The organism is Herbaspirillum sp. NPDC087042, from assembly GCF_044745245.1.
Taxonomy (GTDB): Bacteria; Pseudomonadota; Gammaproteobacteria; order Burkholderiales; family Burkholderiaceae_D; genus Herbaspirillum.
On sequence record NZ_JBIUZW010000001.1, the window covers coordinates 789,186 to 904,528 of the forward strand.

91 protein-coding genes and 3 tRNA genes (1 of these 94 only partly in view) are annotated in these 115,343 nt (G+C 64.1%); 59 read left to right on the forward strand and 35 right to left on the reverse strand.

The annotated features are described in order from the left end of the window. From ACIPHN_RS03525 to ACIPHN_RS03535, 3 genes are all read left to right on the forward strand, one after another. Nucleotides 1-817 carry the 3' portion of a 3-hydroxyacyl-CoA dehydrogenase gene (locus tag ACIPHN_RS03525; protein WP_400432786.1) on the forward strand. 119 nt of this gene lie to the left of the window's left edge, so the window shows 817 of its 936 coding nt (coding positions 120-936); its start codon lies off the left edge, out of view; it ends in the stop codon at nt 815-817. 110 nt (nt 818-927) lie between these two features. After that, nucleotides 928-2,064: an ABC transporter substrate-binding protein gene (locus tag ACIPHN_RS03530; RefSeq protein ID WP_400432789.1), complete on the forward strand. Its 1,137-nt coding sequence runs from the start codon at nt 928-930 to the stop codon at nt 2,062-2,064. 201 nt (nt 2,065-2,265) lie between these two features. After that, nucleotides 2,266-2,685, forward strand: coding sequence for a CHRD domain-containing protein (locus tag ACIPHN_RS03535; protein ID WP_400432791.1), 420 nt, complete (start codon nt 2,266-2,268; stop codon nt 2,683-2,685). A gap of 470 nt (nt 2,686-3,155) precedes the next feature. Here ACIPHN_RS03535 and ACIPHN_RS03540 read toward each other — a convergent pair whose 3' ends face one another. From ACIPHN_RS03540 to ACIPHN_RS03590, 11 genes are all read right to left on the reverse strand, one after another. Next, nucleotides 3,156-4,358, reverse strand: coding sequence for an acetyl-CoA C-acyltransferase family protein (locus ACIPHN_RS03540; RefSeq protein WP_400432794.1), 1,203 nt, complete (start codon nt 4,356-4,358; stop codon nt 3,156-3,158). A gap of 50 nt (nt 4,359-4,408) precedes the next feature. Next, complete coding sequence (locus ACIPHN_RS03545) at nt 4,409-5,134, reverse strand: NAD(P)H-dependent oxidoreductase (RefSeq protein ID WP_400432797.1); 726 nt, start codon at nt 5,132-5,134, stop codon at nt 4,409-4,411. 5 nt (nt 5,135-5,139) lie between these two features. Then, nucleotides 5,140-5,511 carry a c-type cytochrome gene (locus tag ACIPHN_RS03550; protein ID WP_400432800.1) on the reverse strand — a complete coding sequence of 124 codons (372 nt, stop codon included), beginning with the start codon at nt 5,509-5,511 and terminating at the stop codon, nt 5,140-5,142. A 4-nt stretch (nt 5,512-5,515) separates the two neighbouring features. Beyond that, complete coding sequence (locus ACIPHN_RS03555) at nt 5,516-6,964, reverse strand: flavin monoamine oxidase family protein (protein WP_400432803.1); 1,449 nt, start codon at nt 6,962-6,964, stop codon at nt 5,516-5,518. Nucleotides 6,965-6,985: 21 nt separating this feature from the next. Beyond that, complete coding sequence (locus ACIPHN_RS03560) at nt 6,986-8,431, reverse strand: coniferyl aldehyde dehydrogenase (protein ID WP_400432806.1); 1,446 nt, start codon at nt 8,429-8,431, stop codon at nt 6,986-6,988. Nucleotides 8,432-8,464: 33 nt separating this feature from the next. Further along, nucleotides 8,465-10,105 (reverse strand): 3-(methylthio)propionyl-CoA ligase, encoded by a 1,641-nt coding sequence (locus tag ACIPHN_RS03565; protein WP_400432808.1) that lies wholly within the window; start codon nt 10,103-10,105, stop codon nt 8,465-8,467. 115 nt (nt 10,106-10,220) lie between these two features. Further along, a complete protein-coding gene (locus tag ACIPHN_RS03570; RefSeq protein WP_400432811.1) occupies nt 10,221-11,168 on the reverse strand; it encodes a helix-turn-helix domain-containing protein in 948 nt (315 codons plus the stop codon). A gap of 119 nt (nt 11,169-11,287) precedes the next feature. Then, nucleotides 11,288-12,262 (reverse strand): WD40/YVTN/BNR-like repeat-containing protein, encoded by a 975-nt coding sequence (locus ACIPHN_RS03575; RefSeq protein ID WP_400432814.1) that lies wholly within the window; start codon nt 12,260-12,262, stop codon nt 11,288-11,290. 8 nt (nt 12,263-12,270) lie between these two features. Continuing rightward, nucleotides 12,271-14,631 carry an RND family transporter gene (locus ACIPHN_RS03580; protein WP_400432817.1) on the reverse strand — a complete coding sequence of 787 codons (2,361 nt, stop codon included), beginning with the start codon at nt 14,629-14,631 and terminating at the stop codon, nt 12,271-12,273. A gap of 15 nt (nt 14,632-14,646) precedes the next feature. Beyond that, the gene (locus ACIPHN_RS03585; protein ID WP_400432820.1) at nt 14,647-16,479 is read right to left on the reverse strand and encodes a DUF1302 domain-containing protein; all 1,833 of its coding nucleotides are present in this window, start codon (nt 16,477-16,479) and stop codon (nt 14,647-14,649) included. 10 nt (nt 16,480-16,489) lie between these two features. Then, nucleotides 16,490-17,878 (reverse strand): DUF1329 domain-containing protein, encoded by a 1,389-nt coding sequence (locus ACIPHN_RS03590; protein WP_400432823.1) that lies wholly within the window; start codon nt 17,876-17,878, stop codon nt 16,490-16,492. A 193-nt stretch (nt 17,879-18,071) separates the two neighbouring features. Here ACIPHN_RS03590 and ACIPHN_RS03595 point away from each other — a divergent pair, with 193 nt between their 5' ends. From ACIPHN_RS03595 to ACIPHN_RS03630, 8 genes are all read left to right on the forward strand, one after another. Next, nucleotides 18,072-18,668 (forward strand): hypothetical protein, encoded by a 597-nt coding sequence (locus ACIPHN_RS03595; protein ID WP_400432826.1) that lies wholly within the window; start codon nt 18,072-18,074, stop codon nt 18,666-18,668. Beyond that, the gene (locus ACIPHN_RS03600; protein ID WP_400432829.1) at nt 18,665-20,272 is read left to right on the forward strand and encodes an FAD-dependent oxidoreductase; all 1,608 of its coding nucleotides are present in this window, start codon (nt 18,665-18,667) and stop codon (nt 20,270-20,272) included. The genes ACIPHN_RS03595 and ACIPHN_RS03600 overlap by 4 nt, the downstream gene beginning before the upstream one ends. A gap of 242 nt (nt 20,273-20,514) precedes the next feature. Then, a complete protein-coding gene (locus tag ACIPHN_RS03605) occupies nt 20,515-21,258 on the forward strand; it encodes a DNA/RNA non-specific endonuclease (RefSeq protein WP_400432831.1) in 744 nt (247 codons plus the stop codon). Nucleotides 21,259-21,520: 262 nt separating this feature from the next. Then, nucleotides 21,521-22,903 (forward strand): NAD(P)/FAD-dependent oxidoreductase, encoded by a 1,383-nt coding sequence (locus ACIPHN_RS03610; protein ID WP_400432834.1) that lies wholly within the window; start codon nt 21,521-21,523, stop codon nt 22,901-22,903. Further along, the gene (locus ACIPHN_RS03615) at nt 22,900-24,126 is read left to right on the forward strand and encodes an FAD-dependent oxidoreductase (protein ID WP_400432837.1); all 1,227 of its coding nucleotides are present in this window, start codon (nt 22,900-22,902) and stop codon (nt 24,124-24,126) included. The genes ACIPHN_RS03610 and ACIPHN_RS03615 overlap by 4 nt, the downstream gene beginning before the upstream one ends. Continuing rightward, nucleotides 24,126-25,529 (forward strand): FGGY family carbohydrate kinase, encoded by a 1,404-nt coding sequence (locus ACIPHN_RS03620; protein ID WP_400432840.1) that lies wholly within the window; start codon nt 24,126-24,128, stop codon nt 25,527-25,529. The genes ACIPHN_RS03615 and ACIPHN_RS03620 overlap by 1 nt, the downstream gene beginning before the upstream one ends. A 91-nt stretch (nt 25,530-25,620) precedes the next feature. Further along, nucleotides 25,621-27,108, forward strand: a complete 1,488-nt coding sequence (locus ACIPHN_RS03625; protein WP_400432843.1) for an APC family permease — start codon at nt 25,621-25,623, stop codon at nt 27,106-27,108. A gap of 55 nt (nt 27,109-27,163) precedes the next feature. Beyond that, a complete protein-coding gene (locus ACIPHN_RS03630) occupies nt 27,164-27,979 on the forward strand; it encodes a TorF family putative porin (protein WP_400432845.1) in 816 nt (271 codons plus the stop codon). A gap of 92 nt (nt 27,980-28,071) precedes the next feature. Here the strand turns inward: ACIPHN_RS03630 and ACIPHN_RS03635 are convergent, their stop codons facing one another. Together ACIPHN_RS03635 and ACIPHN_RS03640 are read right to left on the reverse strand one after the other, a co-directional pair. Beyond that, complete coding sequence (locus ACIPHN_RS03635; protein WP_400432848.1) at nt 28,072-28,902, reverse strand: DeoR/GlpR family DNA-binding transcription regulator; 831 nt, start codon at nt 28,900-28,902, stop codon at nt 28,072-28,074. A gap of 235 nt (nt 28,903-29,137) precedes the next feature. Continuing rightward, nucleotides 29,138-29,593, reverse strand: a complete 456-nt coding sequence (locus ACIPHN_RS03640; protein WP_400432850.1) for an HIT family protein — start codon at nt 29,591-29,593, stop codon at nt 29,138-29,140. Between the two features lie 181 nt (nt 29,594-29,774). On the opposite strand from ACIPHN_RS03640, the gene ACIPHN_RS03645 reads away from it, so the two are divergent. Continuing rightward, nucleotides 29,775-31,280, forward strand: a complete 1,506-nt coding sequence (locus ACIPHN_RS03645) for a PLP-dependent aminotransferase family protein (protein WP_400432852.1) — start codon at nt 29,775-29,777, stop codon at nt 31,278-31,280. Between the two features lie 6 nt (nt 31,281-31,286). Here ACIPHN_RS03645 and ACIPHN_RS03650 read toward each other — a convergent pair whose 3' ends face one another. Further along, nucleotides 31,287-31,928: an FMN-binding negative transcriptional regulator gene (locus tag ACIPHN_RS03650; protein WP_400432855.1), complete on the reverse strand. Its 642-nt coding sequence runs from the start codon at nt 31,926-31,928 to the stop codon at nt 31,287-31,289. Nucleotides 31,929-32,083: 155 nt separating this feature from the next. Next, nucleotides 32,084-33,007, reverse strand: coding sequence for a GntR family transcriptional regulator (locus tag ACIPHN_RS03655; protein WP_400432857.1), 924 nt, complete (start codon nt 33,005-33,007; stop codon nt 32,084-32,086). Nucleotides 33,008-33,309: 302 nt separating this feature from the next. Between ACIPHN_RS03655 and ACIPHN_RS03660 the strand changes: the two genes are divergently transcribed. From ACIPHN_RS03660 to ACIPHN_RS03675, 4 genes are all read left to right on the forward strand, one after another. Then, on the forward strand, nt 33,310-33,729 hold the full coding sequence (locus ACIPHN_RS03660; protein WP_400432860.1) for a cupin domain-containing protein: 420 nt from the start codon (nt 33,310-33,312) through the stop codon (nt 33,727-33,729). Nucleotides 33,730-33,882: 153 nt separating this feature from the next. Then, nucleotides 33,883-34,941 (forward strand): Ldh family oxidoreductase, encoded by a 1,059-nt coding sequence (locus tag ACIPHN_RS03665; RefSeq protein ID WP_400432862.1) that lies wholly within the window; start codon nt 33,883-33,885, stop codon nt 34,939-34,941. A gap of 14 nt (nt 34,942-34,955) precedes the next feature. Further along, nucleotides 34,956-35,258, forward strand: a complete 303-nt coding sequence (locus ACIPHN_RS03670) for a putative quinol monooxygenase (RefSeq protein WP_400432864.1) — start codon at nt 34,956-34,958, stop codon at nt 35,256-35,258. Between the two features lie 38 nt (nt 35,259-35,296). Then, nucleotides 35,297-36,688 carry an aldehyde dehydrogenase family protein gene (locus ACIPHN_RS03675; protein WP_400432867.1) on the forward strand — a complete coding sequence of 464 codons (1,392 nt, stop codon included), beginning with the start codon at nt 35,297-35,299 and terminating at the stop codon, nt 36,686-36,688. A gap of 50 nt (nt 36,689-36,738) precedes the next feature. On the opposite strand, the gene ACIPHN_RS03680 is transcribed toward ACIPHN_RS03675, so the two are convergent. Then, a complete protein-coding gene (locus ACIPHN_RS03680; protein ID WP_400432870.1) occupies nt 36,739-37,656 on the reverse strand; it encodes a GntR family transcriptional regulator in 918 nt (305 codons plus the stop codon). A 342-nt stretch (nt 37,657-37,998) separates the two neighbouring features. Between ACIPHN_RS03680 and ACIPHN_RS03685 the strand changes: the two genes are divergently transcribed. From ACIPHN_RS03685 to ACIPHN_RS03705, 5 genes are read left to right on the forward strand one after another with little or no spacing between them, the layout of a single operon-like run. Beyond that, complete coding sequence (locus tag ACIPHN_RS03685) at nt 37,999-39,312, forward strand: MFS transporter (RefSeq protein WP_400432872.1); 1,314 nt, start codon at nt 37,999-38,001, stop codon at nt 39,310-39,312. Between the two features lie 37 nt (nt 39,313-39,349). Then, complete coding sequence (locus tag ACIPHN_RS03690) at nt 39,350-40,378, forward strand: amidohydrolase family protein (RefSeq protein WP_400432874.1); 1,029 nt, start codon at nt 39,350-39,352, stop codon at nt 40,376-40,378. Nucleotides 40,379-40,408: 30 nt separating this feature from the next. Next, nucleotides 40,409-41,779: an NAD-dependent succinate-semialdehyde dehydrogenase gene (locus tag ACIPHN_RS03695; protein ID WP_400432876.1), complete on the forward strand. Its 1,371-nt coding sequence runs from the start codon at nt 40,409-40,411 to the stop codon at nt 41,777-41,779. 31 nt (nt 41,780-41,810) lie between these two features. Next, complete coding sequence (locus tag ACIPHN_RS03700) at nt 41,811-42,233, forward strand: cupin domain-containing protein (RefSeq protein ID WP_400432878.1); 423 nt, start codon at nt 41,811-41,813, stop codon at nt 42,231-42,233. A 36-nt stretch (nt 42,234-42,269) separates the two neighbouring features. Further along, nucleotides 42,270-43,340, forward strand: coding sequence for an isocitrate/isopropylmalate dehydrogenase family protein (locus ACIPHN_RS03705; protein WP_400432881.1), 1,071 nt, complete (start codon nt 42,270-42,272; stop codon nt 43,338-43,340). 53 nt (nt 43,341-43,393) lie between these two features. On the opposite strand, the gene ACIPHN_RS03710 is transcribed toward ACIPHN_RS03705, so the two are convergent. Continuing rightward, the gene (locus ACIPHN_RS03710; protein WP_400432884.1) at nt 43,394-44,458 is read right to left on the reverse strand and encodes a lactonase family protein; all 1,065 of its coding nucleotides are present in this window, start codon (nt 44,456-44,458) and stop codon (nt 43,394-43,396) included. A 408-nt stretch (nt 44,459-44,866) separates the two neighbouring features. On the opposite strand from ACIPHN_RS03710, the gene ACIPHN_RS03715 reads away from it, so the two are divergent. Then, the gene (locus ACIPHN_RS03715) at nt 44,867-46,120 is read left to right on the forward strand and encodes an MFS transporter (RefSeq protein WP_400432887.1); all 1,254 of its coding nucleotides are present in this window, start codon (nt 44,867-44,869) and stop codon (nt 46,118-46,120) included. A gap of 13 nt (nt 46,121-46,133) precedes the next feature. Here ACIPHN_RS03715 and ACIPHN_RS03720 read toward each other — a convergent pair whose 3' ends face one another. Next, the gene (locus ACIPHN_RS03720) at nt 46,134-48,713 is read right to left on the reverse strand and encodes an EAL domain-containing protein (protein WP_400432890.1); all 2,580 of its coding nucleotides are present in this window, start codon (nt 48,711-48,713) and stop codon (nt 46,134-46,136) included. Between the two features lie 327 nt (nt 48,714-49,040). Here ACIPHN_RS03720 and ACIPHN_RS03725 point away from each other — a divergent pair, with 327 nt between their 5' ends. Beyond that, entirely contained in the window at nt 49,041-50,228 is a 1,188-nt protein-coding gene (locus ACIPHN_RS03725; protein WP_400432892.1) for an MFS transporter, read from the forward strand. Between the two features lie 21 nt (nt 50,229-50,249). On the opposite strand, the gene ACIPHN_RS03730 is transcribed toward ACIPHN_RS03725, so the two are convergent. Then, on the reverse strand, nt 50,250-53,630 hold the full coding sequence (locus ACIPHN_RS03730; RefSeq protein ID WP_400432895.1) for a calcium-binding protein: 3,381 nt from the start codon (nt 53,628-53,630) through the stop codon (nt 50,250-50,252). A gap of 701 nt (nt 53,631-54,331) precedes the next feature. Between ACIPHN_RS03730 and ACIPHN_RS03735 the strand changes: the two genes are divergently transcribed. The 5 genes from ACIPHN_RS03735 to ACIPHN_RS03755 all read left to right on the forward strand — a co-directional run bounded on the left by ACIPHN_RS03735 (nt 54,332) and on the right by ACIPHN_RS03755 (nt 62,561). Next, nucleotides 54,332-55,324, forward strand: a complete 993-nt coding sequence (locus ACIPHN_RS03735) for a helix-turn-helix domain-containing protein (RefSeq protein ID WP_400432898.1) — start codon at nt 54,332-54,334, stop codon at nt 55,322-55,324. Nucleotides 55,325-55,997: 673 nt separating this feature from the next. Next, the gene (locus ACIPHN_RS03740; protein ID WP_400432901.1) at nt 55,998-57,359 is read left to right on the forward strand and encodes a DUF1329 domain-containing protein; all 1,362 of its coding nucleotides are present in this window, start codon (nt 55,998-56,000) and stop codon (nt 57,357-57,359) included. A 42-nt stretch (nt 57,360-57,401) separates the two neighbouring features. After that, nucleotides 57,402-59,081 carry a DUF1302 domain-containing protein gene (locus ACIPHN_RS03745; protein ID WP_400432903.1) on the forward strand — a complete coding sequence of 560 codons (1,680 nt, stop codon included), beginning with the start codon at nt 57,402-57,404 and terminating at the stop codon, nt 59,079-59,081. A gap of 83 nt (nt 59,082-59,164) precedes the next feature. Further along, nucleotides 59,165-61,534 carry an RND family transporter gene (locus ACIPHN_RS03750; RefSeq protein ID WP_400432906.1) on the forward strand — a complete coding sequence of 790 codons (2,370 nt, stop codon included), beginning with the start codon at nt 59,165-59,167 and terminating at the stop codon, nt 61,532-61,534. A gap of 19 nt (nt 61,535-61,553) precedes the next feature. Beyond that, entirely contained in the window at nt 61,554-62,561 is a 1,008-nt protein-coding gene (locus ACIPHN_RS03755; protein WP_400432908.1) for a WD40/YVTN/BNR-like repeat-containing protein, read from the forward strand. A gap of 73 nt (nt 62,562-62,634) precedes the next feature. On the opposite strand, the gene ACIPHN_RS03760 is transcribed toward ACIPHN_RS03755, so the two are convergent. From ACIPHN_RS03760 to ACIPHN_RS03770, 3 genes are all read right to left on the reverse strand, one after another. Then, nucleotides 62,635-64,065: an aldehyde dehydrogenase family protein gene (locus ACIPHN_RS03760; protein WP_400432911.1), complete on the reverse strand. Its 1,431-nt coding sequence runs from the start codon at nt 64,063-64,065 to the stop codon at nt 62,635-62,637. Between the two features lie 79 nt (nt 64,066-64,144). Next, nucleotides 64,145-66,439: a primary-amine oxidase gene (tynA, locus tag ACIPHN_RS03765; protein ID WP_400432913.1), complete on the reverse strand. Its 2,295-nt coding sequence runs from the start codon at nt 66,437-66,439 to the stop codon at nt 64,145-64,147. Between the two features lie 240 nt (nt 66,440-66,679). Then, entirely contained in the window at nt 66,680-67,801 is a 1,122-nt protein-coding gene (locus tag ACIPHN_RS03770) for a porin (RefSeq protein WP_400432915.1), read from the reverse strand. Nucleotides 67,802-68,023: 222 nt separating this feature from the next. Between ACIPHN_RS03770 and ACIPHN_RS03775 the strand changes: the two genes are divergently transcribed. The 5 genes from ACIPHN_RS03775 (at nt 68,024) to ACIPHN_RS03795 (ending at nt 72,534) form a co-directional block, all read left to right on the forward strand. After that, nucleotides 68,024-69,157 (forward strand): MlaE family ABC transporter permease, encoded by a 1,134-nt coding sequence (locus ACIPHN_RS03775; protein ID WP_400432917.1) that lies wholly within the window; start codon nt 68,024-68,026, stop codon nt 69,155-69,157. Then, complete coding sequence (locus ACIPHN_RS03780; protein ID WP_400432920.1) at nt 69,151-69,990, forward strand: ABC transporter ATP-binding protein; 840 nt, start codon at nt 69,151-69,153, stop codon at nt 69,988-69,990. Before ACIPHN_RS03775 ends, ACIPHN_RS03780 begins: the two co-directional genes overlap by 7 nt. After that, nucleotides 69,990-70,907: an MlaD family protein gene (locus ACIPHN_RS03785; RefSeq protein WP_400432923.1), complete on the forward strand. Its 918-nt coding sequence runs from the start codon at nt 69,990-69,992 to the stop codon at nt 70,905-70,907. The genes ACIPHN_RS03780 and ACIPHN_RS03785 overlap by 1 nt, the downstream gene beginning before the upstream one ends. Beyond that, the gene (locus tag ACIPHN_RS03790) at nt 70,904-71,518 is read left to right on the forward strand and encodes an ABC-type transport auxiliary lipoprotein family protein (RefSeq protein ID WP_400432926.1); all 615 of its coding nucleotides are present in this window, start codon (nt 70,904-70,906) and stop codon (nt 71,516-71,518) included. Before ACIPHN_RS03785 ends, ACIPHN_RS03790 begins: the two co-directional genes overlap by 4 nt. A 98-nt stretch (nt 71,519-71,616) precedes the next feature. Then, nucleotides 71,617-72,534 (forward strand): LysR family transcriptional regulator, encoded by a 918-nt coding sequence (locus ACIPHN_RS03795; protein ID WP_400432928.1) that lies wholly within the window; start codon nt 71,617-71,619, stop codon nt 72,532-72,534. A 22-nt stretch (nt 72,535-72,556) separates the two neighbouring features. On the opposite strand, the gene ACIPHN_RS03800 is transcribed toward ACIPHN_RS03795, so the two are convergent. From ACIPHN_RS03800 to ACIPHN_RS03815, 4 genes are read right to left on the reverse strand one after another with little or no spacing between them, the layout of a single operon-like run. Then, nucleotides 72,557-73,297, reverse strand: coding sequence for an LrgB family protein (locus ACIPHN_RS03800; RefSeq protein ID WP_400433178.1), 741 nt, complete (start codon nt 73,295-73,297; stop codon nt 72,557-72,559). Then, entirely contained in the window at nt 73,297-73,671 is a 375-nt protein-coding gene (locus ACIPHN_RS03805) for a CidA/LrgA family protein (protein ID WP_400432931.1), read from the reverse strand. The genes ACIPHN_RS03800 and ACIPHN_RS03805 overlap by 1 nt, the downstream gene beginning before the upstream one ends. Nucleotides 73,672-73,722: 51 nt before the next feature. Further along, entirely contained in the window at nt 73,723-74,517 is a 795-nt protein-coding gene (locus ACIPHN_RS03810; protein WP_400432933.1) for an ABC transporter permease, read from the reverse strand. Then, complete coding sequence (locus ACIPHN_RS03815) at nt 74,514-75,176, reverse strand: ATP-binding cassette domain-containing protein (protein ID WP_400432936.1); 663 nt, start codon at nt 75,174-75,176, stop codon at nt 74,514-74,516. The genes ACIPHN_RS03810 and ACIPHN_RS03815 overlap by 4 nt, the downstream gene beginning before the upstream one ends. 246 nt (nt 75,177-75,422) lie before the next feature. On the opposite strand from ACIPHN_RS03815, the gene ACIPHN_RS03820 reads away from it, so the two are divergent. The 15 genes from ACIPHN_RS03820 to ACIPHN_RS03890 all read left to right on the forward strand — a co-directional run bounded on the left by ACIPHN_RS03820 (nt 75,423) and on the right by ACIPHN_RS03890 (nt 90,056). After that, nucleotides 75,423-75,977, forward strand: a complete 555-nt coding sequence (locus ACIPHN_RS03820; protein ID WP_400432938.1) for a kinase inhibitor — start codon at nt 75,423-75,425, stop codon at nt 75,975-75,977. Nucleotides 75,978-75,984: 7 nt separating this feature from the next. Then, entirely contained in the window at nt 75,985-76,806 is an 822-nt protein-coding gene (locus tag ACIPHN_RS03825) for a helix-turn-helix transcriptional regulator (RefSeq protein WP_400432940.1), read from the forward strand. Nucleotides 76,807-77,079: 273 nt separating this feature from the next. Then, the gene (locus ACIPHN_RS03830) at nt 77,080-78,048 is read left to right on the forward strand and encodes a hypothetical protein (protein WP_400432941.1); all 969 of its coding nucleotides are present in this window, start codon (nt 77,080-77,082) and stop codon (nt 78,046-78,048) included. 124 nt (nt 78,049-78,172) lie between these two features. Continuing rightward, nucleotides 78,173-78,664: an MgtC/SapB family protein gene (locus ACIPHN_RS03835; protein WP_400432944.1), complete on the forward strand. Its 492-nt coding sequence runs from the start codon at nt 78,173-78,175 to the stop codon at nt 78,662-78,664. A gap of 19 nt (nt 78,665-78,683) precedes the next feature. Then, nucleotides 78,684-79,001: a YnfA family protein gene (locus ACIPHN_RS03840; RefSeq protein ID WP_400432946.1), complete on the forward strand. Its 318-nt coding sequence runs from the start codon at nt 78,684-78,686 to the stop codon at nt 78,999-79,001. Between the two features lie 359 nt (nt 79,002-79,360). Continuing rightward, nucleotides 79,361-80,668 (forward strand): MFS transporter, encoded by a 1,308-nt coding sequence (locus ACIPHN_RS03845; RefSeq protein WP_400432949.1) that lies wholly within the window; start codon nt 79,361-79,363, stop codon nt 80,666-80,668. Nucleotides 80,669-80,678: 10 nt separating this feature from the next. Next, the gene (gene nirB, locus ACIPHN_RS03850) at nt 80,679-83,252 is read left to right on the forward strand and encodes a nitrite reductase large subunit NirB (RefSeq protein ID WP_400432952.1); all 2,574 of its coding nucleotides are present in this window, start codon (nt 80,679-80,681) and stop codon (nt 83,250-83,252) included. A 29-nt stretch (nt 83,253-83,281) separates the two neighbouring features. Continuing rightward, nucleotides 83,282-83,644 (forward strand): nitrite reductase small subunit NirD, encoded by a 363-nt coding sequence (gene nirD / locus ACIPHN_RS03855; protein ID WP_400432955.1) that lies wholly within the window; start codon nt 83,282-83,284, stop codon nt 83,642-83,644. Between the two features lies 1 nt (nt 83,645). Beyond that, nucleotides 83,646-84,896 carry an NAD(P)/FAD-dependent oxidoreductase gene (locus tag ACIPHN_RS03860; RefSeq protein ID WP_400432958.1) on the forward strand — a complete coding sequence of 417 codons (1,251 nt, stop codon included), beginning with the start codon at nt 83,646-83,648 and terminating at the stop codon, nt 84,894-84,896. Nucleotides 84,897-84,911: 15 nt separating this feature from the next. Then, nucleotides 84,912-87,680 (forward strand): molybdopterin-dependent oxidoreductase, encoded by a 2,769-nt coding sequence (locus ACIPHN_RS03865; protein ID WP_400432961.1) that lies wholly within the window; start codon nt 84,912-84,914, stop codon nt 87,678-87,680. A gap of 56 nt (nt 87,681-87,736) precedes the next feature. Next, nucleotides 87,737-87,813: transfer RNA gene (locus ACIPHN_RS03870), tRNA-Pro, on the forward strand. Between the two features lie 106 nt (nt 87,814-87,919). Next, a tRNA-Arg gene (locus ACIPHN_RS03875) sits at nt 87,920-87,996 on the forward strand. A gap of 199 nt (nt 87,997-88,195) precedes the next feature. Next, a complete protein-coding gene (locus tag ACIPHN_RS03880; RefSeq protein ID WP_400432964.1) occupies nt 88,196-88,495 on the forward strand; it encodes a hypothetical protein in 300 nt (99 codons plus the stop codon). A gap of 782 nt (nt 88,496-89,277) precedes the next feature. Continuing rightward, nucleotides 89,278-89,631, forward strand: a complete 354-nt coding sequence (locus tag ACIPHN_RS03885; RefSeq protein ID WP_400432967.1) for a hypothetical protein — start codon at nt 89,278-89,280, stop codon at nt 89,629-89,631. Further along, on the forward strand, nt 89,625-90,056 hold the full coding sequence (locus tag ACIPHN_RS03890) for a hypothetical protein (RefSeq protein ID WP_400432969.1): 432 nt from the start codon (nt 89,625-89,627) through the stop codon (nt 90,054-90,056). The genes ACIPHN_RS03885 and ACIPHN_RS03890 overlap by 7 nt, the downstream gene beginning before the upstream one ends. On the opposite strand, the gene ACIPHN_RS03895 is transcribed toward ACIPHN_RS03890, so the two are convergent. From ACIPHN_RS03895 to ACIPHN_RS03905, 3 genes are all read right to left on the reverse strand, one after another. Then, nucleotides 90,049-90,879 (reverse strand): MCP four helix bundle domain-containing protein, encoded by an 831-nt coding sequence (locus ACIPHN_RS03895; protein WP_400432972.1) that lies wholly within the window; start codon nt 90,877-90,879, stop codon nt 90,049-90,051. The two genes, ACIPHN_RS03890 and ACIPHN_RS03895, sit on opposite strands and share 8 nt — an antisense overlap. A gap of 336 nt (nt 90,880-91,215) precedes the next feature. Then, nucleotides 91,216-92,958 carry a methyl-accepting chemotaxis protein gene (locus ACIPHN_RS03900; protein ID WP_400432975.1) on the reverse strand — a complete coding sequence of 581 codons (1,743 nt, stop codon included), beginning with the start codon at nt 92,956-92,958 and terminating at the stop codon, nt 91,216-91,218. 254 nt (nt 92,959-93,212) lie between these two features. After that, a complete protein-coding gene (locus tag ACIPHN_RS03905; protein ID WP_400432978.1) occupies nt 93,213-93,671 on the reverse strand; it encodes a GNAT family N-acetyltransferase in 459 nt (152 codons plus the stop codon). A gap of 344 nt (nt 93,672-94,015) precedes the next feature. Between ACIPHN_RS03905 and ACIPHN_RS03910 the strand changes: the two genes are divergently transcribed. Together ACIPHN_RS03910 and ACIPHN_RS03915 are read left to right on the forward strand one after the other, a co-directional pair. Beyond that, nucleotides 94,016-95,422 (forward strand): DUF3300 domain-containing protein, encoded by a 1,407-nt coding sequence (locus ACIPHN_RS03910; RefSeq protein ID WP_400432981.1) that lies wholly within the window; start codon nt 94,016-94,018, stop codon nt 95,420-95,422. 237 nt (nt 95,423-95,659) lie between these two features. Further along, entirely contained in the window at nt 95,660-97,357 is a 1,698-nt protein-coding gene (locus ACIPHN_RS03915; protein WP_400432984.1) for a peptide chain release factor 3, read from the forward strand. Between the two features lie 229 nt (nt 97,358-97,586). Here the strand turns inward: ACIPHN_RS03915 and ppa are convergent, their stop codons facing one another. The 5 genes from ppa to hemC form a co-directional block, all read right to left on the reverse strand. Continuing rightward, nucleotides 97,587-98,120 (reverse strand): inorganic diphosphatase, encoded by a 534-nt coding sequence (gene ppa / locus ACIPHN_RS03920; RefSeq protein ID WP_400432987.1) that lies wholly within the window; start codon nt 98,118-98,120, stop codon nt 97,587-97,589. Between the two features lie 215 nt (nt 98,121-98,335). Then, a complete protein-coding gene (locus ACIPHN_RS03925; RefSeq protein ID WP_400432990.1) occupies nt 98,336-99,535 on the reverse strand; it encodes a heme biosynthesis protein HemY in 1,200 nt (399 codons plus the stop codon). Nucleotides 99,536-99,555: 20 nt separating this feature from the next. After that, on the reverse strand, nt 99,556-100,770 hold the full coding sequence (locus ACIPHN_RS03930; RefSeq protein ID WP_400432993.1) for a uroporphyrinogen-III C-methyltransferase: 1,215 nt from the start codon (nt 100,768-100,770) through the stop codon (nt 99,556-99,558). Nucleotides 100,771-100,793: 23 nt separating this feature from the next. Beyond that, nucleotides 100,794-101,585 carry a uroporphyrinogen-III synthase gene (locus tag ACIPHN_RS03935; RefSeq protein WP_400432995.1) on the reverse strand — a complete coding sequence of 264 codons (792 nt, stop codon included), beginning with the start codon at nt 101,583-101,585 and terminating at the stop codon, nt 100,794-100,796. Then, nucleotides 101,569-102,525: a hydroxymethylbilane synthase gene (gene hemC, locus ACIPHN_RS03940; protein WP_400432998.1), complete on the reverse strand. Its 957-nt coding sequence runs from the start codon at nt 102,523-102,525 to the stop codon at nt 101,569-101,571. Before hemC ends, ACIPHN_RS03935 begins: the two co-directional genes overlap by 17 nt. Nucleotides 102,526-102,734: 209 nt before the next feature. On the opposite strand from hemC, the gene ppc reads away from it, so the two are divergent. Further along, nucleotides 102,735-105,644 (forward strand): phosphoenolpyruvate carboxylase, encoded by a 2,910-nt coding sequence (gene ppc / locus ACIPHN_RS03945; protein ID WP_400433001.1) that lies wholly within the window; start codon nt 102,735-102,737, stop codon nt 105,642-105,644. Nucleotides 105,645-106,088: 444 nt separating this feature from the next. Beyond that, entirely contained in the window at nt 106,089-106,988 is a 900-nt protein-coding gene (locus ACIPHN_RS03950) for a dienelactone hydrolase family protein (RefSeq protein WP_400433004.1), read from the forward strand. A 132-nt stretch (nt 106,989-107,120) separates the two neighbouring features. Here ACIPHN_RS03950 and ACIPHN_RS03955 read toward each other — a convergent pair whose 3' ends face one another. Beyond that, the gene (locus ACIPHN_RS03955; protein ID WP_400433007.1) at nt 107,121-107,945 is read right to left on the reverse strand and encodes an HDOD domain-containing protein; all 825 of its coding nucleotides are present in this window, start codon (nt 107,943-107,945) and stop codon (nt 107,121-107,123) included. A 484-nt stretch (nt 107,946-108,429) separates the two neighbouring features. Here ACIPHN_RS03955 and argH point away from each other — a divergent pair, with 484 nt between their 5' ends. From argH to ACIPHN_RS03990, 7 genes are all read left to right on the forward strand, one after another. Further along, nucleotides 108,430-109,824: an argininosuccinate lyase gene (gene argH, locus ACIPHN_RS03960; protein ID WP_400433010.1), complete on the forward strand. Its 1,395-nt coding sequence runs from the start codon at nt 108,430-108,432 to the stop codon at nt 109,822-109,824. 294 nt (nt 109,825-110,118) lie between these two features. Then, nucleotides 110,119-111,276 (forward strand): ABC transporter substrate-binding protein, encoded by a 1,158-nt coding sequence (locus ACIPHN_RS03965; protein ID WP_400433013.1) that lies wholly within the window; start codon nt 110,119-110,121, stop codon nt 111,274-111,276. A gap of 271 nt (nt 111,277-111,547) precedes the next feature. Continuing rightward, nucleotides 111,548-112,429 (forward strand): branched-chain amino acid ABC transporter permease, encoded by an 882-nt coding sequence (locus ACIPHN_RS03970; RefSeq protein ID WP_400433016.1) that lies wholly within the window; start codon nt 111,548-111,550, stop codon nt 112,427-112,429. Nucleotides 112,430-112,431: 2 nt separating this feature from the next. Continuing rightward, a complete protein-coding gene (locus ACIPHN_RS03975) occupies nt 112,432-113,307 on the forward strand; it encodes a branched-chain amino acid ABC transporter permease (protein WP_400433019.1) in 876 nt (291 codons plus the stop codon). Further along, nucleotides 113,307-114,068 carry an ABC transporter ATP-binding protein gene (locus tag ACIPHN_RS03980; RefSeq protein WP_400433022.1) on the forward strand — a complete coding sequence of 254 codons (762 nt, stop codon included), beginning with the start codon at nt 113,307-113,309 and terminating at the stop codon, nt 114,066-114,068. The genes ACIPHN_RS03975 and ACIPHN_RS03980 overlap by 1 nt, the downstream gene beginning before the upstream one ends. Next, the gene (locus ACIPHN_RS03985; protein ID WP_400433025.1) at nt 114,065-114,796 is read left to right on the forward strand and encodes an ABC transporter ATP-binding protein; all 732 of its coding nucleotides are present in this window, start codon (nt 114,065-114,067) and stop codon (nt 114,794-114,796) included. Before ACIPHN_RS03980 ends, ACIPHN_RS03985 begins: the two co-directional genes overlap by 4 nt. Nucleotides 114,797-114,968: 172 nt before the next feature. Beyond that, nucleotides 114,969-115,053 (forward strand) — tRNA-Leu (locus ACIPHN_RS03990). Nucleotides 115,054-115,343: the final 290 nt, after the last annotated feature.

The following is a 115,343-nucleotide window of genomic DNA, read 5'->3' on the forward strand; positions in this document are numbered from 1 at the left end:
TCCCGCGCAGATCGAATCCACGCTGCAATCGCTGCGCACGGCCGGCCTGATCAGCGAGGATCCGGCCGTCGTCATGCCGCGCATCCGCTTCGTCCCCGATCTGGCGCAGGCACTGCAAGGCGCCGGACTGGTGCAGGAGAACGTACGCGAGACGGTGGAGGCCAAGCTGGAGATCTTTGCCCGGCTCGATGCATTGGCCCCGGCCGACGCCATCCTGGCCAGCTCCACCTCCGGCATCCCCGCCTCCAGCTTCACCGAGCATCTCGCTGGCCGGACCCGCTGCCTGGTCGGCCATCCGATCAACCCACCCTCGCTGGTGCCCCTGGTGGAACTGATCCCGGCCCCCTGGACCGATCCCGGCGTAATGGAACGCGCGCGCGCCCTCTATGCCGGCGCCGGCCAGGTCCCCATCATGGTCAGGCGCGAGATCCAGGGCTTCATCGTCAACCGCCTGCAGGGCGCATTGCTGGCCGAGGCATTCCGGCTGGTAGAGGACGGCTACGTCGACAGCATCGACTGCGACAAGGCCATCAAGGATGGACTCGGCCTGCGCTGGGCCTTCATGGGCCCGTTCGAGACCATCGACCTCAACGCGCCCGGTGGTATCCGCGACTATTGCCAGCGCTATGGCCCGCTCTACCACGACATCGCCCGGCAGGCGCAACCACGCGCCTGGGAAAGCGCGTTGCTGGACCAGCTCGAACGGGAGCGCCTGCAGGCACTGGATGGCGTCGACCGTCCAGCCCGGCAACGCTGGCGCGACGGTCGACTGATGCAACTGGTGGCGCACAAGCGCCAGCAAACTGACAAGCACTGAGGTAGCGCAACAAGGCAGGATCCCCGATCGCAGCAAGCATCGCCGGTGCCAGCCAGGGCCGGCCTTGCCGGCCCTTCGATTCATTCCATGACAAGAGGAGACAGACCATCATGAAACGCAGCATCGCATCCCTGTGCGCCGTCGTCACGCTCGGCGCCGTCACGCAGTTCAGCCAGGCCGCCGACACCATCAAGATCGGCATGATCGCCGAGAGTACCGGCGCCAATGCCGAAGCCGGCATCTACCAGATCAACGGCGCCAAACTGGCCGTGGAAGAAATCAACAAGGCCGGCGGCGTACTGGGCAAGCAGGTCGAGCTCAAGGTGGAAGACAACCAGAGCACCAATCCGGGCTCGGTACTGGCCCTGTCCAAGCTCACCAGTGGCGGCGACATGACGGCGCTGATCGGGACCGTGCGCAGCACCCAGATCCAGGCGATGTCACCGACCCTGCAAAAGACCGGCCTGCCGATGATGATAGGCGGCACCGACTACGGCCTGACCCATGCCAACAATCCCTGGCTGTTCCGCGCCCGCCCCAATGACGGCTACTCGGCCAAGGTGATCGCCGAATATGGCGTCAGCACGCTGAAGCTGAAGAAGTGGGCCATCGTCCACTCCACCGATTCCTTCGGCAACGGCGGCAAGACCCACCTGACCAATGCACTCAAGGCCCTGGGCGTGACGCCGGTCACGGTGCAGGGCTTTACCAGCAACTCCCAGGACATGACACCGGTGGTACTGGCCATCAAGCAATCGGGCGCCGACATCGTCTCGACCTATATCGCCAACTCCACCGACGTGGCGATCTTTGCCAAGCAGCTGCGCCAGCTGGGCGTGAATGCGGCCTGGGTGGGCTCGCCCTCGGTCTCCACGGATACCGCCATGAAACTGGCCGTCGAAGCCCTCTACGACACCTATTCGATCGCCGACTTTGCGGTTGCCTCCAGCGCCGAAGCCGGTGCCTATGACAAGAAATACAAGGAGAAATACAAGCTCGACGCCGACCTCTACTCGGCCTGGGCCTATGACGCCGTCAACCTGCTGGCGCTGGCGATCAACAATGCCAAGAGCGCCAAGCCCGACGACATCAAGAAAGCCCTGCACGCCATCAAGGACTACAAGGGGGTGGAAGGCAGCTACCAGTTCGACAAGAATGGTGACGGCCTGCACGGCTACAACATCGTCAAGAACGAGAAGGGCAAGATCGTGTTCATCAAGCACATTGATTTCAAGCCTGAGAACTGAGGTCTCTACGCTGTCGGCCTCCCTCCGTTTGGATTGCATTCCATAGTCCGGAGGGGGCCAATTCATGATGTAGCGGACCTTGTTCCGGCCAAGGCCGTCAGCGGCCAACCTGTACGCCGTAGTGGTGCACGCCTATACTGCAACGGCAAGTCCGTTCGCCACCTTCATCCGCACCACCACCACCACCAGAAGAGGAAAAACATGACCGCATCCGCCATCATCCATCGTGCATTGCTGGCTGCCTTGTTGCTGGGCCCGACCCTTGCCATGGCGCAAACCGCCGAGGTCGATCTCAAGGGCAGCAGTGAAGTCCCGGCCAATACATCCGCTGCCACCGGCACCGGCAGCATCAACGTCGCGGCCGACAAGACCGTGACCGGCAACATCACCACCACCGGCATCGAAGGCCGCGTAGCACATATCCACACTGGCGCCATCGGAAGCAACGGTCCGGTGATCGTCGCCCTGACCAAGAACGGCGACAACGGCTGGACCGTCCCGGCGGGCGCCAAACTGACCGAGGAGCAATACGCCGCCTACGTGGCTGGTACGCTGTATGTCAACGTCCACAGCGCCGCCCACCCTGGCGGCGAGATTCGCGGGCAGCTGCAACCGAAGTAGGCAGGCGAATCAACGACGTCTTTATCGACACCGGATTCGCTGACTTTCTCAATGCTCACGAGAAAGGTTTTCCGCCGTCAGTATCCAAGGCCGTCAGGGTGACAAATACCATCGAGTTGGGCACGCCCTTCTTCCTTGCTCGGTGTAACTCACCATATAAAAATGGACGCTGCCAACAGAGATTTTAAAGCAGCGCTAGCTTGATCTATTGTTGAGTTGCCGATGGGGGCATCCTGGCCATCTCCGGAGTACACAAGACTTCTGACTTGCCCGGGCAAGTCAGAAGTCGTTACGACATTGCGTTTCAGATCTATCTTGAAAGTGCGCGCGCAGATGGGCTCTGTCACTCTATTGGATGTGCCCGACGATTCCCCCAGATCTCGCCATCTTTATTCCGTTGGAGTCGCTCAGGCAGGCGGAAAGCCCGGGCCAAGGGGGCAAGCGTCGCGAAAAACCAGCCAGCGTACTGACTACACGCGCTCGAAGATGGCCGCAATCCCCTGCCCGCCGCCGATGCACATGGTCACCAGGGCATAGCGGCCCTCAATGCGCGCGAGTTCATGCAGGGCCTTGACCGTGATGAGCGCACCGGTGGCACCAATGGGATGGCCCAGCGAAATACCGGAACCATTGGGATTGACCCTGGCCGGATCCAGCCCCAGGTCACGAATGACGGCGCAAGCCTGGGCCGCAAAGGCCTCGTTGGCTTCGATCACGTCCAGGTCATCGACACGCAGCTTGGCCTTCTTCAGCGCCTGCTGCGTCGCCGGCACCGGGCCGATGCCCATATAGCGCGGGTCGACCCCGGAATGGGCGTAGGCTACCAGCCGGGCCATCGGCGCCAGGCCCCGGGCGCGCGCCGCCGAGGCTTCCATCAGCAACACCGCGGCCGCCGCATCATTGATGCCGGAGGCATTGCCTGCGGTCACCGTGCCGCCCTCCTTAAGAAATACCGGCCTGAGACGGCTCATGTCTTCCAGCGACACATCGGGGCGGAAATGTTCATCGGTCTCAAAGGATTGGGGGCCGCTCTTTCCATTGCCATTGCCCTTCCCCTTCACCGGCACCGGGACGATCTGCTCCCGGAAATAACCCGCCGCCACCGCATGCTGGGCACGCCGGTGACTCTCGACGGCCAGCGCATCCTGCGCTTCCCGGCTGATATCCCAGCGGGCGGCGACGTTCTCTGCGGTGACCCCCATATGGATCGCATGGAAGGGGTCTTGCAGTGCGCCCGCCATCATGTCCACCAGCCTGGCATCCCCCATCCGGATACCCCAGCGGCTGTCGAGGCTGGCCAGTGGCGCCCGGCTCATGTTCTCGGCGCCCCCGCCAATGGCGACTTCGCAATCACCCAGCAGGATTGCCTGGCTGGCCGTCACGATGGCCTGCAGGCCGGAACCGCACAGGCGGTTGACATTGAAGGCCGGCGTGCCTTCCCCGCATCCCCCTTCGATGGCCGCCACGCGCGACAGATACATATCCCGGGGCTCGGTATTGATGACATGGCCAAAGACCACCTGGCCGACGTCCCGGCCATCGACCTGGGCACGTCCCAGGGCATCACGCACGACCAGCGCGCCCAGGGTGGTCGGGGCGACATCTTTCAAGCCGCCACCAAAGCTGCCAATGGCGGTACGTACTGCGCTGACGACAACCACTTCACGAGACATGTTCTTTCCTTTGCATTAAGAATCGACATTCGGAACCAGGCAGCCCCAGCTCAGCCGGCCTGCTCCCGCCCCAGCGGGCGCAGCAGCTTGTCGTAGTCGTCCAGGCTGGGAAACGTCAGGGCCTCAAGCGCCTGCAGATCCGCCAGCCGGTCGCGATATTGCTGCAGCATCACGCTGCGCTCCGCATTGCTGACGTAGGGGACATGCCAGCCCACAAAGGGCGGCAGGACATCCATGCCGGTATAGGCCAGCGTGCCCTGATGCACGGGCTTGAGCATCTCCAGGAAATCGCCATGGATGCCGTCGCGCTGGAACATGTGCTCCTGCGCACCGATGGTGACGGCGCACATTGCCCGCTTGCCGCGCAAGCCGCCACGATCGTAGAAGCGCATCCCGCCATAGACCGCGCCCGATAGCAGTACCCGGTCGAACCAGCCCTTGAGGATCGCCGGCGGTGCGCACCAGAAGATGGGGAAATTGAGAATCAGGAGGTCGCACCACAAGAGCTTGTCGAGTTCGCGCCGGATGTCCGGCGCGATCGTCGCGGTTTCATGGGCGTGCCGTTGCTCCAGCGCGTACACCAGATAGTGCGGATTCTTGCGCCGTGAAAAGTCGACGGCGCTGGCAACGGGCTGGAAACCGTTCTCGTAGAGATCGGATATCTGCACCTCATGCCCCTGCGCCTCCAGAACCAGTTGGGCCTCCCGGCACAAGGCTGCGCAAAAGGATTGCGGCTCAGGATGTGCGTGGACGATCAGGATCTTCATGCTGGCCATGCCTCCTATTTTCCCCGTCGCTTGAGATAGGCGATGAGCGCATCACGCTCCTCCTTCGCGCGGATACCGCCGAAGGCCATGGCGGTCCCCGGGACGGTGGCCTGGGGATTGGAGAGGAAGGCAGAGAGGTGCTCGGCATCCCAGCGATAGTTTGCGGCCTTCATGGCGCCGCTGAATTCGAAACCCTTGACCGAGCCGGCGCGTCGCCCCAGCAGATTGTCCAGGCGCGGCCCGACCTTGTGTTCGCCGATGGCGTGGCAAGCCGAACACTTGGTCTCGAACACCTCCTTGCCCTGCTGGATGCGCTGCTCATCGGCGGCATGGGCCGTGGAAAGCACGGCCAGCGCCGCGCATACAAAAGCTGATTTGCGATACATGTGATTACCCCAGTTTTTTCTTGATACGTTGCGCCGCGCGGCTGCCGGCACCGATGGCGCCGTCGATGAAGCCCCGCCATCCCTCGCCATGGTCTCCCTGCCCGAACAGGATGTTCTGGCTATCCTGCTCGAAATGCCCGGCGTACTTGCCGTACCAGCCGGGCTTGTAAGCGGCCCATGTGCCACGGCTATAGGGATCCAGCGTCCATTCGTAGGCGAAGCACTCCTGCACCACTACATCGGGAAGATAGGTGCGCATGGCTTCCTGGACGGCGCGCTTGTCCTGCACATCCAGCTTCGATGGATCGGGAACGAAGGCGACATAGATCGAATGATCCTCGCCCTTGGCATAGGTGAAGGTCAGGCTGATGGCCTGGCTGGCATCGCCTATGCCCAGGGTCTTCCCGGGGCCGTCGTAACGTCCCTGCGTCTTGATGTAGACCTTGGAGCCGACGCCGGCATGTTTTTCCCGACCGGCCTGGACCAGCGCGGGATCCAGCGGTGGATGAAATTCGACATCCGGCACGACATTCATGGGCAGCGCCACCACCACGGTACGTGCCACGATGCGCTTGCCCTTGCCAGTGGTGACGATCACGCGATCACCCTTGTCCTCGACCTTGCGCACCGGCGTGGACAGCCGCAGCTCGGGCTTGCCGTCCTCCATCATGGCGTTGATCAGCGCGGCCGTGCCCTGCCTGAGCACGTAGCGTCCCATCGCATCATTGGTGGCGCCGAAGTTCCAGCCGGCCAGCGCCCAGCACCGTGCGGTCTCGTTGTAGCCGATGCGCCCGATGTCGCCATGGCCCATGGTGGCAAAGTAGCCTTCCAGCGCCACGCGCTGCATGGTCGACAGCTTCATCCCGGCGATACGGTCGCGCGCGCTGAGGCTGTCGCGCTCCAGCAAGGCAGGCCAGGTGTAGTGCGCGTCGTAGGGCCGCTCCCACATCTGGCGTGCCTCGGCGAAATACTGTTCGAAGGCTTCGCCCACGGCCATCATGTCGTCACCGCCGAGCACGGTGCGCTTGCCATCGGCGGCCAGCACGATGGTCTCTGCGCTCAGATCCAGGCCCTCCGGGGTCTCCGTGACGGCCAGACCGTAACGTTCCTTTTCGGCCCAGACATAGGGCTGGCTCCAGTGTATCCAGGCGCCTCCCAGTTCGATGTGGTGGCCGGCGAAGGTCGCACTGAAGGTACGCCCGCCCAGACGGTTGCGCGCTTCCAGCAGCAAGGTCTTGTAGCCGTTCTTGCGACTGTCGCGGGCTGCCGTCACGCCGGCAAAACCACCACCGATGACGACCACGTCGTAGTCGCATCCGGCCGATCTGGCCGCGATGGCAGCGTTGCCGGCAGCCGCGCCGGTGGCTGCCGTCATGCCGGCCACCCCCACGGCCCCGACGCCGGTGGCACGCAGGAAGCCGCGCCGGTTCATTCCGTTTTTTTGCTCATCCATGCTGAAGATCCTTCCCTGTTGTTACGCAATCGCCCTGAGCAGGCGCATCATGAATTCGATCGTCTTCCCGTAGGGCGGATGCAGCAGGCCGATGCCATTGATCCGGGACTGCAGGAACACCGGCTTTTCCTTGCTGAAGGCGCGGAACCCCCATTGGCCGTGATAGGCCCCCATCCCGCTGGCGCCCACGCCGCCAAAGGGCTGCGACTCCTGGCCGAAATGCCAAATGCAGTCGTTGACGGTTACGCCACCGGAGACGGTCTGCGTGAGCACGCGGTCGCGATGCCGGGTGTCGCGTCCATACCAGTACAGCGCCAGCGGCCGGTCGCGTGCATTGACGAAGGCGATAGCCTCATCAACCTCGCCGCCATAGCTCACCAGCGGCAAGATCGGCCCAAAGATCTCTTCCTGCATCACCCGCATGTCCGGGCGGACGTCAAGCAGCAGCGTCGGGGAGAACTTGCGACCGGCCTGCTCGCGCTCGGCGGCATCACGTCCGAACACCGGATACAGGGCGCGCGCGCCCTGTTCCACGGCATCGTCCACCAGCACGTCCAGGCGCGCGAAATGGCGTTGGTTGATGATGGCGGTGTAATCGGCATTGCCGGCCTGCTGCCCATACATGTCCTGCATGGCCCGCGCTATCTGCTCAGCCAGGGCGTCGCGCAGGTGAGCTGGCACCAGCACGTAGTCCGGCGCGATACAGGTCTGACCGGCATTGAGCAGCTTGCCGAAGGCGAGGCTGCGTGCGGCACTGGCAAGATCGGCGCTGGCATCGATGATGGCCGGCGACTTTCCGCCCAGCTCCAGCGTCACCGGGGTGAGATTGCGCGCTGCTGCCATCGCCACATGGCGACCGGTTGCGGTGGAGCCGGTAAAGACCAGATGATCGAACGGCAGGGACGAAAATGCCTGCGCCACCTCCATGCCGCCATTCACCACTGCCAGCTCATCCTGGCTGAAGTGGCGCGCCACCAGACGCTCCAGCAGCGCAGAAAAAATCGGAGTGTATTCCGACGGCTTGATCATCACGCGATTGCCGGCGGCGATGGCGGCAATCGTCGGCCCCATCGCCAGCTGGTAGGGATAGTTCCAGGGAGCGATCACTCCCACCAACCCCAGGGGCTGGCTCATCAGGCGATTGGTGCCAGGCAGGTAATGCAGCGCCGTGTGGACACGTCGGGTCTTCATCCAGCTGCGCAGGTGGCGGGCGGCATGGACGATGGCAGACTCGATCATCAGCAGGTCGGTCAGCCGCGTCTCATGCGGCGAGCGATGACCGAAATCCTCCGCGATCGCCGCCACCAGCTGATCGGTGTAGTGGGTGGTGATCTCGCCCAGGCGGCGCAGCCGGTCCAGGCGCAACTCGCAGCTGGGGTAAGGATCGGCGCGGTAGGCCTGGCGCTGCGCTTCCAGCAATGCGCTCATGGGTTCCAGCGCGGCCAGGTGGGTAGCTTGCTTATCCATTCAATATCCTTGTGTGCTGATGTGGCGTGTGGATCAGGCGGCCCAGGTGACGTAGTCGCGGCACAGGGCCCGCAGCTTGTTCTTTTGCACCTTGCCAGTGGCACCGAGCGGGATCTGTTCGACGAACAGCACATCGTCGGGTATCTGCCATTTCGCCACCTGTGCTTCATACAGGGCCAGCAGCTCGTCACGGCTCAGTTCGGCGCCGGGCTTGCGCATGACCACCAGCACCGGCCGCTCATCCCACTTCGGATGACGCACGCCGATGCAGGCCGCCATGGCCACCGCCGGATGCGCCATGGCGATGTTTTCCATCTCCACCGAGCTGATCCATTCGCCACCGGACTTGATGACGTCCTTGCTGCGATCGGTGATCTGCATGAAGCCGTCGCCATCGATGGTGGCGATATCACCGGTGGAAAACCAGCCATCCTCCAGCAAATCGCATGCCTTCTCGCTGTCGCCACCCGGGTAATACGCACGGATGACCCAGTGCCCCCTGACCTGCAGGTCACCACAGGCTTTGCCATCCCAGTGCAGCGCCTGGCCTGTCTCATCGATGATGCGCATGTCGATGCCGAACAGGGGATGCCCCTGTTTGAGACGCAAGCTGCGTTGTTGCGCCATGTCCAGCCCCAGCTGTGATGCCCTCAGGGTGGCGACCGCCCCCACCGGCGAGGTTTCGGTCATCCCCCAGGCATGGATCACTTCCACGCCGTGCTGGTCGACGAATTCGTTGTACATCGAGGGCGGTACGGCGGAGCCGCCGATGACGGTACGCCTCAGGGTCGAGAAGCGCCGCCCATGGTCCCGCAGATAGCCGAGCAGCATCTGCCAGACCGTGGGCACACCGGCGGCCAGCGTGACGCCTTCCTCCTCGATGAGCTGGTACACCGAGGCGCCATCCAGCAAGGGTCCCGGCAAGACCAGCTTGAAACCGACTGCGGCGGCCGCATAGATGAGGCCCCAGGCATTGACGTGGAACATCGGTACCACCGGCAACACCGTATCGCGCGCAGAGAGGCACAAGGCATCCGGCATCGCCACCGCAAAGGAGTGCAATACGGTGGAGCGATGGCTGTAGAGCACACCCTTGGGATCGCCCGAGGTGCCGCTGGTGTAGCACAGGCCGCAGGCGCTTTCTTCGTCCAGGCGCGGCCAGTGATACTGCGCCTCCTGCTCGCCGATCCAGGCTTCGTAGCTGATCAGGTTGCCGATCCCGGTGTCGGTTGGCAGCTTGTCGTGGTCACACAGGATCACCCAACGCTGCACGCTCGGGCAGTCCGACCAGATCGCCTGCACGATAGGCAGGAAACTCGATTCGAAGCAGAACACGCTGTCCTGTGCATGCTCGACGATCCAGCGGATCTGCTCGGACGTCAGGCGCGGATTGATCGTATGCAGTACCCGCCCGGAACCGGAAACGCCGAAATACAGTTCGACATGGCGATAGCCATTCCACGCCAGTGTCGCCACCCGCTCGCCGCGCAGCAGCTCCTCGCCATCGAGTGCCGCGGCCACCTGGCGGGCACGCCGGGCAGCGTCCCGGAAGGTATGGCGGTGGATGTCGCCCTCAACCCGGCGGCTGACGATCTCGACGTTGCCGTGGAATCGCTCAGCAAAAACGAGCAGGTCTGAAACCAGCAGCGGCTGGCTTTGCATAAGTCCGCGCATGTGATGTGTCCCCTTTTTTGAAGCGGAGCCTATCGTGGCTCCATCATCAAAGCATAGGGGTCACCGTGCGTTTCCGTTATCGATTTTGCGCAAGGATGCCGGCGCTGCCACCGGCTCAGGATGCGCGTGCCAAGGTATGGGAGGGCAGCTCGCCAAACTGCCGCTTGTAGTCGTTGGAGAACTGGCTGAAGTGCCAGAATCCCCAGCGCACGGCGATGTCATAGATGCGCTCGCCCTGGCGGGCAGTGAGCAGGGCACGTCGCACCCCATTCAAGCGGATGGCCCGGAGATAGGCCACCGGCGTGGTGCCGAGCACTTCCTGGAAGCAGTATTCCAGCTTGCGCCGGCTGGCACCGACCTGATTGCAGACCTCCAGGATGGACATCGGTGTGTCCAGGTTCGCCAGCATCTGCTCGCGCGCACGGTCCACCAGACGCTTGCGCAACAGGGCGTTGCGTTCCTCCGGCAAGCTGGTCGCGGCCGTCAGGGCATCGACCAGTTCCAGGAGGAAGTAGTCTTCCATCAGACGGCGGGCATCCTCTCGCACCAGGGCCTCCGGTGCCACGCCCAGGTTGCCGTGCACCATCGCCAGCAACTGCCGCAACGAACGCTCGGAAGCCTCCGACAACTGGATCACCGAGGTCTTGCCACTGCTACAGGCCGTCATGGTTGATCCGGTCCGCAACAGGAAATCCCCGATCACCGCCGCGTCCGCCACCATGAATCCGAGTTCGCTATCGGGCGCCGTGCACAACTCGATCTGCGCATCACAGGAGACCCCCACGCGTCCCCCGGACACGCGCATGCCATTCATCCACACGGGATTGTCCGCAGACAGTGCCAGGCCGACACCGATCGTTCCCGCCGGCAGCAGGCCGCTTTGCTCGGTGCTGCGCGTGATGTGCTCGCGAAACACCCTTACCCTGGGCATCATCAGTTCGGCCATCCGGGCGTGGAAGCTGCCCCCGCTCAGTTGTTCATAGCGCCAGTGGAACTGCCCCAGATGCTCGGTATGCTGCTCCACGTCGTCGCTTTGTACGGCACGCCACCATTCGTGATCCATGACAGTCTGTCCTTTTCCCCGGAGCAGGTGGGCGATACGAAGCTTGCGCAATGCCCCCCTTCGATACCATCCCCTCCGGCCGTGCGATCCGCACAGTCTTACACAACGCCAGCCTGGGCTCAACGGGAAATTGCCGCCCTACCCGACCCGATCTGCTGGGTGCTGGCGCCCTGCGCCCCGAACACCACCAGATCCCCTGCACTGCTGGCCGCCACGGCCGCCAGTGCCTGGCGATCGGGCCGTACCTGGACCGTGAAGTCCAGCGAGGTCGGAGCAGACACCGTCACTACACCACCATTGCCCACCAGCACGACGCGTCCGTCGTCCAGTTGGGTGGCGCCCGTCAGGGCTTCGCGGGTGCCACCGTCGAGGCTTTGCCAGCTCTCTCCATCATCCTGGCTGAGCACGATGCGGCCACTCATCCCGTACATCAGCAAGCGGCCATCGTGCAATACCAACGCGCCCCAGAGCGACCCGGTGGCTGGCGTCTTCACGCGTGCCCAGTGCTTGCCGTCATCGACCGAACGGAACACCGCACCACCTTCGGCAGCCACCATCAGGCTGCCCTTGCGGGTGAGCAGGATCGCATTGAGATGCAGGTCGGCATCGGCCCCCTGGCCAATCTGTAGCGCTGTCCAGGTGTCGCCGCCATCACGCGTCTGTAGCGCCTTGCCATAGGCACCGACGACGATCACCCGCGTCTTGTCCACGCAGGCCACCGACAACAGCACGGCGCCCTGCCCCATGCGCTGGCGCAACTGCCAGGTCTCTCCACCATCGGCGCTGGAGAGGATGACGCCGCCGTAACCGACCGCCCAGCCATGTTGCGCGTCGGTAAAACAGGCCGCGTTGAGCAAGCCGTCATAGGGCACCTGCCGTGCCTGCTTCCAGGTGCGGCCATCGGCGCTGGAGATCACCACGCCTTCGTCGCCCAGCGCCACCAGCCGACTGCCGGCCCGTGTCACGGCAACCAGCGGCGCCCTGCTTGCCAGCGGTGCCACCACGGCGACGGCCGGCATGCTCTCTGCGGCCCCGGCGCCTCCCATCTGCAGCAAAGCCGCCAGCAACAACCCTATCCATCTGAACAGTTTCATGTGTCATCCTAGTGTGTAACCAATGGCGCCCGTACCGCGCCCCTGCGGGGAAAGACCAGTTCCAGCACCACCGCCAGCGATGGCAACAGGGTGATGGCCATCACCATGTTCACCATGAACATGGTGGCCAGCAACATCCCCATGTCGGCCTGGAACTTCAATGGCGAGAAAGACCAGGTCGCCACGCCGATCGACAACGTCAGTGCCGTGAAGATGGTGGCAATGCCGACTTCGCGCAGGGCTTTCTGCAGGGCCTCGACCATCACCAGTCCGTTGGCCAGATGGGTCTGCAAGCGGTTGTAGATGTAGAAGGCGTAATCCACGCCGATCCCGACGGCCAGCACCATCACCGGCAGCGTCGCCACCGTGAGGCCAATGTCGAGCACCTTCATGAACCAGTAACCGAGGAAGGTCGCCAGCGTCAGCGGCATACAGCACGCCACCGTGGCGCGCCAGTCGCGGTACACCAGCAGCACCAGGGCGATGATGGTCAGGTAGACGTAGAGCATCATGGGCCATTCGGCATGCTCGACCACGTCATTGGTCGCGGCCTGTACGCCCGCATTGCCACTGGCCATGCGCACCGACACCCCCAGGAGCGGATTGGCGAGACGAAACGCCTCGACTGCCGCCACCACCTGCTTGAGCGTGGCCGCCTTGTGATCGACCAGATAGAGATTGACGGGCAGTACCGTGCACTCCGGGTTGTAGAGCCGCAATGCATCCGGCACCTGGCGCACTGCCTCCGCCAGGCTCGACTCATCCTGCGGCAGCGCGGCCCAGCGCGGATTGCCCTCGTTCACGCCCGACGCGGCCAGCTTGGTCAACACCGGCAGCGACTGCACCGAGAGGACGCCGGGCACATTGGCCAGCGTCCAGCTCAGGCGATCCACATAGCGCATCAGGTCATTGCGGTAACAGCCATCCCTGGGCGTTTCCACCACGACCGTGAACACGTCCAGTCCCAGCCCGAAATGGGAAACGATGCTTTCCACATCCCGGTTATAGCGCGCATCGTCGCGCAGCTCCGGGGCACCGGGCAACACATGGCCGATGTGCCTTCCCTGGCTCTGCCAGATCGCCACCCCGAACAGGGATACTCCCACGACCAGGGTCACGACCGCGTTACGGGTGCGCGCGATCCGGCCCAGCCAGCTCATCAGGCGATCCCGCCTGGACTGCAATTGCGCCACGCGCCGTACATAGCGCGGATCGAAGCGGCAGTAGCTGGCCAGCAGAGGTAGCATCACCAGGTTGGTGATGATCTTGTAGGCCACCCCCACCGACGCGGTCACGGCCAGTTCGCGGATCATGGGAATGGGCACCATCACCAGCGTGGCAAATCCGACGAAGGCCGTCACCAGCGACAAGGTACCGGGCACCAGCAGGCCACTGAAACTGCGCCGCGCGGCCAGTGGTGCATCGGCGCCCTGGCACACTTCCTTGGAGATGGTATTGACCTGCTGCACTCCGTGCGACACGCCGATGGCAAACACCAGGAAAGGCACCAGCACCGCCAGCGGGTCCAGGCCGAAGCCCAGCAAGGTGATGGTGCCGAACTGCCAGACCACCGATACCAGCGAGCACACCAGTGGCAACACCGTCAGCACCAGCGAGCGCGTGTACCAGTACACCGCCAGGGCCGTCAGCACGAACGCCAGGGCGAAGAACTTCACAACGCTGAGTGCGCCCTGGCCGATATCGCCCATCTGCTTGGCAAAGCCGATGATCTGCACGTCGTAGTCGGCGTCGGAGAACCGGTCGCGCAACTGCGTCTCCAGCTTGCTGCTGAAGGCCAGCGTATCGAGCGGCTGGCCGGTGGCCGGATCGGGATCGGCCAGCTCCGCCACCACCATCGCACCGGATCCGTCATTGGCAACCAGGCTGCCGATGAAGCCACCGGCGATGGTACGTTCGCGGATGCCATCGACTGCCGCCTGGTCCAGCGTCTTCACCGTCACATCACCGCCGATGACGTCCTCGGCCTTCATGCCGTCTTCGGTGATCTGTACCGTCCGCGTATTGGGCGTCCAGAGCGACGTGACCGTCCGGCGGTCGACGCCGGGCATGAAGAAGAGCGCCTGCGTGAGATCGTAGAGACGCGTCAGCGATGGCACGTCCCAGATGTCACCGCGCTTCCGGTGCAGGACCACCACAATCCGGTTGGCCCCGAACAGGACGTCACGATACTGGTTGAAGGTCTTGATGAACGCATGCTGCTGCGGCAATTGCTTGTCGAAGCCGGCCGACATCGTCAGCCGTGCGGCGAAGACGCCCATGACCATCGTGAGGGCCGCCAGCAGCAGCAATACCGGCAGGCGATGCGAGAACAGCCATCGCTGCAAACGGTTGACGAGGGAAATCAACATGTCATGTCCCCCCGATCAAAAGGAATAGGAAATGCTGGCCGCCACAAAACCCCGATCACGCATGAGGTTGTTGTCGCCGCCGCCGGCATAGCGTACCCATTGCAGGTTGCCGCGCCACTTGTCCCGGTAGTTGGCCGACAAGGACAGCGACAGCGAATTGGAGCCTTCGATAAACGGCGTCGCATTCGGACTGGTCCCCTTGACGCTCTGGAACCAGTCGATTTGCGGTGTCAGGGTGATGCCGCTGTCGAGCACGTTCGGATAGTTGAATCCGGCCTCGACCACGTAACCCCAGGAAAAGCGTGACGGCAGCGAATAATTGGGCAGGAAGTAAGGAGTCGCGCCGCTGGTATCCAGGCGCGGATACCAGGTACCCGCCATCTCGCCCAGCAGGAAGCCATCCGATGCGCCCATGGCCTTGACCAGGCTGCCCAGGGGATCATTGCGCGAATACGTGTAGAAGCCGGTGAGGTGCGCCTGCCACTTGCGTTCATTCACGTAACCCGGCTGGAAGCCAACGTCATAGACGCTGTTGGGATCAAAGATGCCGCTGGCGCCCTTGGAACCATACGGCACCGTCGGGTCGATCGCCACCCCATCACGGGGCCGGTAGCTCAGCTCTGCCCCCACTGCCACCGGGCCCACCTTGGTGTTCATCGATGCACCAAACAGGCTGCGGTCTTCGCCATAGTTCCAGGAGTAGGAGGTGACCACGCCCGGAGTGCCGTTGCTGGTGTAGCCGATGAAGGGGATCTTGTCGTGATATCGCTGGTAGTAGAGGGCGAATTCGCTGTCGATGTCGGGCGCATTGAAACGCAACGCGAAACCGAATTGCCCACTGTTCCTGGGCTTGTTTTCGCCCGCGAATGGCACCGCCAGGCCGGCGGCCACCATGCTGGCATCGCTCAGGCCGGAGGTGGCCGGATCGCCGCACTTCCCGGTGGGTGTCGTGGCCTGGCAGGTACCGGCGCCATTGAAATCATTGACCACCGAGCTCGGATAATAACCGGGACGGTTACCCTTGCCGAGCACGTTGTAGGTCGAGAAGAAGGTACCGACGCTATCGAAACGGTAGGAATTCCAGCGTAACTGGTAGTAGCCCTCGACGCTAATGTTCTCATTGAGTGCCACATTGAACGAGGCCATCGGCGCCGGAATGAAGATTTCCTTAAGCTGGGTGCCGGGGGTATGGAACTTCTGCATGTCGATCGCGTTGATCTGGTTGACGCCGCCGGGAATGAAGATGTCCTCGCCCCAGCTGATGACCTGGTTGCCCACCTTCACCTTGGCGGGCTGCCCATTGAGATCGAATCTCTTGGAGACCCACAGGTCCAGCAGGTCGATACGTGAGCTGGCGTAGTCCTTTGACTCTTGCGAGAGCGCCTCGCTGCGGGTATCGGAGACACGCGAATCGCCAAACCAGGTAAAGCGGCCCAGCGCGCTCCAGCCATTGTCGGTCTTCAGGCTCAGCTCGTGCGTCCCCTTCAATACCATGGACGTGATGTCGCCTTTCTTGTAGTTCAGTCCGCCACCATCGAAATTGGAGTAGTTGAAGTCGGCATTGGCATAGCCAGTACCGCTGGCAAGGTTGTAACGGCTGGACAGCGCATTGCTGGTGCCGCGATTGCAGCCGCCGTGATCATTGCCGACTACCGAACAATCCGATGACTGGGTACGCATGGTCATGCCATACGACACGGTGGAGTCAAAGCTGCCGCTCCAGCCCGCGTCAGCATCGCCGAACTGGACGGCGTGAGCCGACAGGCTCATGGTGGACAGGGCGGCCGCGGCCGCGACCGCCAGCGTCGACGCGGGTCGTGCCAGCGCACGGGTATCGTTGTGCTTCATCGCCGCCTCCTCAACGTTCGCCACGGCGGCGCAGTTCATCGGCGGTAAACTGGCTATCCTTGACCCGGCCTTCCTTGCCGGCGGTCAGGTCCAGCATCTCGTTGCCGGCGGTAAAGCCATCCACCACATAGCGATTGGCGACCAGGTCATACATCGCGTATTCCAGGCCGGTACATGCCTGGATGTCGGGTGCGGCCCAGATACTGCCTTCCTGCACGCGCCACAGGCTGCCCTTGGCGTCATACATGTCCACGTGCAGCAGCGCCCAGCTATCTTCATCGATATAGAACTTGCGCCGCGCGAAGGAGTGGCGCTTGTCCGACTTGACCGTGGCCTCGACCACCCAGGCACGGTGGAGCTCATAGCGCATGGCATCGCGATTGACATAGCTGGGCCCGATGAGGTCCTTGAACTTCCGGCTCTTGTCGATCAGCTTGTAGCTGTTATAGGGCAGGTAGATCTCCTGCTTGCCCAGCAGCTTGAAGTCGTAGCGGTCCAGCGCCCCCGTGAACATGTTGATCTGGTCCACGAAATACAGGTTGTCCGAGCCGGCGATGGGATTGTCATAGGCAAACGAAGGGGCGCGCCGCACCCGGCGCTGGCCGGGGAAATAGATCCAGGCATCCTGCGGCTTGTCGAGGAAGGAGTGGATCAGGTACATCTCACCGGCCCGCGAGGAAGGCGACAGCACCTCGTACATCAGCTTGGCTTCGATGTTGCCGGTATCGGCCGGGCCATTCACCTTGGGATTGTTGAACGGGTACAACTCGCTGGCCCGTTGCTTGAATTCGCTGATGCCGCCGCCCTTCTCCGGCATCAGCAGCGAGATGTCGACCTGCCGCCCTTCACCCAGGTAGCGCAACTTGTAGTTCCACATCACCTCGATGCCATTGCTCGGCACGGGGAAGGGAATGCTGGCACCGGCCACCTGTTCCAGTTTCCAGCCATCGCTGCCGATGCGGGCGCTGCCGGCGTATTTCCGCGTGCGTTCGGCCACCACGTCAGGGAAGGTGCAGCTGCGGCGGGTCGGATAGACATCAAGCCGATAGCCCTTGTAGGCCTTGATCAATGCCACCTGGCCCTCGGGCAGCTTGTCGGCATACTTGTCGACGTTGCCGGCATCGATGGAAAACAGCGGCTTGTCTTCCTTGAACGGATCAAGATGTCCCGGCTTCCATCCGGCCGGCGCCTTGCTCAGGCCGCCGCTCCAGGCTGGAATGCTGCCATCCTTGCTGGCCGCCTTCTCCGCCCCGAAGGGTGTCAGGTCCGCACCCAGCCGGGCTGCATCGCTGGTCCCCGCCGCACCGGCACCACCGGCCACCCCGGCCGACAACACCGCTGCGAGTGTCCCTATGCCGATGCACAGGGTTCTTGGCGTCAATTTTTTATGGTTCAACATCCAGGTCTCCTCATTTTTGAGTTGTAGTGGCTCAAAAATAAGGATCCCGGCCCTCCCGGCGTTATCGAAAATGCGCAAACTTCAAACTTGCGCATTCTCGATAATCCCTTGCGCAACGTTCATCCTAAGCTGCATCCCATTCGAATCTGCTCCCTGGTGCGCACCGGAGGCAGCAAACCAAACGGAGGATGACATGCAGGCCAACACCCGATTCTTTGCCAAGCGGCGCTTCCTGAAGGCCACCCTGCTGGGCCTGGGCGGCACCGCCGCCGTGGCCGCCGGCGGCGTCGGCTATCTCACCCTGGGCAAGCGCTACCGGGAGCAATACGGCAAGCTGCTGGTTCTGGACGGCCACCTGGCCGACATCGTGCACGCCCTGGCCGAGGCCAGTGTTCCCAGGGGCCCGCTGTTCCCCAGCATCGTCGAGGCCGAGATCGTGACCCGCTTCGACGAGGAATTGTTCTTCGTCAGCGACGGCATCAGCAGCGATTTCAGGACGGCCTTCTACCTGCTGGAATTCCTGCCGCTGGCCAAGGGCCGGCTGTCGCGTTTTTCCCGGCTGACACTGGAGGAGCGACGAGCGTTCCTCAGCGAGGCCTGCGACACCACCGACGACACCGTGCGTGCCGTCCTCTACAACCTTCCGGCCGTCATGCGCTGGTACTACTACGGCCATCCCTCCGCCTGGAAGGCCATTGGCTATGACGGGCCCTTCATGGGCCTGCCGGAAAAACGCAGCGAGCAACGCCTGCTGTACGCACAACTGGTTGGCAGAACGCCACGCGCATGAACAAGGACAACACCATGGCGACCCGCAACACTCCCTACGTACATACCGACTACGACAACCTGGACACCATCACCGCGGAGGTCTGCGTGATCGGCTCCGGCTGTGGCGGCGCCACGCTGGCCTACAAGCTGGCCGAGGCCGGCATCGATACCGTGGTCATCGAGAAAGGCGGCTACTACCCGTCATCGAGCTTCGATAATCGTGAATTGAACCAGGCCGGCAAGGTCGACGCCGAGCGTAGCCTGACCACCTCCAACGATGGCTCCACCTTCCTGACCTATGGCGAAGTGGTAGGCGGGACCTCCGTACACTACTGGGCCGACAGCTACCGCACGCCGCAAGACCGGCTCGACCTGTGGCACGAGCAATACGGCATGACCGGACACGGCATGGACCGACTGGCCCCGGTCTTCGCCGACATCGAGCGCCGCCTGCACATCGCCGAAATGCCGCCGTCCTACTACAACCGGATGAATGAACTGTTCCGCGATGCAGTGCATGCCCTGGGCTGGGAAGCTGCGCCGGTCAAACAGGCCCGCTATGGCTGTGCCGGGTCGGGCCACTGCATGCAAGGCTGTGCCATCGGCGCCAAGCAAAGCCAGCTGGTCACCAGCCTGCCGGCCGCGATGGCGCTGGGAGCCCGTATCTATGCCGATCTCCAGGCCGACGAGTTTTCCTACGAGGGCAATCGTGTGGCGCAATTGAGTGCCAGCGTGATCGATCGTCGCCGCAACCGCCCCAGCGGCAAGAAGATCGTCATCAAGGCCAGGCAGTTTGTCGTCGCCGCAGGCGGATTCAACACGCCCGGCTTCATGCTCGCGCAAGCCCGGTTGCGCGACTCGCTGCCGGCGCTGGGCAAGCACTTCGGCATGAACCCGACCGTCTTCGCCCATGGCATGTTCAAGGAACCGATCATCCTGTGGCGCAAGCCACCGGCCTGCTTTGGCGTGGAAGGTTTCCGCCGCGCCCGCTACGACGCCAATGGCAACTATGTGGAAGGCGGCTACCTGCTGGTCCCCGACCAGATCCAGCCGGGCCTGATGAGTTATTCGGTCAGCGGTTTCGACGACGGTGCCGCCGACTGGATGGCCAATCTCCGGCATGTGGGCGGCGCCACCGGCTGGATCGACGACCACCCCGACGAGCTCGGCGAAATCCGCGTCGATCGCCACGGCAAGCGCGAGCTGATCTACCCGTACGGTCCGACCACGCAAAAGATGTTGCGCGACCTGCTCAAGAAAATCGCCATCGTCAACTTCAAGGCCGGCGCCACCAAGGTCATGCTGGCGGACCTGCGACGCACCGAACTGAGCTCGGTGGACCAGATCGACCTGATCGACAGGATCGAGATCAAGCCAGGATCCCTGTTCATCGCGGCGCCTCACCCCTTCGGCGGCTGTCGCATGGGCCAGGACGCCAGAACCTCGGTCACCGATTCCAGCCATCGGGTGCACGGCCTGGACAATCTCTTCGTGGCCGATCCATCGGTGTTCCCGACGGGTCCCTCGGTGGATCCCAGCGTGACCATCATGGCATTCAGCTATGTCGCGGCCGCGCACGTCGCCGACGCCCTCGGCAAGAAATTGGCGCCGCTGCCCGCCTGAACAGGGCCAGCGGCATTGCCTCAGGAATGTTTACTGTCTCCGGCGTGTAAACTGTCTTTGTCCTCGCGGATGCAAGCCATCTGCGAGGATTTTTTTTATCAGGAATGCAGTTGGCACTTGCGTGCCTGCCTCACCAAGCTTTCATCCCCGCCCAGACGAATCTAGTGATATAACAGCGACCCTCCTGCACAAACCTTCAGTTTTGCGCAGGAATCCCTGTTTAACAAACCATCAGATTCCGGATGATCAAACGTCTTATCGCAACACTCGCCCTCGCAAGTGGCACCCTCTCCCCCGCCATCCCCGCCTTCGCCGTTGATTTCTCGCAGTGCCAGCAGTTCTTCGCAGGCGGCGTACCACCCTCGGTACCCGCGTTGCAGGCCCGTGGTCCGCGCGCCCTGTGCTTTGACGCCTTCGCCGTCATGTACTCCGGCACCAGCAAGACCCCGGTGTACGTGGCCGAGCGCCTCAATCGCGCCCAGTTGATCGACGCCAAGGATGAAGAACGCACCAACCGCTTCTACGAAGAAGCCCGCCTGCCCTCGGCCGACCGCTCCCACCTGAATGACTACAAGGGCAGCGGTTTCGATCGCGGCCACATGGCGCCCGCCGCCGACATGCCCACGGCCCAGGCCATGGCGCAGTCCTTCTCGCTGGCCAACATGGTGCCCCAGGCACCGGTGAACAACCGCAAGTCGTGGGCCGGCATCGAAAAGGCCACCCGCAAATACGCCATGCGTGCCGATGGCGATGTCTACGTGATCTCCGGCCCGGTGTTCGACACCCGTCCATCGACCATCGGCGCGGGCAACGTCGCCGTGCCGGCGCATCTCTTCAAGCTGGTCTACGACGCCACCTCGCATCGCGCCTGGGCGCACTGGATCGACAATACCGATGAAGCGCGCGCGGGCAAGCCGATTACCTATGCGGAGCTGGTGCAGCGTACGGGGATCCAGTTCTTGCCCAATATGGAGATTCGCAACTAACTGATCCCGGATTCCCACGACCGCAAGGTCGTGGTTCTCATGCGAGCAGCCGGGGACCCATCGGCCAGCAAAACAAAATGACCATATGGAACAAAATATTTCCCAAAAAACGCAAAATAACCACAAATAAAAAATAAAAACCTACCGTATAGCCGTTTCTCTGTACTATCCGAGCAATGAAATGACCGAATAGAAAAACAAAACTACCGAACAGTCATTTCTCCGTGTGCTTTGCCCTGCAACCCACTCTCGGAGATCCCTCATGTACGACATTGCCATCATCGGTGCAGGCGTAGTCGGCTGTGCCGTGGCACGCCGCTTCGCTCTGGCAGGCGCCAGACTGATCGTGATCGAAAAAGGCGCCGACATCCTCAGCGGCGCCTCCAAGGCCAACAGCGCCATCCTCCATACCGGCTTCGACGCGCCGCCCGGCAGCCTCGAATGGCAACTTGTCCAGGCTGGCCGCGCTGAATATCTCACCCTCCACGACAGCCTGAACCTGCCCCTGATCAAGACCGGTGCCCTGGTCTGCGCCTGGGACGCGCACCAGGCCGCCAGGCTGGAGCAGATTGTGCAGGATGGCCGGACCAATGGCGTGCACGACCTGTCCCTGCTGAGCGGCACACAAGCTCGGCAACGCCATCCGGCCCTGTCGTCGCGCCTGGTGGCCGCGGTGGAAATCGCTGGCGAACATGTCATCGATCCCTGGTCGGCGCCACTGGCCTACATCACACAAGCGATCCAACTGGGCAGCACGGTCATGCGCAATACCGAGCTGCTTGCAGGTACCTTCGATGGCCATGCCTGGCATCTCCAGACCAGCCATGCCGCCGTCACCGCCCGCTCGGTCATCAATGCTGCCGGTCTCTTCGGCGACGAAGTCGATCGCCGCCTGGGCCTGCCAGTGGCGTTCCGGATCAAGCCTCGCAAAGGCCAGTTCGTGGTGCTGGACAAGGCTGCTGCGCGCCACGTTCAGACCATCCTGCTGCCTGTACCCACCGAGATCACCAAGGGCATCGTGGTTTGCCCCACTGCGTTCGGCAATGTGCTGGTCGGCCCCACCGCCGAGGAACAGGATGACCGCATCCGCGCCACCGTCGAACATGACACCCTGGAGAGTCTGCTGCACAAGGGCGCTGAGATCGTGCCGGCGCTGGCTGGCATTCCGGTCACGGCGGTGTATGCGGGTCTGCGCCCTGCGACCGAGGAGAAAGCTTATCGCGTCTTTTCGCGACCACAGCGGCGCGCCATCACCCTGGGTGGCATCCGCTCGACCGGCTTGAGTTCGGCGCTTGGCCTGGCCCAGCATGCACTGGCACTGCACACCCAATTCGAACAGGGCAGTTTCGCCCCGTCCCGTGAAGCCCCCATGCTGCGCCTGCCCAATCTGGCCGAATCGCGGGAGCGTGACTGGCAGCGGCCACACCATGGCGAGATTGTTTGCCACTGCGAACTGGTGACTCGGCGCGAAATCGAAGCGGCCCTGTGCAGCCCGCTGCCGCCAGGTGACTTCGGCGGCCTGCGCCGGCGTACCCGCGCAGGCATGGGCCGCTGCCAGGGTTTCCATTGCCAGGCCTCCCTGGCCGCCATGACACGTGGCAGGCTGGCAGAGGACCTGGCGATTGGCAATGGGGAATCCGCATGAGTGCACCGGATTTCGATGTCCTCATTATCGGCGGCGGTCCCGCTGGCGTGGCAGCGGCCATTGAACTGCGCCGCCTCGGCGTGGACAAGGTCGGCCTGCTGGAGCGCGAACCCGTACTGGGGGGCGCCACCCGGCATTGCAGCCACTCCCCGTTTGGCATGCGCCACTACCAACGCATCTTCATCGGCGCGTCCTATGGACGCAGGCTACAGGCCGATGCAAGTGCCGCCGGGGTGGACATCCGTATCCGCCATTCCATCGTCAGCCTCGAAGACCGGGCATCGGTACTGGTGAGTTCGCCGGAGGGCGTGCAAACCCTGAGCGCACGCCGTATCGTCACCGCCACCGGCGCCCGCGAAATACCGCGCTCGGCGCGCCTGATCTCGGGCGAGCGCCCCATTGGCGTGTTGACCACCGGCGCGCTACAGGCCTATGTCGCCTTCCATGGACTCATGCCATTCCGGCGCCCGGTGATTGTGGGCTCCGAACTGGTATCGATGTCGGCGCTGCTGACCTGCCTCGCCCATGGTGCCAGGCCGGTCGCCATGCTGGAGTCACGCTCCCATGCGACGGTGCGCGCCCCCTATTCGTGGTTGCCGCATCTGACGGGCGTTGAATTCCATCGCAACGCTACCGTGGTCGACATCTGGGGCGATGGCCGGGTCGAGGGCATATCGTTCAAGACAGGGGGCAGCGTGCGCAAACTGGCCTGCGACGGCCTGCTGCTGTCCGGCCAGTTCACCCCTGAATCGGCCCTGCTGCTGCAGTCTGAAATGGGCGTTGCTCCCGGCAGTGCCGGCCCGGCCATCGACCAGGATGGCCGCCTGCGCAATCCCCTGCATTTCGCCGCCGGCAACGTGCTGCGTGGGGTGGAAACGGCAGGCTGGGCCTTCCGTGAAGGCCAGGCCGTGGGGCGTGCTGTGGCCGGGGATCTGCTGGCCGGCCCGCTCGAACAGGTACCGGTCGAGGTCAGCTTCGTCGCGCCCATCAAGCTGGTCGTCCCGACACTGATCCGCAAGAGTGTTCTCTCCTGCAGCGCCTTCGGCGACTTCCAGCTCCGCGTCAGTCACCGCGTCCGAGGCGAAATCCAGCTTCTGCTCGACGGCCACGTGGTGTGGCGCAAGCACGCCGTGTGGATGCCCGAGCGCCGCATCCTGGTCCCCATCCCAAGAGAGGCTGAACAAGCCCGAAGCATCGCATTCCATTTCAAGGAGACACGATAATGCGCATCGCCGCCATTGATCAGGGCACCACCTCCACCCGCTGCCTCGTCGTCGATTCCGACGGTAGCTGGTCCATCGCCGGTTCTCGCAGACATGCACATTTCCATCCCCAGCCCGGATGGGTCGAGCACGATCCCGAGGAACTGCTGCACAACATCCAGGCCGTCTTGGAGAGCGCCGGCCAGGTCGACACCATCGCCCTGTGCAACCAGGGTGAAAGCTGCCTGGCATGGGACGCCGACACGGGCCATACACTCTCGCCCGTCATCGTCTGGCAAGATGCCCGCACGGCAGACGCGCTTGCCAGGCTGGGAGAAGAGGACGCCCGACGTTCACGGCAGATCACCGGCTTGCCGCTGGATCCTTACTTCTCCGCCAGTAAGCTGGCCTGGCTGATCCGGCACCTGCCGCCCGTTGCCACCGCGCTCGGACAGGGTCGTCTGCGACTGGGCACCACCGACGCTTTCTTCCTGGATCGCCTGTGCGGTCGCTTCTGTACCGACTGGGCCACGGCATCGCGTACCGGTCTGTTCGATCTCGAACGAGGGCAATGGAGCCAGGAGATGTGTGAGCTGCATGGCGTTCCCATCCAGTGCCTGCCGGAAATCAGTGATGTCGATGCCGGCTTTGGCGAGATCAACGGCGTTCCCCTCAAGGTCTCCATCGTGGACCAGCAAGCGGCGCTGCACGGCCACCAATGCCGCCACAGCGGTGACAGCAAGATCACCTTCGGCACCGGCGCTTTCTTCCTGGCGATAACGGGCCAGGAGCGCACCAGGCCGCGCGATCTCTTGCCCACCATCGCCTGGAAGAAGCATGACGAACCTGCCTGCCACGCCCTGGAAGGCGGCGTCTACGACGCCGGCGCGGCATTGGAGTGGGCCCGGCGCATTGGCCTGTTTTCGGCGATGGAGGAGCTGGACCATTTCGACGGTCCGACTGCGCTGAGTCGCGGGATCGTCTTCGTACCCGCCCTCTCCGGGCTGGCCGCGCCCTATTGGGACCGCGATGCAGTACCCCTCTTCATCGGCATGGATCACGCCACCGACCGCCGCGACATGGTGCGTGCGGTACTGGAAGGCATCGCCATGCTGACCGCACGCCTGGTGGATGCAGCAGCGCAGGAGATGACATTGGGCAGCAGCATCTCCATCGACGGCGGCCTCTCGCAGAGCGGCTATTTCGCGCGCTTGCTGGCCTCGGCCTGCCAGAAGAGCATCGTCGTCTCTTCCATGTACGAGCTCAGTGCGCTGGGCCTGGCCGGCCTGTGCGGCATGGACGTCACCGCCATGCGCGGCGAGAGTCGCACCTACCGACCAGACAGCATGGTCAACGCCGACGACCACCAGCTCTTCGCCGAGGCCGTTCGCCGCGCCGGTGGCTGGCGCGCGGCGCAACGCTAACTGGCGTCATTCGCAGGCAGCCACGCTTCCCGGCCAGCGCCAGAATCGACCGGTCCCACTTTGAGAAAACCAACAACATCAGGAGCACACCGTGAGACAAGCAGATACACCGCGGCAGAACGCCGCCAGCAATACCCTGGAACGGGACATCACGCCATTCCAGTCCTTCGCCGTGGCCTTCGGGTTCGTGTCGATCGCCACTGGCATCTTCTCTGCCTACGGCGCCATGCTGGGCACGTCCGGGCCCATGGGCATCTGGACCTGGCCGCTCGCCGTGGTCGGGCAATTGATGGTGGCACTGGTGCTGGGCTCGCTGGCGGCGCGCATCCCGGTGACGGGCTATGTCTACCAGTGGGCCTCGCGACTGACCCATCCGGTCTTCGGGTGGGTCATGGGCTGGATCAGTTTCACTTTCCTGGCCATCGTCCTATGCGCGGTGGACTACACCATTGCCTCGGCTGTCCTGCCGGTCTTGCTGGGCTATCCAGGTTCGGCCAACAGTGCCTGGCTGATCACGGCCGCCGTGATCCTGGCACAGGCGATCATGATCGCCGGCTCCACCCGCTTCACACAGAAGTTCAATTCCTTTGCCGTGATGGTACAGCTGGTCGGCATGATTGGCCTGATCGTGCTGCTCTTTGCCGTGGGCCACTACCAGGGGCTAATGGACTACGCGCTGCTGTTCGACACCGGCAAGCTGCCCAGCGAGGGCTACTTCTCGCCAGGCAGCCTGGGCACCGTCGGTCCCTGGGCAATGGGAACGCTGATGGGCGCCTTCACCATCGTCGGCTTCGAGTCGGCCGCCAACCTGGCCGAGGAAACCCGTGATCCGGCACGCGTGATACCGCGCGCCATGTGGCATGCCGTATTGAGCCTGGGCATCATCGGCATGCTGTTCCTGGTGGCCGTCACAGCCCTGCTGGGCGATGTACAGACAGCGGACTCCGCCACGCCGATTGCCGACGTCATCACGCGAGTGCTGGGCGGCTATGTCGGCAAATTCCTGCTGGTGATGGTGGTGATCTCGATCTACTCGTGCGGCCTGGTGATCCTCCTGAGCGGCACCCGCCTGGTCTGGGCAATGTCACGCGATGAGCGCTTCCCGGGCTGGAAGGCGCTGCGCCAGATCAACCCGCGCCTGCATACGCCGCTCAATGCGACCCTCTTCATGACCCTGGTGGCGCAAGCCATCCTGGCAGCCTTCTCCGGCGACACCGATGCGCTCTTCACGCTGTTCTCCGCAGCCACCCTGCTACCGGCCATCATCTATGCCGTGTGCGTGCTGATGTTTGCCTTCAAGCGACGAAGCCTGCCGGCCAGCCAGGGTTTTACGCTGGGCCCCTTCGAAGTACCGACCCTGGTCCTGGCGATGTTGTGGCTGGTTTTCGAACTGGCCATCTTCCGCGACGCATCCTTCCTGAAGCCCTGGCTCTACGTCGCGCTGATGCTGGGCACGGGTGCGCTGTACCTGGTTTTTCTGTTGCAGACACGCGGTGGTATCGATGCCTTGCGCATGCCCGACATGATCGCCATCGACGCCATCATGGACGCAGACCAGGGCGAGTCGGCAGCCCGATAGTCATGACAACACCCGTTCGACCAGAACGCCTTGAACCATGGATAGAGGAAGCAACATGAGAGCAACATTGATAGCGTTGTTCGTCGCAGCGGCCTGCACGGGCAGCAGCGCACATGCGGAGGCAGTGCCGACAGAAGAATCCAGCTTCAGGCTGGGCGGCAACTTCTCGCTGGTCTCGGACTATATGTTCCGGGGCATTTCGGTATCGGACCGCAAGCCCGCCGTACAAGGCGGCATCGACCTCACCCACAGAAACGGCTCCTATCTTTCCTTGTGGGCGAGCAGCGTATCGGACGCGCCCTACAACAAAAGTTCAGGCCAGGAAATCGACATCCTGCTGGGCCACCGCTTTGCCTTGCCCCAGGACTGGACGCTGGAGACCGGCCTGGCCCTGTACTACTTTCCCGGCGCCCAGGCCAGGTCGGCAACAGGCGATGGCCAGATCATCCGCTACGACACCCAGGAACTGAAGCTGGCCGTGACTCGCGCAATCTACAATCTCACCATGTGGACGGCATTGAATCACTACTGGTCGGGCATCGACTACGACAACAATTTCAACAAGGCGTCCACCCGGGGCAGCACCTATGTCGAAGTCAATGCCAATCCTCCCCTGAGCGAGTCGTTGACATTGAACCTGCACGCAGGCCGCCAGATCGTGCGTCACTTCTCCAATGGCAATTTCAACGACTACAGGATTGGCCTCACGCTTGATGGCGCCAGCTTCAACTACCCCGGCTGGAGCGCGGCCGTGGCGGCGATTCACAATACCGGCAACCAGCAGGCATGGGGGTTCTATTACAGGGATGGCAGCAAGGCTCGCAACTCGACCGGCTCCACGGTGCTGCTGTCGCTGACCAAGACGTTCTAGGCAACTACCAAGCTCGCTGCGCTCAGGATGTCAAAGAAAACCGCCAGCCGATCGGCTGGCGGCATGGTACCAGGCTACCCTGGGCTTGCCTGTCAGTGGTCGGCGATGACGATCTCCACACCGGCCACGGCCAGGGCGTTCTTCAATTCACCGTCGTGGGGCAAGCGATCCGTCACCAGGCGATCGATCTCGGCCAACGGACTCCAGGGAAACAAGGCTTCCCGTCCCAGCTTGGAAGAATCGGCCAGGACCGTCACCGAACGCGCGTGACGCACCATGGCGTGCGCCACATCGGCTTCTTCCACTGCAAAGTTCATCACGCCTGCCGAGGAGATGGCGCCCACCGTCAGCACCGCATGGTCAGCGCGAAAGCGGGCGATCTGTTCGAGCGTGAAACTGCCCACGTTCTGACTGGATTCCTCGCGGTATTCGCCTCCCAGCAGGAACACCTTGTTGCCGCCGCTGCCACGGGCAATGACATGGGCGATGGTGGTTGAATTGGTGATGACGGTCAGGCCCGAAGAGTTGGCCAGCTCTTCGGCGAATGCCAGGGTCGTGGTGCCCGTATCGATGAACAACGAATCACCCGGCGCAAAGAGCCTGGCAGCGCACGCCGCGATCGCGCGCTTTTGTGGCGTCGCCTCGGCCATGCGCATCTGGAAGGGATTTTCGGTATTGGCCTCGGGCAGTACGGCACTGCCATGCAGCTTGCGGATACGCCCTTCCTCGGCCAGCTGCTGCAGATCGCGCCGCACGGTCTCCTTGGAAGCCGCCAACCGGCTCGACAAGTCCTCCACTGACATGCGCTGGCTCTCGCGGACCAGACGGACGATTTGCTCTCTTCGTTCTGTTGGTTTCATTGTGCTACCGGGGGGAAATCGGGTGGTGTTGCGTCGGACGATTATATGCCATGCGGGCGTCATGCAATCACCGGTGGCCGCGGCGATTCAATCTGCGCTGAAGACACGATCAAACCACTGCATCCTGACGTTCTGAAGCCCTGCCAGGTCAAAAGACTGGAGGGGACACTGTCATGAAAACTGCATGACGATCTCCACTTCACTCCAGGTCAGCAAGATCCAGCAGTCTGAATATTTCCAGGTTGCTGCGCTCTTTGCGCACGCTTGTACGACAAACCTTTTGTCATGCCCATCTTGTTCAGTCCCGATCCCGCGATGCATACATCGACTGAATCCTGCGCGCATCCTCCTCCAACTGTTCAGCCAGGCGTGCATGGCGTGGCCAGATGAGTCCGGCGCCATCCTCCGCGTAGCGCGGCACCACGTGCATGTGGAAGTGGAAGACGGTCTGCTCCCCCTCGCGGCCGTTGGCCTGGAAAAGCATGAGGCCGGGGCAGTCAAAGGCCTGCTTCACCGCAATGGCCAGTTGCTGGGCCACGGCCATCACTTCCCGTGCCGTCTCCGGCGGGATATCAAAAATGTTCTCGCTGTGGGCTTTGGGCGCGACCAGCAGATGCCCCGGATTGACCGGACCGATATCCATGAAGGCCAGCACGTCCCGGCTTTCATGGACCTTGATGGCAGGGATCTTGCCACTGACGATATTGCAGAACAGGCAGTCGTGCGGGGCCGATGTATCGATGAAATTGGGCATGGCGAACCTGGCAGGTGAAACGGCGATCCTGCCGTTATACCTGCAAACACGGATCGCCGTTGTCGCTGCAGCGACGATTGCCGGAAGCCCCCGCTACCCTCGCTAATGCAGGTCTTTATTTCCTGACGATACTGGCTTATGGTGATAGGTCAAATTAATCCATTTCCACCGGACCAGAATCATGGCACGCCGCCCCAAAGCCGTTGAACTCCCCCCACTCGGACGGCTCGACCGCTCCGCCGGCAACCTGGTACGCCAATTGAGCGTGCTGCTGCGCGAGGCGGTACAACGCGGCGACCTGAAGGCGGGCGAACTGCTCCCCTCCTCGCGGCTGCTGGCGCAGGCGCTGCAGCTGTCCCGCGGCACGGTCACGGAAGCCTTCAGCCAGCTCATCGCCGAGGGGGTCCTCGATACCCAGCCCGGTGGCGGCACCTACATTGCCCGCACATTGCCGGCACCACCTCCCCGTGCGCGACAAAAACCATCGCGGACCACCGCCGCGCCGCCCGCCATGACGGCGCGTGCGGCGCGGTTTGCCGATATCGCCCGGTCCATGCATCCGCTGCCGCATGTCCCCTTCGCCGTCTCGGTCCCGGTCGGCCTGGCCGCGCCCGACGATGTCTGGCGCCGCCTGGGCAACAAGGTACGCGCGCGCGGCCCCGGGGCGCCGGCCAGTTACTCGGATCCCCAAGGCGCACCGGAATTGCGCGAGGCCATCGCCGACTACGTGCGGCGTGCCCGCTCCGTGCATTGCACGGCCGCGCAGGTCATCGTCACCTCCGGGACCCAGCAGGGTCTCTTCCTGGCCTGCCAGGTCCTGCTCGATAGCGGCGATGCGGCATGGATCGAGGAGCCCGGTTATCGTGGCCTCACCGCGATCCTGGAAAACATCGACGCTCTGGGCGAGATCGCCCAGGTACCGGTGGACGACGAGGGACTGGACGTCAGCGCCGGCATCCGCGCGGCCAGGCATGCCCGGGTGGCGTTCGTGACACCGTCCCACCAATACCCGCTCGGGATGCCGCTGAGCATGGCCCGGCGCAATGCCCTGCTGGCCTGGGCGCAGCAGCAGGCCTGGATCGTCGAGGATGACTACGACAGCGAACTGCGCTATGCCGGTCATCCCTTTCCGGCCTTGCAGGGCATGGCGCCGGAGCGCGTGATCTATCTCGGCACCTTCAGCAAGATCCTGTTTCCCTCGCTGCGCCTGGGTTATGCCATCGTCCCGCCTGGGCTGGAGCAGGCCTTCGTCGGTGCCCGCATCCTAATGGATCGCCATCCACCCACGGCCGACCAGCATGTCCTGGCGGCCTTCATGCAGGAAGGCCATCTGGACCGGCACATCCGGCGACTACGCAATCTCTATGCAGAACGACGCGAGCAGATCACCGGGCTGCTGCAACGGCATATCCGCCCGCATCTGGCCTGGCTGCAGCCCAGCGACCAGGGCGCGCACGTGGTCCTGTTGCTGGCGGAGGGCATCGATGACGGGGAGGTGGTACGCATGGCGCTGGCGCGCGGCGTGTCGGTGCGCCCGCTCTCGACCATGTATGCGGCCGGCCAGGCGCGGGCCGGGCTGGTGCTGGGACTGGCGGATTTCCCCTATGCCCAGCTTGAGGAGGCGGTGAAAGTGCTGGCCAGGGTCATCAGGCAGTGTGCCCAGACCTCACGGCCAACACCGGCATGAGCATCGCTATTGCGCTTGTTCTTTCTCGTCGGCCGCGCGCAGGGTGGCATCGGCCAGGATATGCGCGCCACGCGCCTTCAACTGCTCGCCGACGCTGCGCACATCTCGCACATCCTTGTTCTGGCTCAGCTTGGTCTTGCCGACCAGGCTGGTGATCTCGATCTCGATGCCGACGATGGCCTTGAGCAGGCTGTCGATATAGTCGGCGGGGGCGTCCGACATCTTCCAGGGCTGGGGCATGGCGGCTTCATGCTGGCGCGTCAGGCGTGCCACCACGCCGCGCACGTAACGCTCGTCGTCGCGGATGGTGATGCGACCCCGGGCGTGTACGACCATGTAGTTCCAGGTCGGCACCTGCTTGTGATGATCCTGCTTGCTGGGATACCAGGTCGGCGAGATATAGGCATCGGCGGCCTTGAAGACCACCAGCACCTCGTCGCCATCCTGCACGTCCTGCCAGACCGGATTGGCGCGTGCCACGTGGGCCGACAGCACCCCCTGCGTACCGCCGTCGAGCAACTCGAAGGGAATATGGTTGGCATCCAGCCCGCTCTTGCCGTGGGTCACCAACAGGCCGAACGGGTAGGTCTTGATGAAATCCTTCAGCACGTCCTGGTCGGTCTGGCTGAAATGCGCTGGCACATACATCGGGCTTGCTCCTTGGCTGATGGGGAAATGGTCGGTGAGTGATTGCTAGATGATCGATATCCGGCCTCCACTGTAGCGGCACAGTGGCTCACTTCACAGATCCAATTTAGACAATTTCCAGTGGACCAGAATGTCTGTCCTGCCGCACGGATTGGCTAGTTGGTGTCGCTCTGCCGGGTGAAGATATCCGGCCCATAACCCTTGCCCCGGCGCGCGCCATCGATGTGATTGCGCAGCAGCGATGCGGCCTGCAGCATGTCCTGGGCCTGGATCGCGGCCAGGATGGCCAGGTGTTCCTGTGCCTGCAGCTTGCGCGGTTCGCGTGCGCGGGCCTGGCGGTATTCGACCAGGCGCCGCAACTGGTTGGTCCGGCGCACCGACTGGTAGATGAAACGGTTGCCCGACCACCGGGCCAGCGACTCGTGGAAGTGGCTGTTGGATTCGAACAGCTCGATCTCGGTCATGGTCTGGTAGCCGCCGTCATAGATGAACTGCTGCTGGCGCCGCAGCGTCGCCAGCTCCGCCGGCGGCGCCGCGAAGGTATTGGCCAGCAGGCCGGTGGGTTCCACTGCGGCGCGGAAGACATAGCTTTCTTCATAGGCCTGGGGCGAGTCGATCAGCGACTGGAAATGCCAGCCATGCCCCACCAGTTTCTCCACCCAGCCTTCCTGCTGGATGCGCGAGAGCACCTTGCGCAGCACGCTGCGCGAGGTACTGTACTGGCGCATCAGGTCGGCTTCGCTGACCTCGTCGGGCAGGCGCTTGGCCAGGCGGTCTTCGGCGATGCGCAGGTAGAGCGGATCGTCAGGTTCCACCGAGAATTGCTGGGCCATGCCATCGAGTTCCAGGGCATCGCGACTGAGGAAATACCCCCGGTTCAGGTCGTGTTGCAACACGCCTTGCCTGGCCAGGTGCTTGAGGGCCACATTGACCGGCGAGCGCGAGGTGCCGATCTGCTCGGCCAGCATGCTCTCGGCCAGGTGTTCGCCGGCGCGCAGGTTCTCGCGCCGGGCATAGGCGACGATCTCGCGGGCGACGCGGCTTTGCAGGGGGGTCAATTCGGCTTGGACTTCTGACACAGGGGTTCCTTTCGTAGCGCGGGCATTTGCATTTCCGTTGTAGGCCGTGCAATCACCAATTGGCAGGATTTTACCCAAGGATGTGGCCGGCATGCACTCCGCTCGTCGCCGCCATCCGCCCGGCCGTCAACAAATCCCTCTGCCTGAGCGGATAAAACATCGATCTGTCGCGAAAATCACCCGCTCACCCCGGCTGCGCGCTCCGCACTCAAAATCCAATTGTTTTTTGTGATCATTTAATGCTATTGTTCGTTTGTGATCTGAAAATGCAATGACTGATTCGACGACGGAGCCCACACACCATGACCATCAAGACCCCATCCCAAGCCGCCCTGCTCAAGCCCGAAGACCTGAAGACCTACGAACGTGGCGGCGGCGCCCGCACCACGCCGCTGGTCGGTCCGGCGCTGGGCTGCAGTGCCTTCATCACTGGCTATACCTCCTTCGGGGGCGGTGCGGAGATCCCCTTCCACAGCCACAACTGCGAAGAGAGCGTGGTGCTCATGGAAGGCGAAGCCATCCTCGATATCGATGGACTGGAATACCCCTTGAAGGCTCATGACGTGACCTTCATCCCGCCCAATGTGTCGCACCGTTTCCGCAACCTGTCCAAGACCCATCCCATGAAGATCATGTGGATCTATGCCCGTACCGATGCCACCCGCACGCTGACCGAGACGGGCGCCACCGCGCCGGTGTCGGCCGAGCACGTGGTCCGCTAAGCGGCTGCACGCGGCGCCAAGGCGCCGCCCGCAAACCAAGGTTTATTGCCACGCATGATCGCTGCCGGCGGTCATGCGGCGGCCTTTTTCATCCCTCACCGGGCCGACTTGCCCGACCCGAATCCCCTGATTGAACGAATGACTGGAGCGCTGATGTCCCACCTTGTCCACGCCGACGCACTGACCACCTTCGGCACACAGGTCCTGGTCGCCAACGGCGTCCCTCTGGCCGACGCACAACTCCTGGCCGACAGCCTGGTCACGGCCGAACTGTGGGGCCATTCCTCGCACGGCATGCTGCGTCTGCCCTGGTATGTGGAACGCCTGCGCAGCGGTGCCATGCAAGCCGACACCCGCAGCGAACATGTCCAGGACAATGGCGCCATCCTGGTCGTCGACGGCCACCACGGCATCGGCCAGGTGCTCACCGCACAGGCCGTGACCCTGGGCATCGAGCGCGCGCGCCTGCATGGCATCAGCGCCATTGCCGTGCGCAACTCCAATCACTTCGGCACCGCCGCCTACTTCACCCGCCGCGCGGCCCAGGCTGGCTGCGTCGCCTTCCTGGCCACCAATGCCAGCCCGGCCATGGCGCCCTGGGGCGGCAAGCAGAAGGCCATCGGCACCAACCCGTGGTCGATTGCCGCACCGGCCGGCAGCAAGGGCGTGGCGGTCATGGATATCGCCAACACCGCGGTGGCGCGCGGCAAGATCTACCTGGCGGCCGAACGTGGAGAGGAGATTCCGCCGCTGTGGGCCGCCGACGAGAACGGCGTGCCCACCACGGATGCGCAGAAGGCCATCCATGGCCTCATCCTGCCGATGGCCGGCCACAAGGGTTATGTGATCTCCTTCATGATGGATGTGCTGGCCGGGGTACTCACGGGCAGCCACTTCGGCAGCCAGGTGGCAGGCCCTTACGATCCGGCCCGGCGTAGCGGTTGCGGCCACCTGCTCATCACCATCGATATCAAGGCGATGCTGGGCGAGGATGAATTCGGCCAGCGCATGGAAGCCCTCATCGACGAAATCAAGGCCATCCCCAAGGCCGACGGCGTGGAGGAGATCTTCTTCCCCGGCGAACTGGAAGACAGCCACACCCGTCATCTCGCCGCCGCCGGCATCAGCCTGGCCGACAACACCTGGCAAAGCCTGGGCAAGCTCGCCGCCGAGACCGGCGTGGCCCTGCCTGCCTATTTCCATCCCGCCTGATACAGGAGCACAGCATGATTGCATTGGTCGTAAGACTGGACGTCCACCCCGAACGTCTCGAACAATTCCTCGCCGCCATCCGTGAAAACGCCGAACGCACCTTCAACGATGAGCCCGGCTGCCACTACTTCGACGTGACCCAGGACAGCAAGAACCCGCTGCACTTCATCTTCTACGAACTGTACGAAAACCTGGCCGCCATCGACGCCCACCGCGCCGCGCCGCATTTCGCCGCATGGCGCGCAGCGGCCGACCAGTGCGTGGTCAAGGGCAGCCAGGTCAACACCATCACGGAACGCCTGTTCCATCACAGCTGAAGCACAACGGGGAGCCATCCCCTCCCGAGGATCCGACCATGAGCAAGCACATCACCACCATCAACCCCGCCACCGGCGAAATCCTGGCGACCTATGCCGGCTGGGACCAGGCCCGGGTCGAGCAGGCCGTTGCCGCCGGCCATGCAGCGGCGGCGGACTGGGGCCGGCGCCCCCTGCAGGAGCGCGTGGAAGCGATCCGTCGCCTGGCGCAGCAACTGCGCGCCGACAAGGACAGCATGGCCGCGCTGATCACCGCCGAGATGGGCAAGCCCCTGGCCGAAGCCGCCGGCGAGCTGGAAAAGTCAGCCGTGACCGCGCTGTACTACGCCGACCAAGCCCAGCGCATCCTGGGTGACCAGGCGGCCGCCATCGAGGGCGTCGACGCCTGGGTCAGCTACGAACCCATCGGCCTGGTGCTGGCCGTCATGCCCTGGAACTTCCCGGTCTGGCAGGTGATGCGCTTTGCCCTGCCCTCCCTGGTGGCGGGCAATGGCGTACTGCTGAAGCACTCGCCCAACGTGACCGGTTGCGCACTGGCGCTGCAACAGCTGGTGGAACAAGCCGGGCTTCCCGCCCACCTGCTGACCACGCTGGTGCTGGCCGAAGCCGATGTGCCGGCCACCATCGAGACGCTGATCGCCGACGAACGCATCGCCGCGGTCACCCTGACCGGCTCGAACCGCGCCGGTGCCGCCGTCGGTGCGGCGGCTGGTCGCGCGGCCAAGAAGTCGGTGCTGGAACTGGGCGGCTCGGATGCCTTCATCGTGCTGGACGATGCCGATATCGCCACGGCCGCCGCCACTGCCGTCAAGGCGCGCTTCAACAATGGTGGCCAGAGCTGCGTATGCGCCAAGCGCTTCATCGTGTCGAAGGCGGTGGCCGAGTCGTTTACGGAGCATTTCATCCGGGGCGTGCGCGCGCTGGTGGTGGGCGACCCGACCCAGCCGCACACCCAGGTAGGTCCGCTGGCGCGCGACGACCTGCGTGCCATCCTGCAGGGCCAGGTGGACCGGTCGCTGGCCGCCGGCGCCAGCCTGCTGGCCGGGGGGAGCGCGGGATCGGGCCAGGGCTATTTCTATGAGCCGACCGTGTTGGGCAACACCGGGCCGGGCATGGCGGTGTTCGATGAAGAGACCTTCGGGCCGGTGGCTGCGATTGCCGTCGCCGACGATGACGAGCACGCCATCGCACTGGCCAATGCCACGCCGTTCGGCTTGTCGGTCAGCCTCTGGAGCGCCTCGGTGCCACGCGCGGTGGCAATGGCCAAGCGCATCACCAGCGGTGCCGTGTTCATCAACGCCATGACGGCTTCCGATGCACGGGTTCCGTTTGGCGGAACGAAGAAGTCCGGCTATGGCCGCGAGCTGGCCGATGCCGGCATCCGCGAGTTCACCAATATCCGCACTTACTGGAACAAGCCGCTGGCCTAGGCAGCAAGCACCTGACCGCCATCCCTCCCGGATGGCGGCTGGCCTCTCGCTCAGGCGCGGCGCAGCTCGGTGACGATGTTCTGGTCGTTCTGCAGCGAAAACGCCTTTTCGCGGCTGGCATCGCGCAGGTGCAGCCGCATGTAGTCGGCGGCTTCCTCACGCTGGTCCTTGAGCAGCAGGTCGATCAGGATCAGGTGCTCCTGGCAGCGCCGGGCCGAGGCAGCACGATCGACCGACTTCTGGTATTCCATCAGGCGGCGCAAGCGGTTCACCCGGCGCAGCGATTCCACGATGAAGATGTTCCCCGAGAAGCTGGCGATGGTTTCGTGCAAGCGGCTGTTGGCATCGAACAGCTGGGCCGGCGAGGCCGTGTCGACGCCGCCCTGCAGCAACGCTTCCTGCTCCTGGCGGCGATGCAGCAACTCCTTGACGTCCAGCTTGTAACCGGGTTCCAGCAAGGCCATCGGCTCCATCAGGATGCGGAAGCGGTAGCCCTGGTTGTAGGTCTCGCTGGAGGTCAGCGTGGGCAGGAAGGCCCAGCCGTGGCCCAGCAGGCGTTCGGCCCAGCCCTCATGCATCATGCGCCGCAGGATGTTGCTGACCTGGGTGCGGGTGAGGTCGTAGCGGCGCTGCAATTCGTTTTCGCTGAAGCGGTCCGGCAAGCGGCCGGCCAGGCGGTCGGCGGCGATCTGGAGATAGACGGTTTCCTCGTGGCTTTCCTCCACGGCCAGGGGCGCTTCCTCGGCCGTCCCGACGGGCAATACCCCTACCACATACCCCCCATCCTCGCTCTTCTCGACGATGCCTTCTTCATGCAGGCGCTTGAGCGCTTCGCGCACCGGCGAGCGCGAGACACGGAACTGCTCCGCCAGGGCCCGCTCCGGCAGCCGCGTACCCGGCGGCAACTGCTCCCTGGCGATGTAGTCGCTGATGCTGACGATGAGCTGTTCTGCTACCTGGCTGGCCATGATGTCCTCGTGATGGGGTCGGATCGGGAGGCCATGACGCTGCATTGCGCTGCATTACGTCACATTATGCCGGCCTGCCGAATGGTTTTAGTCTAGCACATAAGACCATCGACACCTCTCCCACCAGTCTCCTCCAAGCTGCTCGCCACTCTGTCTTTTGCCATTCAGTCCGGTTGATCGCCTTCCCCGTGTGGTTTTTTGTAAACTTAAAATACCTTGTTAATGGTATTTTGTTGAATTAATATACCAACCAGACCGAAGCCCAGCCCTTCCGTCCACGCCCAAGCCTGCGATCACAAAGCCGGCCATTCCAGACCACCCCGTTCGAGGAAGAAGAGAGACATGTATTCCGAACCGATTTCCACCGCGGCCGCGCCGTCGCCCGCAGAGCACAAGGAGGCGCTGCGGCAGAGCGCCATCCGCAAGAACGCCTGGCGCATGCTGCCGCTGCTGACGCTGGCCTTCGTCTTCAACTACATCGACCGCACCAGCGTCGGCTTCGCCGCCTTCACGATGAACCAGGACATCGGCCTGACGGCCACCCAGTTCGGCTGGGGCGCCGGCATCCTGTTCGCCGGCTATTGCCTCTTTGAAGTGCCGAGCAACCTGGCGCTCTACAAATTCGGCGCCCGCCGCTGGCTGGCGCGCATCATGATCACCTGGGGCCTGGCGGCAGCCGCTGCCGCCTTCGTGCAGGGCCCCGTCAGCTTCTACTTCCTGCGCTTCCTGCTGGGGGTGGCCGAGGCCGGATTCTTCCCCGGCGTTACCTACCTGCTGGCCTGCTGGTTCCCGGCGCAGTACCGTACCCGCGTACTGGCGCTGTTCATGATGGGCGTGCCGCTGTCGTCGGTGATCGGCGGGCCGCTATCGGCCTACCTGCTGCAGATGCAGGGCTGGCTGGGCCTGCATGGCTGGCAGTGGATGTTCCTGCTGGAAGGCTTGCCGGCGGTGTTCATCGGCCTGGTGGTCCTGGCCTGGCTGCGCGATGACCCGAAGGACGCGCATTGGCTGAGCCCGGACGAACGCCGCGAGCTGCTGGAGATGCTGGCCGAGGAACCGCGCGAACGTCCCAAGAAGGCACTCTTCTCGGCGCTGAAGGATGGCCGCGTGCTGCTGCTGGCCACCATCCAGTTCGGTTTCATCCTGGGCTCCTACGGCATCGGCATCTGGCTCCCCCTGATCCTGAAGAACCATGGCCTGAGCACGATGTCGGTCGGTTACCTGTCCACCATTCCCTACATCGTCTCCATCATCGGCATGACGGTCTGGGCCAGGGTGGTCGACGTCACCGGCCGCAAGATCCTCAACCTGATGCTCTGCTGCATCCTCGGCGCGGTCGCCCTGTTTGCCTCGACCGCGTGGAACGATCTGGCCCTCGAACTGCTGGGCATCAGCATCGCGGTCATGGCGGTGAGCTCGGCGCGCGCCATCTTCTGGACCATCCCGACACGCTTTCTCACGGGAATGGCAGCCGCCGGCGGCCTGGCCTTCATCAATTCGATCGGGACCTTCGGCGGCTTCGTCGGCCCCACCCTGGTCGGCGCGCTCAAGGACGCGACGGGCTCCTTCTCGGCGGGCATCTGGGCCATGGCCGGCATGCTCTGCCTGTCGGCGCTGCTGAGTGCCAGCCTGTGGCTGTTCATGAAGAAGGAATGATGCGACCCGAATGCAACCATGACAGGAGACCACACCCATGAATCACAACGACGGCCATCGCCGCCATTTCCTGAAGGGCGCCGGCGCCACTGCGCTGGCCATGGCAGGAGCCAGCATGTTCAATGAACGCGCCCACGCCGCCAGCCAGGGCACAGCATTTCCGGATGCCGACGCCCAGGCCTCGGTGCCGCTGCTGAAGGTAGCGGCTGGCAGTTGCGACTGCCACGTCCATATCTTCGATCCGCAGCGCTATCCCTACACGCCCCGCCGCACCTACACGCCGGCCACGGCCAGCGTGGCGATGCTGGAGCGCTTCCAGAAGAAGCTGGGCATGGACCGCGTAGTGCTGGTGCAGCCCAGCGGCTATGGCGCCGACAACCGCTGCCTGGTGGAATCCCTGCAGCGCCTCGGCGCGCGCGCCCGTGGCGTGGCGGTCATCGATCCGTCGACCGTCACCCTGCCGGAGCTGGAACAGCTGCATCAGGTCGGCGTGCGCGGCATCCGCCTGAATCTTGAAGTCAAGGGCGAGACCAACGTCCAGGTCGCAGCAGATGCACTGGCCGCCGCCGAAAAGGCGGTGCTGCCCCTGGGCTGGGCTATCCAGATCTATGCCGACACCCGGGTCATCGTGGCACTGGCACCCCGGCTGCTGGCGATGAAGTCGCCGGTCATCCTCGACCACTTCGGCGGCATCAAGACCCGGGATGGCATCAATGACGCCGCTTTCGGCAAGCTCTTGCAGATCCTGCGTGCGGGCAACGTCTACGTGAAACTGTCGGCGCCCTATCGCGCTTCCCGCCAGGCGCCCGACTATGCCGACATCCTGCCCTTCGCCCAGGCGCTGGTGGCGGCCGCGCCACACCGCATGGTCTGGGCCTCCGACTGGCCGCATACCGGCAGCGCCAGCAAGCGCAGCGGCGATCTCACGCAGGTCGAAGCTTTCCGTGCCGAAGATGCCGGCCACACCCTCGACCTGCTGGCCCGGTGGGTGCCGGATGAGACCACACGTCACCAGATCCTGGTCGACAACGCCGCCGCGCTGTTCGACTTTCCTCGCCAACCCTAGCAGCACCGATAGCACAGATAGGAATGAGCAATGATTACTTCCGTCAACCCGGCCACCGGCCAGGTCATCCAGCAATACGAAGAACATGACGACGCCTACGTCCAGCGCGCCCTCGGCAACGCGGCTGCCGCGCAGCGCGCCTGGGCCAGGCGCCCCGTGGCCGAACGCGCCGGCATCCTGGTGAAGGTGGCGGCCGTGCTGCGCGCACACAAGGACCGGTTCGCCCGCCTGATTACCGATGAGATGGGCAAGCCCCTGGCCGAAGCCATCGGCGAAATCGAAAAGAGCGCCGCGACCTGCGAGTTCTATGCCCAGGCCGCACCCCGCTACCTGGCCGATACGCCGGTGGCCAGCAATGCCACTGACAGTGCGGTGGTGTATGACCCCATTGGCGTGGTGCTGGCCATCATGCCCTGGAACTATCCGTTCTGGCAGTTCATCCGCTTTGCCGCGCCGGCCCTGGCCGCCGGCAACGGCGGCATCCTCAAGCACGCCAACAACGTGCCGGCCTGCGCGCTGGCGCTGGAACAGGTATTCATCGAGGCTGGCGTCCCCGAGGGCCTGATGGCGACCGTGCTGGTCGACGCCCGTCGCGTCGAAGCCCTCATCAACGACGACCGGATTGCCGCCGTCACCCTGACCGGCTCCACTGCCGTGGGCAAGATCGTCGCATCCCAGGCCGGACGCGCGATGAAGAAGCAGGTGCTGGAACTGGGCGGCGCGGATCCCTTCATCGTGCTCCAGGATGCCGATCTCGAACTGGCCGCCAAGACCGCCGCCAAGGCGCGCTTCTCCAACACCGGGCAGAGCTGCATCTCGTCCAAGCGCTTCATTGTCGAAGAGGCCGTTGCCGACCGCTTCGTCGCGCTGTTCTGCGAACAGGTCCGGCAGATCCGCGTGGGCAATCCGCTGGACGCCGCCAATGGCATGGGGCCGCTGGCACGCGCCAACCTGCGCGACGACCTGCACAGCCAGGTCGAGCGCTCGGTCGCGGCCGGGGCGGTGCTCAAGCTGGGCGGCAAGCCGGTCGACGGCCCCGGTTTCTTCTATCAAGCCACCGTGCTGGACTTCGTCACCCCGACCATGGCCGCAGGCGCCGAAGAGACCTTCGGCCCGGTCGCCGCGGTGATTCGCGCGCGCGATGCCGACCACGCCATCGAGATCGCCAACGATACCGAGTTCGGCCTGGGTGCGGCACTGTGGACCACCGACCTGGAACGCGCGCGCCTGCTGGTACGTCGCATCGAGGCCGGGGCCGTGTTCGTCAACGGCCTGGTGGCATCGGACGCCCGGTTGCCCTTCGGCGGCATCAAGCAATCCGGCTATGGCCGCGAACTGGGCGAACATGGCATCCGCGAATTCACCAACGTCAAGACCGTCTGGATCGGCCCGGCACGTTGAGCCAGGTCGACAATCGAAGAAAGGAAACATCATGAGCGTCATCAAACTGCCCTCCAATGCCCTGCTGATGCGTCCGGCCGACATGAAGGCCTACGAGCGCGGCGGCGGCGCCCGCACCATCCCGCTGGTCTCGCCTGCCATCGGCGCCACCACCTTCATTAGCGGCATCACCGAGTTCGCTCCCGGCACCGCCATCCCCTTCCACAGCCACAACTGCGAGGAAAGCGTGGTGCTGCTGGAAGGCGATGCCATCATGGATATCGATGGCCAGGAGCTGCGCATCCAGCCGCTCGACACGACCTTCATCCCGCCCAATATCGTGCACCGCTTCCGCAATATCTCGGACACCAGACCGATGAAGATCCTGTGGACCTATGCCTCACCCACGGCCACCCGTACCCTGGCCGACACCGGTGAAACACGTCCGGTCTCGGCCGAACACGAAAAGAAATAAATTCACGCCATCTCAACATCTGCAAGAGGAACAATCATGCGACTTCTCGTACTCCCCGGCGACGGCATCGGCCCCGAAATCGTCAGCGCGTCCATCGACGTACTCCAGGCAGCCAACCAGGCCTATGGCCTGGGGCTGAGCTTCGACTTCGAAGACGTGGGCTTTGCCAGCCTCGACAAGCACGGCACCACTCTGCGCGAGGAGGTGCTGGACAAGGCGCGCGGCTACGACGGCATCATCCTGGGCACCCAGTCCCACGCCGACTATCCGCGCCCCGAAAAAGGTGGCCGCAACATCTCCGCCGCCTTCCGCGTCGGCCTGGACCTGTACGCCAACGTACGGCCTGCGCGCACCCGCCGCTTCCTTGAGAGCAACATGAAACCGGGCAAGGCCATGGACCTGGTCATCATGCGCGAGGCGACCGAAGGCTTCTACCCGGACCGCAACATGGCACAGGGCTGGGGCGAGATGATGCCCTCGCCCGACATGGCCCTGTCGGTGCGCAAGATCACCCGCCACTGCAGCGAACGCATCGCCCGGCGCGCCTTCGAACTGGCCATGAAGCGCAAGAAGAAGGTCACCGCCATCCACAAGGCCAACAGCTTCTACATGACCGATGGCCTGTTCCTTGAATCGGTGCGCAAGGTCGCCCTGGAATTCCCCGAGGTACAGCTCGACGACCTGCTGGTCGATGCCTCCACCGCCCACCTGGTCCGTCATCCCGAGCGCTTCGATGTGCTGGTGGCGACCAACTTCTACGGCGACATCCTCAGCGACCTGGCCAGCGAACTCTCCGGCAGCCTGGGCCTGGCCGGCTCCGTCATGGCCGGCGACCAGCTTTGCTGCGCCCAGGCCCAGCACGGCTCGGCGCCGGACATCCAGGGTCAGGACAAGGCCAATCCGACCTCGATGATTCTGTCGGTGGCGATGCTGCTGCAATGGCTGGGCGAGCATCGCCAGTCGGAGGCGCTGGCCCGGGCCGGCCACCGGATCGAACAGGCGGTGGACGCGGTGCTGGAAAACCCGGCCACCCGTACCCCGGACCTGGGCGGCCAGATCGGCACCCGGGCCTTCGGCCAGGCGGTGGCGGCGGCCCTGAGCAGGTAAGCAGGCCCAAAAAAAAACGCAGCCCTCGGGCTGCGCTTTTTGTTGCGACCAGATCATTTCGTCCTGAACACGATACTCACCGGGCTACCGGTCTCGACGATCAGCCCCGTCGGCGCCAGGGCCGCCGAGCCGGGATCGACGGCAAACTGGACGATGCTGTCGCTGCGCTCGTTGGCCACGTACAGGTGATGACCCGGCGGATCGAGCGTGATGAAACGGGGAAAATCCCCGCCGCCCGACACCCAGCTTCGCGCAGTCGGCATGCCGCTCGCCGCATCCAGGGCGATCACGCAGACCGAGTCGTGCCCCCGGTTCGAGACGTACAGCGCATGCGCGCCGGGATGCATGACGATACCGGCCGCGCTGCTGTGCTGGCGCGCCGGCTCGGGTACGGTCGCCACGGTATGCAGCGGCGTGAGCTCGCCGCTGTCATGGTCGAACCGCCAGACCGTCATCGTGCAATCGAGCTCGTTGGCCACGTACACCAGCGGCAACTGCGGATGAAAAGCCGCATGCCGTGGCCCCGAGCCGGCCCGCCAGCGACAGGACGTGATCACCGGACGCGCATGCTCCTGCCAGTTGATGGCGAAGACCGTGTCGAGTCCCTTGTCGGGCACGATGTGCCAGTGGGAGCTGCAATGTGCCGTGGCGTAGCGCCCGATGAAATGGGGATGCGCACTCCCCTGCTCTTGCGCATTCGGCCCGGGCGTGCCGGGCAGGATGTCGGACTTCACCGCCGTCCCCAATGCACCATCCCCAAGGATGGGCAGCCGCGCCAGGTCGCCGCTGGCATAGTTGGCCACCAGCAGGTAGCGCCCGTCGGCGGAAAAATCCAGGTGCACCGGATTGCGGCCCAGGCAGTCAACGGTATTGAGGTGCATCAGCTTGCCGCTGCCCTCGTCAATGCGAAAACTGCTGACCTCGCCGCCATCGCCGTGAACGGTATAGAGCACCGCCTGCGCGGCATCCAGGGCCAGGAAGGACGGGTTCTCCTGCGTCGGCTGGATATCGAGCAAGCGCCATCGCCCCTCCTCGATCGCATAGACCCCGATGCCCTTGCCACGGGCATTGCGTTGGCGGGTGGTACGGCAGCCCGTATAGGCGAGCATTCCAGTCATGATGACCCCATCTCCATCTTCATCTTCATCTTCATCTTCAGGTTGAACCCCGGCAGCACCCTGTGCCGCCAAGGGGCGAAGTGCATTTTCTTGCACATCGCATTTTATGCATTATATAATCATAAAACGCAATTAGGACAGGCATTGCAGGTCTCACCACCTGCCATCCCGGTGAAATGCGCGGTCGTTGGCGCGACGCAGCCCCAGCGCCAGCCTGGCCGGCAAGCGCTTGCACGAGCTTCCATCGGTGTGCAGCGCACCGGTGATATTCGTCCGGGGATGCCCTGTCCGCCCCTCTGCGATTGAATGCGACACGCCAAGAATGTCGCTTTTTTACATACCTAAGTGCTCTTTGTGGCCACTTAATACTTTCATGAAGATGGAAGACCATCTTTCCGAGGAGACCTCATGTCCTATCGTCGTGGCTGGATAGCCGCCTTTCTTTTTTCCCTTGCCATGATCAACTACATGGACCGGGTTGCCCTGTCGATCGCCGCCGCGCCGATTGCCAGGGAATTCGGTCTTTCCACGGTCAGCATGGGTTACCTGTTCTCCTCGTTCATCTGGAGCTATGCACTGTTCCTCCTGCCCATGGGGATGCTGCTGGACCGTTTCGGTCCCAAGCGCATCGCCGGTTGGGGCATCTTCATCTGGTCCGCCGCCACGGCGCTCACTGGCGCGGCCGGCAGCTTCGCCAGCCTGCTGACTGCGCGGCTGGTGATGGGGGGCGGCGAATCGTGCAGCAATCCGGTTGGGGCCAAGGTGATCCGCCAGTGGATCCCGGCCAGTGAACGCGGTGTCATCACGGCGCTGTTCAACAGCGGCTCCTATGCCGGCCCGGCCATCTGTTCGGTGCTGCTGGCCTTCCTGGTGGGGCAATATGGCTGGCGCCTGTCCTTCGTGATCGCCGGCGGGATCGGCTTCATCTGGCTGGCGGTGTGGCTGTGCTTCTATGGCTCGCCCGAGCAGGTGCGCTGGGTCGGCGACCAGGAACGCGAGAAGATCCTGCGCGAACGCGACACCAAAGGCGCTGCCGCCCAGGGCGGCGAGGCACAGGGCCTGTTGGCCCTGATGAAGACGCGCACCCTGTGGGGCCTGGCCCTGACCCAGGGTTGCAACGTCTACACCCAGTACCTGTTTTTGACCTGGCTGCCCAGCTACCTGCAGGCCACGCGCCACCTCTCCATCGGCAAGACCGGCATGTTCGCGGCGGTACCTTATGCGGTCTCGGTGGTCCTCTGCATCCTGGCCGGACGCCTCAGTGACATGTATGTCCAGCGTGGAGGCGTGGCCAGCGGGCGCCGCCGCAATGCGGTGGCCCTGGCCATGCTGGTCGGTTCGGTGATCCTGGCGGTCCCCTTCACCACCGATCTGTCGTTGCTGCTGGTGGTCTTTTCCATCACCCTGACCGGCATCGCCGCCACCACCTCGCTGAACTTCGCGCTGCTCAACGACCTCTTGCCCAGCGCCAGGGACGTGGGCAAGGCCATGGCCTTCGTGGTGGTGGGGGGCAATGTCTTCGGCATGGTGGCGCCCATTGCCACCGGCTATGTGATCGCCGCCACCGGCAGCTACGACTGGGCGTTCGGTATCGCGGGCCTGTTGCTGCTGGCCGGTGCGATCATCACGGTGACCATGACCCGGCGCCCCATGCAAGCTTAGGCCAGCGCGTCGTTCAGGCTGCCTCGGCGCCGCTGTTCTCCGTGATCCAGGCCGTCAGCTGCGTCAATGCCATCGGCCGGGCGTACAGATATCCCTGCACATACTCGCACCCCATGGCGCGCAGCATGTCGGCCTGGGCTGCGGTTTCCACGCCTTCGGCCACGCAACACATCTGCAAGGACCGGGCGATCCCGACGATGGCCGGCAGCACCGAGGACGCACGCCCCGGTTCGGTGGAGCGGACGATGAAGGAACGATCCAGCTTGACGCAATCGAAGTCGAAATCGTGCAGGGTCGAGAGCGACGAATAACCGGTGCCGAAGTCATCCAGGCACAGGCCAAAGCCGAGCGCGTTCAATTGCCGGAACTGCGCGCGCAGATGGTGGGCGTCGTCGATGAGCAGGCTCTCGGTCAGCTCCAGCGTGATCAACGACGGCGCCACGCCGGCGGCCAGGACGATGTCGCGGACCTGCTCGAAGAAGTGCGCGTTCATGGCCTGCCGCACCGAGACGTTCACATGCGCCGTGAAGCCGGCGTGCAGCAAACCCTGGCGCTGCAACTGCGCCACATCGGCAGCCACCTTGCGAAACGCCAGCGCCCCCAGTTGCGAGATGCGCTCGCTACCCTCGGCCAGGGGAATGAATTCGGCCGGCGATACCGCGCCGAACTGCGGCGACTGCCAGCGCATGAGCGCTTCGACGCCGTGCATGCGCCCGTTCTGCAGGTCGCAGATGGGCTGGTAGACCATCGTGAATTCATCCTCGATGTGGGCCGAATCCATCGCCGCCAGCAGGGCCTGCACCCGCTCTTCCCTCTCCAGCATGGCCTGCTGGAATACGCAGTAGCCACCACCACCAGGCTGCTGTGCCTGGCGCAGCGCCAGCACGGCATTGGCCAGGCTCTTGTCCATCGTCGCCCGGCTGCGCTCGTGGCAATGACTCACGCCAAAGCACAGGAACACCCTCACCTCTTCAGCCACGCCGGTACCCAGCACCCGCTCCGTGTCCTGCCTGAGCCTGGCCAGGATCGCCTCGTGTTCCTGCGGCGCGCCCAGCATCACCAGGGCCACGCGGCTCTCGCTGTAGCGGCAGCGTACCATCCGCACCTCCGGGAACTCCGCCCAGATGGGCGCGACCTGGGCACACAGGCTCTGCCACAGATGCCGTAGGGCGACCTTGTTGAGGGTGTCGGCCAGTTGCGCATAGTGACTGATCTCCACCATGCACACCGTGGCCTGTTGCCAGGCCGTGCTGTCCAGGCGATCGATGATGCCGATCGGACTCAACAGCCCGCTCTCCTGGTCGAAGTCGACCTGCTCGCGCAACTCCTGGTAAAGCTTGTAGAGACTGCCGGCCATGCGCGAGACCGCATCCTGCACCGAGACGATCTCCTCGATCGCCCAGCCCCTCGGATACAGCAGGTCGAAGCGGTGCGTACTCATCACATCGCGGAAGGCTACCTGCTCGGCCTGGCGGCGCAGGCGCATCAGCGGGAAGGTGACGCTGCCCCGGTAGACGCGGATGAGGACATAGCCCCCCGCAAGGATGAAGCCCAGCGCGATCCAGCTCATCCAGAAGAAGCTGTTGAAGACCGACAGCAACTGGTCGCGCGAGGAAATCACCAGCACCCGGTAGTGCATCAGTTCGCTGGGGGCGCCATCGATCTTGGACAGCGGCTGCTGGTAGATCAGGAACTTGCCCTGCGAGTCGGTCTTCAGGTTGATCAGACCGGTGTTGCCCGACAGGCGCGAGGTGACGAATTCACTGAAACGCGGCTTGCCGCCTTCGCCCTCAAGCAGGAAATGCTTGTCCGCCGCACTCAGGCGATCGGACTTCAGCAAGACGCGATCATGGTCGTCGACGATGAATACGCCCGCCACCAGTGACTGCCCGATCGCCGCATCGAGCAACTGCTGCAGACGTGACGAGGACAGGTCGACGGCGATCACGCCCTGGTCTTCGGGAGAACGATTGACCGGACAGGTGATGGAGGCGTTCCACTGGGCGTCGGCGCCCATGCTGAAATAGATGGGGGAGACCTGTGGGCATTCGTCGGTGGCGTTGGCATACCAGGGACGCTTGCGGGGATCGTAGTCCCTGGTGATACCGATGGGGATGGTGCCGTCCGCATCAGGTCGCTGGTCGAACTGTTGCAGGCCCGGATGGTGCTCGTCCTGCAGATAGTAGTCGAGGCTGCCTTCACCCTTGAGATTGAGCGCGATCAGCTCTCCCCGGCTGTTGCCGAACTGGACATAGGAAAAGCGCGGCTCCTCGGTGTTCTCGCGTCGTGCCAGCGCGTCGATGAAGCGCGCCAGCGCACGCAGGTCACCATGCAGGGGAATCGAGGACTCCAGCATCAGGCCCTGCATCTGCTTGATGAAGACGCTACCGGCCAGGTATTCGGAACGAAAGCCTTCGAGCACACGGTTGACTTCGCGCTCCAGCAGGGGCTGCACGATCTTTTCTTCGAGGTCGTGTTGCAGCCAGAAGAAGCCGGCCGCGCCAAACAGCGTCAGGAAACCGATGAAGCAGATCAAGGCCCCGAAAACAAGCTGGCCTATCTTCCACTGGTGATCTCTTCTCAGAAAACGCATGCCCACAATCGCCACTCCCCCGCTCCCTCGCCGCCGCGCCCGCCGGTCGGTCATTGATGGTGCGTCCTTCCAGTCATCCGGCGGACCTGCGATCCCGCGCCGGATTGCCCTGGCGAACCTACGCCCCATGTCGAAGCGACTTCCCTGAACGCCGTTCTTGAAGACGGTCTTTCTCGATCGAATCTATCAGGAAAAAACACGATCTCGCATCTTTTTTTACAATCATGCCTTGATGCAACACGATGCGGCGCGATTTTCGGCAAATCCACCACATCCTGTTGCCCGTGCCATCCGGCACGATCCCCGATCTCAATCTACCCATCCGCCATGAACGCATTCACCGCCCTCGTCGTCCTCACCGCCATCCAGGTCGCCACCTCCTTCGCGGCCACCGCGGTGATGACCATCTCGCCCCTGCTGGCGGCCAGCCTGGGGGTCTCCTCAAAATGGGTCGGTCTCTATACGGCGGTGCTCTATGCCGCTGCAGCCTGGTCGTCGATCCATTTCGGCAACCGCGTACACCGGCTAGGCGCCTTCCAGGTCAGCCGGCTATGCCTGGCCCTGTGCGCCGGCGCCATGCTGCTGATCGGCAGTGGCCAGCTGGCGGCAGTGCTGGCCGGCAGCGTGCTGATGGGACTGGGCTATGGCGGCATCACCCCGGCCAGCTCCTATTTCCTGAGCCAGAGCGGACCGATGCGCAACCGCAGCCTGCTGTTTTCGATCCGCCAGAGCGGGGTGCCGGCCGGCGCCGCCCTGGCGGCGGTGCTGGTGCCGCCGCTGACCGACCACCTGGGCATCCTGTGGGCCTTTGTGGTGCCGGGCCTGATCGGCCTGGTCGCCGCGGCGGCCTTCACCGAGAAGTCACCCGTCGATCATGCCGCGCATGCCAGCGCCAACGCCACGCCGGGGGCCAGCGTATGGTCGCTGCTGTCATCCCATCCGCCTATCCGCATCCTGGCCATCGTCGCCTTCGTCTTCTCGGGCCTGCAAGTCACCACGATCGCCATGCTGGTGCCATTCCTCCATGGCTTCCAGGCGATGAGCATCGAACAGGCGGCCATCCTGCTGACGGTCTTCAACCTGGTGGGCGTGGTGTTTCGTCTGGTGTGGGGACGTTGCGTGGACCGTGGCGTACCAGCGCAGCAGATGCTGGGCCTGTCGGGCCTGCTGGGTGCACTGGGCTTTGCCATCATGGCCTGGTCGGCCTTCGCGGCGGCCAACCTGCTACTGCTCCTGGTTGCCGCCGCCACGCTGGGCATGGCCGTGGTGGCGTGGAATGGCGTCCTGTTTTCCGAAATCGCCGCCATCGTGCCGCGCGAAAAGGTGGGCCAGGCCACCGGCCTGTGCGTCTTTGCCGGCTTCATCGGCGTGGTGCTGATGCCGACCGTGCTGACCCAGGCCATCGAGGACCGCGCCGCCTCAGGCATGGTCTTCACACTGGCCGCGGTGCTGTCGGTGGCGATGACGCTGCTGACGATGCGCCAGCAAAAGGGATCGGTGAAAAAAGCGGGCTAGAAGTCCGCCGCCGCGCCGGGCTCAGTGCGTGACCGTCAGCAAGGTCTTGCCGCCACTGGACTGTCCATTGACCCAGGCGGTCTGGGACGCGGGCGGTGGCGCAAAACTGGCCATAGCCTGCACCAGCCTGTCGACATCGGTATCGTAGAGCGTGTTGCCATCGGCGGTCTTGATGCGCTCGACGTGGTTGTCGGTCCCGGTGGTACCGCCGACATACCAGTCGCGGATGGTCACGCGATCGTTGCCGCCCATCACGTCGATGCGCAGGTCGTTGCCGACCTGGCTGAACCAGAGGTTGTTCTGGTTGATATCACCCAGTTTCAGCACGTCCAGATTGCCGCGCGTCTGGTCGTTGTCGACGATGGTGTCGCGGCCATCTCCCCGGTTGAAGACATAGGTATCGTTGCCGGCCTGGCCGATCAGGGTATCGTCGCCTCGTCCGCCCTGGATGAGGTTGTTGCCGCGATTGCCGGTGATGACGTTATCCAGCTCGTTGCCGATGGCCTCCATGTTCTCGTTGCGGATCTTGATCGGATCGAGGGTATAGACCATGCTGGCGCCGACCACGTCAGCGACATTGTCCATCTCGGCCACGGTGAGATAGCGACAGCCATCGGCCGCCTGGCCGCGCCCGGAATCGGCGATGTAGAAACCGGCCACCGCGCCCGTGCTGGCATCACAGGCGACACCGGTAACGGCCACCACGTGGTTGACATAGCCATCCTCGACGTATTTGGGTGCGTCCCACAGCTTGCCGGCATTGACCGCCACCATCACGCCGCGCCCATCCTTGAGCAGATCGGCCAGCCGGTTGACGTCATAGCCATCACTGGTGTCGGCAGGCAATCCGAAACTCTTCAGCATGCTGACCTGGGAATACTGGTTGCTGGAGCCGCGCGACCCCTCATCCGTGGACGTGGTGTTGCACCAGCCGTTGGCGATGGCCGTCCTGATCACCGCCGCCTCGGTCAGCGGCAGACCGGCCATGATGCCGATGTTGGCCACGCTGGTCTCGCCGCAAGTGCCCTTGTAACCCGGCACTTCATCGCCTTGCGAGTAGTCGAGATCGAAGTAGTGAGGTGAGCCGTAGGTCAGCATCTGCGTCCCATTGATGGTCTCCCGCTCCGGCTTGGTGGCGTCCAGCAGGGTCAGGTTTTCCAGGTTCGCACCCAGCGTATAGCCGATCCGGGAAATCACCGTATCGATGCCTTCACCGGCCAGCTCGACGATCTTGTCGCCGACGTCATCGACCATGTAGGTATCGTTGCCGCGTCCGCCGGTCATCTGGTCCGCGCCCTTGCCGCCATTGAGGAGATTGTCGCCGCTGTTACCGGTGAGGATGTTGTCACACGAATTGCCGATGGCATCGAAATTGCCACCTTCGGTCAGGCGCAGGTCTTCGACGTTGGCCGACAGCGTATAGCTGCAGGAGGCGATGACCGTATCATGCCCCTCGTTGACCAGTTCGACGATGCTATCGCCGGGGTTGTCGACCACGTAGATGTCGTCGCCCTTGCCGCCTTCCATGTGGTCGTTGCCGGTCCCGCCATCGAGCAGGTCATTACCGACCCCGCCGAAGAGGGTGTCGTTGCCCGCACCACCATAGAGCAGGTCATCGCCGCCGATGTCATTGTTGGGCGAGGCGTAGGTGTGCATGAAATCGCCGTAGATGACGTCGTCGCCATCCCCGCCCATGAGCACGTCGTTGCCCGCCTCGCCGAAGAGCGTGTCATTGCCCTCTCCACCATACAGCTTGTCGTCGCCGCTGCCGCCGTGCATGTTGTCGTTGCCGGTCCCGCCCCACATCAGGTCGTTGCCCAGGCCACCGTCCATGAAGTCGTTGCCGGCGCCGCCGTCCATCACGTCATCATCGCTCTGCCCCGGCAGCAGCGTCTTCTGCACATTTCCGAAGAGCTGGTTGCCGTACATGCTGTCGTCACCATCGCCCCCCGACATCCGGTCATTGCCCAGGCCACCGTACATCTGGTCTTTGCCCCGGCCGCCGTCGAGCAGATCATTGCCGGCGCCACCATCGAGAATGTCATCGCCATCCTCGCCATATAGCTTGTCGTCACCCTCCTGTCCCATCAGGGTGTCATTGCCGGTGCCGCCCCACATGGTGTCATTGGTGTCGCCTCCGATGACGGTGTCATTGCCACCGCCGCCGATGAACTGGGTAAAGCGCGGTCGGCTGCCGCGCAGCCAATCGTTCAGCGACGAGCCCGTGTAGTCCAGGCGGTCATCGCCGTCGGTGCCGATCAACAAATCCGGCCGGCTCACAATGACCTTGACGTCATCGGGCTTGAACGTGACGGAGCGCCCGTAGGAGAGCTTGATGACGTTGTCGTTCTCACGCAGGCTGCGGAAGTCAGTCTCGGGCACTGCCAGCGGCGGCGGCGCAGCGGCGATCACCGTGGCAGGCAGTGCCGCGAAGCCTGCGATGGCAGGAACCGGGACTGGCACTACCGCTACCGATCCGACCACCACCGTGGCATCACTGCTGGCCTCGGCGGGCGCAGCGACCGGCGACGGGGCTGCGGCGATGACCGGCGCCGGTGCCGGTGCAACTGCTGGCGTAACTGCCGGGGTAAGCACCGGAGCAACGACGGGAACCGCTGCCGGCACCACTGCCGGCTTGAGTACCGGCGCCGCCTTGGGCGGGCACGACGGGATCAGCGACGAAATCGGGACCGGCACGCAGTTGGAATAGATGATCACCACATCGGGCGGAAACGCATCATGCAGCGGCACCACATCCCCGATGACAATCCATGGCTTGTTGGCCGGCCCGCGGGGATCGGGACTGACATCCTGCGGCAGCGGACAGACACTGCCCGGCGTCGATGGACGAACGCCCGCCGGGGTGGAAGGACACACGCTCGCTGGTGACGCGGGATGTGTCTTGCCTGGCGTCGGCGGCCACCCGGTGATCGGTTTGGGTGAATAGAGGGGCTCAGGCTCCAGCACGCCCGGCTTGACGCCGACAGGCTGGGCTTGTGCCAGTGTCGATGGCTCGACGGAATGCGAAGCCGATAGCGTCGACCGTGTGCTGCCTGCTGGCGGGGCGCTCTTGCCACTGCCGGCATTCCAGATGCCCAGGCGCCCGGCTACGGCGCCAGCGGTGACGGCACCCCGCAGCGACAGCAGGTTGGCATCGTCACTTTCCTGGCGGGACGGGGCCTGCCTGATATCGTGCATCTGGCGGGAACCGGCAAGCGGCTGGCCGCCGGTGCTGGCCGGGCGGTGACCGGCAAGCGGGAGAACACCTGCCACCGGTACGACAGCCGCGGCATGGAAGGCCGGCTTGCCGGTCACGATCGCCGCTGCTGGCTTGCGACGGGGTGTCGCGACCACGCGCACTGGCGACACCTGCGTACTCATTCGATTGATGGTGATAGGCATACTGTTCTCCCTGAGCTGTCTTACCGAAATTTTTCGTATTTGAGTTCGTAAAATTTCGTCCCAGGCTCATTCAATCGAAGCTCGCCAGCGCAGGCAATCGCACCAAGGTGAAGCCTGCACCAGTGGCCAGACCTGGCCATTCTGGGTTGCGCCGCCGTGGATATGAATTTTTGTACATGCAGGAAATACAAGGGCGCGACCAGCGCGGCGATACAGCGCAATCCCGGGCAGCAAGAAAATGCCGATATGAACAATCAGGCAAATGACGACGCCATCCCGGCAGCGTGGATTTTTTGAACATTCCACCACAGGCGTCCCTTGCACCGGCCGCCTGCGCCGCTGCGGAAAGCAACCGCGACAAACCGTGTCCCCCACGCTTCCGGCCGCGATTGGCTAGCACAATGCCCATCCCGCCGCAATGCTCGCTAACCCCAATGTGACGAAAGCGCCATTGCGGTTTTAATGCTGATTCAGTAGATTGGCGGAAAAATTACAAGTCCGAGAGTCACCCTCGAAGGTGCTCCGAGACAACGGAGACGAAAAACATCATGCCTGCCCCCGGCCCAGGCCCAAGGACATCCACCCTTGGCCAAGCGTGTGCTTTTGCCGTTTCCGTATGTTGGTCCGTCTCATGTGCGATCCGTCTGCTGCCACTGGCGCGGATTTTGCATGAAGCCGCAAAAAACATAAGGAGCCGCGCCATGTATTCCCGTGATTTCTCCGTCAACACCGTCGAGTTTTCGGATGTGGACGAACAAGCCAGCATGCTGACCGGATGGCAGCAGGAGTATCAGCAACTGGGCAGTGGCCGCTTTGTCGGTGCGCTCTCTACGGTACAGACCGATGAATTCCACTTCATCCGCGAAAGTACCAACACCTCTCTGCATGAGCGCATCATGCCGCCGCCCGACCAGGTCGTCATCGGCATCTGCAATACCGACGCAGATGGCCACCTGCTCAACGGTCGCCCGCTGACCCAGGACCTGCTGATCGTGCTCGATGGCAGCCGCGCCCATCATTTCCGTACCAACGGCCCCATCGAGTTGCTGGGTATCTCGGTGCCGCGCGAACTGTTCCTTTCCCAGTTGCATGAGCAGGACGACGCCAGCGTGCGCAGGTGGCTGGACCTGTCGGTGATGCAGATCGATGCGGGGGCCGCCAGCATGCTGCGCCAGTACTTTGCGCTGGCGTCGGAGCTGATGCAGCACCCGGCCGACGGCCCGGCGCGCAGCTTCAGCCCGCGGGCCCTGGCCTCCACCGCCATCAGCAACGTGGCCCTGGCGCTGTCGCTGCAGCAGGGCCATCACGATCTGGAAGCCACCCTGCCCTCACGCCAGCGCCGCGAGCGCATCGTGCACAATGCCATCGACTACATGCGCCAGCATGCCGGTGACGAGATCGGCATCCTCGATGTCTGCCGCGCCACCCATGTCAGCCGCCGTACGCTGCAATACTGCTTCGAAGAGCGCCTGGATATCTCGCCCCTGCAATACCTCAAGGCCCTGCGCCTGAACGCCGCCCACCGCGAGATCAAGCGCCGCAACGTGCAGGACGGCGTCTGCGACCGGCAAGACACCATCGGCAACCTGGCCGCCCTGTGCGGCTTCAACCACGCCAGCCGCTTTGCCTCCGAATACAAGAAGATGTTCGGCGTGCTGCCCTCCGAGACGGCATTGCAGGTCAGCCGCAACTAACTGAGACCCCGGGGGCTTGGTAACAGCGGTTACCAAGCCCCCCCTCTCGTCATCACGGTTTGGGCGATTTGGGCGATTTTGGGGCGCCAGCCTATCCGTTTTCGGCAAATGCCTTGGCCTTGCACCGACCGGGGTCGTGGATCTGCCATGCAGAATACGAGCAATCACTTCACTTGCTCGCATCCTCCCCTGGATTAACGACGAATCAGTCAACAATGACGGTCACTGCCACAGCGAAATTTCTCGCCCGGCGCATAATCCGCTGTCGTTCCCATCATCTCGCCGGTACAGTCCACGGCACCTCCCCGCACCCCGCAATCCGCCCTCCAGGCTGGCGGCATCCTGCCGCGCATCATTTTGGACAGTGGTATTTCAGCGCCATGCGCTTGGTTTGCTAAAAGCGGCTAACGGTGAGAAGCCCGCCGATTCTAAATTCTCTCTCGTCCACTGTTCTCAAAAAGCTACCTATCAAGGACGCCGCCATAAGCGAGTCAGATCGCCATTTCGTCAGCCGGATGTCAGGAATGGTGTGCGCCGAACCGGCCCGCAACGATAGGGACTGCCCTGCGAGTCTCAGGAAACCGGTCATGTCTCCGGTGTCGGGTGCGGCCTCCCCCAGGTCGCACGCAACCGGTCCACGCACAACACAGCATCACGAAATGGAGAGAGCACGATGAAGCACATCAACATGGGACTCATGGCCCTGGCGCTGGCCAGCACCTTCGCCCACGCCGCCACCCCGCAGGACCTGGGCGGCAGCCTGACGCCCCTGGGTGGCGAGAAGGCCGGCGGCAACGGCGTCCCCGAATGGAAGGACGAGAACCCGGCCCTGCCCGGCTGGTCCTACGGCAAGCTGCGTCGCGAGTTCTTCAAGTACAAGGACGACAAGAAGACCGACACCATCGATGCCTCCAACGTCGACAAGTACGCCAGCAAGCTGACACCCGGCCAGATTGCCCTGATCAAGCAGATCAAGGGCTACAAGATGGATGTCTATCCCAGCCACCGCTATTGCAGCGCCCCCGATTTCGTCGCCGAGAACACCAAGAAGAACAGCATCGCCAAGATCGGCCCGGACGGCTGGAGCCTGGCCGAGGCTGTAGTGCCGGGCATCCCCTTCCCGCTGCCCAAGACCGGCGAGGAAGCCATGTACAACAGCAAGATGCGCTATCGCGGCGTGGCCTTCGAGCTGAAGTCCACCATCACCGCCGTCTCGCCGCGCAAGGGCAGCACCGAGTGGATCAAGGCCGGCTCGCAGCAGACCATGTACTTCCCCTGGGCCAACAAGGGCAGCGCCAACCTGTCCACGCTGCCGCCGGTGGAGTACTACACCTACTTCGCCTACAACTCGCCCACCGCGCTGGCCGGCCAGGCGCTGTCGATCGCCACCTTCCTCAACCAGCCCGGCAGCGAGACCTTCTACTACTTCCCGGGCCAGCGCCGCGTGCGCCGCATGCCCTCCTACGCCTACGACTCGCCGCAGATCGGCATGGAAAACCAGTACACCCTGGATGAGCCCATGGTCTTCAACGGCACGGTGGACCGCTTCGACTGGAAGCTGGTCGGCAAGAAGGAAATGCTGGTGCCCTACGGCAGCTTCGGCGGCACCGAGTTCAAGACCAAGTTCGAGGATGTCGCCGGCGACGAATTCATCGCCGAGAATGCCCGCCGCTACGAGCTGCACCGTGTCTGGGTGGTGGAAGCCACCGTCAAGGCCGGCGTACGTCACCTGGCACCCAAGCGTACCTTCTACATCGACGAAGACAGCTGGAACCTGGTCGCCGCCGACGACTACGACGCCCAGGGCAAGCTGTGGAAGCACCGCGAAGCCTATGTGATCCCCGTCTATGAAACCGGCAGCTGCGACCAGGCCGGCTTTGCCCAGTACAACCTGGCCGAAGGCCGCTACGTGTTCGACCTGCACTCGGTGGGCACCGGTCGCGACCTGGCCTGGGAAGTCGATGGGAAGGGCAATCCGCGCGCCAAGGCCAGCTTCTACAGCGCCGACAACCTGCGCGCCATCAGCGACCGCTGATCGCCAGCCAGCAACGGGAGAGAGAAAACAATGAAAAAAAACATGCACAAGAAACTGCTGGCGCTGGCGGCGGCCAGCCTCTGCAGCAGCGGCGCCCAGGCCTTTACCTTCGAGGGCGAGACGGTCTCGGGCAACTTCGACTCCACCGTCTCCCTGGGCGTGGGCGTACGCGCCAGTTCGCAATCCTGCGGGCTGGTGATCGGCAGCAGCGCCGGCACTGCCTCGCCGGCCAGCGGCAGTGGCGCACCGGCCGGCTGCGCCGACTCGCTGTCCTCGCTCAACGACCAGGGCAACCTGAACTACAACCGCGGCGACCGCTTCACCACCTATCTCAAGGGCACGCATGAACTGCTGCTGAACATGCCCGAGGACGTCAAGTTCCTGGGGCGCGTGAGCTGGTTGCGCGACTACTCGGCCACCAGCACCAGCGGCAACATCAGCGGCGCCAACACCACCGGCCGCTCGCTGTCGGACGACGCCACCAACGAGCTGCATTCCAAGGTGCGGCTGCTGGACCTGTGGGTCAGCAAGTCCTTCAACCTGGGCGAGGAACGCGCCCGCGTGCGGGTCGGCAACCAGGTGGTGAACTGGGGCGAAAGCCTGTTCCTGCCGGGCGGCATCAACCAGACCAATGCCATCGACCTGATGCGCCTGTCCAATCCCGGCACGCAACTGAAGGAAGCCATCCTGCCGGCGCCCATGGTCAACTTCGCCTCGGGCATGGGCAATGGTTTCTCCATCGAGACCTATGTGCAGCAGGGCTGGGAAAGCAACTACTTCCCGCCCGTAGGCAGCTACTGGTCCACCGCCACCGTGGGCAGTGGCGCCGATGCCCTGGGCGTGCCCACCACCAACCGGCCGCGCTCCACCGGCCAGTATGGCGTGGCCCTGCGCTATACCCCGCCCGGTGCCGAGGTCAACTTCGGCCTGTACGTGATGAACTACCACGACAAGTCGCCGGTGCTCTCCACGGCCAACACCGCCAGCGGCCTGGGCTACTCCTATCTGGAAGACCGCAAGATGATCGGCCTGTCGGCCAACTTCCCGCTGGGGAACTGGGCCATCGGTACAGAACTGTCGTACCGGCCCAAGGATGCCGTGGCCCTCAATGGCTCGGTGCAGAACGCCAACGGCGGCTATTGCATGACCAATGGCAAGTGCTATGTCGAGACCGCCAAGTACCAGCTGGCCGTCACCGGCCTGCTCAGCCTCACGCCCAGCGAGCATGGCAGCATCCTCAAGCTGCTGGGGGCTGACACCGCGACCCTGATGGCCGAGGCCGTGGCGATCCGTTATCCCAACCTGAAGAGTTCCTATGACGGCATCCCGGTGGCAGCCGGCCTGTGGGGCTGGGGCTATGACACCACCGCCAATGCCAACTCCACCCTGGCCAACGGCGGCAACACCGCCGGCGTCGGCACGGCCACCTCCTACGGCTACAACCTGGACTTCAGCTGGGTCTATGACGGCTCGCTGGTGCCGGGCTGGCAGGTGATCCCGGAGATCTACTACTTCCAGGCCCTGAAGGGACGCACGCCCAACGCCACGGCCACCTTCATGGAAGGCGCCAAGATGGCCAACTTCACCATCACCTTCATGCAAAACCCCGCCAAGTGGCAGGTGGCGCTGAACTTCGCCAAGTTCTGGGGCGGCGCCAGCGTGTTCGACCAACCCCTGAGCGACCGCAGTTTCTATGGCCTGACCGTCAGCCGCAACTTCTAGCAACACGTCGTCACGCCCGGCCCTGGTGCCGGGCGTTTGGCCGCCTGCGGGCGGCAATCGTCTTCACCTGAGAAAAACGCACCATGGGTTCCGCCAATCGCCTCTTCAGCCTGGCCCGTTTCGAGGCCACCGTCTTCCGCTTCCGCATCCCTCTCCTGCTGGGCCTGCTGGTCTTTACGGCAGCCATGTCCTTCTTCGCGCTGCAATTGCGCATGGACGCCGGCTTCGAAAAGCAGATGCCCACCCACCACGAGTACATCGACACCTTCAAGCAATACCGTGACGACGTGCTCGGCGCCAACCGCCTCAATATCGTGCTGCGCGCCCGCAAGGGCGACATCTGGACCCAGGCCGCCTTAACGCGCCTGAGCGACATGACCCAGGCCGTCATGTTCCTGCCCAATATCAGCCGGCTGGGTGTGCAATCGCTGTGGACGCCCAATACCTTCGTCAACGAGATCACCGAGGAAGGCTTTCGCGCCGATCCGGTGATTCCCGGCACGGTGATTCCCTCGGCACTCACGCCGGAGAGCATCGCCCAGATCCGCAATACCGCCATCAACGGCGGCTTCGTCGGCACCCTGATCTCGCGCAACCAGGACAGCGCCATGATCGTGGCCGAGATCAATGAATTCGATGCCAAGGGCGACAAGGTCGATTACCTGGCCTACAACAAGCTCCTGAACGACTTGCGCGCCAAGTACGAGGATGCCGACTTCGAGGTGCAGATCATCGGCTTCGCCAAGCAGATCGGTGACGTTGCCGATGGCGCCGAGGGCGTGCTCAAGTTCTGCGCGATGGCGCTGCTGCTGACCACCATCGCGGTCTACTGGTATTGCCGCTCCCTGCCCTTCACGCTGCTGCCGGTGGCCTGCTCGCTGGTCTCGCTGGTGTGGCAGTTCGGCACGCTGCGCCTGCTCGGCTACGGGCTCGATCCACTGGCGGTGCTGGTGCCCTTCCTGGTGTTTGCCATCGGCGTCTCGCATGGGGTGCAGCAGATCAATACCATCGTGCGCGGCATCGCCAGCGGCCTGTCCTGCGAAGTGTCGGCGCGCGCCAGCTTCCGCGGCCTGTTGATCCCGGGCGTGCTGGCACTGGTGACGGCCTTTGTCTCCTTCATCACGCTGGTGATGATCCCCATCCCCATGGTGCGCGAGCTGGCCATCACCGCCTCCATCGGCGTGGCCTACAAGATCGTCACCAACCTGGTGATGCTGCCGCTGGCGGCCTCGCTGCTCAAGGTCGGCCGTGGCTATGCCGACGCCGCCATGCGCGCCCAGCAGGCGCGCGGACGCTGGCTGGCCGTGCTCTCGCGCGCGGCCGAACCCAGGGTGGCACGCACCATCGTGGTGGTCACGCTGTTGCTGTTGGCGGGCGCCGCCTGGTACAGCCACGACCGCCTGGTCGGCACGCTGCAGCCGGGCGCACCGGAATTGCACGCCAATTCGCGCTACAACCAGGATGCCCGCTGGATCGCCGAGAACTACGGCAATGGCCTGGACTGGCTGACGGTGATCCTCTCCACCCCCGCCAACTCCTGCGACAACGTCAGCTTCGGCCGCTACCAGGACCAGTTCGACACCGTCATGCGCCATGTGCCGGGCGTGCTGTCGGTAAGCTCCTTCGCCGACCAGATGAAGATCTACAACGAGGGCTACAACGAAGGCAACCCGGCCATGTTCACCGTGCCGCTGGATGCCGCCAACTACGCGGCGCTGGCCGTGGAGATCGGGCGCGTGCGCGGCTTCCTCTCCAAGGACTGCAACATGCTGGCGACCCATCTGTTCCTGGCCGACCACAAGGCCGCCACCATCAATGGCGTCATCCAGGCGGTCAAGCAATATCGCGACCAGCACAAGCTGGCCGGGCTGGAGATCCGCCTGGCCGCCGGCAATGCCGGCGTCATCGCCGCCGTCAATGACGAAGTCGAGAAGTCCGAACTGCCCATGATGCTCTACGTCTATGGCGCCATCGTGCTGCTGGTGTTTGCCGTCTATCGCGACTGGCGCGCCATCATCGCCTGCTGCCTGCCACTGACGGTGGCCACCTTCATCGGCTACGCCTTCATGAAGCAGCTGCAGATCGGCCTGACGGTGGCCACGCTGCCGGTGATGGTGCTGGCCGTGGGCATCGGCGTGGACTACGCGTTCTACATCTACAACCGCCTGCAGATGCACCTGGCCGCCGGCCAGCCCATCGAGGAAGCACTGCACCACTCGCTCCAGGAAATCGGCATGGCCACCATCTTCACCGCCATCACACTGGCCATCGGCGTGGCGACCTGGTCGTTCTCGGCGCTGAAGTTCCAGGCCGACATGGGCAAGCTGCTGGCCTTCATGTTCCTGGTCAACCTGGTCATGGCGATGACCGCGCTGCCGGCCTTTGCCGTGGTGCTGGAAAAGATGTTCCCGCGCAAGACCCCGATCAAGCTCAACAGCGCCCTGGCGCACTGACCCCGCAAGGACGATTTCGATGACTTTCTTCTTCAAGCACGCCCTGTCGGCGCTCGCCGCCAGCCTGGCGCTGATCCCGGCCAGCGCCGCGCTGGCCCAGGCCGGCGCCCCCATCCCCCTGGCCGCCGCGCGCGCCGACGCCCATGCCCTGCACAACATGATGCTGGGTGCCACCCGCGCCGGTAATCAGGCAAGCAGTCGCATCGTGGCCGTAGGCGCCTACGGCTACATCATCCTCTCCGACGACGGCGGCGCCAGCTACCGCCAGGCCGAGCAGGTGCCGGTGGACTTCACCCTGACCTCGGTGGCCTTCGCCGACAGCGAACAGGGTTGGGCCGCCGGGCATGGCGGCGCCATCCTGCACACCAGCGATGGCGGTCGCCACTGGACGCTGCAACGTAGCGATACCACGGTCGACCAGCCGCTCTTCTCGATCTGGTTTGCCAATGCCAACGAAGGCTGGGCGGCCGGGCTGTGGTCGCTGCTGCTGCACACCCGCGATGGCGGCCAGCACTGGGAGCAGGTCAAGCTGCCCACCGCGCCGGGCCAGAAACGCGGCGACCTGAACCTGCTGCACCTCTTCCCCGGCGCCGACGGTGCACTCTATGTCGCGGCCGAACAGGGCGTGCTGTATCGCTCGACCGACCAAGGCCAGCACTGGGAGGGTATCGCCACCGGCTCCAGGGCCTCGCTGTGGAGTGGCGTGGCCACGGCCTCCGGCGCCTTGGTGGTAGGTGGCCTGGGCGGCAAGATCCTGCGCAGCGACGATGGTGGCCAGCACTGGCAGAACGTGGCTTCGCCCACCAGCGGCTCCATCACCTCGCTGCGCACCGAGGGCAGCAAGGTGATCGGCAGCTCCCTCTCCGGGGCGCTGATCGTCAGTGACGACGATGGCCGCAGCTGGCGCGTGGCCGCCATGGCGCGCGATGCCCTGACCACGCTGGAACTGCAGGATGGTCGCGCCGACCGGCCGCTGGCCTATGGCAAGGGTGGGCAGGCCAGACTGGAGGCGCGTGCCGGCAACTGAAAACCGGCAGCAAAATGCAAAGAGGATATCCGCGGATATCCTCTTTTTTTTGTGCGCCGTAGTTGGCCGGCGCTTATTTCTTCAGGCTGATCACCTGCGGCTGCGTCACCGACTTCAAGCCTTCATTGCCGAACTCCAGCCCCCAGCCCGAGCGCTTGACGCCACCGAACGGCACCATGGGATGCACCATGCCATGCTGGTTGATCCAGACGGTCCCGGCCTGCAGGCGCGTGGCAATCTGCGCCGCACGTGCGCTGTCGCTGCTCCATACCGACGCGCCCAGGCCGACGTCGAGCCGGTTGGCATTGGCGATGGCCTCTTCCAGCTCGCTGTAGCGGATGATGGGCAGCACCGGGCCGAATTGTTCCTCGTCGACCAGGCGCGCGCCATCACGGATATCGGTCACCAGCGTGAGGGGATAGAAGTTGCCCGGGCCATCCGGCAAGCGGCCACCGCAGACGATGGTGGCCCCATCCTCGCGGGCGCTGTCCACCAGCGCCGCCACCTTCTGCAACTGCATGCGGTTCTGCACCGGCCCCATGGCGATGCCCGGCTGCAGGCCGTCTCCCATGGGCGTGGCGGCGATGATGGCCTGGAGCTCGGCGACGATCTGGTCATGCAGAGCGTCGGGCACGTAGAGTCGTTTGGCGCAGGCGCAGGTCTGCCCCATGTTGAGGAAGGCGCCCCAGAACAGGCCCGGCGCAATGGCCTTGGGATCGGCGTCGTCGAGCACGATGGCGGCGTCATTGCCGCCCAGCTCCATGGTGGTGGGCGTGAGGTTGCGGGCGGCGGCGGCGACAATGCGCGCCCCAGTGGCGCCCGAGCCGGTGAACATGATCTTGTTGACCTGGGGATCCTCCACCAGCAGCGCCCCCACGCTGCCGTCGCCGCTGACGGTATTCATCACGCCCGGCGGCAAGGCGCCAGCGATCACCTTGGCCAGTTCCAGGCCGCACACGCTGGTGTATTCGGACGGTTTCAGGACCACGGTATTGCCGGCGAAGATGGCCGGGATGACCTGCCAGATCGAGATCATCAGCGGCCAGTTCCACGGGGCGATGGCGGCCACCACACCGAAGGGCTTGCGATGCAGTTCATCGCGCCGGGTCTCGTCCTCGAACACCACCTCGGGCGCCAGCGTCAGGCTGGCGGTGGCGCGCGTCCAGGCTTCGCAGCCCCACAGCTCGAAGCGCGAACCCGGCACCTGGTCCGGCCCCACCCCGCCCAGCGGACGCCCCTGCTCCTGCGTCACCAGCGTGGCCAGCCATTCGGCATTGGCAGCGATGGCATCGGCCACCCGGTGCAGCGCGGCGCGGCGCTGTTCCAGATCCAGCGCCGCCCAGGCTGGCTGGGCATTGCGGGCAGCCGCCACGGCGGCGGCCACCTCGATGGCGTCGGACTGGGGGAAGCGGCCCATCACCTCGCCATTGGCGGGATTGCGGGAATCGAGCAGGCGCTCGGCGGTGCGCAGCTGGCCGCCGATGATATTGCCGGTGGTGTACATACGGTCTCCTTGAAGAAAAAGACCGCCCTGGCCGGGGCCGGAGGCGGTCATGGGGAAAGGTCGTGCAGGGAGCAACAACTTATTTTTTCTTGTTCAGGCCCAGGGTGGGCGTCTCGTCGAAGAAGTTCCAGGGCTTGAGCAGCACATGCACCCATTCGGTGGGCATGATCGGCCATTCCTCGGCGCGCGCCACGTGGGTGGTGCCGGTGGTCAGCCAGACCACGTCATCCTGGTTGACGATGGACTGGTTGTCCTTGACGAAGGCGCCCAGCCCGGTGTCTTCATGCGAGCGGTTGGGATACTTGCCCTCGGGGAAGCGCTGCTCGGGGTCGTAGCGGGTGACCCACAGCTGGCGATCCATGAAGCTCAGACGCCGGTTGAGCCATTCATCCTGCGAGAAGTTGGCGCCCTTGGCGATGGGGTGGGTGCCGCCTGCATAGGGGATCAACTGGTAGGACACCGGATTGCCAACCTTGTTGAACTTGTTGGGATTGCTCAGGAGCCGGATGGTCGAGGCATCGAACTTCTGCGCGGCCTGCTGCTCGGTCTCGGGCGTACGCTGCACGGTCTGCATGGTGCTGCTGCGCGGGCCGCCACGGGTGTTGGGCAAGACCACCGGGTCGACTTCGGTGAGCGAATTGCCCTGCCCATCGATGTCCAGATCCAGCCTGAAGTTGTAGATGTGCTGGTGGGTGGTGCCGACGACGTTGTGATCGATCAGGGTGCCATAGCGGGTATCCTCGGCGGCGCTGGCGTCGCGCATGGTCGAGGCCTGCACGCCCTTGACCGCTTCGATACCGGTGGCACCGGCGTTGATGCCGATGGTGCCGTTCTCGGCAAAGACCCAGTCGAAGATGTAGTCGTAGTTGCCCACCGTGCTGATCCAGCGGATCACCAACTCACGCCGCTCCACCGACAGGTTGGGCTGGCCGTATTCCTGGTGCTTGAACTCCGGTCCGGCATAGCGCTCGAACACGCCAATGGCGCGCGGGATCACGCGCGGCTTGCCGCTGCTGTCGGCAATGGTGGCGTCCAGCAGCACCGCGTTCTCGGGGGTGTCCTTGCCGCGCTCGATGGACGAGGTCAGCGTGCCCATGCCGTATTCGCCCGAATCCAGGTAGGCCTTGAAGTACCAGCCCACGTCCGGATCGCCATAAGGCACGATCATGCCGCCCAGCGAACCCTCGTACATGATCTGGCGCTTCTTGCCGTGGTCGTTGTAGGTCACGGTGGAGAACATCAGGCCCACGCGCGAATCGAGCTTGAAGTGCATCTCCCAGTTGCGCCAGTGCAGGGTGTTGCCGCTGATGGTGTAGTTCTTGCCTTCGGGCTCGCTGATCTCCAGCGGCTTGGGCGGCGGCGTGAGGGTGCGACCACGGCCGTCGTAGCCGGTGGGCTTGAGCGGCACCGGGATGACACCGTTGTCCTCGACCTTGATCACCTTCTTGTTGACCACGTCCACCACCGCCACCAGGTTCTCGATGGGATGGGCCCAGTAGTTGCCGTCACCCACATCGAGGTAGCTGACCACCTTGAGCAGGCGGCTATCCTCTTCCAGCGCGTCCTTGCCGCCGAAGTAACCCACCGTCAACGGTGTCGCCACCACCTTCTTCATGTCGCTGATGCCACGGCGGGCGATCGCCTGTACATACTCAGGGCTGGATTCCAGCGAATTCTGCACCGTCTCGAAGTCATCCACCAGCACCATGCCCTGTACGCCGGCCTTGGGTTCCCAGCGCACCACGCTATGCCGGGCCAGGTCCACCGTACCTTCGATGACGTTGCGGCCATCGAGCAGGGTGAAATTGGCACGCCGCTCGAAGACCGGCCGGCCCTCGCCCAAGGCGAATTGCCAGACCTGCTCCTTGGGCGGTTCGGCCAGGCTGATCTCGGTGAAGCGATAGTTGGGCTGGTAGTGGCCGCTGGCCTTGAGCGCATCGACAGTGGCCGTGATCTCGGCGGCCGACAGCGGGTTCAGGGGATGCGGCACGGCCTCGATCTGGAAGGTCTTGTCCAGGCTGGGCGCGAAGACGGTATTGATGAAATCTTCCGAGACATAGGGCTGGTCGCCCTTCATCACCAGCGGCACCGGCAGGGCCACGCTCTGGCCATTGACCAGCGCGGTACGGGCGCGCGGCTTGACGCGCACGATGACGCTGTTGCGGGTGATGGTCCAGACGCCCGCATAGGCATCCCAGCGCACGCTGGCGCCGAAGGATTCCATGGCTTTCTTCAGCGGCACCATGTGCGCGGCGGCGCCATGGGCAGCCGCCGGCAGCGGCAGCATCACGGCGGTGGACAGGCCGGCAGCGGCGAGCGCGGCCAGCAGGACATGGCGGGAGGCCAGGTGGAGTGCAGAGCGGAATGGTTTCATTGTCGGGGCTGGGCTGTGGGACTATCGTGACGCTGATTATTGCGTCGGATAATCGGACAGGCGTAGCCCGAATTGGCAAACCTGCAGCCCGCGTGCAGCGGGGCATACCGCTGACACCCCAGCCCTGCGCGCCGCGCCCGGGCGCCCGGATGGGGCTGGCCAGGCGCGGGGGACATCATCGGCGCTGCCGCGCTGCCTGCCACGCCGCGATATTGCCGATTCCGGATAGGCGCCCGGGGCTTAGAACCGGTGACGCAGCCCCATGCGCAAGACGTTCTGGCTGCTGTCGTCGGCGGGCGCCGCCGAATAGGCCGCGCTGATGACGCCCGGATTGAGGGTGTCGCCCGCCTTCTGCAGACTCCACATCGCATAGAGGTCGGTGCGCGCCGACAGGAAGTAGTCCAGCCCCAGGTTCCACTGCGTGGTCCTGGCCAGCGTTGCCCCTGCGCCGCTACGGGCCAGATCGGCACGGTCATGGATCACGCTGGCCAGCACATGCAGCTTGCCATCGAGGGCATAGTCCACGCCGGCGTCGAACACATTGGCACGGGTGGCGCTGGTGATGGCGACCAGGCCGGTGTCGGTCAAGGCAGCCTGCAGCGGACGACGCGTCTGCGACCAGGCCAGGAACAGCTTGGCGGGCCCGGCCTGATAGCTGCTGCCCAGGGTGAAGGTGCGCAGCTCGGTCTGGCCGGCGCTGGCCGTTGCACTGTCGGCCGCCAGCCTGCTCTGGTAGTAGGCCGCGCCGATACCGAACGGCCCGTTGCTGTAGTTGGCGCCCGCCCCGAAGGCTTGCCCGGCGGTATTGCTGCCGGCCACTTCGCCCATGCCATAGAACAGGCTGGTGACCAGGCCGGCGTGGCTGGTCCAATCCCAGCGCAGGGCATTGTTGGTGCGCGCGCCGGTCAGGCGGTCCAGGCTATTGAAGTGGGCGGCCCGTACGCCGCCGCCACCAAAGATCTGGAAGGAGGTGTAGCGCTGGCCGATCTCTTCCAGGTAGTCGGTCTGGCGCCCCAGCGTGAAGGTGCCGGCGGGACCGCTCAAGCCAACCACCGACTTGCGATCGAACAGGACACCCGGCGTGGCCATGGCGCCATCGTCGGCCCCCAGGCCCGTCTCCAGCTGGAACAGCGCCGACCAGGCGCCACCCAGCGCCTCCTTGCCGCGCACGCCGATGCGCGAGGCCATGGCATCGCCCGAATCCAGGCTCAGGCGCTGGCCATTGGTGGGGCCGACCTTGCTGGTACGGACCAGGCTGAGGTCGATGACGCCATAGACCGTAACGCTGGAGGAATCGGCATGGGCCGACCCGGCCAGGGCAAGAAGGGGAAACAACAGCAGGGAAGGCAGACGTTTTTTCATGAGACAGGCGAGGCAGCATGGCATGGTGCAGAAAACCTCACTGCGGTTTTCTGCACCATCGTGTTGAGGGGAAAGTCGAGGCGCATGGTAGGAGCAGCCCGCCCCCGCGACAATTACCTCTTGGGATAGTGCGACACGCGGCTGGCATATCCCCTGCCCTCATGCAATACTCACCCCTGTCCATCGCCCGGACACCCTTGTCAGCCAACCCTGCACAGACGATTGAATACCACCGCCACCTTCCGCCTGGAAGCTTCCAGTCCGCCCATCCTGCACGTCGAGGGTGACTGGACCCTGCACAACTACCGGCAACTGTCGCGCCAGATCGCCGAGCAGCGTCCGGCCCTGGGCACCGACCTGGCGCTGCGGTTTTCGGCACTGAGCGCCTTCGATACGGTCGGCGCCAAGCTGCTGGTCGACTTGCTGGGCGTGCCCCTGGCCCTGCAGCAGACCACCGAGCTCAGTGACCTGCCGCGCGCCTGGCGCAGCCTGCTCGCGGCCGTGGCCGAGGCCAAGGCGATTGCCATTCCCAAGGCGCCCAAGCCGCGCCAGGCCTGGATCACCGACATGCTCGCGCAGGTGGGCGCAACCATGCTCAGCCAGCGCGCCTGCGCGCTGGGCCTGCTGGGCTTTACCGGCCTGTGCCTGCAGGCGCTGGTCACCTCGCTATGGCGCCCCTCGCGCTGGCGCATCACCGCCGTGGTGGCCCAGATCGAGCAAACCGGGCTGGATGCGGTCCCCATCGTGTCGCTGCTGACCTTCATGGTGGGTGCGGTGGTGGCCTTCCTGGGGGCCACGGTGCTGGCCAACTTCGGCGCCAGCATCTATACGGTAGACCTGGTGGCCTTTTCCTTCCTGCGCGAATTCGCGGTGCTGCTGACCGCCATCCTGATGGCCGGACGCACCGCCAGCTCCTTTACGGCCCAGATCGGCTCCATGAAGGCCAACCAGGAGATCGACGCCCTCCGCGCCCTTGGCCTGGACCCGGTGCAACTGCTGGTCCTGCCGCGCATCATCGCGCTGCTGGTAGCCATGCCGGCGCTGACCTTCGTGGCCATGCTCTCGGGCCTGTTCGGCGGCGCCATGGTGTGTGCGCTGTCGCTCGATATCAGTCCAGCCATGTTCATGTCGCTGCTGCAGCAGGACGTAGGTATCCTGCATTTCGTGCTGGGCATGGTCAAGGCGCCACTGTTTGCGCTGGTGGTGGCCATCATCGGCTGCAACGAAGGCTTCAAGGTCAGCGGCAGCGCCCAGTCGGTCGGCCAGCACACCACCTCCAGCGTGGTGCAGTCGATCTTCGTGGTGATCCTGCTCGATGCGCTGGCGGCCCTGTTCTTCATGGAGATGGGATGGTGAGCGCGGACGAGAACATCATCGACGTGCGCGGCCTGCGCAACCAGTTCGGCAGCCAGGTAGTGCACGACCAGCTGGACCTGCAGGTGCGGCGCGGCGAAATCCTCGGCGTGGTGGGCGGCTCCGGCACCGGCAAGTCGGTGCTGCTACGGAGCATCGTCGGCCTGCAACGCCCGGCCACCGGCCAGGTGCGCGTGTTCGGGCAGGATCTTTCGGCACTCTCGGCCGAACAGCGTTCGCGCTACGAGCGCCGCTTTGGTGTGCTGTTCCAGCAAGGGGCGCTGTTTTCCTCGCTGACGGTGCTGGAGAACATCGCCCTGCCGCTGATTGAATACGGCGGCCTCGATGCCGGCGAGGCACGCGGCGTCTCCGCCATGAAACTGGCGCTGGCCGGCCTGCCCATCGCCGCCGGCGACAAGTATCCGGCCGAGCTTTCGGGTGGCATGATCAAGCGCGCCGCCCTGGCCCGCGCGCTGGCGCTGGATCCCGACATCCTGTTCCTGGACGAACCCACGGCCGGGCTGGACCCGATCGGCGCGGCCGCCTTCGACCGCCTGATCCTGACACTGCGCGATGCGCTGGGCCTGACCGTGTTCCTGGTCACGCACGACCTCGACACGCTCTACGCCATCTGCGACCGCGTGGCCGTGCTCTCGGCCAAGAGGGTACTGGTGGTCGATCGCATCGACACCGTCGCGGCCTATCCCGATCCGTGGATACAGGAATACTTCCAGGGCCCGCGTGGACGGGCCGCCAGCCAGTCTGCCCTCCATGCCGATGCTGCCAACACTGCCAACGCCGGTAGTGCTGCCCCCTTCCCCCAAGGACAACATTAATGGAAACACGCGCCCATCACGTCCTCATCGGACTCTTCACCCTCCTGGTCGCCGCCGCGGCCCTGGTGTTCTGCCTCTGGCTCACCAAGGCCGGACGCGAGCGCGACGTCGACTACTACACGATCATCTTCAACGAGGAGGTCAGCGGCCTCTCGCGCGGCAGCCCGGTGCAGTACAGCGGCATCAAGGTCGGTGACGTGGTCAGCCTGACCCTGGACCCGGACGATCCGCGCAAGGTCCGCGCGCGCATCCGCGTGACCGGCCGCGCCCCCATCAAGGAAGACACCGGCGCCAAGCTGGCCCTGGCCGGCATCACCGGCACCGCCCTGATCCAGCTGACCAACGGTTCGCCGCAAAGCCCGCGCCTGGTCTCCCAGGATGACAACGATCCGGTCATCATCGCCACGCCCTCGCCGCTGTCCTCGCTGCTGGCCAATGGCGAAGACCTGCTCACCAACGTCAATGACGTGCTGCTCAATGCCAAGCAATTCCTCGCTCCCGAGAATGCGCACCGGCTCAGCGATACGCTGGCCCACGTGGAGCAGTTGACCAGTGCCCTGGCGGCCCAGCGCAACAACGCCGGCAGCGCCATGCAGGAACTGGCCGAAGCGGCACGCCAGGCCAACCTGGCCATGCAGTCGGCCAACCAGTTGCTGGGCACGCGTGGCGCCGACGCCATGGGCAACCTGCAAAAGGCCATGGCATCGCTGGCCGCCAGCAGCCAGCAGATCGAGACACTGATCCAGCAGAACCAGACGGCCTTGAGCAGCGGCGCGCAAGGCATGGCCGATATCGGTCCGGCCATCAGCGAACTACGTGGCACGCTGGCCTCGGTACGCGCCATCAGCCACAAGCTGGAAAACAATCCCGGCGGCTACCTGCTGGGCAACGACAACCTCCAGGAATTCAAACCATGACCCCCCTGCACCTGCTCCAGCGTAGCGGCCTGCTGGCCTGCAGCCTGGCCCTGGCGGCCTGCTCCATCCTGCCCAAGGCGGACCCGCAGACGGTCTATCGCCTGCCCCCCGCATCGACCAATGCCAGCGCCAACGCCGCCACCCGCGGCGATCGGCCTGCCCTGCGCATCGCCACGCCCTACGCCAGCCGCAGCGTCGATAGCGAACGCATCCTGGTGCTGCCCGAGGGGGATGTGGTCAAGTCCTATGCCGGGGCGCGCTGGAGCGATCCGGCCCCGGTGCTGGTGCGCGATCGCCTGCTGGAAGCCTTCCAGGGCGACGGCCGCTTTGGCAGCCTCTCGGGCGACCAGAGCAACATCGCCGCCGCCATCGAGCTGACAGGCTCGCTGCAAGCCTTCCAGAGCGAATACCGCAACGGCGCACCGACCATTGTCATCGTCTACGATGCGCGCATGATCGACACGGGCACGCGCCGGCAACTGGCGGCGCAGCGCTTCAGCGTCACCCAGGCGGTGGATGGCAGCCAGCTGCCGAACGTGGTGAGTGCCTTCGGCCGCGCCAGCGACCGGCTCGCCGCCGAGGTGGTGGCGTGGGCCGCGGGCATACGCTGAGAGCCTTCTGGCATCCGGCAATTATCCAAAGGTAGCATTCCCGCCGACGGCCAGGCGTGGCAAGCTTGACGGCATTTTCCCCGCTGACCGGAGCCGTCTTGGACAAGTTGCAAGCCATGGAAACCTTTGTCGCCGTGGTCGAGAGCGGCAGCTTTGTCAGTGCCGTCGACGTCACCGGCCTGTCCAAACCCGCCGTCTCGCGCCAGGTGTCCGAGCTGGAGCAGTTCCTCGGTATCCGCCTGCTGCACCGTACCACCCGGCGCCTGTCGCTCACCGATGAAGGCCGCCTCTATTTTTCACGCTGCAAGGAATTGCTGGGCGCCATCCAGGACGTCGAGAGCGAAGTCGGCCTCAATTCGGACCAGGCCTGCGGGCGCCTCAGGATAGGTGCGCCCCAGGACTTCGGCGTGGAGCAGCTGGCCCCCCTGTGGGGGCTGTTCACCGAACGCCATCCCCTGATCACGCTCAACATCACGCTCTCGGACCGCACCATCGACCTGGTCGAGGAAGGCTACGACATGGCCATCCGCATCAGTGCCCTCGGTGACAGCCGCATGGTGGCGCGCCCGCTGGCCTCGGTGCGCCTGATTGCCTGCGCCTCGCCCGCCTTCCTGGAAAAGCACGGCACCCCGCGCTATCCGACCGAACTGCGGGACTATCCCTTCATCTCCTACAGCTACCAGTCCAATGGCGATGAATGGCTGTTCCGCCATGTCGATGGCGACAGTTGCAGCGTGCGGGTGCGCTCCACGGTCTACGTCAACAACGGCGTGACCTGCCGCGAAATGGCCAAGGCCGGCCAGGGCATCGCGATCCAGCCCGATTTCATCGTCAACGCCGCCATCCAGTCGGGTGAGCTGGTGGAGTTGCTGGACGGCTGGTCCACCGGCGAAAAACTGGTGGTGCATACGCTTTACCCGACGCGCAACCATCTCCCGCCCAAGGTGCAGCGCATGCGCGACTTCCTGATCGAACAATTCAGGGTACCGCCCTGGTGCCCGCGTCCAGCGGCCTGAAGCGACAGATTCAGCGGCGGCTTTAGCTGCCGATCCAGCGCAGCATCAGCGGCATCGCCACCGGTACCAGCACGGCGGTGAAGACGCCGTTGAGCCCCATCCCCAGCCCGGCGAAAGCGCCCATCTCGGCACTGACCTGCAAGGCCCGCGCCGTGCCGATGCCGTGCGAGGCCACGCCCAGCGCAAAGCCGCGCACCGGATGGCTGTCGATGCGCAGGAAGTTGAGGATGTAACGCGCCGTCACCGCCCCCAGGATGCCGGTACAGATGACCAGCACCGCCGTCAGCGAAGGCAGGCCGCCGAAGCGCTCCGAGATCGCCATGGCAATCGGCGTGGTGGCCGACTTGGGCGCCAGCGACACCATGATCTGGCGCGGCGCCCCCATGGCATAGGCAATCCCGACCGCCGTCACCACCGCCGTGACGGAGCCCGCCGCCAGTCCCAGCATCAGCGGCAGCACCGCGCGGCGGAAGTTGTGCCACTGCTTGTACAGCGGCATGGCCAGCGCCACGGTGGCCGGGCCCAGCATGAAGTGGACGAACTGCGCGCCCTCGAAGTAGGTCTTGTAGGGCGTGCCGGTGATGACCAGGATGCTGACAACGATGGCGATGGCGATCAACACCGGATTGGCCAGCGGATTGAACCGCAGACGCTGGTAGAGCTGCAGCGCCACCAGATAGGCCACCAGCGTGGTGGTCAGCCCCAGCAGCGGCGAGGCCGCCAGGTAGACCCAGACATCGGTGAGCCGGTGCAGGCCGGGCATCATGGCTGCTCCCGGTCCTGGTCAGCGGCCGGACGCAGGCGCTTCATCGCCCACTGGGTCACCAGCGCGCCCACGGCGATGGCCAGTACGGTGCTGACCACCAGCGCCACCACGATGGCCCCGAGGTCGCCCTTGAGTTGCCCGCCGGCGGCGATCACCCCCACCCCGGCCGGCACGAACAGCAGCGACAAGTGTTGCAGGATGCCCCAGGAGGTCGGCTCCATGAAGTCGGCCAGGCGCGGATACAGCAGGAACGACAGCAGCAAGAGCAGCATGCCGATCACCGGCCCCGGCACAGGCAGGCCCAGCAACTGGGCCGCGCCTTCGCCCAGGCATTGGAAGACGAGGAGGAGAGCCAGGGAGGTCAGGTTCATGAGGAGTCCTTGGGAAAACACCGCAGTCGCGGCCCGAAAATTGAGCGATCGCTAGCGACGCAAACGATCCAGCCGCAGGCGCTGGCGCCCGTCGGTCAGGCGCAGCATGGCCAGCGTGGCCGCGCCGAAGGCGGCCAGGCCACTGGCCCCGGCCAGGATGAACATCAGCAGGATCTGGTACTTGGCCGCTGCCAGCGCATCCATGCCGGCCAGCACCTGACCGGTCATGATGCCGGGCAGCGTGATGATCCCGGCGGCCGACATCTGGTTGATCACCGGCAGCATGCCGCTGCGGATGGCGGCGATCAGCGGCGCGCGCAAGGCTTCGCCACGTCCCGCACCCAGCGCCAGCCGCGCCTCGATGACGGCAGCCGAACTGCTGGCGCCGGTGAGAAAGGCATCCAGCGCGATGCTGGCCGAATTGAGCACGCTGCCCAGCACGATGCCCATGAGCGGAATCGCATAGCGCGGGTCGTACCAGGGATCGGGACGCAAGGCGGTGGCCAGCGCCAGGGCCACGGTCAGCATCGAGGCGGTACCCACCACCACGGTACTGATGCGCAAGCCGGCGCTGCCGGCCAGGGGCTTGCGCGAGCGGCTGGACACTTCGCGCGCGGCGGCGGCAATCATCAGCAACACCGCCAATGCGGTCAGCCAGGGCGACTGGTTGCTCAGGATCCAGCGCAGTGCCAGTCCCACCAGCAGCAGTTGCGCCACCATCCGTAGCGCCGCCACCAGCAGCGAGCGGTGGATCTGCAAACCCAGTGCCAGCGAGGCGAGCGCATTGACCAGCACCAGGATCGCCGACATGGCCAGGTCGGTGGCCGACAGGGGCAAGGCATTCATGGTGCGCTCCTGCGGACGATCCGGAGGGTGCCGTTGCCCAGCCGTCGCGCCTGTTCCTGCGCATGGGTCACCAGCAGCAGCGCCATGCCCTGACCCAGGAAATCGTGCAACAGGGCTTCCACGCGCTCCACGTTGGCGGCATCCAATGCACTGGTGGGCTCGTCCAGCAGCAGCACCGCTGGCTGCGCCAGCAGGGATCTCACCAGCGCCGCACGCTGGCGCTCACCGGTCGACAACTGGACGAGATCGGCATGCAGACGGTCTTCGCCCAGGGCCAGTCGCTGGGCCAGCGTGACCGCCTTCTCCTGTTGATCGGCCGGGAAATGGGCCATCACCGTGGCTTCCCACCAGGCCGGTTCGGCCGCCTGGTACAGCACCTGGCGACGCCATTGCGGCGCCGGCATGGCGCTGCGTGCCCGGCCATCGAGCCAGGCTTCGCCCTGCCCTTCGTCGAGGTCGGCCAGCAGGCGCAGCAGGCGCGTCTTGCCGGCGCCAGATGGCCCCTCCACCACCAGGCATTGCCCGGCCTGCAGCGAGAAATCGGTCGGTGCGACCACCGCCGATCCGATGGCGTGAGCCCGCAGGCGCAGGCCGCTCCTGTCGACACTGACGGGTTGTGGGATGCCAGACAAGGGCAGCGGAGATGCGGTGTGATCCATGGAAGAAGGCGAACGGTACGCTGGTTTTCTTGTCCTGCGCGAGCAGTGTCGTGCAGGCTGATGGCGCAGTTTGACACAAGAGCGTCCTGCCATGCGAGGCCTTGCCTCGCACCGCCTCTTCCCCAGGGTACAAGGACGGAGGTCGGCTTGACGCGATCGGCACCGAGGCTGACGTTTTCTGCACCATGGTCGCCATTGCGCTCTCCTATGATGATGGCTCATCATTGCTCATCACAGAGGACTTCCATGACCACCACCCGCACCACCCTGGCGGCTGCCGCCCTGACGTTTTCGGCACTGTCGGCCCAGGCCGCCGACTTCACCGTGACCAGCCACGACATCAAGGAAGGACAGACGCTGTCGACTGCCCAGGTCTTCAACGGCTTCGGCTGCACCGGCCAGAACCGCTCGCCGCAATTGTCCTGGTCGGGTGCACCGGCCGGCACCAAGAGCTTCGCCGTCACCGTCTACGACCCGGATGCCCCGACCGGCAGCGGCTGGTGGCACTGGACGGTATTCAACATCCCGGCCTCGGTGACCAGCCTGCCCGCCGGCACCAATGCCCAGGGCGAGGGACTGCCCAAGGGCGCCGTCCAGGGCCGCACCGACTACGGCAGCAGTGGCTTCGGCGGTGCATGTCCCCCGCAGGGCGACAAGCCGCACCGCTACCAGTTCGTGGTCTGGGCGCTCAACACCGACAAGCTGCCCCTGGATGCCCAGGCCGGCGGCGCCATGGTCGGCTTCATGCTGAACGCCGCGTCGCTCGGCCAGGCCAGGCTGACCGCCTACTACGGACGCTAAGCTCCGCATGCCAGGCGAGATCGACATCCTGCCGTTTGCCCATGGTCAGCGTCCCACGCTGACCAGGATCCGCTGCCGCCAGGAGCAGCAGCTGCGCCAGGTCTTCATCGGCCTGGCCAGCATCTGCCATGTGCGGCAAGGCAAGAAGCGGCTGCAATGGAACGGGCGCAACCTGCTGTGCGGCCAGGAGGGCCTGCTGCTGATCGCGCCGGGCACGCAGATCAATGTGGGCAATCTTCCCCGCAACGGCGAGTACGCCGCCGACATGGTCTCGCTGCCGCCTGCGCTCATCGAACGCTTCCGACTGCACTATCCCGGTCAGGGGGCGCATGCGCGGCAGGCGCAGGAAGTGACGACGGTGCCACAGGATGCCGACATCCTGCGTGCCTGGCGCTACCTGCAGGACTGCCTGCACGACGATGCGCCGGTCGAACTGCAATGCCAGGCCGGCGAGGCATTGCTGCTGGCCCTGAGCCTGCGCGGCAGCATCGGCGCGCTGCTGCGTGACCGCAGCGATGCCTTCAGCCATCGCATCGAGCAGCACCTGCTCATGCTGGACGCCGAAGAGCGCACCCTGGAGCGCGTCGCCGGAGCCTTCCATTGCAGTGTGTCCACCTTGCAGCGCCGGCTGGCACGCGAGCAGACCGGTTTCCGGCAGTTGCTCGACAAGGTGCAGCTGGGACTGGCGCTGGAACAACTGCAGGCCTCCTCGCTGCCCATCGCCGATATCGCGTCCCGCTGCGGCTACGATTCGGCCTCGCGCTTCGCCATCCGTTTCCGCCAGCATTTCGGGCTCAGTCCCAGCGAGTTGCGGCAGACCTTGCAGTGAGGCCAGCGCGACCGGCATAGCCGTCCCCACACAAGACGACACAGGGCGACACAGTACGATACAATCCCTGGCGATCCACCCCGGATCGCCATCTCTTCCTATCCCGCCACCATGGCGGACCTGCTCTTCTTCCCACCTGTCACCCCCGAATGGGGCCGTTATTTTCTGTAACGATTGTAAAAACAAATCCCATTGTGGCAGCCGGCCTCCGGCGCCCAAGATGAGGCGTCAAGTCACATCATGGCGTCACCGATATCCGGAGGGCCAAGTCACATGGATATTGTCTACATTCACAGCCCCATCACCTATTCCATCGCCCGCCAGCTGGCTAGCCAGGGCAGGCTCGACAATCCACTCGTGGTCTGCGGCCGCGGCATGGTCTGGGGTGGCCATCAGGTGTCAGTCATCGATGATGGCATCTGGAGTCCGGAGCGCACGGTCGAGTTCCTCGTGAAGCTGAGCGACGCACTGCCGCCCTCTCCATCCCCCTTGCACGTGTACCTGCCACATACCGGCTACCTGCTCGGCAAGATCCTGAAACTGTCTGCCGCGGTAACGGGCATCTCCTACCTCGAAGAGGGCAACACCTCCTGCAATGCGCTGCTGGCCTCGCCATCACAGGACCAGCCGGTCGATACCCATCTGCTGCTGCAACTGCTGCAGCGTCACCCTGCGGTGATGACCAAGCTGCGGCTGACGGCGCAGAACATCCACGACGTCAACCGCGTCCGTCCCATCTGGTTTGACGATGCCTGCCCCAAATACCGTGGCGCCTACCGGGTCTCTCCGGATGCCTTCCCTACGCTGGGCAAGGTCGCCACGCTCACGCTGCCGCCACAGAATTGCCTGGCCGAGACGGAACGTAACTGGCTGTGCTTCCTGCCCAACATCATCAACCTGGTGGCCCGCTACGGCACCGGCACCATGGAAACGCAGAAACTGCTGCACGGACTGGTCATTGCCCTGCGCACCATGAAAGCCCTGGTCACCGATCGGGGCGGCAAGCTGGTCATCAAGTTCCATCCGGTCGACGATGCCAACCTGAGCAATGAATTCAAGGGGGAACTGTTCCGCTTCGGCGAAAGCTACGCAGGATTTTCCGCCCGCCACGCTATCGACGCGCAACTGGAACCGACGCTGTTCAATTTCGACCGTTTCATCGTCGTCAACGAGTCCGCCGCCAGCCGCTACGCGCGGCTCTTCCATGGGCAAGACTGCCTGATCCCGCTCGAACTGGATTAAGCCGGACTCTCCGTCCGCCCGTATCCTGTCCGGCAAGTCGGGGCGAGCGCGCGGCCGAGGTTACAATCACGGATCCGCCGGCATCCGTGATGCCGCCTCAGCCACCTCGCCCGCTTGCACCACCATGACCGACTACCTGGAAATCTTCTATCGCCTCTTCATTGCCCTGCTCATCGGCTGCGCCATCGGCATCGACCGCAACCTGCGCGGCAAGCCCACCGGCATGAAGACCCTGGGCCTGGTGGCGCTGGGCTCGGCACTGGTGACCATGGCGGCGATGAATTTCGCGCTGGGCGACCAGGACCACAGCCGCGATGCCGTCAGCCGTGCCATCCAGGGCATCATTACCGGCATCGGCTTCCTGGGCGCGGGGGTGATCATCCACGAACAGAAGACCGAGAAGGTGCGCGGCCTCACTACCGCCGCCTCGATCTGGGTCACCGCCGCCGTGGGCATCGTCTGCGGCGCCGGCTGGTGGCGCGTGGCGCTGATGTCCACCGGTCTCATCCTGGGCCTGTTCGTGGTGGGCCGTCCGATCGAACAATGGCTGCATCGCAAGTGGCTCGACAAGAGTCCCGACGAGCGCGCCGATATCCGCGCCCGCGAAGAAGACTGAGCCGGACCGCCACGCTGCCATGAAGACCCTGCTGCTCTACGTCTGTACAGCCATTGCCGAGATCGTCGGCTGCTACCTGCCCTACCTCTGGCTCAAGCAGGACCGCTCGGCCTGGATGCTGCTGCCCGCGGCCGCCAGCCTGGCCCTGTTCGCCTGGCTGCTCACTCTCCATGACGCCGCGTCGGGACGGGTCTATGCGGCCTATGGCGGTGTCTATATCGCCGTGGCCATCGCCTGGCTCTGGGTGGTCGATGGCGTGCGCCCCTCCCCCTGGGATGTGGCAGGCGTGGCCGTGGCACTGGCCGGCATGGGCATCATCGCCTTCCAGCCCCGCTGAACCGGGGCCGCGCCGGCCCTCATATTGCCCCGGAGCATCGCACCGCTACGATGCACTGCACCACGAGAGCGCAGGCCGCACTGAAAACCATCACGCAATGATATAAATCGGGTGCAGACCGCCTGCCCCTCCATTCCCCCTCTCATCCCCCGGGATCGGCCACCAGACTGGCATTCCGGCCAAATCGGCTAGCTGGCACGACCTTTGCTCAATGATCATCAGGATCAAAGTCGATCCCCCCAATTGATGCCGATCTAACGATGGATCTGCAACACCCAAGGACAATGGCGTCCGCTTGGACCGAGGCACTGCCCCGGATTTGAGCGGGCGCCTTTTTGTTTCGCTGACCAGGACCCGTCATGAGCAAATCCAATCGTATCGAGCTGTTCTCCCTGCGCACCCCGCACATGCGCACCTTCCATCTGACCTGGATGGCTTTCTTCATCTGCTTCTTCGCCTGGTTCGCCTGCGCGCCGCTGATGCCGGTGATCAAGGGCGAGTTCAACCTGAGCGCCGGCCAGATCGCCAACATCAACATCGCCGCCGTGGCCGTGACCATCCTGGTGCGCCTGATCATCGGCCCCATGTGCGACCGCTTCGGCCCGCGCAAGACCTACACCGGCCTCTTGCTGACCGGTGCCGTACCGGTCATCGGCGTGGCCTTTGCGCAGAGCTACGAAAGCTTCCTGTTCTTCCGCCTCCTGATCGGCGCGGTGGGTGCCAGCTTCGTGATCACCCAGTACCACACCTCGGTGATGTTCGCCCCCAACGTGGTGGGCACGGCCAACGCCGCCACCGCCGGCTGGGGCAATGCCGGCGGCGGTGTGGCGCAAGGCCTGATGCCACTGCTGATGGGCGCGCTGATCATGCTGGGCGTCTCGCACGGCTGGGGCTGGCGCGTGGCGCTGATGGTGCCGGGCGTGCTGATGCTCATCATGGCGGCCGTCTACTGGCGCTTTACCCAGGATTGCCCGGAAGGTAACTATGACGAACTGCGCGCAGCCGGCGTGACCATCGAAAGCGGCAAGCGCGGCGGCTGGGCCAGCTTCCGCGCCGCGGCGGCCAACTACCGCGTCTGGATGCTCTTCATCACCTACGGCGCCTGCTTCGGCGTGGAAATCTTCATCCACAACATCGCCGCCACCTACTACGTGGACCACTTCAAGCTCTCGCTGGAATCGGCCGGCATCGCCGCCGCCAGCTTCGGCCTGCTGGCCCTGTTTGCACGCGCCCTGGGCGGCATCATCTCCGACAAGGTAGCCCTGGCGGGCGGCCTGAACCGTCGCGCCACCCTGCTGTTCGTCATGATGCTGGGCGAAGGCCTGGGCCTGCTGTGGTTCGCCCACGCCGGCAGCGTCGTGGCCGCCGTCATCGCCATGCTGTGCTTTGGCCTGTTCACCCACATGGCCTGCGGCGCCACCTATGCGCTGGTGCCCTTCATCGACCGCAAGGCCCTGGGCGGCGTGGCCGGCATCATCGGTGCCGGCGGCAACGTCGGCGCGGTGCTGGCGGGCTTCCTGATGAAGGGCCTGGGCAACACGCAACAAACCCTGTCCACGCTGGGCGTACTGGTGACCGTCTCGGCACTGTGCGCGGTAGCCATCCGTTTCACCACGTCCGACACCAGCGGCGACGCCGTCGCCGTCGACAACAAGGTCGCAGCCTGAGGAGCAAACCATGAAGATCATCGTCATCGGCCACGGCATGGTAGGCCACAAGTTTCTGGAATCCCTGGCCGAAAGCGGCGCGGCTGACCTGCACGTCACCATCCTGTGCGAAGAACCGCGCCCGGCCTACGACCGCGTGCACCTCTCGGAATTCTTTGCCGGCAAGAGCGCAGAAGACCTGTCCCTGGTCGCCCCCGGCTTCTTCGATGCTGGCAAGAGCCCGGTCGACTTCGATCTCAGGCTCAATGCCAAGGCCCAACTGATCGACCTGGACAACAAGCAGGTCGTGGTCAACGTGGCTGGGGTGGAAGAAACCCTGTCCTACGACAAGCTGGTCCTGGCCACCGGCTCCTACCCCTTCGTACCGACCGTGGCGGGCAACCAGCGCAAGGATTGCTTCGTCTACCGCACCATCGAAGACCTGGAAGCGATGCTGGAATGCGGCAGCCGTTCCAAGTCCGGCGTGGTCATCGGCGGCGGCCTGCTGGGCCTGGAATGCGCCAAGGCCCTGCGTGACCTCAAGCTCGACACCCACGTGGTCGAATTCGCCCCGCGCCTGATGGCGGTGCAGGTCGACGAGAGCGGCGGACGCGTGCTGCGCCAGAAGATCGAGGAACTGGGCGTGACCGCCCACACCCAGAAGAACACGGTGGAAATCGTCGATGGCAAGCAGCACACCCATCGCATGAACTTCGAAGACGGTTCGCACCTGGAAACCGACATGATCGTCTTCTCCGCCGGCATCCGTCCGCGCGACGAGCTGGCGCGCAATGCCGGCCTGAAGGTGGGCGACCGTGGCGGCATCGTCATCGACAACTGCTGCCTGACCTCCGATGCGGCTGTCTACGCCATCGGCGAGTGTGCGCTGTGGAACGGCAAGATCTTCGGCCTGGTGGCGCCCGGCTACGACATGGCCCGTACCGCTGCCAAGCACCTGCTGTCGCACCGCGATGACGCCATCGACGTGCCGCAATTCAACGGCGCCGACATGAGCACCAAGCTGAAGTTGATGGGCGTGGACGTGGCCAGCATCGGCGACGCCCATGGCAAGGAAGCCGGCAGCCGCTCCTACCAGTTCACCGACGAGCGCCGCCAGATCTACAAGAAGATCGTCGTCTCCGAATCCGGCAAGCATCTGCTGGGCGCGGTGATGGTGGGCGACGCCGCCGAGTACGGCACGCTGTTGCAGATGATGCTGAACAAGATCGAATTGCCGGAAGCACCGGAATTCCTGATCCTGCCGCAATCCGATGGCAAGGCCAAGCCCGGCCTGGGCGTGGATGCCCTGCCGGATTCGGCCCAGATCTGCTCCTGCAACAATGTCTCCAAGGGCCAGCTGTGCGCCGCCGTGGCCTCGGGCGTGACCAGCATCGGCGACCTCAAGGCCTGCACCAAGGCCGGCACCGCCTGCGGCGGCTGCGTGCCCTTGGTCACCCAGGTGATGAAGGCCGAGATGAAGAAGCAGGGCCTGGCCGTCAACAACCACGTCTGCGAACACTTCCCCTACTCGCGCCAGGAGATCCACCATCTGGTGCGCGTGGGCCAGATCAAGAGCTTCGACGAGCTGCTGGCCAAGCATGGCCGTGGCCTCGGCTGCGACATCTGCAAGCCCATGGTGGCCAACGTGCTGGCCTCGCTGTGGAACGACTTCGTGCTCAAGAAGGAACACGCCGGCCTGCAGGATTCCAACGACTACTTCCTCGGCAACATCCAGAAGGATGGCACCTACTCGGTGGTGCCGCGCATGGCCGGTGGCGAAGTCACTCCTGATGGCCTGATCGCGGTCGGCCAGATCGCCAAGCAGTATGGCCTCTACACCAAGATCACCGGCGGCCAGCGCGTGGACCTGTTCGGCGCCCGCGTGGACCAGTTGCCCGATATCTGGGAAGCCCTGATCGCCGCCGGCTTCGAGACCGGCCACGCCTACGGCAAGTCGCTGCGCACGGTCAAATCCTGCGTGGGCTCGACCTGGTGCCGCTATGGCGTGGGCGATAGCGTGGGCTTCGCAGTGCGCCTGGAAAACCGCTACAAGGGCCTGCGTTCGCCGCACAAGATCAAGTTCGGCGTCTCCGGTTGCACCCGTGAATGTGCCGAGGCACAGGGCAAGGACGTGGGCATCATCGCCACCGACAAGGGCTGGAACCTCTACGTCTGTGGCAACGGCGGCATGAAGCCGCGCCATGCCGAGTTGATCGCCTCCGATCTCGACGAAGCCACCCTGACCCGCTATGTGGACCGCTTCCTGATGTTCTACGTGCGCACCGCCGACCGCCTGCAACGCACCAGCACCTGGCGCGAGAACCTGGAAGGCGGCCTCGACTACCTCAAGAGCGTGGTCATCGACGACAAGCTGGGCATCGCCGCCGAACTGGAGACCGAGATGCAACGCGTGGTCGACACCTACGAATGCGAATGGAAGAAGGCCGTCACCGATCCCGAGACCCGCAAGCGCTTCCGCCACTTCGTCAACAGCAAGGCCGCCGATGGCAACATCAGGTTTGTCGAGGAACGCGGACAGATCCGCCCGGCGACCGTGGCCGAGAAGAAGCTGCTGGAAATCCCGGTGGTGGTAGAGACCGTTTAAGGTCTGACGTTTGATAACAGGAGCCAATCATGCACAGCGACCAACAAATCAAGCACTGGACCCCGATCTGCGAACTGGCCGAGATCGTCCCCAACACCGGCGTAGCTGCCCTGGTCGATGACCAGCAGGTCGCGGTCTTCCACGTCATCGATGGCAGCGCCTGCGAGCCGCAGGCGCGCGTGTTCGCCATCGGCAACTTCGATCCCAACTCGGACGCGGCGGTGCTCTCGCGCGGCCTGGTCGGCAGCCTGGGCGAACGCATCGTAGTGGCATCGCCGATCTACAAGCAGCACTTCGACCTGCAGACCGGCGAGTGCCTGGAAGAGCCCGCCAATTCGGTGCCGGCCTGGCCGGCCCGCATCGCCGATGGCAAAGTCTGGATCGGTGCCTGAGATGAACGCCCTGCCCGACACCAAGCCGACCCAGCCCGCCAAGCCTTCGCTGGTGGTGGTGGGCAATGGCATGGCCGGCATGCGCACGGTCGAGGAATTGCTCAAGCTGGCGCCGGACCTCTACGACATCACCGTCTTCGGCGCCGAGCCGCACGGCAACTACAACCGCATCATGCTCTCGCCGGTACTGGCCGGCGACAAGAGCATCGATGACATCATGCTCAACACCCGTGCCTGGTACGACGAGAACGGCATCACCTTGCACGCGGGTGATCCGGTGGAACGCATCGACCGCCGCCAGCGCACCGTCCATGCCCGCTCCGGCCTGGCCGTGAAATATGACCGCCTGCTGCTGGCCACCGGCTCCACGCCCTTCATCATTCCGGTGCCGGGCCACCAGCTGCCGGGCGTAATCGCCTTCCGCGATATCCAGGACGTCGATACCATGCTGGAAGCGGCGCGCACCCACAAGCACGCAGTCGTCATCGGCGGCGGCCTGCTCGGGCTGGAGGCCGCCAATGGCTTGATGCGCCAGGGCATGGACGTGACCGTGGTGCATGTCACCGATGCGCTGATGAACCAGCAACTGGACAAACCCGCCGCCGCCCTGCTGAAGAAGGCGCTGGAGGCCAAGGGCATGCGCTTCCTGCTCAATGCCAATACCGAAGAGATCGTCGGCCCCGATCGCGTCACGGCAGTGCGCTTCAAGGATGGCAGCAGCACCCCCGCCGACCTGGTGGTAATGACCGCCGGCGTGCGCCCCAATATCGCCCTGGCCAAGTCGGCCGGCCTGCATTGCGAACGTGCCATCATCGTCGACGACACCCTGCAGACCTACGACCCGCGCATCTATGCCGTGGGCGAATGCGTGCAGCACCGCAAGGCCACCTTCGGCCTGGTGGCGCCGATCTGGGACCAGGCCCGCGTCTGTGGCGCACACCTGGCCGGCGCCGGCCATCGCCGCTACGTGCAGCAGGCCACCGCCACCAAGCTCAAGGTCACCGGGGTGGATCTGTACTCGGCCGGCGACTTCGTCGGCGGTGACGACACCGAAGACCTGGTGGTACGCGATCCACGCCGCGGCGTCTACAAGCGTCTGGTGCTGCGCGGCTCGCGCCTGGTGGGTGCAGTGCTGTATGGTGACGTCAAGGACGGTCCCTGGTACTTCGACCTGATCCAGAGCGGACGCGACATCAGTGCCTTCCGCCGCCAGTTGCCCTTCGGCCAGGCCATGTGCCAGCAAGCCGCTTAGCTTCCAAGGAGTTCCATGAATCTCTCCCAGACCCCGCTCGCCCTGGCCGTGGCGACCACCCGCACCACCTGCCCCTACTGCGGCGTGGGCTGCGGCGTAACGGCTTCGATGAAAGAGGACGGCAGCCTGGGCATCAAGGGTGACGAACAGCATCCCGCCAACCTCGGGCGCCTGTGCGTGAAGGGCTCGGCCCTGGGCGAGACGGTGGACCTGGACGGCCGCCTGCTGCATCCCCAGATGCGCGATGCGCAAGGCCAGCTGCAACAGGCCTCCTGGGACGATGCATTGGCGCACGTGGCCGGCAAGTTCGCCACCATCATCGCCGAACACGGTCCCGACGCCGTGGCCCTGTATGTCTCCGGCCAGTTGCTGACCGAGGATTACTACATCGCCAACAAGCTCATGAAGGGCTACATCGGCAGTGCCAACATCGACACCAATTCGCGGCTGTGCATGTCCTCCGCCGTGGCCGGCCACAAGCGCGCCTTCGGAGAAGACCTGGTCCCGGTCTGCTATGAAGACCTGGAACTGGCCGACCTGGTGGTGCTGGTCGGCTCCAATGCCGCCTGGTGCCATCCCATCCTGTTCCAGCGCATCGCCCGCCTGAAGGAAACCCGGCCGGAGATGCGCCTGATCGTCATCGACCCGCGCCGCACCGCCACCTGCGAACTGGCCGACCTGCACCTGCCGGTCAAGGCCGGCACCGACGTGTGGCTCTTCAATGGCCTCATGAGCTACCTGGCTCATCGCGGCCTGCGCGACAATGCCTTCATCCAGGCCTACACCCAAGGCTTCAATGAGGCCCTGGCGGTGGCCGACGCCGACTGCGCCGATCCCGCCACGGTAGCGCGCATCTGCAAGCTCAGCCTGCAAGACCTGCTGGCCTTCTATGAAGCCTTCGCCAATACCGAGAAGGTGGTGACCGGCTTCTCCATGGGCGTGAACCAGTCCTCGGCCGGCACCGACAAGGTCAACAGCATCATCAACTGCCACCTGGCCACCGGCCGCATCGGCAAGCCCGGCATGGGCCCCTTCTCCATCACCGGCCAGCCCAATGCCATGGGCGGCCGCGAAGTCGGCGGCCTGGCCAACATGCTGGCCGCCCACATGGACCTGGACCAGCCGCTGCACCGTGACATCGTGCAGGGCTTCTGGCAATCCCCGCGCATCGCCGACAAGCCCGGCCTGAAGGCCGTGGACATGTTCCGCGCCATCGAGGAAGGCCGCATCAAGGCGGTCTGGGTGATGGCCACCAATCCCATGGTCAGCCTGCCTGACGCCGACCTGGTGCAACGCGCCTTGCAGAAGTGCGAGCTGGTGGTGTCCTCCGACGTCATCAGCCAGACCGACACCAACGCCTTCGCCCATGTGCTGCTGCCGGCGCTGGCCTGGGGCGAGAAGGATGGCACGGTCACCAATTCGGAACGCCGCATCTCGCGCCAGCGCGCCTTCCTGGCCGCCCCCGGCGAAGCCCGTGGCGACTGGCACATCATCTGCGACGTGGCCCGCCGCATGGGCTTTGACGGCTTCGATTTTGCCGGCCCGCACGAGATCTTCGACGAACACGCCCGCCTGTCGGCTCACCGCAATGGCGAAGTCGATGCCAGCCACGCACGCCGCGTCTTCAACCTCGCCGGCCTGACCGGCCTGGACAAGACCGGCTACGACACCCTGGCCCCGATCCAGTGGCCGGTGCAGCGCCTCTCCGACGGCAGCGTTGCCGGCACCGCACGCGTGCTGCAGGACTACCGCTTCACCCACGCCGACGGCCGCGCCCGCTTCGTCCCGACCGCGCCGCGCAGCCCCGCCCACAGCGCCTGCGAAGACTACCCGCTGATCCTCAACACCGGCCGCGTGCGCGACCACTGGCACACCATGACGCGCACCGGCAAGTCCGCCACGCTGGCCAGCCACATCCCTGAATCCTTCATCGACATCCACCCGCAAGACGCCCTGCTGTATGGCGTGCGCGAAGGCGGCCTGGCCCGCGTGAGCAGCCGCTGGGGCGCGATGGTGGCGCGGGTGCAGCATGGCGGCGGCATCCCGCGTGGTTCGGTGTTCGTGCCCATTCACTGGAACGGCCAATCGGCCTCGGACGCGCGCGTCGGCGCGGTGGTCAATCCGGTGGTCGACCCGGTCTCGGGCGAGCCCGAGTTCAAGCACACGCCGGTGGCCATCGAAGAATTCCGCGTCGCCTGGCACGGCTTCATCCTCACCCGTCACGCACTGGCGCTGGACGACATCACCCACTGGACCCGCGTGCAAGGCCGCGACTTCATGCGCTACGAACTGGCCGGCCGCAACACCATCGGCGACCACAGCGCCTGGGCGCGCGAGGTGCTGGGCGTACGCGACCCCGATGCCGACTGGCTGGAATACGAAGACCTGAGCGACGGCAGCTACCGCGCCGTGCACGTGGTGGACGACCGCATCGACATGTGCCTGTTCATGTCGGCCCGCCCCGACCTGCCCTCGCGCTCCTGGCTGGCCGGGTTGTTTGCCAAGGAAAAACTGGAAGAAGCCGACCGCGTCGGCCTGCTGGTAGGCGCACCGATCGAGAAAGGCGCCGACACCGGGCCGACGGTCTGCTCCTGCTTTGGCGTGGGACGCAACACCATCTGCAACACCATCCGCGAGAAGGGCCTGAGCGAAGTGGGACAGGTCACGGCCTGCCTGAAGGCCGGCGGCAATTGCGGCTCCTGCGTGCCGGAAATCAAGAAGTTGCTGGTGGAAATCAAGGTCCTCGCCGCGGCCGACGCGCAGGAGGGAGCGACGGTTTCTTAATGCTTTTACAAAGGTGGTTGACCGAAAGGAATATATGCTGCTATTATCTCGCTTCTCGGAGTGTAGCGCAGCCCGGTAGCGCACCTGGTTTGGGACCAGGGGGTCCAAGGTTCGAATCCTTGTACTCCGACCACTCATGAAAAACGGGCTGTTTTTACAGCCCGTTTTCTTTTTCTGGATCGCTGGTGAGTTTGCGTCGCTGTATCGCTCCGACGCACATCGCCGCCAGCCACGCCGAACTGCCCTTAGCTCAACTGGATAGAGCAATGGCCTTCTAAGCCATAGGTCGGGGGTTCGAGTCCCTCAGGGCAGGCCAGATTCCTTAGTCAATTCAAGCACTTACGGCATATTCCAGTCGAACGCATCACCGGAATATCACCCGATTTTATACAGCGGGTGTACAAGAAGTGTACAAGAACTGCACCGACTTGTCTCGCCCGCCCTCCCAAGATTCTCATTGCATTTAGCTGCCTTATGCCCACATAGTCTTCACCTAAATTATAAGGAGGTGGAACATGACGCAAGAACAAAAAACCCCAAATGACATTTTTAACGCCGTCATCGCGTTAGACATGACAGCCCGTGACTTGGAAGTTGCTAAGCGCGTAACAGCAGACAGCGAAAAAGAGATAGGACATCGGCAGTATTACCAAAGTCAAATCCCGCTGCTGGAGCAACGATTTGCCGAGCAGTATGTACGGCTCTGGTCCGACCTACCCGGGATTGAAAACTCGGTACACGGCACCGTCGCAGGTATAGCGAGAACTGCCATGCGAGCGATAGCACGATCTATAGGTGTACCCACGCCCGCGTGACAGGCCCGGCCTTGCCCACCTCGGGTGCAGAAGCGTCAGGCTATTTGCACTCGATAGAAAGCTCCCAATCGACCGGGGAAGACCTCTGCGGCCCCATCAGTACGTTGTACCCACCGGGGCAGAGGTCGGACGCCTTGTCCCACATCGATCCGCTGGTCATTGCATCAATGTAATGCACCGGGCGACCATTCGGGCCCGACCTACTTGAGTTCGTCATCGCACACCCGGAAACGATCACGGCCACTGTCACGGCTACTACTACCTTCATTACTACCCTCCTCATGTAAAGACGGCAATTGTATCCCCAGAGCAACCCGGACTGAAAATTGGTCTAGTTATTCGTGGGGACTACTGCGCCCCGCGCTCGCCCGCACTCCCCCATGCGCCCGTGCCGATATGACGCGCACGACAAGAGACACGCGGGGGAAGAGAACGCACGCGCACGCTCGCGCCCAACACTTCTTCTCCTGATGGATGCCTCTACGGCTTGCGAGGACGGGCCGCAGGGCCACGGCAGGCCACCGGGTGACAGGACATACCCGCTTCAGCAGTGCAAGGCTCACAGGGCCGCTAGTGGCTTCTGGCTGGGCTACCCGATGAACAACTCAGGCCACGCGAGACAAAGGCGAGACACTGGACAGCGATAGGAGGCCATGAGAGGCCGCAGGAGAGGCGCTAGGCTCATCCGTATAGGTCGCGTTGTCCTGCTGCGGATGGAGGTCATGGCGGGGCCGTGGTGCGCTCCCTGCGGTATACGGACACCTGAAGGCGAAGTTCGAGGCATGAGTATGTATCGCGTCTGGGACTTGGAGACTTCGGTAAAGACCGAATTCAAGCGCAAGGCCAATCCGTTCAGCCCCGACAACTACATTGTCTGCTCCGGCTCGTGCCACGCGAAACTCGCCAACCCATATTCGAGTTCGGCACCTGCGCGCACTTTCGGCGAATACTTCCCGGCGAACGCCAAAGGCGCAACCGGGGAAGATGCCCGCGAGCGGCGCATCGCTGCATGCAAGGCTCTCCCCAAGGACTGGTTCACCAAGCTCTTGAAGGACACAAAGATTCTGGTAGGCCACAACATCAAGTTCGACTTGCTGTATGCGCTGGGCAATCCCCGGCACCGAAGTTCATGCTGAAGAAGGGTGTCCACCGTTCCTTCAAGCCGACCGAGTTCAAGAACTACGAGGTGCAAGGTACAGGCGGTGAGTTCGCCAAGGCCGCGATGTACCTCTCCGTGCTGGCCTTCTATCACTACAAGAACTTCGACGGGCTGGCCCTACTTGTGAATCAGGTTCACGACGCCGAGTACGGCGACTTCCACAAGTCCGTCGCTGTCAAGGCTGCTGCCCTCCTGCACGTCTGCATGGAGGAAGCCAGCACGTTCATCGAGTGGTGGTTCAAGTGGAAGCTCCCGCTAGGCGTTCCCTCTGACACCGTGATGGGCAAGAACATGGGCGAGGAAAACAAGATCATCGACCCGCTGTTCAAGAAAGCCTGCGACGTACTCCGTCCGTGGCTGCGCAAACGATTCATCGGCAATCACCAACCCTCTTTCAACTAATCAAAGGAAAATACACATGGCAAAGTTCGACGTTAAAGCAGCGATCAAGAAGGCAGCAAAGACCGGCCCCGACATGAACGTGGCGCAGGCTGGTGGTGGCTACACTCCTCCTGCTGCTGGTACCTGCGGCCTCCGCTTCGTCAGCTACATGGAGCTGGGCAAGCACAAGGGCGAGTGGGAAGGCAAGCCGAAGATCACCGATGAAGTCCAACTGGTGTTCGAGCTGTCCGGCCCGAAGTGGGAGCCGACCGTACTGGAGTCCGGCGAGAAGGTGCCGCAACGCCTGACCGTCAACATGGCGAAGTTCCTGTCGGCCAAGTCCGGCTTCTTCAAGCTGTTTAAGGCCATGAATCACGAGGGCAAGGCGACCATCATGGCCGAGCTTCTGGGTGAAGCCTTCATCGGCACTATCTACCATCACAAGTACAAGCGCAAGGACGGCACCGAGGGTGTGAAGGTGAATTTCAAAGAAGCTACTGCGGTCGGCCTCCAGCATCTGGTGATCGGTATCGTCGGAGATGTCTTCCTTCTCGTAGCGATTGAAGGCGGCGAGCACCTTCTCGTGCTGCTCGCCCATCAACTTGTCCAGGCGGGCGCGATTGGCGGGATCGGTCGATGCGGCGTACTTCCAGATATTGATGCGGATCCCGTAGGCCGCATCGGAGGCATCGCTCAAGGCCAGCAGGCTGGGGACGGTATTGATCGACGAGTAGCTGGCCGAGGTGGCGATACGCTGGCTCTGGAAAACACTGAGGGCGGTCAGGCTGGCAAGGCCCAGGATGACCGAGAGAATCAGGAGATGGAGTTTCTTGGCGATGGTCATGTTCGACTTCCTATGCGCGCACGCACATGCGCGGCTGATCGGTGGGGCTTGAAATTTGATTTCAGGAAATTATAAGTCGCAAAAAAATCACCAAAATCCACAACTTCCCAGTCTTTGATTCTGATCATCTTTGCACACCATGAAGATGCGGCAATCACAAAAAACTTAGATTTTTGTACCCTGGACAGGCAGGCCATGGATTGCCGAGGTGACGGTTTCCCCCATAAAAAAACCGCAATTCCTGCCTCGACAGGGATTGCGGCTTTCTTTGGATAGTGCAGGAAAGTTAGAAAAAGCCGGCCTTCCCGCCCGTCACACCGTTACACCATCACACCATCAGAACTGCTCCCACGATCCCGAATCATCGGTCGCGAACTGCGATGCCTTGGGGGCTTTCTCGGAGGCAGCCGGCTTGCTGGCAGCGATCCTGGGAGCACTGCTGGCCGTCTTGGCCGGTGCAGCAGGCTTGCTTGCCGTGGCAGGCTTGCTTGCTGCAGCGGGCTTGGCCGATGCCGCTTGCGCAGCACGCATGCCCGGTGCCGACTGCCCACCCTCCACGCGGAAGAAGGCCACGGCCTGCTCCAGTCGCTGGGCCTGATCCTGCAGCGATTGCGCCGCAGCGGCTGCTTGCTCGACCAGCGCCGCATTCTGCTGGGTCGCTTCATCCATGAGTGTGATGGCCTGGTTGACCTGGCCGATGCCGTCGCTCTGCTCGCTGCTGGCGGCGCTGATCTCGCCGACCACGTCGGTGACACGACGCACGCTGGCCACCACCTGGTCCATGGTCGAACCGGCCTGGGCCACCAGCTTGCTGCCATCCTCGACCTTGTTCACGGAGTTGTCGATCAACTCCTTGATCTCCTTGGCGGCCGCCGCCGAGCGTTGCGCCAGGGTGCGCACTTCGGAGGCCACCACGGCGAAGCCACGTCCCTGTTCACCGGCGCGTGCCGCTTCCACGGCGGCGTTCAACGCCAGGATGTTGGTCTGGAAGGCGATGCCGTCGATGACACTGATGATGTCCACGATCTTGCGCGAGGAATCGTTGATGGCCTGCATGGTGTCGACCACCTGCCCCACCACCTGACCGCCTTCGGTGGCCACATCCGAGGCCGAACTGGCCAGCTGGTTGGCCTGGCGGGCGTTATCGGCATTCTGCTTGACGGTGGAAGTCAGCTCTTCCATGGCCGAGGCGGTTTCTTCCAGCGAACCGGCCTGTTGCTCGGTACGCGAAGAGAGATCGATATTGCCAGCGGCAATTTCACCGGAGGCAGTAGCGATGGTGTTCACACTGGTACGGACCTCGGTGACGATGGTCGACAGGCTGACCGTCATCTTGCTCAGGGCTTGCTGCAGCTGACCGATCTCGTCTCGCGAGTTGCCATGCATGCGCACCGTCAGGTCGCCTCCAGCCACGGCCTCGGCGGTTGCGACAGCCTCATTGAGCGACGCGCTGATCTTGCGGGCGAGCAGGATGCCTGTCGCCGCCACGATGAGTGCCACGATGGCGCTGATGACCAGGGCCATGATATCGGCGTTGGCCTTGGTCTCGACAGCCTGCTGGGCGCCCTGCTGGCCGAGTTTCTCGTTGTACTTCTTGTGATCCCGGAAGGCCTTGGTCATGTTGTCGACCTTGGACTGATGATCCAGCATCGCCGCCTTGGCGCCCTCTGCGTTGCCCGCCTTGACCAGGGCCATGACCTTCTGGCGTTCATCTTCATAGGCCGCGAAATTGTCGCGATCGGCCTTGAGCAAACCGGCGTCGGTCGCGTCCGAGACATCGTCTTTCTGATACAGGTCCAGCGCGGCAATCACCTTGGCGTGGGCATCGGTCATGGCCTTCTCGACACCCTGGCGGAACGCCGGATCGTTGTCGGACATGAACTTCCACAGCGCCACGCGAATGGTATAGGCCGCATCGGAGGCATCATCGATGGCCAGGATGCTGGGCACCGTATTGACGGTGGAATAGCTCGCGGCCGTATTGACGCGCTCGATCTGGTACATGCCCAGCGCGGTGAGTACCAGCAAGCCGACGATGGCAGCGAGGATCAGGGCATACAGTTTTTTGGCAATGGTCATTTTTGACTCCCGGACGATTTCGGTAAGAAATTATGAATCAACGACGCAAAAATACCATATAAACCAATTTAATCAAATAAATATGAATATTTTTGATTTTGCTGTCTCCAGCAGGAAACAAGGAAATTCCTGATCGACGCGGCCGTGCCAGGCCATGCGCGGAGATGGCCGCGGGCCGGCAGAGGCCGGGGTGAGCGAGGCGGGAGGGAGAGGCGTTGCGATGGGCGCGCCCTGCGGCGCGCCCGGGGAAGGACTCAGGCCTGGGAGCCGTTACGGTAGATGTCCGGACGGGAGATGTGCCAGACGAAGTCGCCGCGATTGATGGCCTCGAAGCCGCAGCGGGCGTACAACCAGGGGGCGGTGGAGGTGGTCAGCATCACGCGGCGCAGCTTTTGCACGGTCGGGTGCTGGTTACAGGATTCGATCAGCCAACGGCCCAGGCCCTGGCCACGCAGGTCGTCGACGACGAAGACGTCGCACAGGTAACCGAAGGTGGCATGGTCGGTCACCACGCGGGCAAAACCGATCTGCTGCTTGCCGCGGTACAGGCCAAAGCAGAGGCTATTGGCAATGGCGGTGCGCACGGTATTGAGATCGATGCCGGGTGACCAGCTCGAATGGGTCAGTACGTCATGGATGAGGGGGATATCCAGCCGGTCGGGATCGGTGTCGATGAGGAACTCATCGCGCCGCCAGATCAGGTGATGACTCATGGTCTTTCCTTGCTTAATGGCGTGTTGTCGTAAAAGTCTTGCCGTGATGCTTGCTGCGAAAACGGTTTAGAACGTTTCCCATGATCCAGCGCCGGGTCCATCTGTTGCACTGAAGAGTTGCGTTCGTGGCTATTCATGATGCCACACCACGGGCCGGCCTGGGCAAGCCCCTCAGGGCAAACACAGGCAAAAAATCAGCCATGTCGGTATCGTCGCCCTGAAACACCGCTTGCAATTCCGTTACACCTCTCGCTTCACTCCTGGCAGACCATAGCTGTACCGTCTTGCGGCGGGACGTCTTTTTTTCGGTGTTCCCTCCGCGCCCAACTACCAAGGAGAACGACGTGAACAAGACCTCTCTGGCCTGGGCCGCCTGCCTGGTGTTTTCGCTGGTGACAGGCTTGCCCGCCCAGGCGCAAAGCGCCTACCCCAGCGCCCCGGCCGTCTATACCCAGCAGCAGCTGGACCAGATGCTGGCCCCGGTGGCGCTCTACCCCGATTCCCTGCTGGCCCAGGTATTGATGGCCGCGACCTATCCGCTGGAAGTGGTGCAGGCCCAGCGCTTCGTGGAAGCCCGCCCCGGCCTGCAGGGCGATGGCCTGGCCCGTGCCGTGGCACCCATGCCCTGGGATCCGAGCGTGAAGTCGCTGGTGCAGTTCCCGGCGGTGCTGGCGATGATGAATGACCGGCTGGACTGGATGCAGCAACTGGGCCAGGCCTTCCTGGGCCAGCAAGGTCCGGTGATGGATACGGTGCAGAACCTGCGCGAGCGCGCCCGTATCGCCGGTACGCTCGAATCCAGCCCGCAACAGCGGGTGATGGTCGAGGATGATGACGTGATCGTCATCGAGCCCGTCAATCCGCAGGTGGTCTATGTGCCCTATTACAACCCGGTGGTCGTATATGGCAGCTGGTGGTGGCCGTCGGCTCCGCCGGTCTACTGGACGCCGCCGCCGCGCTATCGCCCGCCCAGCTATCAACCGGGCTTCTCGGCCAGCATCAGCTTTGGCGTGGGGATAGGCGTGATGAGCGCCGTCTACGGCGATGCCCGCCCGGACTGGCACCATCGCCAGGTGATGGTGAACCAGACCAGGATCACCAACATCAACAATACCAATATCGTCAATAACAATAAATTCGTGAACAACAATGTCAACATCAATCGCAACGTGACCATGAACCAGCACCCGGTCGTCTGGCATCACGACGCACGCTACGGCGGTGGCGGCCGCTATGCCCAGCAGGCGGCGCCCGCGCTGGCTCAGGCTGCACGCCCGGCGGCAGCGCCGGCACCGGCGCCTGCGAACGTGCAGCAGCGCGTCGTCCAGGAGGACCAGGCGCGCCAGCGCCAGGCCTTTGAACAGCAACGCCAGCGCGAGCAACAGGCCAACGACCAGCAGCGCCAGCGTGAGCAGATGATCCGCGAACAGCAGCGTCAGCACGAGCAGCAGTCCCAGGACCAGCGCCAGCAGCAACAGGCGCAGGAACGGCAGATGCAAATGCAGACACAACAACGCCAGCAGCAGATGCAGCAGCAACAACAGCAACGTGAGCAGCAGATGCGCCAGCAACAGCACGATCAGCAACAGCGCCAGCAACCACAGGGCCGGCAGCAGCAGGAGCCGCCGCACCACGAGCAGCAGGCACGCCAGCAGGCGCCACAGCCGCATCCCCAGGCTCAACCTCAAGCACAGCCCCAGCACAATGAGCGCAACGCGCATCGGGACGACCACCGCGACGAGCGCGGTTGAGCGAGCTTGAGCGCCGTCGGGTGCAGCACCGGTGGCCCGCGCTCCCACATGACTTGCCTTGTGGCAAACATGCGGGAGCGCGGGCTGCTTCGGTTATAATGGCGGGTTTTCCGCAGCGCCCGCCCAAGTGTGTGGCGCCCTGCGACGAGCGGCGCATGCAAGGCCCGCGGGGCCTGGATCCTCCAGCCCCGGCAACACTAGCCGCCCTCACCCGACTCCGACTCCGACCGAACCGATATGCAAGAACCCAGCAACGAACTCCATGACGATGCCGCCCAGGCCGCATCCCCGGCCGACGATGCCACCGATGCTTCCACCGGCAACCGCAAGGCCTCGTCCGAACTGATCGCGCGCGAGGTCAAGCGCCGCCGTACCTTCGGCATCATTTCCCACCCTGACGCCGGCAAGACCACGCTGACCGAAAAGCTGCTGCTGTTCTCGGGTGCGATCCAGCTGGCCGGCACCGTCAAGGCGCGCAAGAGCGGTCGCCATGCGACCTCGGACTGGATGGAAATCGAAAAGCAGCGCGGCATCTCGGTGGCCAGCTCGGTGATGCAGTTCGAGTATCGCGACCACGTGGTCAACCTGCTCGACACCCCGGGCCACCAGGACTTCTCCGAAGATACCTACCGCGTGCTTACCGCCGTGGACTCGGCGCTGATGGTGATCGATGCCGCCAAGGGCGTGGAAGAACAGACCATCAAGCTGTTGAACGTCTGCCGCATGCGCAATACGCCCATCATCACCTTCATGAACAAGCTGGACCGCGAAACCCGCGATTCGCTGGAGCTGTTGGATGAGCTGGAGTCGGTGCTGAAGATCCAGTGCGCGCCGGTGACCTGGCCGATCGGCATGGGCAAGAACTTCCGTGGCGTGTATCACCTGCTGCGCGACGAGATCATGCTGTTCAAGGCCGGTGAAGAACGCGCCAACGGCAACGTGGAAATCATCAAGGGCATCGACAACCCCAAGCTGGCCGAGATGTTCCCGCTGGAAATCGAACAGCTGAAGATGGAAGTGGAACTGGTGCATGGCGCCTCCCATCCCTTCAACCTGGACGATTTCCTGGCGGGCGTGCAGACGCCGGTGTTCTTCGGTTCAGCCATCAACAACTTCGGCGTGCGCGAGATCCTCGATGCGCTACTGGACTGGGCCCCGGGTCCGGGCGGACGCGACGCCACCGTGCGCGACGTCAAGCCGACCGAGGAGCCCTTCTCCGGTTTCGTCTTCAAGATCCAGGCCAACATGGACCCGGCGCACCGCGACCGCATCGCCTTCCTGCGCGTGTGCTCGGGCCGCTTCGAGCGCGGCATGAAGTTGAAGCACCTGCGCCTGAACCGCGACATCAAGGTGTCCTCGGTGGTGACCTTCATGGCCTCCAGCCGCGAACAGGTGGAAGAAGCCTATGCCGGCGACATCATCGGCCTGCCCAACCACGGCAACATGCAGATCGGCGACAGCTTCTCCGAAGGCGAGATGCTGCAGTTCACCGGCATCCCCTACTTCGCACCGGACTTCTTCCGGGTCGCGCGCATCCGCAATCCGCTCAAGATCAAGCAATTGCACAAGGGCCTGCAGCAGCTGGGCGAAGAAGGCGCGGTGCAGGTCTTCAAGCCCGTCACCGGCAGCGACCTGATCCTGGGCGCGGTCGGCGTGCTGCAGTTCGAAGTGGTGGCCAGCCGCCTGTTGAACGAATATGGCGTGGACGCCGTCTTCGAAGGCACCAGCATCAGCAGCGCGCGCTGGATCAGCTGCGATGACAAGAAGAAACTGGCCGACTTCGAAAAGTCCTCGGCCGGTGCCAACCTGGCCATCGACGCGGCCGGCAACATGGCCTACCTGGCCAGCTCCGGCGTGAACCTGCGCCTGACCCAGGAACGCTGGCCGGAAGTCACCTTCCATGCCACCCGCGAGCACGCGGCCAAGCTGGACTAAGGTGTTGCTCTTGCACTGCGTACGCGCCTACCGTTCGGGCTGAGTAGACGCGCAGCGTCGTATCGAAGAGGCGACTACGGCGCGACATCCGCTGATGGAGCGCCTTCGATACGGCCCATTCGGGCCTACTCAGTCCGAACGGGTGTGGTTGGTAATCGACGGATCAAAAAAAATCGCCCGACAGGTTTGCGCCTGTCGGGCGATTTTTCTTGTACGGCTTGTCGCGGGATTACTTGGCGTTCTTGAACGCTTCCACGCCTGCCAGGATTTCGGCGCGGGCAGCGTCCGGACCTTCCCAGCCCTCGACCTTGACCCACTTGCCCTTTTCCAGGTCCTTGTAGTGCTCGAAGAAGTGCTTGATCTGGCTCAGGCGCAGTTCGTTCATGTCTTCCGGCTTTTGCCAGTGGGTGTAGATCGGCAGGATCTTGTCCACGGGCACGGCCAGCAGCTTGGCATCGACGCCGGATTCATCGGTCATCTTCAGCACGCCGATGGGACGGCAGCGCACCACCACGCCCGGGATCAGCGGGAACGGGGTGATCACCAGCACGTCGACCGGGTCACCGTCTTGCGACAGGGTCTGCGGGATGTAGCCGTAGTTGCACGGATAGTGCATGGCAGTGCCCATGAAACGGTCGACGAAGATGGCGCCGGTGTCCTTGTCCACTTCGTACTTGATCGGATCGGCGTTCATCGGAATCTCGATGATCACGTTGAAGTCATTGGGCAGGTCGCGACCGGAGGGGACGTTGTTCAGGCTCATGGGATTCTCACTAGGAAAGAAAACAGAAAGCGGTTTCCAGATCGATGTCAGGCAATGCCCGACTTTGGAAAGCCGCAATTATAGCGGCAATCTGGCGTTGCCCGGCACCTTAGCGACTACAACTTACGCCAGCATGACAGCGCCGGCGGGCGCGCATGAAAAAGGCGGAAGGGCTTGCGCCGCTTCCGCCTTGGTCATCGTGCCTGGCGACAAGTTCAACGGATGGACGTGGCCAGCGCGCATTGCTTGAAGTGGGCGGCAGCCTGCTCGGGCTGGTCCAGCGCCTCGTGCAGCTGGGCCAGGGCCAGGTGCGATTCGCGCACGGTGCGCGGCTCGATGGCATCCGACAGGGCTTGCTCCAGATGGCGCTGGGCCTTGCCCCACAGCTTCTGGCGCAGGCAGAACATGCCCAGGGTCAGCGCCAGCTCGGCGTCGGTGGGGTTCTTGGCGAGCCACGATTCGCAATGCTCGATCTGCGACAGCAATGCCGGCGAGCCGGCCTCGGCGGTCGATTCGCGGTAGGCACGCAAAAGACGCACGCTCCAGTCGGCCACCAGGGCACGCTCCAGCAGGCTGCGCGCATCATCATGCAAACCACGGCTGGCGAAGGCATGGGCGGCGCGCACGGCGATATACGGTTTCAGCTTGTCGGCACCGGGTACGCCATTCCAGAGCAGGCGGATCGATTCGGCGTCATGCGAGCGGTCCGACAGCAAGGCGTCGTAGGACATCTCGCGCAGGCGGTTCGAGAGGGCCGGATGCAGGGCGTTGCGCTTGTCCAGGGTCTGCACCAGGCGCAGCACTTCCGGCCAGTTCTTGGCCTGCTGGTTGGCTTTCAGGGCCCATTGCAGCGCCTGGATGTGGCGGGTGCCGTTGGCGTTGAGCTCTTCCACCGTTTCCAGCGCCTGCTTGAAGTGGTGCTCGTCGACCTGCAGTTCCAGCGCGGTCATCAGGCGGGCCGCCTTCAGGTTGGGATCGACCTCGGTGCTGGCCAGCCAGATATCGCGGCGGTCGCCCTGGCGCATGCGGTGCGCGGCGCGCGCGCCCACCAGGGCGGCAATGCCGGCGTTCTCGGGCAGGTCCGAGGCACGCGTGGCCGATTTCTCGGCCTGGCCGAAGCGGCCTTCGAAGTAAGCCCGCAAGGCGTCACGCAGGGCCTTGTTGCTTTCGTTCTCGCGCTTGGTGCGACGGTAGGCGATCACGCGGCCGGGCAGCTTCTGGGTCAGGCGAACGGCGCGGATGACCACGTAGATCGCCAGGAACAGCGCCAGCACGGCAAAGATGAAGAAGTTCAGGGACAGGTCGATGCGGTACGGCGGATAGAACAGCACCACATTGCCCGGATTGAAACGCGCCAGCATGGCTAGGCCGATGGCGGACGCGAACAGGGTAAGAAGCCAGAGCAGTATTTTCATATCAGGTTCCCGTCAGCGGCTCAGTGACGGGCCTTGTAGTTGCGCACGGCATTGAGGCTCTCGGCCAGCGTGGGCAACTGGATGGACAGGTTGCTGCCCTGCACCTGCTTCAACAGGGCCTGGGTCGTCTGCACCTGCTTGGCACGGGTATCGAAGTACTTGGCGATGCTGTCCTGGGCCGACGCCAGGTCATTGCGGAAGGCGAACTCGTTGCGCGAGAGCAGCGCCAGGCGGGCGTTCAACAGGCGCAGCTTGAGGTTCTCGCGCACGAAGTAGGCCTGGCCCGGCGAGAGCAAGATCGCTTCCGGGGTCTGCACTTCGCGGATGCGCACCAGCTGGCGCAGCTCGGTCCACATCTCGGTGCTCATGCTTTGCCAGGTGTCACGGGCGCCCGCCAGCCATTGCGACCAGGCCGAGGCTTCGACTTGCACCGCTTCGGCCTTGCCCTTGGCGTTCTTGCCGTTGGCGGCAGTCTTGGCGGCCGGGGCCGGGGCTGCGCTCACACGCTGCGGCTTGGGCTCGCTGGCCGACTCGACCGGCTTTTCATCCACCAGCAGGGGCATGTTGTCGATCTGGCCGATGGCGCTGTCCAGACGCACGGCGATGCCGGCGATATCCACCGTGGGCAGGGCCTTGAGGCGGTCGATATCGCGCGCGATGGCGCGGCGGATGGCGATGAATTGCGGCTTGTCCGAGCGCGACAGGCTCTTGTCGGCATTTTGCAGGGCGATCAGCGCACCTTGCACATTGCCGGCCAGTTCCAGCTGCTGGTCGGCCGTGGAGAGCACTTCCTCGATCTCGGAGAGGGCCCAGTCGTCACGGTTCTTGTTCAGGTCCTGGTACATCTGCTCCAGCGCCAGTTGCTGGCTCTGGGATTCGGCCTGCTTGCTGTCGAGCACGCTGACCTTGGCTTGCAGGTCCTTGGTGCTTTCCTGTACGGTCTTGAGCACGCCCTTGAGCTCGTTGCTGCTGTTGTCGCCACTTTGCAGGCGCTGTGCGACTTCACTGCGCAGGTCACGCAATTCGGTGTGGGAGACCCACCATTGCGCACCCAGGCCGGCGGCGACTACCACCAGCAGCGCGGTCTGTACGCGCTGGCGACGGCGCAGCGCGGCCGTACCGTCCGGCGCGGTGAAGGTATAGGAAGCCTGCGGGGCTGCCGCGCCGCCATTCTGACTGGCTTGCGTGGTGGCCTCTGGCAATTGGGGCTGGGGTGTGGATTGCTGTTCGTTCATGGGCTGGATTGTAACGCGGCAAATTACGCAGCAAATAAGGCGGCCAGTAAGCGTTCGTCGCCCGAACCGGTCAGGATTACCTGTGTAAAGCCCTGCGCTTGCGCAGTCTCGGCAATCCTGTGGTGCGAGACGAAGATTCGTTGTCGTTGCAGTTTTACCACACGTTCCGCTCCGCCGGCTAGTCTTGCCAGCTCGACCAGGTTGCGCAGGGCCTCGGAACTGGTGATGACCCAGTCGGCTTCGCCCTCCAGCAAACCCTGCAATTGCGGGCCATTCTGGTCGTCCAGCGTGGGCGCCAGACGGCGATAGGCGGTCAGGTGCTCGACGGTGATGCCGTGTTGCTGCAAGGCGTCGCTGAGGAAGTCCCGCCCGGCCTGGCCGCGCACGATCAGAACGCGCCGGCCGCACATTTGTTCCAGCGGCAGCGACTTGAGCAATTCTTCCGAATCCATCTTGTCGGCACGCTGCGGGCCGTAGATGGTGGCATGGGCAGCGTCCACGCCGTGGGCCTCCAGGGCCAGGCGGCTACCCTCGCCGACGATGCCGATGGGGACCTGGCGCGGCCAGGCCGTCAATTGTCCGAAGGCCGCATCGATGGCGTTGGGGCTGACGAAGACCACCAGGGCGTAGTCCTCCAGGTGCGCCAGCGCGGCCTGCAACGGGCCGGCATCCTCCACCGGCGCAATGGTCAGCAGCGGGAACAGGACGGCGCGGCGACCGGCCGCCTCGATACTGGCGGCAAAGGCATGCGCCTGCTGCAGTGGCCGGGTCACGACCACTGGTACGGCTTGCCTGGCGTCAGGCAGAGGCAGCATCGGCCTGGGCCTTGCAGAGCGCCAGGATGGCCTCCGCACCGCGTGCCTTGAGCAGCTCGGCCACTTGCGCGCCGAGGGCCTCGGGCGCATCGGGCGTCCCCACGGCCTCGGCGGCAGCAGCCTGGGCGCCGTCGGGCGTGGCGATCATGGCGCGCAGGTGCAGGCGCTCGCCCTCCAGGGTGGCATAGGCCGCCAGCGGGATCTGGCAGCTGGCGCCAAAGATGCGCGAGACCGCGCGTTCGGCGGCCGAGACCACGGCGGCCGGCTCATCGTGCAGGGGGGCCAGCAGGCGCTTGATGTCGTCGCGGCCCTCGGGGATCTCGATGGCCAGCGTGCCCTGGCCCGGCGAGGGCAGGCTTTGCTCGGGTTCCAGGAAGGAGCGGATGCGCGCCTTCAGGCCCAGGCGGTTCAGGCCGGCCACGGCCAGGATGATGGCGGCATAGTCGCCACGGTCCAGCTTGCCCAGGCGGGTATCGAGGTTGCCGCGCAGCGGCTTGACCACCAGCTGCGGATAGCGGGCGGCGATCATGGCCTGGCGGCGCAGGCTGCTGGTGCCGACGATGGCGCCGGCCGGCAAGGCATCCAGACCGTCATAGTCGTTGGAGACGAAGGCATCGCGTGCATCTTCGCGCTCCAGGATGGCGGCCAGCTCGAAGCCTTCCGGCAGGTCCATCGGCATGTCCTTCAGGCAGTGCACGGCCAGGTCGGCGCGGCCTTCGGCCATGGCCACTTCCAGTTCCTTGACGAACAGGCCCTTGCCACCGACCTTGGAGAGCGCGCGGTCGAGAATCTGGTCGCCACGCGTGGTGGTACCGAGGATATTGATGCTGCACTGCGGATATAATGCGGCCAGACGGTCCCGCACGTACTCGGCCTGCCACATGGCGAGGCGGCTTTCACGCGAGACGATGACGATGTTGGAAGGAGGAAATTCTTTCAAGACGGGCTTTCCGATTCAGTCGTGGCACCCGCGGCAGAGGAGACAGGGAAAGCAGGAGACCGGCGAATCCAGACTGTAAAACGATCAAAAACGAAGCTTACCAGCGAGACGCAACTATAAAAAACGAGGCAAATTCTAGCACGCACATCCACGGCAATTCGATCCACAAGCACGACTTTCTCTCCCGAAAACCGCAGCAACAGTTGATCATGGCGACGACAAATCCAACCAAACGCAGTGCCCGCTCCGCTCCCTCCACCTCCCGCTCCGACGCTGGCAAGACCAGTGCCACCGCCAGCAAGGCCATTGGCCAGACCGCCGGCAAGGACGCTCCGCTGAAAGAAGACATCCGCCTGCTGGGCCGCCTGCTGGGCGAAGTCCTGCGCGAGCAGGAAGGCGATGAAGTCTTTGATGTGGTGGAAACCATCCGCCAGACCGCCGTGCAATTCCGCCGCGAGTCCGACGCCAAGGCGGGCGCCGAGCTCGACAAGCTGTTGAAGAAGCTCACCCGCGACCAGACCAATTCCGTGGTGCGGGCCTTCTCCTACTTCTCGCACCTGGCCAATATCGCCGAGGACCAGCACCACAACCGCCGCCGCCGCGCCCACCTGCTGGCCGGCTCCGAAGCCCAGCCAGGCAGCGTGGCCTATGCCTTGTCGCGCCTGGATGATGCCGGCGTCTCCGGTACCCAGGTGCGCAACTTCCTCAAGGATGCGCTGGTCTCGCCGGTGCTGACCGCCCACCCCACCGAAGTGCAGCGCAAGTCCATCCTGGATGCCGAGCGCGAGATCGCCCGCCTGGTGGCCGAGCGCGACCTGCCGCTCACGCCCAAGGAACTGCGTCACAACACCGAGCTGCTGCGCGCGCGCATCGCCACCCTGTGGCAGACCCGCATGCTGCGCTACACCAAGCTGACGGTGGCCGACGAGATCGAGAACGCCCTCTCCTACTACCGCATCACCTTCCTGCGCGAACTGCCGGCGCTGTATGACGATATCGAGGCCGAGATCGATAGCCAGTTCCCCGCACGCGGCAAGGCGCGCGTGGCGGCCGAACTGCCGCCCTACCTGCAGATGGGCAGCTGGATCGGCGGCGACCGCGACGGCAATCCCAATGTCAATGCCGCCACCATGCAGCACGCACTGAAGCGCCAGTCCACCACCATCTTCGACTACTACCTCGAAGAAGTGCATACGCTGGGCGCCGAGCTGTCGATCTCGACCCTGATGGTCGATGCCAGCCCGGAACTGCTGGCCCTGGCCGCGGCCTCGCCGGATCACTCCGAACACCGTGCCGACGAGCCCTACCGCCGCGCCCTGATCGGCGTCTATGCGCGCCTGGCGGCCACCGCCCGCGCACTGGGCGTGGTCAACATCCTGCGCCAGGAAGTGGGCGCCGCCGCGCCCTACGCCGGCCCGGCCGACTGCGTGGCCGAACTGGACGTGCTGGTGGCCTCGCTGCAGGCCCACCACGGTGCCGCGCTGGTCAAGCCGCGCCTGGCGGGCTTGAAGCGCGCCGTCGAGATCTTCGGCTTCCACCTGGCCACGCTGGACATGCGCCAGAGCTCCGACATCCACGAGCGCGTGCTGGCCGACCTGTTCAACAAGGCCCAGGTCGAGGCCGACTACGCGGGCCTCTCCGAAGAGCGCAAGATCGCCCTGCTGCTGGGCGAACTGGCCAAGCCGCGCCTGCTGCATTCGCCTTACCTGGCCTACAGCGACGAGACCAATTCGGAGCTGGAGATCCTGCGCACCGCCCGCGAGATCCGTCGCCGCTATGGCGAGCGTGCCATCCGCAACTACATCATCTCCCACACCGAGACCCTCTCGGACCTGCTGGAAGTGCTGTTGCTGCAGAAGGAAACCGGCCTGCTGCACATCGAGGGCAACCAGTTGAAGGAACTGGACCTGATGGTGATCCCGCTGTTCGAAACCATCCCCGACCTGCGCTGCGCCGCCGAGATCATGCGCGGCTGGCTGAAGCTGCCGCAGGTCAAGACCCTGATCAACAAGCAGGGCAAGCTGCAGGAAGTCATGCTGGGCTATTCGGACTCCAACAAGGATGGCGGCTTCCTGACCTCCAACTGGGAGCTCTACAAGGCCGAGAACCAGCTGGTGGAACTGTTCAATGAAGCCGGCGTGAAGCTGCGCCTGTTCCACGGCCGCGGCGGTACCGTCGGCCGCGGCGGCGGCCCCAGCTACCAGGCCATCCTGGCGCAGCCACCGGGCACCGTGAACGGCCAGATCCGCCTGACTGAACAGGGCGAGATCATCGCCTCCAAGTTCTCCAACCCGGAGATCGGCCGCCGCAACCTCGAACTGCTGGTGGCCGCCACCCTGGAAGCCAGCCTCATGCCGGCTACCGGCGACGCCAAGGAAGCCAGGAAGATCGCCGAGTTCGAAAGCGTCATGGAAGAGCTCTCGGAGCGCGCCTACCGCGCCTACCGCAACCTGGTCTACGAGACCCCGGGCTTCACCGACTACTTCTTTGCCGCCACGCCGATCGCCGAGATCGCGCAACTGAACATCGGTTCGCGCCCGGCCTCGCGCAAGGCCACCCAGCGTATCGAAGACCTGCGCGCGATTCCCTGGGGCTTCTCCTGGGGTCAGTGCCGCCTGCTCTTCCCGGGCTGGTACGGCTTCGGCAGCGCGGTCTCGGGCTGGCTGGCCGATGCCGGCAATGCCAAGGAAAACGCCCGCCGCCTGGCCACGCTGAAGGCCATGTGCAAGGAATGGCCGTTCTTCGCCGCCCTGCTCTCCAACATGGACATGGTGCTCTCCAAGACCGACCTGGCCGTGGCCTCGCGCTATGCCGGCCTGGTGGCCGACCGCAAGCTGCGCAACACCATCTTCGGTCGCATCACCGATGAACACGAGCGCACCAGCAGCGTGCTCTCGTCCATCACCGGCAGCAAGGAACGCCTGACCGCCAACCCGCTGCTGGCGCGCTCGATCAAGAACCGCTTCGCTTACCTGGATCCGCTGAACCACCTCCAGGTCGAGCTGATCAAGCGTCACCGCGCCACCCTGGCCGCCAAGCGCGCGCCCGAAGAGCGCGTGCAGCGTGGCATCCACCTGACCATCAACGGCGTGGCCGCCGGCCTGCGCAATACCGGCTGACCGATACTGACCTCGCCGTTTCTTCACAGGGCCGCCCGGCATTGCCGGGTGGCCCTTTTTCCTTGGTGCCGGGAATCCACACAAACCACGACACGCCGCGTCTCAAGTTAAGCCTTGAGTTGCCGATAACAAATAGCCGCAATGTCATTTGACGATGCGGCAACTGTGTTGCGAACAGCGGACACGACGTCCTGATTCCGACCTGGGATCAGATTTTTGCAGTGCAAAAATCGTCCTGGGCAGGCAAGACGCCGCGCCGTTTTGTAAAATGGAGTTTGTACAGAATTGATCACGTAGCCGTCGCAGCCGCTGAAGAAAATTGCCAATGCAAACATCTTCCCGGCCTATGGGGACAAGTCGAGAAAGACGGCACGGCATCGCCTTGGGGAATAACACATCATGCGTATTCGGGGAAGTTCACTCGTTTCATTTTGCGCCACCGTATTGCTGACCGCCGTCGGCGTGCTGGCACATGCCGCGCCCAATTCCGCCCCTCCGCCGCCGCTGGAGGCGCGCCGGGTTGCACTGACCAGCGTGGATGGCAAGGGTGGCAAGGCCACCTCGCTCTATGGCGTCTGGATCCAGGCGCGCAAGTCGCTGGGGACTGATCGCAAGGGCCAGTTCCCGACCGTGATCGCGCTGCATGGCTGTGGCGGGCTCTACAGCATCATCCGTGACGGCCGTGGCGAATTCACGCCGCGCCACCTGGCCATGGCACGCGTGCTCAGCGATGCCGGCTACAACGTCCTCTTCCCGGACAGCTTCACCCCGCGCGGCCGTCGCTCGACCTGCCAGGACAGCGTGGCCCAGCGCGAAGTCAGCGCCATGAACCGCCGCTACGACGTGCAGGCGGCACTGCACTGGGTCACCACCCAGCCCAATGTGGACGTCAAGCGCATCGCCCTGCTGGGCTGGTCGCATGGCGCCTCCACGGTACTGGCGTCGCTCAATCTGGCCGACACCGATGTGGCCGTGCGCAAGATCCAGCCGCGTGCCGCCGTGGCCTTCTACCCCGATTGCCGGCCCTACGCCAAGACCAGCGAGCCCTTCAAGCCGGCCGCGCCGCTGCTGATCCTGATGGGCGAAAACGATGACTGGACCCCGCCCCAGGCTTGTGAGGCCATCGAACAGAAGATGAAGGGCAGCGACACCGAGATCGCCCTGCGCCTGTATCCGGACACCTACCATGACTTCGACGCCCCCGGCCTGCCGGTACACGTGCGCATGGATGTGGCCGGCATCGGCAAGCCGGGCGAAGGCGTCACCAGCGGCGGCAATCCCGATGCCCGCAGCCAGGCCTATCGCTCCATGCTCAACTTCCTGGATGCCAAGCTGAACTATTGAAGCGATCGGGCGCGGGCCAGCTGGCCCGCTAGCCTGCCGCCATGAAAAAATGCCGGCCCCTTGCGGGAGCCGGCATTTTTGTTTTGCGGTGCTTGCCAGAGCGGACCAGGCCCGCACTGGCGTTCCTACGGATCAGCTGATCAGTTCCTGCATGCCCTCGCCCAGCTCCGACAGCGGTGGCATTTCCTCGGTAAAGGTTTCCAGGCTCAAGCCGAGCTTGGCCGCCACCTCGGTGGGGAAGGTCGATTCCATCTCATCGGCCGAATACTTGTTTTCCTCGGCGCGGGCGCGCCAGGCCGCCAGGTGCACGATGGCCGCGAACGCATCATAGTTGCCTTCCAGCGGCTGCGGGAATGCCTTGATGACCTGAGCGAATTCGTCGGGGAAGCGCCAGCGCTTGGCCAGCTCCGCCCCCACATCGGCGAAATCGTAGCCGAAGGACTTGCGCTCAACGTCCAGGCGTCGCGCATCCAGGGGACCGGCCACCTTGTCCACCTGCAGAGCTTGCTCAGGCATACCGGCGTGCATCACCAGCTGGCCGATGGCGTGCATCAGGCCGACCGTGAAGGCGAAATCGGAATTGAGCTTGACCTGCTTGGCCAGCCATTTGGAGACGATGGCCGTATCCAGGCTGTAGCGCCAGAACAGCTTCAGGTCCACACCCGGCAGCTTCTTGAAGCTGCCCGCCATGCCGGTGCTGACCACCAGCGTACGCACGGTCATGAAACCCAGCATCAGCACGGCGTCTTCCACCGTGCCGATGGTGCGCGAGACGTGATAGTAGGAAGAATTGGCCAGGCGCAGGATCTTGGCGCTCAAGACCTGATCGGCAGCCAGTTTCCTGGCGATCTCCTCGATGGAAACGGATTCGTTGTTGAAGCTCTCGATGACTTCCTGCACCACCTTCGGAATGCTGGGCAGTGCGGTTTGCTGCTGGAACAGTGCTTCCAAATTCATGCTTCTCTCCTGTAAGACGACCCCCGAACATCTTGCTCTCTGAGCGCTTTGCAGGACCACCTCACGACCCACGTGACCAGCGGCAACACGCCGTATCCGGACCCAACGGCAGCGCGCCGGCTGCATCGTGGCGGGCAGCCCTTTCTTCTCCGGTTTTCCTGAACAAATAGTTACCCGGATCAGTCATCGCGCCTTGAGTATAGCGGCAGGATTTGTCAGCGGGGCAAGCTTTTTTGCACGGCAGGAAGATGCGCGCACAACACGCTGCGCATTTGAATGCCGCACGGAAATATTCATACATCGATCCAACGCGAACAGGCGCATCACCAGCGGCTGGGAAATCGGATAGAAAGCACGATCAATGCGTGCATGCTTGCTGGCCCCGAATGCGAAAAACCCGCGCCGCGCAGCATTTCCGGCTGCGATCCCGTGGCCGGGGGCGGGAGTGCTTGCTATAATCGCCCATTCTCCGGAATTCTCACCTATGACAGACCAATTTGCTAAAAAGGGCGAAGCCTGGTCGGCTCGCTTCTCCGAACCCGTCTCCGATCTCGTCAAGCGCTATACCGCATCGGTGTTCTTCGACAACCGCCTGGCCCAGGTCGACATCCAGGGCTCGCTGGCCCATGCCGAAATGCTGGCCCACCAGGGCATCATCAACGCGGCCGACTACGCCGAGATCCAACGCGGCATGACCCAGATCAAGGGTGAAATCGACGCTGGCGAGTTCGAATGGCTGCTGGACCTGGAAGACGTCCACCTGAACATCGAAAAGCGCCTGACCGAACTGGTCGGCGATGCCGGCAAGCGCCTGCACACCGGCCGCTCCCGCAATGACCAGGTCGCCACCGACATCCGCCTCTACATGCGCGGCGCCGTGGACGACATCGTCGGCCTGCTGCGCGAACTGCGCCTGGCCCTGGTGGACCTGGCCGAGCAACATGCCGACGTGATCCTGCCGGGCTTCACCCACATGCAGGTGGCCCAGCCCATCACCTTCGGCCACCACGTGCTGGCCTATGTCGAGATGTTCGGCCGCGATGCCGAGCGCATGCTGGACGCCCGCAAGCGCATCAACCGCCTGCCGCTGGGCGCCGCCGCCCTGGCCGGCACCACCTTCCCGATCGACCGCCTGCGCGTGGCCAAGACCCTGGGCTTCGACGACGTCTGCCGCAACTCGCTGGACGCCGTCTCGGACCGCGACTTCGCCATCGAATTCTGTGCCGCCGCCGCACTGGTGATGACGCACATCTCGCGCATGTCCGAAGAACTGGTGATCTGGATGAGCCCGCGCGTGGGCTTCATCGACATCGCCGACCGCTTCTGCACCGGCTCGTCGATCATGCCGCAGAAGAAGAACCCCGACGTCCCCGAACTGGCGCGCGGCAAGACCGGTCGCGTCAATGGTCACCTGATCGCCCTGCTGACCCTGATGAAGGGCCAGCCCCTGGCCTACAACAAGGACAACCAGGAAGACAAGGAACCGCTGTTCGACACCGTCGACACGCTCACCGACACACTGCGCATCTTCGCCGACATGGCTCGTGGCATCAGCGTCAAGCCGGACGCCATGCGCGCGGCCGCCCTGCAGGGCTACGCCACCGCCACCGACCTGGCCGACTACCTGGTCAAGAAGGGCCTGCCCTTCCGCGACGCCCACGAAGCCGTCGCGCACGCCGTGCGTACCTGCGTGGACAAGGGCTGCGACCTGGCCGACCTGTCGCTGCAAGACCTGCGCGCCTTCTCCACGCTCATCGGTGAAGACGTGTTCGACGTATTGACGCTGGAAGGCTCGGTCGCCGCACGCGACCACATCGGCGGCACCGCACCCAACCAGGTGCGTGCAGCCATTGCCCACGTCCGCAAGGAACTGAACTAACAAGCACCACCCGCCGTCCGCTAGCCGGACGGTTTCGCATGCCGTCGTGGCCTGCCCTACCCGGGCAGGTTGCGACGGGTTGTAATTGCTGGCGCAGCCTGCTTTTTGAGGTATGCTGTGCCCGCTGTATCGAAAGAGACCGCAAAACGGTCTTCAGAGGATGGAGCACAAGTCCCGGCCATCCCGGGCGTCTTTTGCATCATCCTCGATGAAGGAATCGCCTTGCCCTGTCGCGCTGGTCTGCGTGATTGGTAAAGGACGATTTCTACAATACCTAACTGAGGAGAGAACTCGATGCAATTCAATACCATGCTCAAGACCATCCCGGCGCTGCTGATCGGCGCCACCCTGTCGTCGGCCGCCCTGGCCGCCGATATCAAGCTGGGCGTTGCAGAAGCCCTGACCGGCCCGGCCGCCAAGTACGGCGTGGCCATCAAGAACGGCTTCACCCTGGCCTCCGAAGAGATCAACGCCAAGGGCGGCGTCAACGGCGACAAGCTGGCCCTGGTGATCGAAGACGAACAAGGCAAGAAGGAAGAAGCCATCAACGTCTTCAAGAAACTGATTTTCCAGGACAAGGTGCTGGCGGTGTTCGGCCCCACCCTGTCCAACTCGGCCTTCGCAGCCGACCCGATCGCCAACGCCTCCAAGGTCGTGGTCTTCGGCACCAGCAATACGGCTGACGGCATCACTGCCATGGGCCCCTTCACCTTCCGCAACTCCGTCATGGAAGCCGACGTGCTGCCCGTGACCGTCAAGGCGGCCGTGAAGCACTTCGGCATCAAGAAGGTCGCCGTGATCTACGGTAACGACGACGCCTTCACCAAGTCCGGCTACGACGTCTTCAAGGCTACGCTGGAACAGCAGAAGATCCCGACCACCACCACCGAGGCCTATGCCAAGGGTGACGTCGACTTCAAGGCCCAGCTGACTAAGATCAAGGCTGGCAACCCGGACGCCATCGTCTGCTCCTGCCTGGCTGAAGAAGCCGCCAACATCATCCTGCAAACCCGCGCGCTGGGCATGAAGCAGCCCTTCATCGGCGGCAATGGCCTGAACTCGCCCAAGCTGTTCGAGATCGCCAAGGATGCCGGCGACAACACCCTGATGGGCAGCCCCTGGTCGGCCGAGAACCAGACCCCGGCCAACAAGGCCTTCATCGCAGCCTACAAGGCCAAGTTCGGTTCCGACCCTGACCAGTTCGCCGCCCAGGCCTATGACGCCATGTACATCGTGGCCGATGCCCTGAAGACCGTGAAGCTGTCGGGCAACCTGGTCAAGGACCGTGACGCCCTGCGCACCGCCCTGCCGGCCGTGAAGATCGATGGTGCCACCGGCAAGTTCGCCTTCCGCGCGGCTCCGGCCGTGGCTGGCAAGCAGGTCGGCTTCGATGCAGACCAGGAAGCCATCGTCAACATCGCCAAGGGCGGCAAGTTCGTCCTGCTGAAGTAAGCAGCAGCAGCAGCAGCAGCAGCGGCTGCCGGGCGACCGGTAGCCGGCTTCGATACTCTCCCGCCGTACCGCAGCAGGCGTGCATCGCCTGCTGCGATCTTCACGCGGGATGCGCACGATACCGCCAGGCCGGAACGGGGATAGACAGGCAGCCAGTCGGGATGACAGGCCGCCGATTCCGGCAATACGACGTAACGAGGGACTTCGCCCGTGCCAGGCACATCCGTACCAGGCAGCCGGCGCCGTACCCCATCACCTATCGCAGGTTCCAATGTTAGAACAACAGCTCATCAATGCCCTTTCGCTGGGCAGCGTGTATGCGCTCTTCGCGCTCGGCTTCACGCTGGTCTTTGGCGTCCTGGGCGTGATCAATCTTTCGCACGGCGCGATCTTCATGCTGGGCAGCTATGCCGCCCTGCTGCTGGTCGAGCAGATGCAACTCCCCCTGTGGGTGGCCCTGCTGCTGGCCATGGTGGCCACGGGCTTCCTGGGCCTGGTGATCGACGTGCTGGTCCTGAAGCCTTTGCGCCGCCGCAATGCACCTCACCTGATCCCCATGATCGCCACCATCGGCGTGGCCATCATGATCACCAACATCTCGCAGGGCATCTTCGGTGCCGAGAACAAGCGCTTCCCCCAGGGCACCATCCCTGAAGAGAGCGTCAGCCTGGGCAACCTGCACATCACGGCTGTCCAGGTGGCCATCATCGTGATCGCCTTCGTGCTGATGGTGGTGCTGCTGGGCGTGATGCGCAAGACCCAGCTGGGCCGGGCGCTACGCGCCATCGCCGAGTCGCCCAAGGCGGCTTACCTGCTGGGCATCAACGTCGAAGGCCTGTTCCTGCTGACCTCGTTTGCCGCTGCCGCGCTCGGTGGCGCCGCTGGCGTGCTGGTGGGTGTGTCCTTCAACGCAATCTCGCCCTTCATGGGCCAGCCGATGCTGCACAAGGGCATTGCCGTCATCATCCTGGGCGGCATGGGGGATATCCGCGGCGCCATGATCGGCGGCCTCTTCCTCGGCTTCGCCGAGGTGCTGACGGTGGCATATATCTCCAGCGACTTCCGCGATGCAGTGGCCTTCGGCCTGCTGTTCCTGATCCTGCTGGTGAAACCCTCCGGCATGTTCGGCAAAGTTCTGGAAAGAAAGGCATAACGATGGGCTTCATGGAATGGTGGGATGGCTTCTGGGCCACCTACAACACTGTCATCTTCAGCATTGGCGTCAACGCCATGCTGGCCCTGTCGATCTACGTCACCCTGTCCTGCGGCCTGCTGTCGCTGGCCAACGCGGCCTTCATGGGCATCGGCGCCTATACCGCGTCGCTGCTGACGATGCAGTTCGACCTGCCCTTCCCTATTGCTCTCGCCGCCGGCGGCGTGCTGCCGGCGCTGGTGGCGCTGGTGATCGGCATCCCCACGCTGCGGCTCTCGGGCGTGTACCTGGCCATGGCCACGCTGGGCTTTGGCGAAGTAGTGCGCGTGATCGTGCTGAACCTGGACATCACCGGCGGCCCCATGGGCCTGAACGGCGTGCCGCCGATCACCGAGTGGTGGCACATCGTCCTGATCCTGGGCGTGACCGTCTACGCCCTGGCACGCCTGCGCCGCTCCAAGACCGGCCGGGCCTTCGAGGCCATCAAGGAAGACGAAGTGGCTGCGCGCCTGATGGGCGTGAACGTGGCCGGCTACAAGCTGCTGGCCTTCATCATCGGCGCGGCCATTGCCGGTGTGGCGGGCGGCCTGAACGCCCACTACACCTTCACCATCGGCCCCAACAACTATGGCTTCGAGAACGCGGTCGACATCCTGACCATGGCCGTCTTCGGCGGCACCAGCAACCTGATCGGCCCGATGATCGGCTCGACCATCCTCTCGCTGCTGCCCGAAGTGCTGCGCCATTTCAAGGACTTCCGCCTGGACATCAATGGCCTGATCCTGATCCTGGTGGTGCTGTACCTGCCCAAGGGCATCTGGGACCCGCGCCGCATCCGCGCCGTCCTGGGCCGCAACGCTGAGAAGAAGGTGAAGTAATGCTTTTACAACTCAAAGACATCAGCAAGAACTTCGGTGGCCTGCAGGTCCTGCAGGGCGTGAACTTCAACGTCAAGCAAGGCGAGATCTTCGGCCTGATCGGCCCCAACGGCGCCGGAAAGACCACCGTCTTCAACCTCATCACCGGTCTGCTGCGCGCCTCCTCGGGCAGCATCAGCTTCAATGACGAGGACATCGGCACGGTCGCCCCGCACAAGATCACCGAGCGCGGCATCGCCCGTACCTTCCAGAACATCCGCGTGTTCAAGGAAATGACCCTGCTGGAAAACGTCGTGGTCGGCATGCACGAGCACCTGAACTATGGCGTGGCCAGCATGCTGTTCAACCTGGGCGGATTCCGCAAGGCCGAGAAGGAAGCCCGCGAGCGCGCACTGGAACTGCTGTCCTGGGTGCGCCTGGACCACAAGGCCCACATGCTGGCCGACAGCCTCTCCTATGGCGAGCAGCGCAAGCTGGAATTCGCCCGGGCGCTGGCCACCAAGCCCAAGCTGCTGTTGCTGGACGAACCGGTGGCGGGCATGAACCCGGCCGAGAAGACCGAGCTGATGAGCGAGATCGTCAACATCAAGCAGCGCGGTTTCTCGATTTTCATGATCGAGCACGACATGCGCTTCGTGATGGGCCTGTGCGAGCGCATCGCCGTGCTCAACTTCGGCAGGATCATCGCCGAAGGCACGCCGGACCAGATCAAGAACAACCAGGAAGTGATCGAAGCCTATCTCGGCAAGGAAGAAGCATGAGCGCCAGCGGCAACAAGCAACCCATCCTGCAGGTGCAAGACCTGGCCGTGGCCTATGGCCATATCGAAGCGGTCAAGGGCATCAGCCTGTCCCTGAACGAAGGCGAGATCACCGCCCTGGTCGGCGCCAATGGTGCGGGCAAGAGCACGTCGCTGCTGGCCATCTCCGGCCTGGTCAAGGCGCAGCGCGGTCGCGTGCTGCTCAATGGGCAAGATCTGCTGCAGCTGTCGCCGCACCGCATCGTCGAATCCGGCGTGGTGCAGGTGGCCGAAGGACGCGCCACCCTGACCACCCTGACCGTGGAAGAAAACCTGGCCCTGGGCGCCTACACCCGTCGTGACAAGGACGGCGTGGCCCGTGACCTGGAGTGGGTGTATTCGCTCTTCCCGGTCTTGAAGAACCGTGCGACGGGCCTGGCCGGCAACCTCTCCGGCGGCGAGCAGCAGATGCTGGCCATCGGCCGCGCATTGATGGCCAAGCCCAAGGTGCTGCTGCTGGACGAGCCCTCGATGGGCCTGGCCCCGCTGATCATCCAGGAGATCTTCCGCATCGTGCAGGAAATCAACAAGACCGGCATGACGGTGCTGCTGGTGGAACAGAACGTGCGCCAGGCGCTGCGCATCGCGCAACGCGGCTACGTGCTGGAGACCGGCAAGATCGTACTGGAAGATACCGGTGCCAACCTGCTGGGCAATCCCAAGGTGGTGGAAGCCTATCTGGGCGGTTGAGTATCAACGGTGCCCTCCCCTGAACGGCGGCCTGCGGGTCGCCGTTTTTACTGGTGATGTGCATGCCCGGAAAAATAATAAAAAATATTTCAATTAAGTGTTGACCACCTGACTGATAGGCCTTAATATGCAGCCTCTTTCAAGCACAGCAGCTTACCGCTGATGCCAGAAGGCCCACGTGGCGGAATTGGTAGACGCGCATGGTTCAGGTCCATGTGCCGCGAGGTGTGGGGGTTCGAGTCCCTCCGTGGGCACCAAAACATAAAAGGTCGATTGATGAAAATCAATCGACCTTTTGCGCTTTGGGGCGCACGAATGAAGTGCGTGCGCGCTTTGTTGCGCTGACTCTAGCACCATCCCCTCCCGATGAGATCCTTCGGACTTACTCAGGCCAAACGCTTGCCTACACTATCGGGATACAAAGTCCGGCAGCGCATATTCCACTTCTTTTTTATTAAGTTTTTAGATCCCCGCTGCTTCAGGTGGCGCTACCTTTTACTTAGTTTTTTTCAATCTTGGTGCGCCATAAAGTCTTCGACAAAAACTG

Bases quoted from the DNA above. Each gene is read 5' to 3' on its own strand.
- ACIPHN_RS03530 (WP_400432789.1), top strand. From the start codon at position 928: ATGAAACGCAGCATCGCATCCCTGTGCGCCGTCGTCACGCTCGGCGCC.
- ACIPHN_RS03535 (WP_400432791.1), top strand. From the start codon at position 2,266: ATGACCGCATCCGCCATCATCCATCGTGCATTGCTGGCTGCCTTGTTG.
- ACIPHN_RS03540 (WP_400432794.1), bottom strand. From the start codon at position 4,358: ATGTCTCGTGAAGTGGTTGTCGTCAGCGCAGTACGTACCGCCATTGGC.
- ACIPHN_RS03545 (WP_400432797.1), bottom strand. From the start codon at position 5,134: ATGGCCAGCATGAAGATCCTGATCGTCCACGCACATCCTGAGCCGCAA.
- ACIPHN_RS03550 (WP_400432800.1), bottom strand. From the start codon at position 5,511: ATGTATCGCAAATCAGCTTTTGTATGCGCGGCGCTGGCCGTGCTTTCC.
- ACIPHN_RS03555 (WP_400432803.1), bottom strand. From the start codon at position 6,964: ATGGATGAGCAAAAAAACGGAATGAACCGGCGCGGCTTCCTGCGTGCC.
- ACIPHN_RS03560 (WP_400432806.1), bottom strand. From the start codon at position 8,431: ATGGATAAGCAAGCTACCCACCTGGCCGCGCTGGAACCCATGAGCGCA.
- ACIPHN_RS03565 (WP_400432808.1), bottom strand. From the start codon at position 10,105: ATGCGCGGACTTATGCAAAGCCAGCCGCTGCTGGTTTCAGACCTGCTC.
- ACIPHN_RS03570 (WP_400432811.1), bottom strand. From the start codon at position 11,168: ATGGATCACGAATGGTGGCGTGCCGTACAAAGCGACGACGTGGAGCAG.
- ACIPHN_RS03575 (WP_400432814.1), bottom strand. From the start codon at position 12,262: ATGAAACTGTTCAGATGGATAGGGTTGTTGCTGGCGGCTTTGCTGCAG.
- ACIPHN_RS03580 (WP_400432817.1), bottom strand. From the start codon at position 14,631: ATGTTGATTTCCCTCGTCAACCGTTTGCAGCGATGGCTGTTCTCGCAT.
- ACIPHN_RS03585 (WP_400432820.1), bottom strand. From the start codon at position 16,479: ATGAAGCACAACGATACCCGTGCGCTGGCACGACCCGCGTCGACGCTG.
- ACIPHN_RS03590 (WP_400432823.1), bottom strand. From the start codon at position 17,878: ATGTTGAACCATAAAAAATTGACGCCAAGAACCCTGTGCATCGGCATA.
- ACIPHN_RS03595 (WP_400432826.1), top strand. From the start codon at position 18,072: ATGCAGGCCAACACCCGATTCTTTGCCAAGCGGCGCTTCCTGAAGGCC.
- ACIPHN_RS03600 (WP_400432829.1), top strand. From the start codon at position 18,665: ATGAACAAGGACAACACCATGGCGACCCGCAACACTCCCTACGTACAT.
- ACIPHN_RS03605 (WP_400432831.1), top strand. From the start codon at position 20,515: ATGATCAAACGTCTTATCGCAACACTCGCCCTCGCAAGTGGCACCCTC.
- ACIPHN_RS03610 (WP_400432834.1), top strand. From the start codon at position 21,521: ATGTACGACATTGCCATCATCGGTGCAGGCGTAGTCGGCTGTGCCGTG.
- ACIPHN_RS03615 (WP_400432837.1), top strand. From the start codon at position 22,900: ATGAGTGCACCGGATTTCGATGTCCTCATTATCGGCGGCGGTCCCGCT.
- ACIPHN_RS03620 (WP_400432840.1), top strand. From the start codon at position 24,126: ATGCGCATCGCCGCCATTGATCAGGGCACCACCTCCACCCGCTGCCTC.
- ACIPHN_RS03630 (WP_400432845.1), top strand. From the start codon at position 27,164: ATGAGAGCAACATTGATAGCGTTGTTCGTCGCAGCGGCCTGCACGGGC.
- ACIPHN_RS03635 (WP_400432848.1), bottom strand. From the start codon at position 28,902: ATGACGCCCGCATGGCATATAATCGTCCGACGCAACACCACCCGATTT.
- ACIPHN_RS03640 (WP_400432850.1), bottom strand. From the start codon at position 29,593: ATGCCCAATTTCATCGATACATCGGCCCCGCACGACTGCCTGTTCTGC.
- ACIPHN_RS03645 (WP_400432852.1), top strand. From the start codon at position 29,775: ATGGCACGCCGCCCCAAAGCCGTTGAACTCCCCCCACTCGGACGGCTC.
- ACIPHN_RS03650 (WP_400432855.1), bottom strand. From the start codon at position 31,928: ATGTATGTGCCAGCGCATTTCAGCCAGACCGACCAGGACGTGCTGAAG.
- ACIPHN_RS03660 (WP_400432860.1), top strand. From the start codon at position 33,310: ATGACCATCAAGACCCCATCCCAAGCCGCCCTGCTCAAGCCCGAAGAC.
- ACIPHN_RS03665 (WP_400432862.1), top strand. From the start codon at position 33,883: ATGTCCCACCTTGTCCACGCCGACGCACTGACCACCTTCGGCACACAG.
- ACIPHN_RS03670 (WP_400432864.1), top strand. From the start codon at position 34,956: ATGATTGCATTGGTCGTAAGACTGGACGTCCACCCCGAACGTCTCGAA.
- ACIPHN_RS03675 (WP_400432867.1), top strand. From the start codon at position 35,297: ATGAGCAAGCACATCACCACCATCAACCCCGCCACCGGCGAAATCCTG.
- ACIPHN_RS03680 (WP_400432870.1), bottom strand. From the start codon at position 37,656: ATGGCCAGCCAGGTAGCAGAACAGCTCATCGTCAGCATCAGCGACTAC.
- ACIPHN_RS03685 (WP_400432872.1), top strand. From the start codon at position 37,999: ATGTATTCCGAACCGATTTCCACCGCGGCCGCGCCGTCGCCCGCAGAG.
- ACIPHN_RS03690 (WP_400432874.1), top strand. From the start codon at position 39,350: ATGAATCACAACGACGGCCATCGCCGCCATTTCCTGAAGGGCGCCGGC.
- ACIPHN_RS03695 (WP_400432876.1), top strand. From the start codon at position 40,409: ATGATTACTTCCGTCAACCCGGCCACCGGCCAGGTCATCCAGCAATAC.
- ACIPHN_RS03700 (WP_400432878.1), top strand. From the start codon at position 41,811: ATGAGCGTCATCAAACTGCCCTCCAATGCCCTGCTGATGCGTCCGGCC.
- ACIPHN_RS03705 (WP_400432881.1), top strand. From the start codon at position 42,270: ATGCGACTTCTCGTACTCCCCGGCGACGGCATCGGCCCCGAAATCGTC.
- ACIPHN_RS03710 (WP_400432884.1), bottom strand. From the start codon at position 44,458: ATGACTGGAATGCTCGCCTATACGGGCTGCCGTACCACCCGCCAACGC.
- ACIPHN_RS03715 (WP_400432887.1), top strand. From the start codon at position 44,867: ATGTCCTATCGTCGTGGCTGGATAGCCGCCTTTCTTTTTTCCCTTGCC.
- ACIPHN_RS03720 (WP_400432890.1), bottom strand. From the start codon at position 48,713: ATGCGTTTTCTGAGAAGAGATCACCAGTGGAAGATAGGCCAGCTTGTT.
- ACIPHN_RS03725 (WP_400432892.1), top strand. From the start codon at position 49,041: ATGAACGCATTCACCGCCCTCGTCGTCCTCACCGCCATCCAGGTCGCC.
- ACIPHN_RS03730 (WP_400432895.1), bottom strand. From the start codon at position 53,630: ATGCCTATCACCATCAATCGAATGAGTACGCAGGTGTCGCCAGTGCGC.
- ACIPHN_RS03735 (WP_400432898.1), top strand. From the start codon at position 54,332: ATGTATTCCCGTGATTTCTCCGTCAACACCGTCGAGTTTTCGGATGTG.
- ACIPHN_RS03740 (WP_400432901.1), top strand. From the start codon at position 55,998: ATGAAGCACATCAACATGGGACTCATGGCCCTGGCGCTGGCCAGCACC.
- ACIPHN_RS03745 (WP_400432903.1), top strand. From the start codon at position 57,402: ATGCACAAGAAACTGCTGGCGCTGGCGGCGGCCAGCCTCTGCAGCAGC.
- ACIPHN_RS03750 (WP_400432906.1), top strand. From the start codon at position 59,165: ATGGGTTCCGCCAATCGCCTCTTCAGCCTGGCCCGTTTCGAGGCCACC.
- ACIPHN_RS03755 (WP_400432908.1), top strand. From the start codon at position 61,554: ATGACTTTCTTCTTCAAGCACGCCCTGTCGGCGCTCGCCGCCAGCCTG.
- ACIPHN_RS03760 (WP_400432911.1), bottom strand. From the start codon at position 64,065: ATGTACACCACCGGCAATATCATCGGCGGCCAGCTGCGCACCGCCGAG.
- tynA (WP_400432913.1), bottom strand. From the start codon at position 66,439: ATGAAACCATTCCGCTCTGCACTCCACCTGGCCTCCCGCCATGTCCTG.
- ACIPHN_RS03770 (WP_400432915.1), bottom strand. From the start codon at position 67,801: ATGAAAAAACGTCTGCCTTCCCTGCTGTTGTTTCCCCTTCTTGCCCTG.
- ACIPHN_RS03780 (WP_400432920.1), top strand. From the start codon at position 69,151: ATGGTGAGCGCGGACGAGAACATCATCGACGTGCGCGGCCTGCGCAAC.
- ACIPHN_RS03785 (WP_400432923.1), top strand. From the start codon at position 69,990: ATGGAAACACGCGCCCATCACGTCCTCATCGGACTCTTCACCCTCCTG.
- ACIPHN_RS03790 (WP_400432926.1), top strand. From the start codon at position 70,904: ATGACCCCCCTGCACCTGCTCCAGCGTAGCGGCCTGCTGGCCTGCAGC.
- ACIPHN_RS03800 (WP_400433178.1), bottom strand. From the start codon at position 73,297: ATGCCCGGCCTGCACCGGCTCACCGATGTCTGGGTCTACCTGGCGGCC.
- ACIPHN_RS03805 (WP_400432931.1), bottom strand. From the start codon at position 73,671: ATGAACCTGACCTCCCTGGCTCTCCTCCTCGTCTTCCAATGCCTGGGC.
- ACIPHN_RS03810 (WP_400432933.1), bottom strand. From the start codon at position 74,517: ATGAATGCCTTGCCCCTGTCGGCCACCGACCTGGCCATGTCGGCGATC.
- ACIPHN_RS03815 (WP_400432936.1), bottom strand. From the start codon at position 75,176: ATGGATCACACCGCATCTCCGCTGCCCTTGTCTGGCATCCCACAACCC.
- ACIPHN_RS03820 (WP_400432938.1), top strand. From the start codon at position 75,423: ATGACCACCACCCGCACCACCCTGGCGGCTGCCGCCCTGACGTTTTCG.
- ACIPHN_RS03825 (WP_400432940.1), top strand. From the start codon at position 75,985: ATGCCAGGCGAGATCGACATCCTGCCGTTTGCCCATGGTCAGCGTCCC.
- ACIPHN_RS03830 (WP_400432941.1), top strand. From the start codon at position 77,080: ATGGATATTGTCTACATTCACAGCCCCATCACCTATTCCATCGCCCGC.
- ACIPHN_RS03835 (WP_400432944.1), top strand. From the start codon at position 78,173: ATGACCGACTACCTGGAAATCTTCTATCGCCTCTTCATTGCCCTGCTC.
- ACIPHN_RS03840 (WP_400432946.1), top strand. From the start codon at position 78,684: ATGAAGACCCTGCTGCTCTACGTCTGTACAGCCATTGCCGAGATCGTC.
- ACIPHN_RS03845 (WP_400432949.1), top strand. From the start codon at position 79,361: ATGAGCAAATCCAATCGTATCGAGCTGTTCTCCCTGCGCACCCCGCAC.
- nirB (WP_400432952.1), top strand. From the start codon at position 80,679: ATGAAGATCATCGTCATCGGCCACGGCATGGTAGGCCACAAGTTTCTG.
- nirD (WP_400432955.1), top strand. From the start codon at position 83,282: ATGCACAGCGACCAACAAATCAAGCACTGGACCCCGATCTGCGAACTG.
- ACIPHN_RS03860 (WP_400432958.1), top strand. From the start codon at position 83,646: ATGAACGCCCTGCCCGACACCAAGCCGACCCAGCCCGCCAAGCCTTCG.
- ACIPHN_RS03865 (WP_400432961.1), top strand. From the start codon at position 84,912: ATGAATCTCTCCCAGACCCCGCTCGCCCTGGCCGTGGCGACCACCCGC.
- ACIPHN_RS03880 (WP_400432964.1), top strand. From the start codon at position 88,196: ATGACGCAAGAACAAAAAACCCCAAATGACATTTTTAACGCCGTCATC.
- ACIPHN_RS03885 (WP_400432967.1), top strand. From the start codon at position 89,278: ATGAGTATGTATCGCGTCTGGGACTTGGAGACTTCGGTAAAGACCGAA.
- ACIPHN_RS03890 (WP_400432969.1), top strand. From the start codon at position 89,625: ATGCTGAAGAAGGGTGTCCACCGTTCCTTCAAGCCGACCGAGTTCAAG.
- ACIPHN_RS03895 (WP_400432972.1), bottom strand. From the start codon at position 90,879: ATGACCATCGCCAAGAAACTCCATCTCCTGATTCTCTCGGTCATCCTG.
- ACIPHN_RS03900 (WP_400432975.1), bottom strand. From the start codon at position 92,958: ATGACCATTGCCAAAAAACTGTATGCCCTGATCCTCGCTGCCATCGTC.
- ACIPHN_RS03905 (WP_400432978.1), bottom strand. From the start codon at position 93,671: ATGAGTCATCACCTGATCTGGCGGCGCGATGAGTTCCTCATCGACACC.
- ACIPHN_RS03915 (WP_400432984.1), top strand. From the start codon at position 95,660: ATGCAAGAACCCAGCAACGAACTCCATGACGATGCCGCCCAGGCCGCA.
- ppa (WP_400432987.1), bottom strand. From the start codon at position 98,120: ATGAGCCTGAACAACGTCCCCTCCGGTCGCGACCTGCCCAATGACTTC.
- ACIPHN_RS03925 (WP_400432990.1), bottom strand. From the start codon at position 99,535: ATGAAAATACTGCTCTGGCTTCTTACCCTGTTCGCGTCCGCCATCGGC.
- ACIPHN_RS03930 (WP_400432993.1), bottom strand. From the start codon at position 100,770: ATGAACGAACAGCAATCCACACCCCAGCCCCAATTGCCAGAGGCCACC.
- ACIPHN_RS03935 (WP_400432995.1), bottom strand. From the start codon at position 101,585: ATGCTGCCTCTGCCTGACGCCAGGCAAGCCGTACCAGTGGTCGTGACC.
- ppc (WP_400433001.1), top strand. From the start codon at position 102,735: ATGGCGACGACAAATCCAACCAAACGCAGTGCCCGCTCCGCTCCCTCC.
- ACIPHN_RS03955 (WP_400433007.1), bottom strand. From the start codon at position 107,945: ATGAATTTGGAAGCACTGTTCCAGCAGCAAACCGCACTGCCCAGCATT.
- argH (WP_400433010.1), top strand. From the start codon at position 108,430: ATGACAGACCAATTTGCTAAAAAGGGCGAAGCCTGGTCGGCTCGCTTC.
- ACIPHN_RS03965 (WP_400433013.1), top strand. From the start codon at position 110,119: ATGCAATTCAATACCATGCTCAAGACCATCCCGGCGCTGCTGATCGGC.
- ACIPHN_RS03970 (WP_400433016.1), top strand. From the start codon at position 111,548: ATGTTAGAACAACAGCTCATCAATGCCCTTTCGCTGGGCAGCGTGTAT.
- ACIPHN_RS03975 (WP_400433019.1), top strand. From the start codon at position 112,432: ATGGGCTTCATGGAATGGTGGGATGGCTTCTGGGCCACCTACAACACT.
- ACIPHN_RS03980 (WP_400433022.1), top strand. From the start codon at position 113,307: ATGCTTTTACAACTCAAAGACATCAGCAAGAACTTCGGTGGCCTGCAG.
- ACIPHN_RS03985 (WP_400433025.1), top strand. From the start codon at position 114,065: ATGAGCGCCAGCGGCAACAAGCAACCCATCCTGCAGGTGCAAGACCTG.